Origin of the sequence: Olleya sp. UBA1516, from assembly GCF_002323495.1 — a bacterium.
GTDB lineage: Bacteria > Bacteroidota > Bacteroidia > Flavobacteriales > Flavobacteriaceae > Olleya.
On the sequence record NZ_DCQO01000016.1, the window covers coordinates 57,672 to 173,014 of the forward strand.

Below are 115,343 nucleotides of genomic sequence, written 5' to 3' on the forward strand. Positions count from 1 at the left end.
AATTAGATACTGTTTTAAAAAGCGAATAGATGCCTGTTTTTCCTGCAAAAACACCAAAATTAATACAACGCCTTTTTCCAAAATACATTTGGAAAAAGGCGTCTTTGTCTAAAACTATTTATTTAACTTTTGATGATGGTCCTACACCTAAAATCACACAATGGACTTTAGACCTTCTAAAAAAACACAATGCGAAAGCAACATTTTTTTGCATTGGAGATAATATAAAAAAGTATCCAGATATTTTTAAATCTGTTTTAAATGATGGTCACACAATAGGCAATCATACCTTTAACCATCTTAAAGGATGGCATACAGATACTAATAGTTATGTAGAAAATGCTGAAAAAGCACAACAGTTAATTGATGCAGACAACAAGCATCTGTTTAGACCCCCTTTTGGGAAAATCAAACGTAAACAAGCCAATCAATTAATTAAAAGAGGTTATAAAATAGTAATGTGGAGTGTTATATCTTACGACTGGGAAGTCAAAGTTACACCAGAACAATGCTTACAAAATGTTATAAAAAATAGTGCTTCGGGAAGTATTATCGTATTTCATGATAGCATAAAAGCTTCAAAAAACATGCAATACGCACTACCTAAAGTTTTAGAGTATTTTAGCAATAAAGGCTATCAGTTTAAAGCGCTTTAAACAAATTGCTGTACAATACTTATTAAAGTATTAGCATCTTGTTCGCCACTTTGACGCCATTTCATTTCTCCATTTTTATAGATAATTAAAGTTGGCAATCCTTTGACACGTAAAGCTTCGGATAGTTCTTGATTTTTGTCAACATCTATCTTTATTACTTTTGCCTTATCACCTAGTGCTGCAGCTACATCGCGTAAAACTGCGTGCATGGCTTTTGATGGTTCATTCCATTCTGTAAAAAAGTCTAACAGTACAGGAATTTCGACATCTATTAATTCTCCAAATTTTGACATTTGATTTTCAGTTTAGTTCAAACTAGTCACTAAAATATAACATTTAGTTGTAATTAAGCAATTTGCGTCCCTTTTTTAAGCTCTATGACTGTTATTTCTGGCCAAATTCCTACACGTCCAGGATAAGCTAAATAACCAAAACCTCTGTTAACGTTAATATATTGACCTTTTTCTTTATAGATTCCTGCCCAATGTTTATAACGCCATTTAACAGGACTCCATTTAATCCAACCCGGAATTTCTATTCCAAACTGCATGCCATGTGTATGCCCACTTAACGTTAAGTGATAGTGATTACTATGGTCTATTACCTGTTCTGCCCAATGTGAAGGATCATGCGATAGCAATACCTTAAAATCATCTGAGGCAATATTATTTGATGCTTTATCCAAATCTCCAGCTTTTTTAAAACCACCTATTCCCCAATTTTCTACACCTACTAATGCTAATTTTTGTCCATCTTTTTCAATGTAACGACTTTCATTTAATAATAAATCAAAACCAATCTCTTTCTGGATAGCTATTAATTCATTTAAATTATCATGTTTATCTTGCTCTGTTGCCCAATCTACATAATCACCATAATCATGATTTCCTAATACAGAAAACACACCATCTTTTGCTGTCAGTTTAGAAAAGGTGTCTTTCCAATCATACATTTCGGATGCTTTATTATTAACCAAATCTCCTGTAAACAATATAACGTCTCCTTGTTGCTTGTTTACTAAATCAACAGCATAATTAATTTTTTCTTTATTATCAAAACTTCCAGAATGGATATCACTAATATGTGTCATTTTATAGCCATCAAACGCGTCTGGTAAATCTTCAAAATGTAATGTGTATTTTAAAACTTTATAATTGTATCGTCCTTGATACATACCATAAAGCAACGAAGCAAATGGTATTGCTGCCAGACCTAATCCAATTTGGCTTATAAATTTACGTCTAGAGGGTAGATAAAAGGATTCTTTAGTAATAAAATATTTATCATATAGGCTTATAAATGATCTAATAATGTCCTCTCCTATTAATATAGGAACAAGCACTAAATTAAAAGCCATAAAGGATAGCAAAAAACCAATAGCATAACCTCTACCTCCTGATATCACTCTACCTTCGGATGGTGACGCAAATTGATACACCATATTTAAGGCAACAACAAGTGCTATTGCAAAAAACAAATAATGTACCCAACTTGATTTAAACACTGTTCTAATAGCCTGAAAACCATAAACAGTTAGTAATATATATAAAAGTGAAATAATAATTAGACGTGTCATAACTTAGTTTAGACTACAAATTTAACTAATATGACACTCAATTATCTTAGCAATTTGTTAAACGTTTTGATTTTTAATTCTTTATGCTATGTCCTTTTAATTATAAAAAGGTGATTTATTATTTTATATTTTCTGTTTTAATTAAAATTAATGAAGCCTTTAAATCGAAGTCTGTTTATATATTACGCACAAGTACTGGTCATAGAATTTTTTGAACCTTCATTTTTAATTATATTAGATGCTTATAAAAGCTATTCTTTCAAATGAAACTAAAACTAACCGCGTTTTTGATCCTATGTTTAATCATTTCTAGTTGTAATGACAAAACCGAAAATAAAAAACCAACAACCCAAAAAAAACCGTTAATAGCCTATGTTAATCCTTTTATTGGGACTGGAGGTCATGGTCACACGTATCCAGGAGCAACCATGCCTTTTGGAATGATGCAACTTAGTCCAGACACACGACTAGAAGGTTGGGATGGTTGTTCTGGATACCACTATAGTGATAGTTATATCTATGGTTTTTCGCACACACATTTAAGCGGAACTGGTGTTTCGGATTATGGTGATATTTTAATAATGCCAACCAACCAGCAAAATTTTAACAATGGTGCAGATGGTAAACCTGGTTATCGTGCTCATTTTTCTCATGATAATGAAGTCGCTCAACCTGGTTACTACAAAGTACATTTAGATAGTACCAATATTAATGTAGAATTAACGGTTTCTAAACGTAGTGGCATACACAAATACAGTTTTCCTTCGGCAGAAAATCAATTTGCAATTGTAGATTTATTGCATCGTGATAAGGTTATAGATGCTAAAATTACAAAGGTTTCGGATACCCAAATTGAAGGCTATCGTTTTTCGGAAGCTTGGGCAAAAGATCAACGTCTGTATTTTGTTATTAAAACATCACATACTTTTTCAGATGTACTTCAATCTCCACCTCAACAAGGTCAAAAAGGTGCTCAAAAAATAGCGTTAAAATTCAATAACCCAAACAACCAAGCTGTTTATTTAAAAATAGGTATTAGTGCTGTAGATATTGAAGGTGCCAGAAAAAACCTTAATAAAGAAATAGGAGAACTAACTTTTGAAGAAGTAAAAAATACAGCTCAAGATATTTGGGAAAAACAATTAGAAAAAATTGTAATCCAAGATAAGGATGTTGATAACAAAACTAACTTTTACACCTCAATGTATCACGTTGCTTTAGCGCCTAATTTGTATCAAGATGTCGATGGTCGTTATCGTGGTATGGACCTAAAAATTCACACCACTAAAGATTTTGATTATTACACAGTTTTCTCACTTTGGGACACCTATCGTGCAGCACACCCTTTATACACCATCATAGATCAAGACAAAACCAACGATTTTATAAACACCTTTATTGCTAAATATAACGAAGGTGGCATTATGCCAATTTGGGACTTAAGTGCCAATTACACAGGTTGTATGATTGGCTACCATGCAGTACCAGTTATAGCAGACGCCTACTTAAAAGGCATAAAAAATTATGATGTCGACAAAGCTTTTGAGGCCATGAAACATAGTGCAACAAGAGATAAATTAGGCCTAAAAAGCTATAAGCAATTCGGTTTTATTCCTGTGGAAGAAGAAAGCGAATCGGTTTCTAAAACCTTGGAATATGCTTATGACGATTGGACTATTGCTCAAATGGCAAAAAGTTTAGGCAAGCTAGACGATTATAAAACGTATTCGGAAAGAGCACAATATTATAAAAATAGTTTTGATCCCGAAACGCAATTTATGAGAGGTCGTTACCGAAATACCTGGTTTGCACCATTTGATCCTTATGAAGTCAATTTTAATTACACTGAGGCTAACGCTTGGCAATACAGTTTTTACGTACCACAAGACATCTCTGGTTTTACGACACTTTTAGGCGGAAAAGACAAACTAGACGCTAATTTAGACAAACTATTTGTTGCAAAAGACCAAACCTCTGGACGACATCAAGTGGATATTACAGGTTTAATTGGGCAATATGCACATGGTAACGAGCCTAGTCACCACATGGCATATCTTTATAATTTTGTAAATAGACCACACAAAACACAAGAAAAAGTCTATCAAATTTTAACAGAATTATACAAAAATAATCCTGACGGAATCTCTGGTAACGAAGATTGTGGTCAAATGAGTGCTTGGTACATTTTTAGTAGCCTAGGTTTTTACCCTGTAACACCTGGTAGTAATGACTATATTATCGGGACACCTCTTTTTGAAAAAGCAACCATTAATTTAGAAAACGGTAAACAATTCACCATTTCAGCAGATAATTTAAGTTCTAAAAATATTTATATCGCTTCCGCAGAATTAAATGGCAGTCCGCTAAATCAATCTTTTATCAATCATTCAGATATTATCAGTGGTGGTAAACTTCATTTTAAAATGACAGACCAACCCTCTACTTGGGCTACAAAAGACAACCAAGTACCTAAAACCGAAATTATAGACCATCCTATCACTCCTGCTCCATTTATCGCAAAAGGTGATATTGCCTTTAAAGGCAAAACTGAAGTAGTTTTAGATAATGCAGACAAACAAGTTGCAACTTTTTACAGTCTAGACAATCAAAGTTTTAAACCTTACCAACAACCCTTTACTATCTCTAAAGCTACATTGTTACAAGTCTATTCAGAAAAAAACGGAATTAAAAGTGCCACTATCCAAACCCGATTCTATAAAATAGATCCAAATATTTCAATTAAGCTAGAAACCGAATATGCAAATCAATATAATGGTGGCGGAAACAACGCGTTAATAGATGGTATATACGGAACACAAGATTTTAGAACCGGAACTTGGCAAGGCTATCAAGACAAAGACTTAATAGCAACTGTTGATTTAGGTAGCGTAAAGCAAGTAAATCTTGTCTCATTAAATTTTTTACAAGAACAACGATCATGGATTTTTTATCCAACCCAAGTGAGCTGTTTTGGCTCGACAGACGGAATTAATTTTAACCCAATTGATGCCACTAAATCTTTTAATAGCACACAACCTTCTGAAGACACAGAAATCAAAAAGGTATTTTTTAAACAAGTACCAAAACCATATCGTTACATAAAAATCATAGCAAAAAAACTAGGCAAACTTCCAGAATGGCATTTAGGCTACAAGCATGATGGTAGAAGTTGGCTTTTTGTGGACGAAATCACTATCAAATAACATTTATAACTATATTTAGGACAAATTAAAAACCAACCAATGGAAAACCAAAATAACAAATCTGCTTTAACAACCTTAGTGACTGTCTTCTTTTTTTGGGGATTTATAGCTGCTTCAAACAGTGTGTTTATCCCTTTTTGTAAAACCTATTTTGATATCGATCAGTTTCAATCACAATTAGTAGATTTTGCTTTTTATGGTGCTTATTACATTGGTGCCTTACTATTGTTTATAATATCTAGCACAATTAAAAAAGACATCTTAAATGCTTGGGGTTATAAAAACGGAATTATTTATGGATTACTCCTTTCTGCAATTGGCGCTTTTGTTATGTATCCTGCAACAGCTGGAGCAGAACAAGGACAAACTAGTATTTTTTATTTTGTACTAATAGCACTTTTTATTGTTGGACTTGGTTTTTCATTACAACAAACCACTGCTAACCCTTTTGCTATTGCATTAGGCGATCCTAAAACTGGCTCACACAGATTAAATCTTGCTGGCGGAATCAACTCGTTAGGAACCACTATTGGACCTATCGTAGTCGCATTTATTATTTTTGGATCTACACCTTTGTCTGGTGACGAGTTGGCTGCTATGATTAAAAATAACGAGATTACACTTAACACTGTACAAATGCTATATTTAGGAGTTGGTGTCTTATTTTTATTAGCAGCAGCATTATTTTATTTCTCAAAAAAATTACCAGCTTTAAAATCTGAAACTGCTTTTGAGCCAGCTAATAAAGCCAAAAACTTATTAATTGTGTTAACCTTAATAATCATTGGTTGTTTTGGTTACATTTTTAGTACTTATACAGGTAATGAAGTCGCTTCAGAAGCTTTAGAAAATAAACGTCTAGTCTTTTTAATTATCGCACTAGCTGCTGTTGTTGGCTGTTTAGTATTTGCTTATTCTAGTTCTTCTAAAAAACCTGAAGGTTGGGGAGCAATGAAATATCCGCAATTAGTTTTAGGGATGCTTGCTATTTTTACTTACGTTGGTGTAGAGGTTACTGTTGGTAGTAATTTAGGTGAACTACTAAAAAAAGCTGTAGACGGAACAAACCTAAACGAATTAGGCTTACCAATCCTAAACGATGCACAAATCGCACCTTATATTTCACTGTATTGGGGAGGATTAATGGTTGGTCGTTGGGTTGGAGCTATTACTGTATTTAACCCAAGTAAAGGCTTAAAAAAATGGCTATTAATTATTGTGCCTTACGTTGCTTTTGGAGTAATATTATTGGTCAATTTTGGAAAATACTCGCCTAATCAAATCTTATTTTTCGCCATATGCGTTGCAGTACAAATTGGAGGTTTCTTTTATGCTAAAGACAATCCGGTTACAACATTAAAAACATTTAGTTTATTAGGTGTTTTAGCTATGGTAATCGGACTATTAACTTCTGGTAACGTCGCATTATTTGCTTTTTTATCTGGTGGATTGTTCTGCTCAATTATGTGGCCTTGTATATTTACTTTAAGTATTGCAGGTTTAGGCAAATACACGTCTCAAGGATCTGCATTTTTAATAATGATGATTCTTGGTGGAGCAATTATTCCGCCTTTACAAGGTAAATTAGCAGATGTTTTTGGTATACAAACGTCCTACATTATGGCTGTACTATGCTTTAGTTATTTATTATTTTATACTTTCAGGACTAAATCTATTTTGGATAAACAAGGTGTAACGTATTAATTACATAATATGGATAGAAGAAAGTTTTTAAAAAATGCATCATTAACAAGTATTGGTCTTGCAGCAGGAAGTTCTGCTCTTGCTTGCGCTAAAATTGATAAAAATTCATCTGATGTAACGCAACAAAAAGAAGACACTACTAGCATTATAGATAACACTAATTTTCCTGTATCCATTTGCACTTGGGGTTTTGTAGATGCCAATGCAAAAGCAGGTCAAACGCTGGAACAAGGTGTAAAAGCTTTAGATGCTGCTATTGCTGGTGTCGCTATTGAGGAAGAAAACCTAACCAATACAACCGTTGGTAAAGGTGGTGCTCCAGACAGAGATGGCCAAGTAACGCTAGACGCTTGTGTTATGGACAGTTCTGGAGATTGTGGTGCTGTTGTTTGTGTCCAAAACATTACTAACGTTGCGCTTCTTGCTAAAAAAGTAATGACAGAAACACCTCACGTAATCTTAGCTGCAAATGGTGCCGAAGATTTTGCCTATACACAGGGTTTTAAAAAAGAAAACCTACTTACAGAAGCCTCAAAAAAAGCATGGGAAGACTGGAAAAAAACTTCAGAATATAAGCCTATAATCAACATAGAAAATCATGATACCATTGGTATGTTATGCATAGATAAAGATGGTGACATTGCAGGAGCTTGTACAACCTCTGGATTATCTTATAAAATGAAAGGACGCGTTGGCGACTCGCCAATCATTGGGTCTGGATTATATGTTGACAATCAAGTTGGTGGTGCAGCTGCTACTGGTTTAGGTGAAGAAATTTTAAAAACCGTAGGAAGCTTCTTAATCGTAGAGCTAATGCGCAACGGAATGCATCCACAACAAGCATGTGAAGAAGCCATTAACCGTATAGTCAATAAAAACAAAAACCACAAAGATTTTCAGGCAGCCTACATTGCTATTAACAAAGCAGGTCAAACGGGATCTTACTGTATACATCCTGGATTTGCGTACATGAAATATCAGCATGGTAAAAACGAAAGAATCTTATCTAAAGCATTCTTAAAAGCTTAATCAATAATTTGTTATTTTAAGTACAGAAGTTATCAAATTTTAAAGCAAACCTGCGTTAAGTTTTGTAGTTTTGGTATTCTATCAAAATTACTATTATGTCAGACAATAAACGCGTCTTTTTAGTCGATGCTTACGCTTTAATTTTTAGAGGTTATTATGCCTTTATAAAAAACCCAAGAATAAACTCTAAAGGAGAAGACACCTCTGCTATTATGGGTTTCATGAACTCGTTATTAGATGTAATTAAACGTGAGCGTCCTGACCATTTAGCTGTATGTTTTGATAAAGGCGGAAGTGCTGACAGAGTCGAAATGTTTGAGGCCTATAAAGCCAATCGTGACGAAACACCTGAAGGCATTAAAACTGCTGTACCTTATATCATGGAGATTTTAAAAGCCATGCATATTCCAATTATGGTTAAAGCTGGTTATGAAGCGGATGATGTTATAGGGACTTTAGCTAAACAAGCCGAAAAAGAAGGCTACCAAACCTTTATGGTAACACCTGATAAAGATTTTGCGCAATTAGTTAGCGAAAACATTTTTATGTACAGACCTGTGTTTGGTGGTGGTTATGAAACTTGGGGAATCCCAGAAGTACAGAAAAAATTTGAAGTAACAGACCCTTTACAAGTCATTGACTTTTTAGGAATGATGGGAGATGCCAGTGATAATATTCCTGGTTTACCTGGTGTTGGAGAAAAAACCGCTAAAAAGTTTTTAGCACAATATGGTAGCATGGAAAACCTTTTTGCTAACACACACGAGCTTAAAGGTAAAATGAAAGAAAAGATTGAAGCCAACCAAGAGTTAGGTTTACTTTCTAAAAAACTAGCAACCATCATGCTAGACGTTCCTGTGACATTTAACGCTAAAGATTTTGAGTTAGACGCTCCAGATATTCCTAAAGTGACTGCCATTTTTCAGGAATTAGAATTTACACGTCTTATAGATAATTTTACAAAAACTTTTACTTCTGGTGCAGAAGCCACATCGCTTGCTAACGACAACCCTTCGGAAAAAGCAGCACCAAAAGTGACGCCTAAAGAGGCTGAAAGTGCTGGAGCTGGTCAATTTAATTTATTTGGAGGCGACCCAAATTCCGCAACAGCGACATCTGACACAGATAGCTTAGCGCGAAAAACTGCCGAAACTACTGCACATTTTTACCAAAGTGTAGCCTCAGGAATGGCGACTACATTATTTATCAAAAACTTAATGAATCAGACTTCGGTGTGTTTTGATACCGAAACCACAGGTTTAAACCCACTAACTGCAGAGTTGGTTGGGATATCATTTTCATGGGAAATTGGTAAAGGCTTTTACCTACCCTTTCCAGAGGACAAAACCGAAGCACAAGACCTAATCGAAACGCTTAGACCATTTTTTGAAAGTGAGACCATTCAGAAAATTGGACAGAATCTAAAATACGATATTAAAGTCCTTGCCAAATATAATATCCAAGTCAAAGGATCGCTATTTGACACCATGTTAGCGCATTATTTAATTAATCCAGACATGCGTCACAATATGGATGTTTTGGCAGAGACGTATTTAAACTATACACCAATTGCTATCACAGAATTGATTGGTAAAAAAGGAAAAAACCAATTATCCATGCGTGATGTTCCGTTGGAAAAACAAACGGAATATGCGGTTGAGGATGCTGATATTACGCTTCAATTAAAAGAACATTTTGAAAAGGAATTAGACGAAGCTAACACTCAAAAATTATTTGATGATATTGAGGTGCCTTTACTACGTGTATTGGCTGCTATGGAATTGGAAGGTATTAATTTGGATGTTGACTTTTTAAATAGCCTATCAGACGATTTAAATAACGATATCAACACTTTAGAAAGTAAAATATATGAGGTTGCTGGAGAGGAATTTAATATTGCCTCACCAAAACAATTAGGTATTATTTTGTTTGAAAAACTAAAATTGGTTGACAAACCTAAAAAGACAAAAACAGGTCAATATGCAACAGGAGAAGACATACTGTCTTACCTAGCTAAGGATCATGAAATTATCCGTAATATTTTAGATTATCGTGGTTTAGCAAAACTTAAAAGCACCTATGTGGATGCGTTACCACTTCAGGTAGAGCCTGCAACAGGTCGTGTGCATACAGATTATATGCAAACTGTTGCTGCCACAGGACGTTTAAGTAGCAATAATCCAAACCTACAGAATATTCCGATACGTACAGAACGTGGACGTCAAGTCCGTAAAGCGTTTGTACCACGCAATGAAGACTACACACTATTAGCTGCGGATTATAGCCAAATAGAATTACGTATTATTGCTGCGTTAAGTGAGGAAGAAACCATGATTGAAGCTTTTAAAAACGGAGAAGATATTCACGCTTCCACAGCATCAAAAGTCTTTAATGTGCCTTTAAACGAAGTCACTCGCGAGCAACGTAGTAATGCTAAAACCGTAAACTTTGGAATTATCTATGGTGTGTCTGCTTTTGGATTAAGTAACCAAACCGACTTATCGCGTGGTGAAGCTAAAGAGTTAATTGACACCTACTACGAAACGTATCCTAAACTTAAAAAATACATGAGCGCACAAGTAGATTTTGCGCGTGATCATGGTTATGTAAAAACTATTTTAGATCGTAGACGTTACCTAAAAGATATAAATAGTCGCAATGCTGTAGTACGTGGCGCAGCAGAGCGTAATGCGGTTAATGCACCAATCCAAGGTAGTGCTGCAGATATTATTAAAATTGCCATGATTAACATTTATAACAAATTAGAGGCTGGTAATTATAAAACCAAAATGCTACTACAAGTACATGATGAATTGGTTTTTGATGTCTATAAACCTGAACTTGAGGAAATGAAAACCTTAATTAAAACCGAAATGGAAGGTGCTTTTAAAATGGAAGTGCCTTTAGATGTAGAAGTGGATACTGGTTTGAATTGGTTGGAGGCGCATTAATAATCTTTTTCTTACTTAAAAATAGATTTTTTTTCATCGATTAAGTTGATATCTTTGTAAGACATACTTTTTTTTTAATATATGCACAATAAAAAAACTTACATCGATTTATTTGCTGGTTGCGGTGGGCTTTCACTTGGATTATTTAATTCTGGTTTATGGAAAGGACATTTTGCTATTGAAAAAAGTCCTGACGCTTTTAAAACGTTTAATCATAACTTGATTGAAAACAACAATCATTTTGATTGGCCTGAATGGTTACCGAAAAAAGAACATGATATAAATGAAATTATCAAAAACTATCCTACTGAACTTAAAAATTTAAGAGGAGAAATAGATATGGTTGCAGGAGGACCACCTTGTCAAGGGTTTTCTACAGCTGGAAAAAGAAATGAAGATGATTTAAGAAACAAATTAATCAAATCTTATATACGCTTTATTAGACAAGTACAACCTAAAGTGATTTTCTTTGAAAACGTAAAGGGTTTTACGCAAAAATTTGATAAAAATAAAATTAAGGGAATCGTTTATTCTGAATATGTAAAAAGAGCCTTACGCTATACTCCAAAAGACAAAAGTTATTTTGGATATGAAGTAGAAGGAAGACTAATTGATTTTTCAGAATATGGAGTACCACAAAAAAGAACGCGATTTATCCTAGTAGGTATTAGAAAAGATATTGCAGAAGAAACAAGTCCTATAGAATTTTTCGATTCAATAAAGAAAGAGAGAAAACAATTTTTAGTAAAAAAAGGTATTGGACTAACTAATACTCTTGAAGATGCAATTTCAGATTTACTTAGAAAAAATGAAACTACTTCTCCAGACACAGCTTCTTTTAAAACTAGTCTTTACAATAAGCCCACTTCTAGTTATCAAAAACTTTTAAAAGGAAACATTAATACTAAAATACCTGATAGTCACAGATTTGCTAAACATAGTGAAAGTACTGTTCAAAAATTAGAATACATTCTAAAATACGCAGATAAAAACAAAACTTTATCTGACGAAATAAAAGAAAAATTTAATCTCAAAAAGAGAACTATAATTCCTTTGTCAGGAAAAACACCTACTCCAACCATAACCACTTTACCAGACGATTACGTACATTATTCTCAACCTAGAATTTTTACAGTTCGAGAATATGCTAGAATACAATCTTTTAACGATTGGTATGAATTTAAAGGAAAATATACAACTGGAGGAAAAAGAAGAACACAAGAAGTGCCAAGATATTCACAAATTGGAAATGCTATTCCGCCCTTATTTGGTGAACAAGCAGGAATAACATTAAACAACCTTATCTAATATGCAAAAACCTCTTCAATTTAAAATTAGTTCTGCATTAAAAAATATAATTGGTAGAGACTTAATAACTGATGATTTTATTGCTGTTTTTGAATTAGTCAAAAATTCATATGATGCACACGCAACTAGAGTTGACGTAATCTTTAAGGACATCTATACAGATAAAGCAAAAATAATAATTAAAGATAATGGAAAAGGAATGGGCTATCAAGACCTACTTGATAAATGGCTTTTTGTAGCCCGTTCATCTAAAATAGAAGGAGACGAAGAAGATAGTTACAAAGATTTTAGAGATAAAATCAAAGTAAAAAGAGCGTATGCAGGAGCAAAAGGAATTGGTAGATTCTCTTGTGATAGACTTGGTAGTGGGTTATATCTTGAAACTATCAAAGATGAGAGAGATGCAAAAATAGAAGCTCTGGTTACGGACTGGAACAAGTTTACTGAGAATAGTAATAATGAATTTGTAAATGTGAGTGTATTACACGAAACATTAGAAAAAAGCTCATATGCAATTAATAAGGGAACAGTTTTAGAAATCTCAAATCTCAATAATAATTGGGATAGAGAAAAATTTGAAGACTTAAAAGACTCATTAGCGCGTCTTATTAATCCTTCTGCCATTAAAGATGATGACTCTTTTAAAATATTTCTTTCAGTTGAAGACGAAGCTAAAAATGATGAAAAACAAAAAGAGAAAAATAAGAAGAGATTTGAAAAAGGGACTTTAGAAAAATCAGAAATTAATTACTTTAAAATTATTAATGGTGAAATCAAAAATCCGATTTTTGAAACACTTCAACTCAAAACAAGCTATATTGAATCTGATATCAATAGTGATTCTATAATTACAACACTTTATGAGGGTGGAGAACTAGTTTATAGAATACAAGAAGACAATCCTTATCCTGCTTTTAAAGGTATTCATTATTCTATTTTCTTTATGAATCAATCTGCAAAATCAACTTTTAGTAGAAGAATGGGTGTTCAACCTGTAGAATACGGTCATATTTTTGTATATAAGAATGGATTAAGAATATATCCTTATGGAGAAAGAGGAGACGACCCCTTTAAAATGGATGTTAGGAAAGGTCAAGGTTATGCGAGAAACTTAGGAACTAGAGAAGTCTTAGGTTATATCTCAATAAATGGAGAAAACGATAATCTTAAAGAAACTTCTAGTAGAGGTGATGGGTTTATAAAAACATCATCATACTTTCATCTAGAAAAACACTTTTATGAAACTTTAAAAAAACTAGAAAAATATACTATCGACATTACGGATTGGGGAAATTTCTTATCTGATGACGATTATATTAATATAAATGAATCTTTTGTAAAAAATGAAGGTAAATCAGGTGAGCGTATATTTAATGTTAACGAAAATCTTAGTAAATTAATATCTTCAATAACTCGCTCTAAATCTGTAAATAAATTTGAAGTTTCCAAAAACATTCTCGATATATTAGACTCTAAAAGCGAAAAATCTGCTCAAGGAACTCTAAAGAAATTATCTGAAAAAATTGATTCTGATAGTTTCGACAAGGATGAAGTAAAGAAGACAATAAAAAATGTTGAAAAAAAGCTTTCTGACTTAAAATCGAGAAAAGAAGAAGCTGAGGAAGAAGCTTTACAAAAGTATATAGAAAATGAAGAGCTAAAAACAGAGCTTGATAGAGAGATAGCTGAAAAACTTTTTGATAAAACACAAATTGGTCGTGAAAAAAAAGATTTATTAGCTCTTCAACATCAAATCATACATACTGCCAGCAATATCACATGGAGCCTAGACTCTTTGATAGATGCGATAAACGAAGAAAAAACTAAGGATGAATTAATTGACGATATAAAAGATATAAGTTTAGAAGTACAAAGAATCGTTAGTGCTTCTAGGTTTGTTACAAAAGCTGGATTTAACACTCAAGCTGAAAAACTAACAAAAGATATTGTTTCTTTCATTAATGATTATGTAAACAATATTTACATACCTGCCGATTCTTTTATACATAAAAAACGTCCAATAAATATTTCAGTAACTACGCCTAATTTCAAGAAAAAAATGAAATTTAGACCTTTTGAGATTACTGTTATTCTAGATAATTTATTTTCGAATTCCAGAAAAGCAAAAGCAACAGAAGTTACATTAGAATGGCAAAAGGATAAAACACACTTATTACTTTACTTTAGAGATAATGGCAATGGAATTCCAATTGAAATTAGTAAAAACATATTCAAATTCAGATATAGTAAAACAGACGGTTCTGGAATTGGACTGTATCACGTTAAAGACATCTTAAAAAAATACAAATCAAATATTGAGTTCTTAAATAGTTCTAATGGAGCTGAATTCCTAATCAAAATACCGCTATGAAATTAGACTATAAGATAATCTGGGTAGAAGATAAAATTGACACAAAACCTTTCCTTGCTCTAAAAGAGAGCGTAAAAAAACATTTAGAAGATGAATTCTTTAATGTGACTATTGAAACCGCCGAAGATTTTGATGAATTCAAAAAAAAATACGAAAATAATGAAACGTTTGATTTAATAATTACAGATTTAAACTTAAATGAGAGTCACGGTAGTGAAGTTATAGATTTTGTTAGAGATGAAAAACACATATTAACCGAAGTCTTTTTCTATTCTGCAAATAGTGAACTTACAAAAACTCAATTGATTAATAGTAGTAGAATTACTTTTCATCAAATGGATGAAGGAAATGCTTATAGAGAACTAGGAATATCAATAATTGAGTTGATTGATTTGACTATTTCTATGTTTCAACATATCGTAACAATGAGAGGAATGATAATGCAAGAGACAAGTTCACTAGACTTAAAAATGGAAAACATTGTAAAACATCAACTTAAAAACCCTGTGTTAGCAGAATCTATTGCACCTGTTTTGGATAACATTTTTAATAGCATTTTGACTAATGCAAAGGAAAAATTTGATAAAGCTTCTCGCAGAAAAACTAATGATATTCTTAAGGACAATATATTATTTAATTCCTCACAAAAAATAATTGCTCTGGGTGAGGTTCTTAAAATAATGAAAGAAGAAGATTTCTCCAAAGCATATACTGAAGAAATAATACTTATTAGAAATAAATTTGCACATTCTGAATTAATGAAAGGAGATGATGGTAAGGAATATTTCAAAGTAAAAAATGAAGAAGTATATTTCGATAAAGACCTTTGTAAAGGAATTAGAAAAAACATTAATAAACATGCTTTAAATATTTCAAATATAGAAGAAATTTTAAATAAGAATAATTAAACTCAAAAGCTCACTCAATCTCTCCAAAATACTCCATACACTTAATAGCAGGATTTGTTTTTCGGTTTTTAAAGCCATGTGCAGCGCTGCTTATAATTAAAATTAAAGCTGCAACTAATGCAGTGTAGGCTACAGTAGTATTTGCGTTGTTATTAGCTACGTAAATAGCAATTAAAGCCCAAGCACCAACTAGTGCAAATTCGCGCATGTTACGTGTCCAGGTAACTATTAAGTTTATTACTGTTGCTATCCCAATTAATAGTAAGGTCCAAACGGTTGGTGATACCCCAAAACCATCCCAATTATATTTTACTAAAACTGCTGAGACATTAGCAATACTAGCTACTGTAATCCAACCACTATAGATAACAAATGGCCACCACAAAAACACAATAACAGAGATTGGTGCATCAAACAGTTCCATTTTATTTTTAAGCACTATTTGTAATAACGCGATAAGTATTATAAAAATAAATACTGAAGATAATACCGTGTAACCATAAATCCAAGTGACAATCCAAGCACAATTAGCAATACATGAGATAGCAAACCACCAACCTGTTGTTAGTATAAAATCGTTGTTTCTAACGTTTACAAATAGACTACGTCCTTGATAAACAATAAATCCTGTTAATAGCAAATAGATGATTCCCCAAATGGAAAACGCATATCCTGCTGGTGTAAATAAAGTATTGTATTGTTTAGAGACTTCGCCAATAGTTGTGTTATTTAATAAACCAGTATTGGATAAATAGTTCATTACAATCACGCAGACAAAAGCAATCCCATTAATTATTTGTAGTTGTTTTTTCATAGTTATAATATACTACAATTAAAACATCTTGAAAAAATTCTACACCAAAAAAAAGTTAATAGATTACTAATTTTTAACGACGTTTGTTTTTGCTTTTAAACTTAGCCTTATTCTTACGTTGATTAAACGGAACAGCGTCATTAAAGGTGTTTTTAGCTTCACCTTTAGGTTTGTTTTTTCGCCATTTCTCTTCTTTGCTAGGTAACAGCACGTCTAATAAGTCTTGACGTCCTAATTTATTTAAGGTCTTTTTGATCCACGCTTTGTTTTCGTCTTTATACCAAAAGAAAAAACGGTGTTGTTCGTCTTTCTCTTTTCTAGTAATTGGTGTATTTACTTTTTTAAGCGTGTAAGGATGGTAACCACTATAATAAATTACAGTAGCCACAGTCATTGGTGTTGGTGTAAACCCTTGTACTTGCTCTAACTGGAATCCCATGTCTTTGGTTTCGGCAGCTAGATTAGCCATATCTTCAACCTCACAAGCTGGATGATTAGAAATAAAGTAAGGTATTAACTGTAATTTTAATCCTTTAGCAATATTAATCTTATCAAAACGCTCTTTAAACTTATGGAAGTATTTAAACGACGGTTTACGCATCAATTTTAATACAGGATCACTAGTATGCTCTGGAGCCACTTTAAGTCGTCCAGAGACGTGCTTAGTCATGACTTCTTCTGTATAGGCATCTAACTCTTTTGGATCTGCATTTTTATTAAATTCTGGGACTAACATATCGTGTCGGATTCCAGAACCTATAAACGATTTTTTAACTTTTGGATGACTATCAACCGCTTGGTACAATTCGGTTAACGGTTTATGAGACGTATCTAAATTACTACATATTACTGGCGAAATACAACTTGGTGCAACACATTTATCGCAAATAGACTGTACTTTACCCTTCATTTGATACATATTGGCACTTGGTCCTCCAATGTCACTTAAATACCCTTTAAAATCAGGCATATTTGCAACAGTATCAACTTCTTTTAAAATAGATTCCTTGCTACGTGAGGCAATAAATTTTCCTTGATGCGCAGATATGGTACAAAAGCTACAACCACCAAAACAACCTCTGTGAATGTTGATTGAGAACTTAATCATCTCGAACGCAGGAATTGGTCCACGTTTATCATACTTAGGATGTGGTAATCGTGTGTATGGTAAATCAAATGACGCATCAATTTCTGCTTCAGTCATTGTTGGATATGGTGGATTAATCATTAACACCTTATCTCCTACTTTTTGGAAAATTCGTCTTGCAGCTAATTTATTGGACTCTTGCTCGATGACCTTAAAATTAGAGGCATATTTTTTCTTATCCTTTAAACAGGTTTCATGCGAAGCAATTTCAATATCTTCCCAATTACTGTTCTTAGGTATTTTTTCGTCTTTATTCATTAATACAGCGGTTTGATTAACTGTATTAATACTACTAAATGGCACGCCTTTTTCTAACAAACGGATGATTTCACGTAAAGGTTGTTCTCCCATTCCGTATACCAACATATCTGCTTTAGAAGTTTCTAAAATTGTTGGCATTAATTGATCACTCCAATAATCGTAGTGTGTTACACGACGTAAAGACCCTTCGATACCACCAATTAAAACTGGAGTATCTGGCCATTTTTCTTTTAAAATTTTAGAATATACAGACGATGCATAATCAGGTCTAAATCCAATGTCACCATTTGGCGTATAGGCATCCTTATCACGTTTCTTTTTATTAGCATTATAATTGCTAATCATGGGATCCATACAACCACCTGTAACACCAAAAAATAATCTTGGTTTACCTAATTTTACAAAGTCCTGAAGATTATCGTTAACATTAGGTTGTGGTACAATAGCGACACGTAAGCCAAAACTTTCTAGCAAACGTCCAATAACTGCTGGACCAAACGTAGGATGATCCACGTAGGCGTCTCCACTAAAAAGTATGACGTCTAGCTCTTGCCAACCACGTATCTTAACCTCTTTGTTAGTGGTAGGTAACCAATCTGATAATTTTAATTCTTGCATAACGTTGCAAAAGTATATAAAAAAAGACTGTGATGTATTTATTTTAAAGGGAATAGTTAATCTAGAAGCCTAAACTTTAACATCTAACGCATCGCGTAATGCATTACCAATTAACATAAAAGCCATTACTAAAAGCATGATGCATAAACCTGGTAAAATAGCTAGATAGGGTTTGCCTAAAATAATATAGTTGTAATGATCCTTAATCATCGCTCCCCAACTTGCCATAGGTGGTTGTGCACCAATACCAAGAAAACTAAGTCCAGACTCTATTAATATTGCTGCAGCAAAATTGGCTGCACATATTACAATCACTGGAGCCATAATGTTAGGTAATATATGTTTTGTTATTATCCTAAAATCGTTAAATCCTAAAGCTCTAGCTGCTGTCACATATTGCATTTGTTTTGCACTAATAAGTTGACCTCTAACGACTCTAGCCACTTCAACCCACATGGTTAAACCTACTGCTATAAATACTTGCCAAAACCCTTTACCTAAGGCTAAGGTAATAGCTATAACCAACAATAACGTTGGTATGGACCAGGTTACATTTATAATCCACATGATTAAAGCATCCACTTTACCTCCATAATATCCAGCAACACTACCCATAAAAATCCCAATAACCAAAGATATAAATACTGCTACAAAGCCAATAAAAAAAGAAATACGTGCACCAACCAATAAACGACTTAATAAATCACGTCCATATTTATCGGTTCCTAAATAGAAGGTAACGTTTTTAATATGTTGAGACGCTGAATTTTGAGTGATAAAAGACGCATCGATTGTTTTTGTGTCGCCTTCAAAACCATCAGAAGCAAACTCGGTATACGTTAATTGGTTATTATGTATTGAATAACTAGAAATAGGAATTTCGGTATCTGTATTGTTTATTCCGAAGAACACTTTTTGAAAAAGTGATTGCTCGTTTTTAATTTGAGAAGGTATGGTCAACATCTTAACATTAAAACCTGGAGGTTTAGAATGAATAGACACATGCATTTGATTGGCATTTTGAGAATTGTCTGGTGCAAATAAATACGCAAATACAGACACTAAGCCAACTAATGCTACAAAACACAAACTAAAAACGCCCCAAAAGTTTTTTTTAAACTTTTGAAGCGCTAATTGTGATAAGGAGTATGTTTTTGTTGTCATTTTATAATTATCAATTCCTGAGTTTTGCAATGCTAAATATACAAATCAAAGGAATGACAAAACTACTAATTTTTTATCGTGGCTACTTTTTTAATTTCGTAAGTCATTTTTAGGTCATTTAGCACGTTAAGCGCCTCTTCAACATAAACATCTTTACTTAAATTTTCATGCCATCTGTTACGTTTATCACGTAAGGTTGTGTCTTGATCAAACATTTTTTGCTCGTATGGTAACGACTCAAATGTTAAATTAGTTTTATAATCTGAAATCGCATCAAACTGCTTTGCTTCTTCTTCATTTAACTTTAACTCTGCTCTATATTTTTCGTAATTAAGCGAGTAGCTGTTATCATCCATTTTTGTTTTAGCCCATTTGGCACTATTTTCAATTAACTTTAATTGCTCGTTATTAGCCATACGCTCTTTACTATTAGCAATGGTACGATCGTAGTCAAAATAGCTAGTCCAAACTTCAAAATCTACAGGTGTGATCTTATCCCAAGCTAATGGGTTTTCTTGATCACGCTCACCTATATCAATAAAACTGTAACGATCCGGAACAACAACATCACTTTTTACACCTTCTAACTGCGTTGATCCACCATTAATACGGTAAAATTTTTGACGCGTTAATTTTAAGGCTCCTAAATCTCCGTGAGAACTATTACGAACCATACGGTTTAAGTCTAATACATTTTGTACTGTTCCTTTACCATAAGTTTGCTTACTACCAATAATAATAGCACGTTTATAATCTTGCATTGCTGCAGCTAAAATCTCTGATGCAGATGCAGACAACTCGTTAACCATAATTACTAATGGTCCATCCCAAACAATGGATTTATCTGTATCACGTAACACCTCTTTTGGCTCGTCGGTTGATCTAACTTGTACAATTGGTCCATCTTTAATAAATAAACCAGCCATATCTACAACGGTTCTTAAAGATCCTCCACCATTATTACGTAAGTCTAAAACAAGACCTTCAATACCAGCTTCTTTTAAACGCTCAATTTCTAATTTAATATCTGTTGCAGCATTACGATTATTGTAATCTTCAAAATCTACATAAAATTTAGGCAGATTTATTATTCCGTAATTTTTATTGTCTTTTTTCACTATTGAAGACTTAGCATAAGTCTCTTCCAGCTCTACTAAATCTCTAGTTACCGCAATATCTTGGATAGTACCATCCACTTTTTTCATGGTTAAAATAACCTTAGTCCCTTTAGGTCCTTTAATTAATTTAATAGCATCATCGATACGCATTCCAACTACGCTTACTGCTTCTTTTTCTTTGTCCTGACGTACTTTCATTATAACATCACCAACTTCTATCTCTCCATCTCTCCAAGCTGGTCCACCAGAAATAAGCTCTACAATTTTGATGTAGTCCATTTTTTTCTGTAAACGTGCTCCAATACCTTCAAGTTTACCAGACATTTGTTGATCAAATCTATCTTTATCTGTTGGTGCTAAGTAAGAGGTGTGTGGATCAAACTCTTCAACAATGGTATTTACATACATACCAAACCAGTCCTCACGATCCATATCTTCGATATAGTCTGTAAAATAATTATCTAAAGCTTTAGACGTTTCAGCTCTAGCTTCTGCTTCAATTTCTGTAATAGATTTTTTAACTACAGGCTCTTTTTCAATAGCTTCAGTACCTTCCTCGTCTTCATTTACTTTAGCTGTATCATTTTGCTCATCCATTAAAGCATCGTAACTAGAAAGTGTATTAAATTTTAATTGTTGTCTCCAACGTTCTTTTAATCCTTTTTTGTTTTTAGCGTATGGTAAGTTTTTATAATCTGTATTATAATCTTCGTCTTGATTAAAATCAAAAGGCTTTGCTAAAATATCTTTATAATAAGATTTAGCTTCTTCTTGACGTTGCACTAAACGCTCATAAACCAAACTAAAAAACGAAATATCATAAGCTCTTAACTGATCATCAATTTCGGTTTCAAACTTTTTAAAATCGTCAATATCTGACTGCAAGAAATAACGTTTTAAAGGGTCAACCAACTCTAAATAGTCCGAATAAATTTCTGCAGAAAAAGCATCATTTAATTCTTTTGGCTCAAAATGTAATTGGTCTAAAGCTAAAGTTATGATTTGTATTAAAAGTTTGTCTTTATCTGGATCGTCATCAACTTTAGTGGTAAAACTACAAGAACCAAATGCTAATAATAGTACTAGCAATATTATATTATATTTCCTTTTCATGTGTTCTGTTTAAATTTTTTCGAGAAATTTCTACTAAAGTAAAGAAAAAACCATGCCAATAAAATCTAAACCACCTAATTTTTTGTTAAACTGAATAAATTGAGTAGATACGGGAGAAATTATGTATTTTAGCTAAGTAATTTAATAGACTACTATGAGTAAAAAACCACTAATTTTAGTGACTAATGATGATGGCATAACTGCACCAGGAATTTTAGCTTTAATTGAAGTTATGGAAACCCTAGGCGACGTCGTTGTTGTAGCTCCAGATAGTCCGCAAAGCGGAATGGGTCATGCTATTACTTTAAACAACGTACTACACTTAGATAAAGTCTCTAAAAAAGGAGACAAAACTTTAAAATACAGCTGTTCTGGGACACCTGCAGATTGTGTTAAAATTGCAATTAACGAGGTTTTAGACAGACGTCCAGATTTGTGCGTATCTGGTATTAATCATGGCTCTAACAGCTCCATCAATGTGATATATTCTGGAACTATGAGTGCTGCTATTGAAGCAGGAATTGAAAGTATACCTGCTATCGGATTTTCTTTGTTGGATTACAAATGGGATGCAGATTTTGAAGCTTCTAAAAAATACATTAAACAAATAGCTAAAAATGCTTTACAACATGGTATTGCTGATGGTATGATACTAAATGTAAACATTCCTGCTTTAAAAAAGAAGGATATAAAAGGTATTAAAGTTTGCAGACAAGCAAGGGCTAATTGGAAAGAAAAATTTGATAAAAGACAAACACCTCAAGGTAGAGATTACTATTGGTTAACTGGTGAATTTGTAAATTACGATAAAGGCACAGATACTGACGAATATGCTTTATCTGAAGGTTATGTTTCTGTTGTACCTGTACAATACGATTTAACTGCGCACCATTACATGCAAGAACTAAATACGTGGCAATTTGAATAACAAAAAACACATTATTTTTGGCTTTATTTTAGGTGTGATTTCTACAGGAATTGGTGTATTACTGTACATCGCATTCTTTTCTAGATATGGCATTGAAGAGACTTTTAAAAAAGCCATACAGTTTAAATTTGTTGACAAAATAGTTAGCTTAGGCGCTTTGCTTAACTTAGGTTTGTTTTTTCTATTTTTAAACAAAAAAAAGGATGATTTGGCAAAAGGTGTGCTAATAGCCACACTAATAATTGGATTAATTATTATAATAAATAGATTATAAATTGAAGTATTACATTATTTCTGGCGAAGCCTCTGGCGATTTACATGGCTCTAACCTAATGAAAGCGTTGCAAAAACAAGATGCAACAGCAGATTTTAGGTTTTGGGGAGGCGACTTAATGCAATCTGTTGGTGGTACATTGGTAAAACACTATAAAGCTCTAGCTTTTATGGGATTTTCTGAAGTGATCATGAATTTAAGGACTATTGCCAAAAACTTATCGTTTTGTAAAACAGATATTGCAAACTATAATCCTGACGTGATTATTTTTATTGACTATCCTGGATTTAATCTACGTATTGCAAAATGGGCTAAGATTAAAAATTTTAAAACACATTATTATATTTCTCCTCAAATTTGGGCTTGGAAAGAAGGTCGTATTAAAGCTATCAAACATGATGTAGACCAAATGTATGTGATCCTACCGTTTGAAAAAGACTTTTACGAAAACAAACATAATTATCCTGTGCATTTTGTTGGACATCCATTAATTGATGCTATTGCAGATAAAACACAAGTGGACGATAAAACGTTTAGAAAAACACATGGTTTAAGCGAAAAACCAATTATTGCCCTATTACCAGGAAGTAGAAAGCAAGAAATAACAAAAATGTTATCCGTAATGCTTAGTGTTGTAGATGACTATCCAGACTACCAATTTGTAATTGCAGGTGCACCAAGTCAGGATTACGACTTTTATAAAACCTTTATTAAACAAAGTAATGTCCATTTTATAAGCAATAAAACTTACGATTTACTAAGTCTTGCAACTGCTGCTTTAGTGACCTCTGGAACAGCAACATTAGAAACCGCTTTGTTTAAAGTGCCTCAGGTAGTTTGCTACAAAGGGAGTTGGGTGTCTTACCAAATTGGTAAACGAGTAGTAAACCTAGATTACATTAGCTTAGTAAACTTAATTTTGGATAAAGAGGTTGTAACCGAATTAATTCAGGGTGACTTTAACACTAAACGTCTAAAAAAAGAGTTAGATACTATACTAGATAGCTATGAACGTACTAAATATTTTATGAGTTATTATGACTTAGAAAAAAAATTAGGTGGAAAAGGTGCTAGTGAAAACACAGCTAAACTGATATACAATTACATACACGATTAATTATTAAATGAATAAAATTGTCCTACTTTTAATAACAGCAACATTAATGTCTTGCGGAAGCAGTAAAAGCAAGCGTGTTGTCACTACAAAATCTGAATCTGAAGTTATCAGCCAAACCAACAATAAACCTGCTAGACGTGGTCCTGCTAGAAAAACCAGCACAAAATCTACTAGAGACATATCAACTGATGATCAATCAGAAGATAATCAATCTGTGGAAGCCATAACTGTTAACAATCCATTAATTGCAAGCATTATTAATAATGCACAAAGTTATGAAGGTGTTAGATACAAATATGGTGGTACTACAAAAAAAGGTATGGATTGCTCTGGATTAATCTATACAGCATTTCAATCTGAAGATATTAGTTTACCAAGATCTTCAAGCGATATGGCTACTCATGGTGACTGGATAGATGTAAAAGAAGTTAGAGAAGGTGACTTACTGTTTTTTGCCACAAAACGAAACAGCAGAACCGTTAACCATGTTGGTTTAGTAACGTCTTCTAGATTAGGACGTGTGGAGTTTATTCATGCAAGTACAAGTAAAGGTGTAATGACTTCCCTTTTATCTGAACGCTATTGGTACTTTGCTTTTGTCCAAGCACGACGATTATTGTAAGAAATTGACTATATTGAAGTATGAAATTGCTTCATTTTTCAATTATAAAATTTACAATTTGCTTAATACTTGGTATAGTACTTTCTAAGATACTAAGTATTTCGGTACTTTATAGCTGGTTTATAACTATAAGTCTTACAGCGCTTTCCGTTATTTTATATTTTATTTTCAAAAAGAAAAGTAACCACATTTATCTTTTTGGCACTATTATCTACTTAACTTTTGTTGCATTTGGTCTTTTTATATCTAATAGTAACGAAGATTTAAATAAAACCAATCACTTTAGTAATTATATAAGTAAAGATACCTCCACTACTACTACAGCTTTTAGGATTAGAGAATTATTAAAACCTAATGCTTATAGTCAGCGTTATTATATTGACTTGCTTCAAATAAATAACAATAACGTTATAGGTAAAGCTTTGCTAAACGTTAAAAAAGACAGTCTACAATCTTTATTACCAATAGATGCTATTTACACGACTGCCATACCATTGGTAGACGTTAAAAAGCCTTTAAATCCCGATCAATTTAGCTATAAAAATTATTTAGAAAAACAGCAAGTACACTTTCAGCTGTATGCTGATCACACCAATATACTACAACTTCAAAATAAAACACATACCCTATTTGGATATGCAGCTAAATTAAGATATCACATAAATAGCAAATTAGATAAGTATCAATATACAAATGACCAGCTATCCATTATTAATGCCTTAATATTAGGGCAAAGACAAAATATAACAAAAGCAGTTTATGACAATTACACTAATGCAGGTGCCATACACATATTGGCAGTTTCTGGGTTACATGTTGGTATAATATTATTAATACTAAATTTGGTATTCAAACCTGTAGAACGTTTAAAAAACGGGAAGTTTTATAAAACCATAATACTCGTTATTTTATTATGGACCTATGCTTTAATTGCAGGTGGTTCTGCATCTATTATAAGAGCAACAACGATGTTTAGTATTGTTGCTATAGGTATTAACTTAAAACGTCCGACAAACATCTACAACACCTTAGCTGTTTCTGTTTTTATTTTACTATTAATTAAACCTAATTTTTTATTTGATGTTGGTTTTCAGTTAAGTTATGCTGCAGTAATAGCAATCGTTAGTTTTCAGCCTATATTAGAAAAACTTTGGACACCTAAATACAAAATTGTAACGCTGTTATGGCAAACTTTAACAGTAACTGTTTCTGCTCAATTTGGAATTATTCCTATAAGTCTATATTATTTCCATCAATTTCCTAGTTTGTTTTGGCTATCCAATCTAATTGTAATTCCATTTTTAAGTATCATATTAGGTTTGGGTTTACTAGTAATAACATTAGCACTATTTGGTTTACCTAAAACATTTTTATCAGACACTTTTGGAATGGTTATCAATTGGATGAATTCCTTTTTTGAATGGATTTCTAGTCAGGAAGATTTTTTAATAATTGATATTCCGTTTACCATCGCTCAAGTCATTGTATCCTATATTTTTATATTTTGCCTTTATGCACTTTACCATTATAAGAATTATAGGTGGTTACAACTAACCTTAATTTCGGTCTTGGTTTTACAATTATCCTATACCATTGTCCAATTTAATAATAAAAGCAATCAATTTATTGTATTTCATAAAAGTAGAAACACACTATTAGGTAAAAAACATAACAATCAATTAGCAACCTTTTCTACATTAAAAACAGCAGAAACAAATTCTATAATTAGAAGCTATGCAGTCAAAAACGCATTACAAACATCAGCTTCAAAACCTGTAACTAACCTATACAAACTGGACAACAAACATGTATTAGTTATTGATAGTTTGTCCATATTTAATGTCAAAGGAATAACAATAGATTATGTTGTATTAACACAATCTCCAAAATTAAACCTAGAGCGATTAATTGACAGCTTAAAACCAAAGGTTATAATAGCAGATGGAAATAATTATAGATCGTATGTAAATCGATGGGAAGCCACTTGTTTAAAACAAAAACTCCCGTTTTACCATACAGGTAAAACAGGAGCTTATATTATAAACTATTAAATACGGTTTAATTGTTTTTAAAGGTTGCTTTAAAGGCTTTGTAATAGGCATCAAAATCTGCTTGAGTTTTCATGTCTTTATGTTTATTAGATTGAAACATTTTTAAATACAACTCTAAAGCTTGTGGTGTTTGATATCCTGTAATTGGTGATATTAGCTGTGCATCTTCATCAAAAAACAGCAACGTTGGATAAGCTCTAATCCCTAAACCACGTGAAAGCTCGTGACTAGAATTTCTAGTTTTAGCTTTAGCTGGATTGTAACTCGGGTTTTTATATGTTTTTCCTTTAAAGGTGATTTCTTCATTTCCCTCAGCATTAAACTTCACAGCATAATAATACTTATTTACATACGCAATTAGGTCTTTATTAGTAAAAGTTCTAGCATCCAAAAGTTTACATGGACCACACCAAGCTGTGTAAGCATCCATCATTATTTTTCTAGGTTCTTTTTTTTGAAGCTCAACAGCTTCTTCAAGTGTTACCCAGTTAATTTTGTCTTGTGCAAAACTACTAACTGTTAATAACAATGTTAGGGCTAAAAATATGTTTTTCATTGTATTTATTTTATATCTTTTATAGTCGCAAATAGTGTTCCAAATTTACAAAAAAATAAAACGCCTCAAATATGAGGCGTTTATTTTAATAATATATTAAGTGTTAATTATTGTACACCATGCATCATACGCTTAATCTTACCATTTAATAAAAGCATAATTACACCTGCTCCTATTGGAATTAAAGTAAAGATTAAGAAGAATGTTGATAAACCGTAATCTTCCATAATTGGATCCATGTAACTTGCTGTCCAACCTCCAATTACACCAGCCAAGAAGTTTGCAATAAACCAAATACCAAACATCATACTTACTAGTTTTACAGGAGCTAATTTACTAACATAACTTAATCCTACTGGAGATACACAAAGCTCTCCTAAAGTATGCAATAAGAAAGCAATAATTAACCAAATCATACTAACTGAAGCTGATTTTGCGCCATCTGGGATTCCTGAAGCTCCATATGCTAATGCAGCAAAACCTACTCCTACAAGAATTAACCCTAAAGCAAATTTGATTGGTCCTGATGGGTTGTATTTGCTTTCCCATATTTTAGAAAATACTGGTGCAAATAATATAATGAATAATGAATTTAATACAGAGAACCATGATGCTGCAACTTCAGTAGCTTCAGATGTAAACTCTCTATATAACATCCAAATAACAATCACCCAAATAATTAAAAAACTAAATCCTAAGAAAAAATTTGATAAGGCATACTTTTTAAAAGTTTGCTTAAATAGCATTCCTAAAACCCATGTTAAAACAAATAAAGGTACTAATGTAATAATTGAATTAACAATATTAAAAACCGTTGCAGACTCTCCACTTAAAGCACGATCTGTATAATCTGCTGCAAAAATGGTCATAGATCCACCTGCTTGCTCAAATGCCCACCAAAAGAATACTGTAAACAAAGCAAAAATACCAATTACAGTCAAACGGTCTTTGGTAACTTTAGACGACTTAGCATCGTCAATAACATCTTCTACATCATCTCCAATCGCTTCCATTGAATGTTCTAATGTATCGTCAAGGTCTTCACTATTATTTGGAGATAATCCAATGTTACCAAATATTTTTTGTGCAAAGTAAAATTGTAACATTCCAAAAAACATAAATACACCAGCTAATCCAAATCCATAATGCCATCCTATTTTCTCACCTATGTAACCACATAAAAGAATACCTAAAAATGCTCCTGCATTAATTCCCATGTAAAAAATGGTGTAACCAGCATCTTTCTCTTTTCCTTGACCTTTATATAATTGACCAACAATTGAAGAAATATTTGGCTTAAATAAACCGTTCCCTAAAATAAGAAAGACTAATCCAATGTAAAAAAACATATCTGTTAATCCCTCTAAAGCCATAGCAGCATGTCCTAAAGTCATTATTAAAGCACCAATAACAACGGACTTTCTAAAACCTAAAAATTTATCAGCTAAATAACCACCAATTATTGGTGTTAAATAAACCAATCCAATATACCATCCATACATTAAGGTTGCATCTTCACGCTCCCAACCCCATCCTCCTTCAAGGATTGACTTTGTTAAAAACAGTACTAGTAAAGCACGCATCCCATAATAGGAGAATCGTTCCCACATTTCAGTAAAAAAGAGTACAAATAATCCAGACGGATGACCTAAAACGGTCTTTTGATTGGTTTCTGAACCTCCAAATTTAAATTCCATAAGTTATAATATTAGTTAGTTTAATTAAAGTTTATCGCCTAAAGTGCGATTGATAAAGTTTGTCATTTTTGTATATAAATGCAATCTTGTATTACCTCCATAAATACCATGATTTTTGTCTGGATATATCATCCATTCAAACTGCTTATTAGCTTGTACTAAAGCTTCAACCATGCGCATTGTATTTTGTACGTGTACGTTATCGTCTCCTGTTCCATGTATTAATAAAAAGTCTCCTTCTAATTTATCTACATGATTTATTGGTGAGTTGTTATCGTAACCACTTGCGTTTTCTTGTGGTGTTGTCATATAACGCTCTGTATAAATAGAGTCATAAAACCTCCAACTAGTTACAGGTGCTACAGCTATTGCCATTTTAAACACATCGTTTCCTTTAAATAACGCATTACTTGACATAAATCCACCATAGGACCATCCCCAAATTCCCATTCTGCTAGAATCAACATATGCTCGAGCTCCTAGTAATTTTGCTGCTTCAATTTGATCTTCTACTTCAAATTTACCTAATTCATTTTGAGTTACTTTTTTAAAATCTGCACCTTTTAAACCTGTTCCTCTTCCATCAACACAAGCTATAATATAACCTTGTTGCGCCAACATTTGATACCAATAGTCATTTGCGCTATGCCATTTATTAGCCACTTGTTGAGATCCTGGACCTGAATATTGAAACATAAACAATGGATATTGTTTATTAGCATCAAAATTGGCTGGCTTAATCATCCACATGTTTAAGTCGTTTCCGTTTACAGAAATAGTAGAAAACTCTTTTTCAGATATTGTATAAGCCTTTAAAGTTTCCTTTAAATCTTTATTATCTTTTATGGTTTTTAAAACTTTTCCTGTACTAGCATCATTTAAAGTATATAAATATGGCGTTGTCGCACTTGAAAAAGTATTGATAAAGTAAGTGAAGTTAGCACTAAAGTCTGCATTATTTGTGCCTTCGTTTTGTGTTAATCTTCTTTTTTGAGTTCCGTTTAATTTAATAGAATAAACGTCTCTGTTAATACTACCGTTTTCTACTGACTGATAAAAAATACGATCTGAAGCACTATCATAACCATAATACTCCGTCACTTCCCAATTACCTTTTGTAATCTGGTTAATTAATTTTCCTTTTTTGCTATAATGATACACATGATTATAACCATCTTTTTCGCTAGTCCAAATAAAAGTCTTATCCTTTAAAAACGTTAGATTGTCTGTAATATCTATATAAGCTTTATCCTTTTCTTCAACAACCAAATACGCTTCGTTTTGACTAGCATCAATCATCCATAAATCTAATTCGTTTTGATGACGATTCATATAAATAGCACTTAACATATTAGCGTCATGAGACCATTTAATTCTAGGGATATAAAAGTCGTTGTAAGTTTTATTTACTTTTACTTCTTCCAATTTATTTTTATCTAAATCATAAAGATGTAAGGACACTACAGCATTACGTTCTCCTGCTTTTGGATATTTAAAAACGGTTTGTGTTTGATATAAATCCTTACCGTAAACGTCCATAGAAAACTCAGGCACATCACTTTCGTCAAATCTTATAAATGCTATTTTGTTACTATCTGCATTCCAATCAAATGCTCTAACAAAACCAAATTCTTCCTCATAAACCCAATCCGTAATACCATTAATAATTTTATTTTTTTTGCCATCAAAAGTCAATTGTGTAACGTTATTAGTCTCTAAGTTTTTAACGTATAAATTATTTTGATAACCGTAGGCTACTTTTTTACCGTCTGGAGAAAAAGTTGGTTCTTGTATTTTATGGTTTGCGACACTATGGATAGACTTTTCTGACACATCATACACCACATATTTACCTAATGAAGAACGTCTAAAAATAGATTCTTCGTCAAAAGCTAAAAGTATTTTATTTTCATCCTCGCTAAAGGTATAATCAGAAAAATATTTTAAATCTAAATCCTTAGAGCTAACTAACGTTTTAACCTTTTCTAAAGTCTTATAGTCGTAAATATCGATTGTAGTTGTACCACTTGCGCGATCAAAGTTTAAAACCGAATATTGTTGACCATTATTCATAGAGTGTAAGGCGTCTAAACCTTCTGTTCTAAAGGCACCACTCCATATTTCATCAAGTGTAAATTCCTTATTTTGAGCAGTTAAAAATGTACTTGCCAAAAAGCAGAATAGGGAAAGGATTCTTAAAATCTTCATTTAAAATTAATTATTTAATAATAGGATGTCAAGTTTACTAAAAAATACCCAAAAAACCGCCAACATTAACAGATAAATCAGCAATATTACACGTACTACTATAATTTGAAAGTGTATATAGTATCTTTGCATTTCAAAAATAATAACATGAGCACACTCGTTTCTGGATTTTCTAAATTATCAAAAGCTGAAAAGATTAATTGGCTAATTAAAAATCACCTGTCAGCCTATAAAGATGCTGAGACCATCCTAAAGCAATATTGGAATAGCGATCAAAAGCTACAACAGTTGCATGACGAGTTTATAGAAAACACAATAACTAATTATTTTTTACCCTTTGGAATTGCACCAAATTTTGTTATTAATGACAAGATTTACACCATACCAATGACAATTGAAGAAAGCTCTGTAGTTGCTGCTGCTAGTAAATCTGCAAAATTCTGGCAAACCAGAGGTGGATTTAAAGCTACCGTTTTATCTACTACTAAAATTGGTCAAGTCCACTTTACATATTCCGGAAGTTATAGTGATTTAAAAAACTATTTTGACACTATAAAACAGCAACTTATAACTGACACCAAATCCATTACTAAAAATATGGAAAAACGTGGTGGTGGTATTTTAGATATTGAATTAAGAGATAAAACCAGCGATTTAGATAATTACTATCAGCTGCATGCTACTTTTGAAACCTTAGATGCAATGGGAGCGAATTTTATAAACTCTTGCTTAGAACAATTTGCTAAAACATTTAAAAATGAAGCTGATCATCACTTACAACAGCCTATAAATATTGTCATGAGTATTTTATCTAATTACGTACCTGAGTGCTTAGTTAGAGCTGAAGTAAGTTGTAAAATTGAAGCTTTAGCTGAAAAAGACATAGATCCAAATACATTTGCTGAAAAATTTGTACAAGCAGTTAATATTGCAGAAATCGAACCTTACAGAGCTGTTACCCACAACAAAGGTATCATGAATGGGATTGATGCTGTTGTGTTGGCTACAGGTAATGATTTTAGAGCTGTAGAAGCTGGTGTACATGCCTACGCTGCAAAAGATGGAAAATATAGCAGCTTAACGCATGCTAAAATTGAAGATGGCATCTTTACTTTTTGGATGGAAATACCCTTAGCTTTAGGTACTGTTGGCGGTTTAACAAGCTTACATCCTTTAGTCAAACTAGCATTACAAATTTTATACAAACCTACTGCAAAACAATTAATGCAAATTGTAGCTGTTGCAGGATTAGCGCAAAATTTTGCGGCTTTAAGAAGCTTAACCACAACTGGCATACAAGAAGGACACATGAAAATGCATTTAATGAATATATTAAATCAGTTTGAAGCAACACCTTCTGAAAAAGAGCAGATTGTAAATCACTTTAAAACTAACGTAGTTACACATAGTGCTGTTGTAAAAGCTATTGAAAAACTAAGACAATAATGCAAACCTTTTATAGTCACGGAAAATTATTACTTACTGCAGAGTATGTTGTACTTGATGGCGCTAAAGCGTTAGCTGTTCCCACTAAATTTGGTCAACAATTAACAGTGCAGTCTATTGATGAACCTCAAATTATATGGACAAGTTTGGACCACAACAACGCCATTTGGTTTGAAGATATATTTAGTTTAAATGAAATTAAAGACGGTTACCTTTCTCGTAATCCTATCTCTGATAGGCTAATTCAAATCCTAAAGGCTATAAAGCAGTTAAACCCTGAATTTTTAACTTGTAAAACAGGTTTTAAAATAACTACAATACTTGAGTTTCCTAAAAATTGGGGATTGGGCACATCGTCTACTTTAATAAATAATTTAGCGCAATGGGCTAACGTAGATCCATACCAATTATTAAACTTAACCTTTGGAGGTAGTGGTTATGATATTGCTTGTGCACAAAATAGCAAAGCTATAGTTTATCAATTAACAAACAACCTACCTGTAATAAATACATTAGACTTTAAACCTGACTTTTTTGAAAACTTATATTTTATTCATTTAAATAAAAAACAAAATAGTCGTGATGGTATTGCACATTATAAAGCTAACAAACACGACTTAGCAAATACAATAAAAGCTATTAATGCCATAACAGTTAATGTTATTAAAAGCGAAACACTAGAAGACTTAAAAAATTTAATAGAACAGCACGAAACCATTATAAGTACTATAACAAATCAAACTAAAGTTAAGGATACCCTTTTTAGCGATTTTGATGGTAGTATTAAAAGTTTGGGTGCTTGGGGAGGCGATTTTATTTTAGTCGCAAGTACAACTAATCCAACAGACTATTTTAAAGCTAAAGGTTTTAATACTATATTAAAATATAAAGACATGGTCTTATAAAAATAAGGCATAAAAAAGCCTCTTAATAATTTAAGAGGCTTTTTTAATATGTAAACTATAGTTGTTTATTGTACTGTTTTAGCTCTAAAATCTTCAATCTCTGCAGACTCTTTTAAAGCACTGTATAATCTAGTTTGTACTGCACTTAACTTTTGTGCACTTACTTGATTAGCAAATGGTAAATAGTTTTCTAATTCTACAGCTGGTGTCTTTTTAGTAACCTGTACCATAAACACACCTGTGTTTCCTTTTATTAATTTAGAAGCTACACCTTCTTTTAATCCAAAAGCAGTACCTACAACCATTGGCTCTTTTCCTGCTCCCGCAATTGTTGGGTTTTTCATGTTTATTGCTGAAGATGATTTAACCGTTTGGCTTTCTGCTGCAGCAAAATCTGCTAATGTTGAAGCGTTAACTCTGTCCATTATCATTTTAGCTTTTTTCTCTTTTCTAATTGCTGGCAATGCAGTAACTGAAGCATCTTCAACACTCATTAATCCTTTCTCCTGCTTACCAGTTAATTGTGCAATTACAATTCCTCCTGGTACGTTATCAAAACGCTTGTAGTCTCCAACTGCAGTTGCATCTTCAAAAGCCCAACGTACAATTTGACGTTGATTTCCTAATCCAGGAATACTTTCGTCTAACTCGTTAGCTGTCATTGGACGTACTTCGTAGTTTGCATTTTTAGCCACTTCTGCAAAGTTTCCTTTAGCAATTGCTAATTCAAAATTAGATGCATCAGCAAATATTTTGTCTTCTGTTTTAGAAGAAGGCTCTATTTTTCTAGCAATTGTTGCTAATTTAGCAGCAGTTTCAACATTTTTCTTATCGTCTACTCTAATAATATGGTAACCAAACTTTGTTAAAACAACGTCTATACTTCCAGTTTCATTAAAAAATAAGAAATTAGCAAAGTCAGGGTCAAAACTTGCAGGATTATAAGTTGTTAATCTTGTCCAACCAATACTTCCGTCTTTACCTTTAGTTCCGTCAGAGTTAATTTCATTTGCTACTTCTGCAAATTTAGTTTTATCATTTTTTACTAAAGGAAAGATACTATCGATCATTGCTTTAGCTTCTTCTTTAGTTCTAGTAACATCAGCTGCTGCTCTTGTTGTTCCAACAAAAGGAATTACAATATGGCTAGACTCGATTGAATCTGCTAATTTTTTATAATCTAAAACTTTAGTTACTTTATAATAGTTACCGTCTTTATATGGACCGTAAGTTTTTCCAGCTTCTAAATTAAAGATGGTGTCTGCAATTGTTGCTGGTAAGCTAGATTTGTATTGGTACTTGTCTACAAACTTTAAATCATCAGAGTTACTGTTTACAAAACCTTCTACATCTTTAGTATTAACAAAACCTAATTTGTTATCTGTAGCTTTAGTCGCTTCGTTATAAACCTCTTTATCTTTAAGTAAACCGTTAAGTTCATTTTTGATTTCGTTTTCATCTTCTAAAGAGGCAACTTCTTTAAAAAACACATATTGAAAATTTCTATTAGCTTCAGTTTGATAAGCTTTTTGATTTTTGTTTATGTAGTTTTTAATATCTGATTGCGATACGTTAACTTCTGTGTCTGGAATAGATGTGTAAGGAACTTGTACATAATTGATATCAACTTTTTCTCCTTCTAACTTATGCTCTAACTGTCCTTCTGCTAATGTTGCAGTAGTACCAGCTTTAACCATGTTAAAGTAGTTAGATTGTAAAGCATTTGTAGCTAAAGATTGCTCTGTTGATAACCAATTTTGGTAAGCTTCAGCTGAAGAGCTTTTTAAATTATCTATAAACAACTTTAATTTAGAATCATCAAAAACACCATCTTCGTTTAAAAATGTAGGATCTGTTCCGTAAGATGTTTTAATAAGGTCACGCATCTGCTCAGACTCCACAGTCATTCCTAATTTTTCAATTTGACCATTCATTACTGCTTCTCTCACTTTAGTCTCAAACACACTATTCATGACTTGACTAGTTGTTGCATTTGGTCCCATTTGTCTTTGTTGAAACTCTACAAGGTTAGAAAACTCTTCTCTTGAAATGTCTTGACCATTGATTGTTGCTACAACATCTGGAGATTTAGAAAATAATGCATCTTTATTATCAAATAAACTTGATAAAATAAAAGCGAATAACGCTAATGCAATAACTAAGATTAATACAACCGTTTTTTGTCTAATTTTATTTAAAATTGCCATTTTTTGTGATAAATTTTGTGAAATATAGTGGGCGAAAATACCATTTTCTATTCAATAATAAAAGCACTTTATTATAATAAATATATTAATTAAAAATACTGTTAGTAAAATAGTTAGTATTTATCTTAAAATATTAGTCTTCTTCTTTAATTTGAAGTTCTACTAAGTCAATTTTGGTGTTTGAAACTTCTAAGATTTTAAAGTTGAATTTTTCTGTCGAAACAACTTCATTTTGCTGCGGAATCTCCTCGGTATGATCTACAATTAGACCTCCTAAGGTTTCGTAGTTTTCTCCTACTGGTAAATTTAACTTGTACGTTTCGTTTAGATAATCTACTTCTATCCTTGCTGAAAAAACATAGGTTGTTGCATCCTTTTGTTCTTCAATTAAGTCAATAGTATCATGCTCATCTTCTATTTCTCCAAACAACTCTTCAACAATATCCTCCACTGTCATTATACCAGAAGTTCCACCATACTCGTCCACTACTACAGCTATACTTTTACGTTTTTTAATTAAAACGTTAAGTATATCTTTAACTAACATCGTTTCCGGAACTAACTCTATTGGCATAATCATAGAACCAATATTTTTTGGCTTTTTAAATAAGTCAAAAGAATGTACATAGCCTAAAACATCGTCTATAGTTTCTTTATATATCAATATTTTAGAACATCCTGTCTCAGTAAACAATGCGCTAAGGTCTTGGATTGTATCTTGAAGCTCTAAGGCTATAATCTCTGTACGAGGTACCATAACCTCTCTTGCTTTAACTTCTGAAAACTCTAAAGCATTTTGAAAAATTTGAATTTCGGAATCTATATCTTCATGTTCTTCGATGCTTTCCATCTGCTCACTAATATAGTGACCTAACTCAACTTTTGTAAATGCTAATTGTACTTGGTCGCCTTCTGTTTTAAAGAATTTTTTTAAAACCACATCACTGATCCAAATAACAAAGTCGGACACCCAACTAAACATCACATAAAAAATATAAGCTGGAAAGGCTAATACTTTTAATAGTGTATTAGAATATATCTGAAAAAATACTTTTGGTAAAAACTCGGCAGTAAATAAAATTAATAACGTGGATAATATGGTTTGAGACAATAAACTTAAATCTACTAACATGTAGGAGGCCAATGCATTGTCTGTTGGCAACATACTTTGAAACCAACCCATAAGCAAATCACCCATAAAAAAACCATAAATAACCAATGCTATATTGTTACCTATAAGCATTGTTGCAATAAATTTTGATGGTTTAGCTGTTATTTTAGATAAAATTTTAGCTAAAAAACCATCTTGCTTTTTTTCTATTTCAATATGGATTTTATTGGACGATACATATGCGATCTCCATTCCTGAAAAAAAAGCTGATAATAATAAGCACGTAACAATTATAAGTATTGAGCTAAGCATCTACTTACGATCTTGATTTTCGAACTTTTTATTAAATCTTTTTTTGAAAAAGAACATAAACACTGCTGTTACACCTAATAAAAGAGACATATATGCTCTAGTTTCTCCCCAACTTGCAATTGCATCGTAAAGAAAAAGTACTGCAAATACTAAATAAGCGTATTGAAAAAATTTAAAAGTTTTCATTTAAATATAAATTGATAAGTAAAGATACTAAAAAAGTATTCTTTTTATTAGAAAGGAAATATTATTCTTGAACAGCAAATTGACCTGTAACACCTAAAACTTCTGCTTTTTTGAAGTCTCTGTCAGAATCAAATCCCATTCCGCTAGTTACATATCCTTTGGCTCTGTATGTTGCTGGCAGATTAGTAAATAACCATTGTTTACTTTGATCGTAGTATAATTGCTCTGCAAACAAGGTGTCATTTGTTGAAGTAGCTGCAATAACATGACCTCTTAAATCAATAAGATTGGTGTTGTCATAAAGTATTGCGTAATCTGATATAATAGTAGTCTTAGCTCGGTTTTTATCATACAAATGCAAAACAACACCTTCTGGAAACTCTGAATAAGAAAAAGCCCTATTACTAAAATCATACATTTTAGGACTAACTAAATTTGCTGCTAGACGACCTGAGTCTGTATATTTAACATTAATACTATCCGATACACCTACTGGATCATTAGCAGACATACCCATTTTTTTTACATCGTCTAAATTGTTTTTACATGCAAAAAACAAAGTCATAGCTAATGCTATGACTGAGTTTTTTAATATATGTAATTTAATGTTTTGCATTATAGGTTTGGTACTGTTACACTTCTACCTATCCAACATCCAATTTTAATACTTTGACCAGCATTACCTTCAGCAAATATTTCTGATTTAGTAGGTGCTTTAGCGTTGTAGCTTTCTACATATTTAGATCCTGCTCCACCAGCTTTAGCAGCTTCGTTAGCAGCTAACCAGAACACAGCTCTTTTGTTAAAGTTTGTATCACCACAACTGTTTGCACTACTTGCATACATTGATGCTATCTGTAAGTGAGGGTTTTTGTTAGATGGGTTAAGATTTAAAGACTCTTGGTAATATTGTCTTGCCTTACCATAACTTCCACTCTTTTTAAAGTCTGAAGCAGCTTTGTAATATAATTTAGCCTTTTTAAATGGATCTGTTTCTAGGTCCATAGTTTGGTCTAAATACTTTTGCTCTCCTGTAATAACATATAAGTAGTAAGATGTACTAGCATCTGGTTGTACTGTGTTTTTTTGCTTTACAATAGTTACAAACATTGGATCTTCTTTACATCCTTTTTCGTATAACTTGTTCATTGCACGTTGTAACCAAACTGCATTTGTTTTGTTTGCTTCGTAATTTTTTTGGTATAACGGAATTAAGTTTTCACAGTTTGCTCTATCTCCTAATTCTTTATCAACACCAAGTTGTACATTATCAAAAGCATCAACCATTGCGCTATAATATGTTTTGTATTGACCTTCTTTTTTAGTTAAAGCCACACCAGAATCTTCCTTATTGATTAACTCATTAAGTTTTTTAGCGTTAAATGCAGTTTCTTCTTCAATTTTTTCGGCAACATCATCATACTTATCAAATAAGTCTTGTGCAGTTTTGTTTCCAGAATCATATAAGCTAACCATTAACTTAAAGTAAACATATAAACTCTTAGCACTTTTAAAGCTATCCTTGTCTGCTTTATACGCAGCATCAAAACAATTAAAAACATCTTGATCTGTTAAACCTAAAGCTTCTTTGTTATCATACTTTAGTTGACATTGCTCTGCTTGATACTCTCCAACAGGAGAAATACTTGCAAAGTTTGCCATTCTCTCGTCAAACATTAAAATTAAATCATTTACATAACCTAATTTTTCTGCTCCAGTAGATTTTTTTATGTAGTGACTTAATATTTTTTCTCCATACACGTAAATCGCTTTGTTATATTTTGGACAGTCTTTTCTTAACTCCATAAAATATGGGTAAGCAGCTTCGTAATTTTTAGCTTTTGAAGCTTCAGTCATTAAGGACAACTTAGTCATACATTCTTGCTCATCTTGAGCAAATCCGACTGACAGACCCAAAAACAGGGCTATTAATAAAGTGATTTTAGTTTTCATAATCTTTAATTTTATGCTGTTAGTTATATTTCTTTTTATTAAACCATCTATCATTTAGTGATAAACTTAATTGGAAGTTAACAAAGTTTTCTTTTACTAAGTTAGCAGTGGTTGTACCTCTTTGTCCAAACTCTACTCCTAAATTAGCATTAGAGAACCAAACTCCAACTGGTATTCCTACTCCAAAAGACATGCCAAACTCTTTTATCGACTCATCATTTATAATTAACCCTGTATTTTCAAAACGCATACCTGCACGATAAGTAACTCTTTTCCAACCGCTTGAAAACGAATTGTACTCAGGAATATAAAATCCTCCTAAAGATAATTTTGATGCATCTTCAAACGTTGCTCCAACATTATCATACAAAGGATTAAAAAATTCACTTGTATTTTGTGAAGTATATTCTAAACCAGCAAACCACTTTCTAGGCTGACCAATACCAGATCCAATAGTAAATTTAGAAGGCAAAGTTAATTCTGTTTCTTTTAAATTAGTTGCAGATAAGTCTACATCAATTTGATTTGTTAAACCAGAAGAGACATCAATTGTAGATATTGAGCGTTGGTTTTGAGACGTCAATTTAATCTCTGGTGTATAAGTCATAGATCCTTGATACTCTAATTTAGGCGAAATCATTTTTTGGTAATGCACTCCTAAATTAAAATTTAAACCACTTAAATCTGATCTATTACTCTCTTCTGAGTAATATTGTAGTGGCTCATCAGCGTCATTATACAATACATTAATTGTATTGTTTTGGATGTTACCAAAATCATAATCCATCTGTACACCTACACTAAGACTTTTGTTAACTTGATATCCTAAAGCTAAAAAAGCCTTATTTAGACCTCCTTCTCCTGCATATCTGTAATCAACCATATCATTGGCATTACGAGTTTCTAACTCATACCCAACAGAGGAATAAGGTAGTAGTCCAAAACCAAAACCAAATTTCCCTACAGGAAAAGCTAAAGCTAAATAATCAAAAGTAGTACTTGTAGCACTATCACTTCCATTATCAGATTTTAGATCAGTAGTTGTATGGCTTCCTCCAACTGTAAATTTTACTGGTCTTGTTTCATTATTAAAAGTTGCAAGATTGTTACCACCATAAGTTGATGGATTTGAAAAATTAATATGAATACTATCTTTGTAAACACCTAACCCTCCCATGCTACGATTTTCAACCGATCCTTTAAATTTTAAGCTTCCTATACCATAAAAAGAATATGGTGAAGCTGTTCCCTCCTGTCCGTAACTTTGAATTGCAAAAACTGCAATAAAAACTAATACAAGTTTTTTTATCATCCGTTTGTGTTGTATTGTAATATGAAATTCAAACCTTCTAAAAGAAAATTTGAGTTGGCAAATATGCTACTTTTTAATTGTTTAGACAAAAAATTAGTATCTCCTCCTGTTAAAATTATTGTTAAATCTGAATAATCAGCACTATAACGTTCTATTATTCCATCTATTTCACTTAAAACACCATAAACTATTCCGCTATTTATTGCGTTTATTGTCGAGTTTCCTATAAAATGTTCCGGAAACTGTGTTTCTAACAATGGTAATTTAGCGGTTTGATTATGTAATGCTTTATAACGCATTCTTATTCCCGGAGAAATTGAACCTCCCAAATAATCATTTGTATTAGTTATAAAATCATACGTAATACAAGTACCTGCATCAATTATTAAAACATTTTTATTAGCAAATTGTTGCACAGAGGCACAAACTAATGCTATTCTATCAATGCCTAATGTTTTTGGAGTCGCATACAGATTATTGAATGGTAAAGGCGTTTCATGACTTAATACCAATAAAATAAAATGTAGGTTCAAATAATTAACAACAGCTTGATCTATAACACCAACCGATGATATAATTGCTAAATGCAATTGGTTATAAGACTTTCTTAATTCTTTTATACCATCTAAAACTTCTGACTGCTCAACAATAACAACAGTTATCATGTTGTTTTTATCAAATACAGCTAGTTTAGTTCGGGTATTTCCTACATCTACTACTAAATTCATTCTACATTTAAAAATGGTAAATCTACAAAACCATTGTATTAAAAAGTATTAATAATATTATAATATTGAAATTGAGACAAATAAGCCTTCAAAAGAAACAAAAGTAAAAAAACATTGTAATTTTTTTGATTTTTTGTTTGGTAGTTCTAAAATTGAAACTATATTTGCACTCGCAATTTATTGCTACTGGTGCCTTAGCTCAGTTGGTAGAGCAAAGGACTGAAAATCCTTGTGTCCCTGGTTCGATTCCTGGAGGCACCACCACTAAAAACCCGATTCATCTGAATCGGGTTTTTTGGTTTTAAGAACTAACCAAAGATTAATAATTCACTATAAAAAAGTAGTATATTAGCTAATGCTACTTTTTTCAACTTAAAAAATTAAAAATAGTATGAGTAATAAAGATCAATTTATGAAAGAAGCTGTAAACGCAGCTTTAAAAGGAATGAACAACAACGAAGGTGGACCATTTGGTTGCGTAGTTGTTAAAGACGGAAAAATTGTAGGACGCGGAAACAACAAAGTAACTTCTACCAACGATCCAACTGCACATGCAGAAGTTACTGCTATTAGAGATGCTTGTAAAAATCTAGACTCGTTTCAATTAGACGGTTGTGAGATTTACACCTCTTGCGAGCCTTGCCCAATGTGTTTAGGCGCAATTTACTGGGCTAGACCAGACAAAGTATATTACGGAAGTAATCAAGTAGATGCTGCAAATATTGGTTTTGATGACGAATTTATTTACAAAGAAATCCCATTACCATACGCAGAAAGAAGCATCCCATTTGAGCAATTAGCTCGCGAAATAGCGTTAGAGCCTTTTCAAGAATGGACTAAAAAAATTGATAAAACTGAATACTAAATAAACAATGACGTCAGTTCGAGTGTTTCGACTTTTTGTCGAAATGTATCGAGAACATTTTCAAAAAAGAGCTTCTCGATACAAAATTCCGAAAAGGGAATTTCACTCGAAGTGACGACCTCATTACATTTTTAATTCATTTATAATTAAAAATCAATTAAAACAAACCACATGATAACCTTCATCCTAAATAACAAAACCATTAAAACCTCGGAACATTCCGGAACCACTTTATTGGATTTTGTGCGTTATCAACAACGTTTAACAGGAACAAAAATTGGTTGTCGTGAAGGGGATTGTGGTGCATGTACCCTTTTAGTAGGAACACACAATGGTAACACCATGGAATACCAAAGTATTACCTCGTGTATTTCGCCTTTAGGAAATGCACATGGCAAACATATTGTTACAATTGAAGGCACAAATCTTAAAGACAAATTAACCACAGCTCAAGAAGCCATGAAAGCAAATTACGCCACACAATGTGGATTTTGCACACCTGGTTTTGTGGTTGCCTTAACAGGATTTGCATTATCAAATTCCGATAAAAATTACACAAATGCAATTGACGCTATAAGCGGAAACATTTGCAGGTGCACAGGATATAAAGCAATTGAAAAAGCAGCACATCAAGTTGTAAAAAAACTAAACAACAACACAAACACCACGTTTGACTGGTTAATTGAAAATCAATTTATTCCTGAATATTATAAAAGCATTCCACAACGTTTAAAAGACATTGAAACTAAAGATTTAGAGCAACCAAAAGGAAAATATGTTTCTGGAGGAACCGATTTATACGTCCAACAAGCGGATAATTTAGCAGATAATGATGTACATCTAATTGCCGAAAAAGACTATTTAAAAGGAATAACAATTGAAAACGGTATTTGCACGATCGGAACCAATGCTACAGTTTCAGATTTATGGAATCATAAAAAACTAAACACCCTGTTACCTAATTTAAGAAAACACTTAAAATTAGTTTCTTCAGAACAAATTAGAAACATGGCGTCGCTTGGAGGCAATCTAGTTAATGCCTCTCCTATTGGAGACATGACTATCTTTTTCCTTTCGCTTAATAGTAATATTACAATATTAAATACAGAAGAAAAAGAACGCACAATTGCTCTTAAAAACTTTTACAAAGGGTATAAAACTTACGATTTAAAAGAGGAAGAACTTTTAAAAAGTATTCAATTTAAGTTACCATCAAAACAGTCGTATTTCAACTTTGAAAAGGTTTGTAAACGGACGCATTTGGATATTGCCAGTGTCAATTCTGCAATACATATTACGATTGAAAACAATGTTATATTGGAAGCACATGTATCTATTGGAGGTGTTGCTGCAATTCCAAAATACTTGCACGAAACCTCAGCCTTTTTAGTTAATAAGTCTTTGACTTTAGACACTATAATTGAAGCTAATCAAATACTTCAAAAAGAAGTCAGTCCAATTAGCGATGTGCGTGGCACAAGCGACTATAAGCGTTTGTTGGCTAGGCAATTATTCTTTGCTCATTTTACTACCTTGTTCTCGGAGCAATTCACCTTAAAAGATTTTATTCAACATGCATAAAAACACAGACAATAAAATCCTAGATACAAAACTAGACGCTGTTTCAGTTTCACTAAAAAAAAGCATCAAAAACTTAGACTCGTACACGCATGTTCGTGGAGAATCGTTGTATGTTGACGATGTTAATATTAGACAAGGTACATTTCATGCAGTCGTATTTGATTCGCCAAAAGCACACGGTAAAATAAAACGTATTGATTATTCAAAAGCTGAAGCTTTGGAAGGTGTCGCACGCATTTTTACTTATAAAGACATTCCTGGCGAAAATGAAATTGGTGGTATAATTCCTGACGAACCTTTATTTGCAGAACACGATGTCCATTTCTGGGGAATGCCAATTGCATTAATTGTTGCCGAATCAGAATTTATTGCAAGAAAAGCACGTAGTTTAATTGATATTGAAATAGAAGACTTACCGGTAATTACAACTGCTAAAGAAGCCAAAGCAAAAGGCAGTTTTATTAATGCGCCACGCTCTTTTAGTCTTGGTGATACTGAAAAAGCATTTGCAGACTGTGACTATGTTTTTGAAGGTGAAACATTTTCTAACGGACAAGAACACTTATATATTGAAGCACAAGGTGCTTACGCAGAACCACAAGAAAACGGAAACATAAAAGTAACTTCCTCCACCCAAGGACCAACAGCTGTGCAAAAAACAATTGCTAAAGTGTTAGGCATTGCGATGCATAAAATTGAAGTTGATGTAACACGACTTGGAGGCGGATTTGGCGGTAAAGAAGATCAAGCAACACCTTGGGCTGTAATGGCTGCTTTGGCTGCGCACCACTTAAATCAGTCCGTAAAACTGATATTAAATCGTCATGATGATTTACGCATGACAGGAAAACGCCATCCTTATGAAAGCACATATAAAATTGGACTTTCAAAAGACCTAAAAATACTAGCATATCAAACCGAGTTTTTACAAAATTCTGGTGCAGCAGCAGATTTATCTCCTGCAATTGCAGAGCGCACTTTGTTTCATGCCACTAACAGTTATTACATACCTAATGTAACAACAAAAGTGTTGAGTTGTAAAACCAACTTGCCTCCAAACACAGCCTTTAGAGGTTTTGGTGGACCACAAGGCATGTTTGTAATCGAGTCTGCTATTGCAAAAGCTGCTAGCCAAATTGGAGTTTCGGCTAGAACAATTCAAGAAATTAATTTATTAGATGAAAACGACACGTTTTCTTATGGACAAATTGCAAAAAAAGTAGAAGCCAAAAACACATGGCATTCTGCTAAAAACATATTTAATATTGAAGTCTTAGAACAAGAGGTTGAAAATTTCAATAAAAACAATACAAGTTTCAAAAAAGGAATAGCGTTTATGCCTATTACTTTTGGTATTTCGTTTACAAACACACCAATGAATCATGCACGTGCTTTGGTTCATATTTATTTAGACGGAAGCGTTGGTATTAGTACTGCTGCTGTAGAAATGGGACAAGGTGTTAACACCAAAATGATGCAAATTGCTGCAGATGTGTTTTCTATTCCTATTGAAAAAATTAAAATAGAAACAACTAATACAACGCGTGTTGCCAATACGTCGCCTTCTGCTGCCAGTTCTACCGCAGATTTAAACGGAAAAGCAACCTTAATGGCGTGTAACGCTTTAGTTGAAAGATTAAAAATTGTGGCTTCGGAAGACTTAGAAGTTTCAGAAATAGATATTACTTTACAAGAAGAATCTGTTTATGTCAATAACAAAAAATCCGATTTAACTTGGACCGAATTAGTAAGCAAAGCCATGTTAAAACGTGTTGCTTTAACTGAAAACGCACATTATGCGACTCCAGAAATTCACTTTGATAAAACTAAAGAAAAAGGACATCCGTTTGCGTATCACGTTTACGGAACCGCAATTACAACAACAACTATAGATTGTATGCGTGGTACTTATGATTTTGACAGTGTAAAAATTGTACATGACTACGGAAAAAGCATGAGCGAAGGTATTGATTTAGGTCAAGTAGAAGGCGCTTTAATACAAGGTATTGGCTGGATGACCATGGAAGAGATTGCTTATAATAAAGAAGGAAAATTATTGTCTAACGCACTATCCACCTATAAAATTCCAGATATTTTTTCTGTACCAAAAACAGTAGAGGTTATTCCTGTGGAAACGGAAGGAAACGACATGGCTATTTTAAAATCTAAAGCTGTGGGAGAGCCTCCTTTAATGTATGGGATTGGTGCTTATTTTGCACTTCAAAATGCCATAAAAGCTTTTAATCCAAACTACGACTTGCAATTTCATGCACCAATGACACCTGAAAAGGTATTAACTGGTTTATACCAAAAATAATTAAGCCTTATCGCACTACATTACAAAACACAAAACATCCTTAAAGGTGCACTAATTTATAGTGCAGGAGACACAATAGCAGCTTTAATTGTTGACGAATATTCTTGGCACAGACTACTAGGAATGGCATTTGTTGGCGCCACTTTTTATGCGTTTGAAATCCCAAACTATTTTGATTGGATTGTAAAAAAAACTAAAGACTTAAAAGGTGCACGTGCTGTATTATCCAAAACAGGTTTAGCCATAGCATATTTTAATCCACTTTGGGTTGCCAGACATTTATTGTTTATCAAATTATTTTCGGCACAATTTAGTTCCATTGGCTTTAATTTAATAGAAATTGCTTTTTGGTCCTTTTTGGTGAATATCCCAATTTCTTTTTTAGCAAACTACTTGATTCAGAATAGATTTAAATTAAAATGGCGTTTTCTTGGTAGCGCGATATACTCCGCAATAATGGCAATTTATTACGCTTTAGGCGAAACTATTTTTAGTTAAATCAAATTTTCTAAATCTGATGTAGTCAAAATAGAACATTCAGTAATGTCATAATACTCCAAAACAGCATCCAGCAAATAATCTCTGACAACCAAAATAAGATGGGTGTTACCAATTGATTTAAACTGAGAAATCAAAGCTTCGGTTGAAACATGTACGCCTTCATTTTTTAATTCTAACTTACCAATTTCATCAATAATTAAAAATTTAGGTTCTGTTTTTGAAGCTTCTAAAATCAAATAGTCATTAGCTTCATTAAAAGCCGATTGTAAAAACTTAAAGCTTCCTATTGCAACTATAGCTTCTGTTTCAGCTTCAGCTTCAAGCTTAAAAATTGTTTTATTTTTTAATTTCAGAAAATAACGTTTTCCGTTAACATCATCGGGACACAATAGCCCATCAACATCCTTTCTGTTTTTAGACCAGCTTAATAATGCTGTTGTTTTTCCGGATCGTATTGCTCCTGTGAGAATATAAATCATTCCGAAGGAATTTTAAAATGAATACAATTAGAAATGCTATTGGCTATAAAAAACTTAAACCGGTTGAATCCTTTTAAATGCTGCGTTTGTTTCCATGTAAATGAAATAATCTGTCTAAAATAAGGAAACAAATCCATCGCATTTGTAATCTCTTTTTGATACTTAGATTCTTTTTTACTTAAAAATTTCTGAACCAATTTTAATAAAAAAGGACCAATTACCAGATACCAAAGCATTAAAATAAGAAAGCTTCGGAATACGATATAAATAGCCTTTTGCCACCCAAAAAGATTGCCTCCAAATATTGAAAATCCCAAAACAATTACAGCAACCGTAATTAGCCAAACCCAAATTACCTTGGTTTTAAAAGGCACTTTTCGTTTAGTGCTTTCTGATTCTTTTGGCATTGTTTCTAAATAAAAATCAACTTCAGGTTTTCTTGATATTATCTTAATAATACTTTTAATAAATAAACCGGCTAATAGTCCACAAACACCATATACAACTAGATATAACGTCACTAAAAAAGAAGTGGTAGAGGTTTCCGAGACAAAGTCTAACTTTTTCTGAACCCATGACCCATAAATATTAATAGCTTCCCACAGACCAGTACCATAAACTACTGTTAGTACTATTAGTTTTTGCAATGCGGACTCTAAAAAAGTCACTATCCCTAAAACCAATATCACAAAACCTTTCCAAGAAAAATTAGAAAATAAAAACGCACCACAAAGGGCTTGAAAACTGACTGCAACATATGCTCCGAATGGAGAATACGGGCTTACCGCCATTTTAATAATCAAAACAATAGCCAATGCTTTTAAAATAGCTTGCCATTTATTTTTAGCATAAAAGGCTATTAAGCTAATTAACAAGATTGAAACACCGCCAACAATTAAACCTGTAAATGGCGAATTAAACACGTGCAAAAAGCCACCCAAACCGGACTCATTTAAAGCCCAAAGTGCAGTTAATTTATCTATGATTGATTTGTTTTTTTTCATTTAAAGATTCTTCGCCTTGCTAACAATGACACTTATTATTACTATTTAAGTATAGATTGATAATGCACTTGTAGCAATTGGGCAACAACGCTTATAGCAATTTCTTTTGGTGTATCGCCTCCAATGTCTAAACCAATGGGACAAACTACATTAGTCATGCCTTCAGGAATATTCATATCTTTAATAAGCATATTATTAAATCTTACTTTTTTGGTTTTACTACCAATCAAACCTAAAAATTTAGTTTGATTTTGCAACGCCAATGCTATAATATCAAAGTCGATTGCATGATTATGCGTTAACACTAAAACATAGCTATTACTCCCCCATTTTACAACATCCTTAAATGTTTTAAAATCGGTTTCGGTGGTTTGATGAGTTGTGATACTTGCGTCCAAATCTAAATTAGAAAACCAATCGTCTCGAGAATCTATAAGATTAACTTTAAAAGGTGTGTCCACTAAAAGTTTGCAAATTTCTACTCCGATATGTCCAGCTCCGAATAAAAATAACTCTGGCGATTGATTCATAGGTTCTATAATAAATTCGACTTTTCCACCACAGCATTGTTCAAACTCTGGTCCTAATGTGTAACTAGACTGTATAATCCTGTTGTCGTTAATAGCAATTAAGGCTTCGTCAATAGCTTTAAACTCCAACTTCCCACCTCCTATGGTTCCATAAATTTGTTTGTCTTTGGTCACTATCATTCTAGAACCAACCACACAGGGTGTTGACCCCAAACATTTAGATACCGTAATAAAAGCAATGGGCTGTTGTTTTGCCTTAAAATCAGATAATAGACTAATCCAGTTTTGCATAAAGGCTATTTAATTTCTAACTTATTAACTAATTTACCAACGGTCATACCTTGTATTAATATAGAAAAGACAACCACGACATAGGTAATTACCAAAATTAAATCACGCTCCATAACCTCTGTAAGTCCTAAGGCTAATGCAATAGAGATTCCGCCACGCAATCCACCCCAAGTCATAATCAGGTTAGTTTTTGGAACAAAGTCCAACTTGTTTTCAAAGAATTTTATTGGTATTAACAATGAAATATATCTACAAACTAACACTAAAGGAATTGCTAATAAACCAGCAGTCAAATACTCAAATTTAAAGGTTAACACTAACATTTCCATTCCTATTAAAACAAATAAAATCGTATTTAAAAGAATATCCAACAACTCCCAAAACTTATCTACATAAGCCTCTGTAGTATCCGACATAGCACTATCTCTAACGGTATCATTCCCAACTACCAAACCAGCAGTTACCATTGCTAAAGGCGCTGATATATGCAGTTTTTGTGCTAAAACAGTTCCTCCCATAACAGCAGCTAGGGTTATAATAACTTCAATATCATAATCGTCAATGGATTTCATTAATCTGTACGTAATCCAACCCAATATCAAACCTAATGCAATCCCACCAAGCACCTCAACACCAAACAACTCTACAACTTCTAAAGCACTAACATTTTCAATACCTAAATCGGCAATCTTAAAAATGGTTAAAAATATAACAACACCAACACCATCATTAAAAAGGGACTCTCCAACAATTTTAGTTTCTAATTTTTTAGGCACACCTGCCTTTTTCAGTATACCCAAAACAGCAATAGGATCTGTTGGCGAAATTAATGCACCAAACAATAAACAGTATATAAAATCTATATGTAAGCCTATAATTGGCAGAGCAAAAAACATCGCACCACCAACTAAAAATGTCGAAATCAAAACACCAAAGGTCGCAAATGCAAAAACAGGCCAACGTTGTACTTTAAGCTGCTCAAAATTAGTATGCAAAGCACCAGCAAAAAGCAAAAAACTTAGCATAACGTCTAATAGAACACTTTTAAAATCTATTTGTGTAATTATAAACTTCTCTGCGTTTAGTAAAGTATCATCAAAATAACTTAATGCAAAAACTCCTAAAGTAAACACAATGGTAATTAACATTAAGCCAATGGTATTAGGCATTTTTAAAAACCGCACATTTATATACCCAAAAATGGCTGATATAAGTACTAATATTGATGCAATCACAAAATAATCCATAGAAATATATTTATTGCTAAATTAAAATATTTAACATAAAAATCTGTTATTTGGCAAAATTTAGATTATTATACGTGTTATGAAAAACCTATGCATACTAGTTATTGTATTAACCTTTTTTTCCAGTCCAGCTCAAAACATGAAAACTTACACCTACGCCACAAAAGGATTAGACACACTTAAATTAGATGTTTACACGCCAGAAAACATTAAACCAACAGATAGCTTACCTGTTGTCATTTGGATGCATGGTGGTGGATTTTCTAGTGGTGGACGTAATGGTATTGACGAGTTGAATATCGTTAATGCTGCCAATAAAAACGGATATATTGGAGTATCGATAACATATAGATTATTAAGAAAAGGAACAGATACTGGCTTTAGTTGCAATTGTAGTAAAGAAGACAAGATGTTCACCTTTAATCAGGCAGTTATCGATTTTTTAGACGCTACTAATTTTATCTATCAAAACAGCAACATGCTACAAGTAGATACAACAAAAATTATTGCAGCAGGAAGTAGCTCTGGAGCAGAGACAGCACTACATGCATCATTTATGCGACGTTTTTTTATTTCAGATTTAAGCAAGTATGAAGACATTAAATTTGCAGGAGTAATTGGTTTTTCTGGTGCATTTTTGGATATAGACCACTTGACTATTGACAATGCAATACCAGTAGCACTTACACATGGAACGCAGGATAAAGCAGTACCCTTTGGCAGTGCTCCACACCACCACTGTATACCAACAAAACCTGGTTATATTATGTTACATGGTGCTAAAACTATTACCGAAAAATTAGATACTTTAGAAAGTTCATACTTTTTAAACCTTGTCAAAAATGGAACTCATGACGCAGCTAATGTACACCCTGAAGATCTTGACGATATCTTTTATTTTTTGAATAAAACAGTCCTTAAAAACGAAGTTATTCAAACTAAAAAATACACCTTACCAAAACCTACAACCTATTAATTTATCATAAATAACAGTACTTTTGTTAGTACTACTAAAACTTTACGACAAAACGGTTTTAGATTTATATCTTTAAAAAAAATCATAATGGCAAAAACATATTACGATCCAGCGGACCTAAGAAAATTCGGAAAAATAACAGAATGGAATGAAGAACTTGGAAACAAGTTTTTTGACTATTACGGAAAAGTATTTGAAGAAGGCGCTTTAACTGCTCGCGAAAAATCATTAATAGCATTAGCTGTTGCACATACAGAGCAATGCCCATATTGCATTGATGCTTATACCAAAGACACCTTACAACGTGGTATTACAAAGGAGCAAATGATGGAAGCCATACATGTTGGAGCTGCTATAAAAAGCGGTGCAACTTTAGTACATGGTGTGCAAATGATGAATAAAGTAAACAAATTAGACGGTTAAAATAAAACCAATTTGGTATTACTTACGTAAGAATTACAAATAAGACAACACGATTAATGGCAACAAAATCCCTTAAAAAATTAGGTAGCGATTTAGCAAAAAGCAATAAACAACTAGAGATTTTATCTGGTGGAATTTTTGCTGATGGCGAATTACCAACTTTTAAAGATAAAATTTCTGAAACTGGTCAATTTCCGCTTAAAGCGAAAAAACTAGAAATTCTGCAAATTAACGTCGGTTACATGTGTAATCAAGTGTGCGAGCATTGTCACGTAGATGCAGGTCCAGACCGAAAGGAAATTATGACCCAAGAGACCATGCAACAAATCTTGGATGTTATAAAAACAACTGGTGCGCATACTTTAGATTTAACAGGAGGTGCTCCAGAAATGAACCCAAATTTTAGATGGTTTGTAGAAGAAGCTTCAAAAATTGGAATTAAAGACTTTATCGTGCGTTCTAATTTAACCATTATTCGTGCTAACAAAAAGTATTACGATTTACCTCAGTTTTTCAAAAAGCATAATATTCATGTTATAAGCTCAATGCCACATTGGACTAGAGGAAAAACGGACAAACAACGTGGCGAAGGTGTTTTTGACATGTCTATAAAAGCATTGCAAGAATTAAATGCTGTTGGTTATGGTATGCCAGGAAGCGATTTAAAACTGGACTTAGTTTACAATCCTTCAGGAGCTTTTTTACCAGGTGATCAAATGGCTATGGAAAAAGACTTTAAGAAAGCGTTGATGGAAGATTTTAGCATTCAGTTTCATAACTTATTTGCGATTACCAATTTACCAATTGCTAGATTTTTAGATTATTTAATTGCTTCAGAAAACTATGAAGATTATATGTACTCATTAGTAGAGGCTTATAATCCTGCTGCTGTGGCAAACGTCATGTGCACAAATACATTGTCTGTAAGTTGGGATGGTTATTTATTTGATTGCGATTTTAATCAAATGCTAGAACTACCTGTAAACAGTAAATCTAAACACATTTCTGAGTACAAAACAGAATTATTAGAAGGACGAAACATTATAATTTCTCAACATTGTTATGGTTGTACTGCAGGCGCAGGAAGCAGCTGTCAAGGTGTTGTTGCTTAATATAAAACTAACTTTTTTCGCTGTCGCGGAAATCCATAAATGAAGACTAAAACTGCCATTTTAATTTTTTCTAATTCTGCTAAAGAGGATGCTAAACGCAAATCTTTTACTGATAGTCAGTTGTTTGAAACTCTTACAAACGATACGATTAGAAAAGTTAAAAAAACAGGATTACCCTTTTTTCATTTTACCGAAACACAGCAACAAGGTTTAAACTTTGGTGATCGATTTACAAATGCTATTCAATCGGTTTTTAATAGCGGTTTTACTAATGTTATTTCTATCGGAAACGATACACCACACTTAAAAACAAAACATATTAATGAAGCTTACCAAAAACTAAACAATAATCAGTTGGTTTTTGGACCATCAAAAGATGGTGGTTTTTATTTAATGGGCTTAACCAAAAGCCTTTTTAATGCTAAGCAATTTAAAAATTTACCTTGGCAATCTTCAGCTTTAAAAAGCACAACATTACACTATTTATCTTCAACTAAAATCACTTTTAGCACGCTTGAAACCTTAGACGATATCGATTCGTTTAAAGACTTAAAAGCTATATTAAATAGTTACAAAACGGTTTCAAAAGCACTAAAAACAATAATACTACAGCTATGTTTTTCCGCGAAAGCGATACTTAAACACACAGAATTACAATACCTATTATTACCACAACAATTACCTTTTAATAAAGGCTCTCCTAAATTAGTTTACACCTACCAATAGTGGCTTTTAGCCAATTTTACACTGAAACTAATTTAACTTAAATGAAACACATTTACTTATGTGCTTTGCTACTTGTTTGTACATTTAGCGTTGCACAAACCACAATTACTGGTACTATAACAAGTGCCCAAGATGGTCAAACTTTAGCATACGTTAATATTTTGGCAGACCAAAATAACGGAACAATATCCGATAATAGCGGTTACTACTCTATTACAATTTCTGACGAAACGGAACACTTAACATTCTCATTTATTGGGTACAAAACACAACAAATTGCAATTAATAATCAATCGGTTATTGATGTTATTTTAGAAGAGGACACCTCTAATTTAGACGAAGTAGTCATTACTGCTTTGGGTCTAGAACGAGATACAAAAGAACTTGGATATGTAGTACAATCCTTAAAAAGTGAAGGTTTAACCGAAGTTAAAACGGTTAACTTTATTGATAATTTGGCTGGTAAACTTGCAGGTGTAACAGTCTCTCAAGGTGCAACAGGTGTTGGATCGTCTTCAAAAATTACGATTCGTGGTGAAGCTTCATTTTCTAACAACAATCCTTTGTTTGTAGTAGATGGAGTGCCAATTAATAATAATACTGTTTTTAACTTTACAAACGAAGCTGCTGCTGGTTTTCAGGAAATAGATTTTGGAAATGGAGCTATGGAAGTTAATGCAGACGATATCGAAGAAGTTTCTGTATTAAAAGGTCCAAGTGCTGCTGCTTTATATGGTACGCGTGCATCCAACGGAGTGATTGTTATTAAAACCAAAGATGGTAAAAAAACTAAAGGTTTAGGGATTAGCATTAACACGTCGTTACTTGTTGACAATGCGTTTAGATTACCAGAATTTCAGAATAGTTACGGTCAAGGTAATTCTGGACAATTTGAATATGTTGATGGTCTTGGAGGCGGAATTAATGATAACATTACCTATTCTTGGGGACCACAATTGGATGCTGGTATTTACCTTCCGCAGTTTAATAGTCCAGTGACTTTAGCAAACGGAACTATTGTACGTGGTGGAGATACTGCTTTATATTCTGGTGACGCTATTACACCAACCTTATTTCAGTCTAATCCAGACAACTTAAAAGATTTTTATCAAACAGGAATTACTACAATAAACAATATTGCTATTTCTAATGGTTTTGATACTGGTGATTATAGATTATCATTTACAGATTTAAGAAGCGAATCTATTATTCCTGGTGTTAATTTAGACCGACAAACTGTTGCTGCAAAACTAAATTTTGAGCCCACAGAAAAAACGACTATTTCAACCTCACTATCTTACACCAATTCTACAAGTGACAACAGACCATCTAACGGTTATGGTAGCGAAAATGTAAATTACAGTTTGGTAGCTTGGGGACCACGAAGCCTTGATATTAATAGCTTAAAAAACTATTGGCAACCAGGCTTAGAAGGTGTACAACAATATAGTTTTAACTACACATTTTTTGATAATCCTTATTTTATTTTGTACGAAAATACAAATAGTTTTAATCGTGATCGTGTCTTCGGAAACGTTGCTATTACACATAAACTTACAGACCATTTAAATCTTCAGGTTAGAACAGGAATGGATTATTCGTCTGAAAAAAGAATACTAAAACGTGCGTATTCTAGTAATCGTTTTCAAAATGGTGCTTACGCAGAACATGATGTGTTTTACAGAGAAGTTAATACCGATTTTCTATTAAATTACAATAATACGTTTGGCGATTTTAAACTAGATCTATCTATTGGTGGAAACCGATTAAACCAAACAGCATCAACCAAGCAATCACAAACAGTTAGTTTAGCACAACCTGGAATTTTTAATTTAAATAATGCTGCATCACCTATTGAAGTGTTTCAATTTGACTCTAAAAAACGTATCAATTCCTTTTATGGTATTGCCAAATTAGGCTACAAAGATTATCTGTTTTTGGATATTACAGGTCGTAATGATTGGTCTAGTGCTTTAGCAACACCTTTTTCGGTGGATGGTACTTCTTTTTTCTATCCTTCGGCTTCAGCCAGTTTTATTTTATCTAATGTTTCAGAGCTTCCTGAAGCTGTATCTTTTGCAAAACTAAGAGCCAGTGTAGCACAAGTTGGTAACGATACTAATCCATATCAAACTTCCGGAGCTTTTGTATCGCAAACACCTTTTAATAGTCAACCAACTTTTAGCAATCAGGATTTTATTCCTAATGCTAATTTAAAACCAGAAAGCACTACAAATTACGAATTTGGTGCAGATTTACGTTTCTTGAAAGATCGTATTCGTTTTGACTTTACCTATTATAATGCTATAACTAAAGATCAAATAATTTCATTACCAATACCAATTTCATCCGGTTATGAACAACAAGTTGTAAATGGTGGAAAAGTAAAATCGACTGGTGTCGAAATTATTGCTGGCTTCACTCCTATTAAAACGTCTAATTTTAAATGGAATACAACCTTCAATTTTGCTAAAAACAAAGCAACTATTGAAGAGTTACCTCAAGAAGATGGACGTTTAACTTTGGCTTATAGCCGAATTTATGATAGTGCCAATCAAACGGTTTGGTTTCAAGTTGAAGAAGGTGGACAGATTGGAGATATTTATGGTACAGGCTATAGTACTAACCCAACTGGAGAATTTGTTTTAGATGACCAAGGTAATTACATCAGTAATAATTTTTTGCAGAAACTTGGAAATTATAATCCAGATTTCACATTAGGTTGGAACAATGACTTTAGCTATAAAAATTGGACTGCAAGCTTTTTATTTGACTGGAGACAAGGTGGCGAAATTGTATCAAGAACTAGCGCATTAGGTAATGTTGGAGGACAATTAGCCGAAACAGAATACAGACCTGACGAAGGTATTGTAGCAGAAGGAGTTAATGTTAATACAGGTTTACCAAATACTGTAGCTATATCTGCAGAAAGCTATTACAGACAATTTTATGACAGAAATCAAGAGCAAAATAACATCTATGACGCGTCTTACTTAAAATTGAGACAATTTTCTGTTGGCTATAATTTTAAATTAAAAGAAGGCTTTTTAGGCTTAAAAGAAGGTGGAGACATTGCAGTATCTCTAATTGGTAAAAACCTATTTGTTATTACTGAAAACCCACACTTTGACCCAGAACAATTAGCAGTACAAGGTAACGGTTTTGTTAGTGGTGTGGAAGACATGAGTTATGCCACATCTCGCAGTTTTGGACTAAAAGCAAGTTTAAATCTTTAATAGACACATCATGAAAAATACATTATACATATTAAGCTTTTTTACGCTTGTTTTAACCACAAGTTGCACTAAAGATTTTGAAGACATAAATACCAATCCTAATGCACCAAACACAGTACAACCTAGTTTGCTACTACGTCAGGTTATTTATGATTTTGGAGAACAAATGAGTTACGAAGGTTTTGTTGCTGGCGATTTATTATCGCAACACAGGACTGCTTTAGATTTCAATTTATTTGACAGACACGCCTTAAAATCGCCACAATTAGGTGGAAATCCTTGGCCAATATTTTACACCAATTTACGTGATAATGAGATTATATTAACGCAATCCAAAACCACCTCAACCTTTAAGGTTTATGAAGGTCCTGCTTTAATTTTAAAAGCATATATGGCAGCAGGATTAACAGATTTGTTTGGTGATGTGCCCTATTTTGAAGCCTTTAATGGTATTGAGGGAACCGTTACACCAAGTTACGACAGTCAAGAATCTATTTATTTAAATGAAAACGGTATTTTAGATAATCTTGATAAAGGGATTGAAGCTATTACAAATTACGATTTAGCGATTCCGTTGGAAGGAGATATTTTATTTAATGGTGATTTAGACGCTTGGGTAAAATTTGCTAATAGTTTAAAATTGAAATATTTACTTCGTATTTCCGATCAAGTGGATGCTTCAACTGAATTACAAAGCTTATATAATGAAGGTAATTATATTTCAGCTACAGCTGAAAATGCTATTTTCAACTTTACAAACACAGATCCAAATAGCTTTAGATTGGCTCAATTAAGAGTAGGAGATTTCAATAATTTTGTCCTATCGGAAACGATGGAAAATATTTTAATTGACCTAAATGACGATAGAATAAACACTTTTTTTAAACCTTTTGAAAACTCGTCTTCCAATCAATTTAATGGTTTAATAAATGGTATTGACGCCTCATCAACTTCAATTGCTTTGGCAGACTATTCTTTAGCTGGAAGTGCTTTTAGAGAAGACACTTCGGTTTTGGATGCTAATTTTATTACCTCTTGGGAAGTTCATTTTATTTTATCTGAAGCTGCCTTAAAAGGCTTAATTAGTGCCAATGCACAAGAATTATATGAAACAGGAGTCGCACAAGCTTTTGAGTATTGGCAAACCGATTTACCTGCAACTTACCTAACAACCAATGCTGCTTATAATGCACCTGGAACAACGCCTTTACAACAAATTATCACCCAGAAATGGATTGCTAACCTTATAAATGGTTATGAAGGTTGGGTAGAATACAGACGTACAGGTTTTCCTGAGTTTAATGCAATTTCTGCAAGTTTAAACAATGGATTAATACCTGTAAGAATGCCTTATCCTGCAGAAGAAGAAGCTTTAAATGCCGAAAACTATAATCAAGCAGCAAGTGCTACTAATGGTAATGATATTAACTTCCCAGTTTGGTGGGACCAAAACTAAAAAATGAGTACAGAAATTTGGCAATGGGTTTTAGTGATCGCTTCAAGTTTAATCTTGTTTGCTTTATCTCCTTATGCAAAAACCACTGCATCTTTTTTTAAAGCTAATCACAATAAAAAATCACCAAATGTTTTAGTCCTAACGGGAAGCCTTATTATCTCTTGGATTTTTGCCAAAAGCATTACTAATGCTGCAAATTTAGGATTAGATTTTGGTTTGGTTGGAGGTGTCGCTTATGCTGGATATTATCTAAGTTTTGCGGTTGCTGGATTACTAATTTATCAATTACGTACCAAAGGTGGTTTTACAAGTATCCATGACTTTTTAACTAGCAAATTTGGCAAAAAAGCGGTTGCTGTTTTCACGTTTTTAATTATCATTAGATTATTTAATGAGGTTTGGAGTAACACCATGGTTATTGGCTCTTACTTTGGTGAAACAGGAAGTGCTAGCTATTACACAGCCATCATCGTATTTACTGTATTAACCCTTAGCTACGCTATTAAAGGTGGATTAAGCAGTTCTATATTTACAGACGTGATACAAATGGTTTTATTTTCGGTATTATTAATCATTATTTTATATACAATTTTTTCAGTTGAAAATTTTAGCACAAAAGACATTGTAACTTCAGGAACTTGGAGTTTTGAACTAGGTTTAAACCTGTTTTTTGCAGCCATCATACAATCCTTTAGTTATCCTTTTCATGATCCAGTGCTAACAGACAGAGCTTTTATTAGTTCGCCAAAAGTGACTAGAAAAAGCTTTTTGTGGGCTAGCTTATTAGGTGCTATTTGCATTGTTCTTTTTAGTTTAATTGGTGTGTATGCACAAACACAAGGATTAAAAGGACAAGCAGCTGTAGAGGTTGGAAAAGCATTTGGAGTTGTGGTATTATTAGTCATTAATTTTATTATGATTACGTCGGCAGCTTCAACCTTGGATTCGACGTTTTCATCGTTTTCAAAATTATTGGCAGTCGATTTGGGATTAGGCAAAAGCCTAACATTTGGTAGATTAGCAATGGTAGCCATTGCTGTACTTGGTACAATTCCTATATTTTTTAATGCCGAAATCCTTTCTGCCACCATAATATCTGGAACTATGGTCATTGGTTTAACACCAATATTTGTATTCTGGAATTATAAAGTGCCAAAAATCAGTTTTTATTTAAGTATTGGTTGCGGTATTCTTTTTGGCTTTTTATTAGTATTCAAAGTTTTCCCAGAAGCTTTAATTTTTACAAAGGGTCGTTATGCAGATTTACTTTGGGTAAATGTTTGGGGAATTTTTAGTTGTAACCTTTTATATTTCGTTCCTAGATGGATAAAACAATAAATAATATAGGCACATTATCTGGTAAAGTCTTACTTTTTGGAGGTGTTTACAGTAATCTTCAAGCTTTAGAAGCGCTTAAAGCTATTGCTGAACAGCAAAATATTGCTCCAGAAAACTGTATTTGCACAGGAGACGTTGTTGGCTATTGCGCACAACCAGAAGAAACCGTTCAGCTTTTAAAAATCTGGAATGCTAAAAGTATTTTAGGTAATGTAGAAATCCAATTAACCGAAGGTGAAGCAGATTGTGGATGCGATTTTACTGAAGGCTCACGATGTGATGGATTTTCTAAACTTTGGTATCCTTATGCACAAAGTAAACTAAGCAAAAACTCGATAGCGTATTTAGCAACGTTTCCGGATCATATTGCCTTTAATTATGCTAATAAAAAAGTAACCGTTGTACATGGTGATTATTTTAATGTATCAGAATTTGTATTTAAATCTACAGACTGGAATATTAAGGCAAAAACAATAGACACAACCAAAAGCGATATTATTATTGCTGGACATTGCGGATTACCTTTTAGTCATGAGCAAGACAACAAATTATGGTTAAATCCAGGTGTTATTGGTATGCCTGCTAATGATGGATCACCACAAGGTTGGTATGCCATTTTAGAAGAAATTAATGGTGAAATGAAATTTACGCATCATACGCTCGACTATAACTATAAGCTAACTAATAGTTTAATGAAAAACGGTTTATTACCAGAAGAATACGCAAGAACAATAGTGACTGGTATCTGGGATAATACAGAAATTTTACCAGCTATTGAAAGTGGATTGCAAGGTTTCGGAATTAATTTATAACACTATGAAAACAGTATTATTTTTATTTATAAGTCTTTTTGCTGCACAAAGCATAGCGCAAGACACATTAGATGAGTTACTAAAAAAACACAATAAAAACAGTGTTCCTTACATTACTGTGCAAGAATTGGCAATGCCAAAAACTGACGCTATTATCTTAGACGCAAGAGAACCTAAAGAATATAAAGTCAGCCACATTAAAAATGCAACTTTAGTAGGTTACGATTTTTTTGACATTAAAACAGTTACCAATCAATACACTAATAAAGACAAAAAAATAGTTGTCTATTGTTCTTTAGGAATACGATCTGAAATCATTGCAAAGAAACTAAAAGACGAAGGTTACACTAACGTCCTGAATCTTTATGGAGGCATATTTGAATGGAAAAACAATGATTTTATTGTAGTAGATTCCGAAGAAAAAGAAACAGAACAAATACATACTTTTAATGAAGCTTGGAGCAAATGGCTAACTAAAGGGATAAAAGTATTTGAAACAACTTCTACAAAAAAATAAAAATTCATGCATAAAAATCTAGTAATAACCTTTACCAGAAACCCTGAGTTAGGAAAAGTAAAAACAAGATTAGCTAAGACTATTGGCAATATTTCTGCTTTAGCGATATATAAAAAATTATTAGAACACACTGAAAGCGTTTTACAACAAATAGACTGTGAAAAGGCAGTATATTATTCGGTTAAAATTAGAGAAAACGATCTTTGGAATAGTGACATATATCAAAAACACCAACAAGTTGGAGACCACTTAGGCATAAGAATGTCTAATGCTTTTAAAACGGGTTTTGATTCTGGCTACACTAAAATAGTTATCGTTGGTAGCGATTTATACGATCTAAAACCAGAACATATTAATCAAGCTTTTGACGTTTTAGATAATAATGATGCAGTAATTGGACCTGCTTTAGATGGTGGTTATTATCTTTTAGGAATGAAACAATTGCATCCTGCTATTTTTGAAAATAAATCTTGGGGAACCGAAACAGTTTTTGAAGACACCATGAAGGATTTAGTTAAGGAAAACGTATTTTTGTTAGAACCATTAAATGATGTTGATACATACGAAGATATGTCCAACAACCAAACCTTAAAAGCCTTAATTGAACATGATAAAGCAAATAAATAAAACCGTAGAATACCTAAAAGAAAAAGGATTTGACCAACCAGAAGTTGGTATTATTTTAGGTACTGGATTAGGAAAATTAACCGATGAACTTGAAGTTATTCAAGAGGTGAGCTATAATCACATTCCTAATTTCCCAACTGCTACTGTCGAGTTTCATAAAGGAAAATTAATTTACGGAACATTAGCTGGAAAAAAAGTAATTGTAATGCAAGGTCGTTTTCATGTTTATGAAGGTTACAGTTTACAAGATGTTACTTACCCAGTTAGAATTATGGAAAAATTGGGTATCAAAACATTATTGGTTTCTAATGCTTCTGGAGCTATTAATTTAGACTTTAAGAAAGGCGAATTAATGCTTATTGACGATCATATTAACCTACAAGGAAGTTCACCTCTAGCTTTTAAAGGTGTTGCCGAGCTTGGCGAGCGTTTTGCAGACATGAGTGCACCTTATGATTTAGACATAAATGCAAAAATTAAAGCTATAGCAAAAACTAACAATATAAAATTACACGAAGGTGTTTACGCTAGTGTTGTTGGACCACAATTAGAAACTAGAGCAGAATACCGCATGCTTAAAATTATTGGTGCAGATGCAGTAGGCATGAGTACTGTACCTGAAGTTATTGTCGCTAATCATTTAAATTTAAAGGTAGCTGCAGTGTCAGTTTTAACAGATGAATGCGACCCAAGTAATCTAAAACCTGTAGACATTGGTGAGATTATAGCTATGGCTAATAAAGCAGAACCTGATATGATTACATTATTTAAAGGGTTGATAGAAAAACTATAACACGATGTAACTTTAGTTACATCAAAAAAGTAACTAAAAGGCTAATTTAGCCAGCTATGGAAAAGTATTTAGAAATAATAAAAAACGCCTATTTTGGCTATTGGAATTACCTAAAACACCAAATTATATTCCCAAATAATTGGGACAACTATTTTTATGGGTTAATCCTAATATCATTAGTTGTTTGGGGTTTAGAAATTGTGTTTCCTTGGCGCAAAAAGCAATCTATTTTCCGTAAGGATTTTTGGTTGGACACGTTTTACATGTTTTTTAATTTCTTTTTACTAAATCTTATCATTTTAATAGCACTATCTAATACTGCTGCTGGTTTTTTTGATGATGTTTTAGGCGTTGTTGGATTATCGATTTCTAACTTTCAGTTATTTGATGTAGATAATTTACCATTATGGTTAGGACTGTTTATCTTCTTTATAATTTCAGATTTTACACAATGGATAACTCATAATTTATTACATCGTTTTGAGTTTTTATGGAACTTCCATAAAGTACATCACAGTGTTAAAGAAATGGGATTTGCTGCACATTTACGTTATCATTGGATGGAACCGGTTTTATACAAATCCATGTTATACATACCTATTGCAATAATTGGTGGTTTTGATGCTAAACACGTTGCTATTGTGCACTTTTTCGCAATTACTGTTGGACACTTAAATCATGCCAATTTAGGTTGGGATTATGGTGTTTTAAAATATGTATTTAACAATCCTAAAATGCACATTTGGCATCACGTAAAACAATTACCAGAGCACACAAAGTTTGGAGTCAACTTTGGCATAACCCTAAGTATTTGGGATTATATTTTTAAAACCAATTACATACCACATGATGGACGTGATATCGAGCTAGGTTTTGAAGGCGACGAAACGTTTCCTAAAGATTTTATAAGTCAAGAATTATATCCTTTAAAAAAATGAAACAACTTTTAGCCTTAGCATTATTAGTCTTGTTTTGCGCTTGCAAAAGCACAAAACAAACTGCATCAAATACCCAAATAGCAACTAATACCATTAAAAAAGAAGCTATAGCTAAAATTAAAATGGATACTATCAACAAAACAAATGATAGTAGTTACATAATTAAAAAAGCAAAATACACAATAACTGAAGATGTAAAAATTGCTGAATATCATACTGTTGATAAACGACAAAAATTTATATCAAACAAAAAAGATTCAATTCCTAAAAATAACGAATTCAATCAGATTCTTACGAAAACAGAGCATTCTAACATTCATTTTTTATGGGATGAATTATTACAAAAACATGTTTCTGATAACGGAAATGTGAACTATAAATCATTTAAAACTGAATATAAAAAATTACTAGAATACATACATATCCTGGATTTATTAAAGTCTAAACCTGAATTTGATTCTATTTTAAAAGAAGAAAAACTAGCCTATTGGATTAATGCATACAACGCGTTAACAATAGATTTAATTATAAAAAACTATCCTGTAAAAAGCATAAAAGATATTAAAAATCCTTGGGGTCAAAAACTTTGGAAACTAGGAGACAAATGGTATAGTTTAGAAGACATTGAGCACGAAATTTTACGAAAAATGGACGAACCACGCATACATTTTGCTATTGTTTGCGCCTCTTATTCTTGTCCTAAATTACAAAACACTGCATTTATAGCTTCAAATTTAGAAACGCAATTAACCGTAGCAACTAAACAGTTTTTAAGCGATACCAAACGTAACGAAATCAAAGAGAACAGTTTAAAATTATCAAAAATATTTAAATGGTTTGATAAGGATTTTGAACAAAACGGAAGTTTAATTGACTTTTTAAATAAATACACAGCTATAACTATTTCAGCGAAAGCTAAAATTAGCTACAAAGATTACAATTGGGACTTAAATGACTAAAACCAACCTAATAAAACTTACGTAAATACAGCATGATAAGTATTATTATTCCGGTTTTAAACGAAGCTAAACACATTACAGAAGTATTGTATCATTTAATTGACAATGCCTCTTTAAACACTATCCAAGAGATTATAGTTGTGGATGGTGGCAGTACTGATAATACCGTTTCAATTATCCAAGCATTAGGTTTAAATATTAAAGTTTTGCATTCTGAAAAAGGTCGTGCTAAGCAAATGAATCTTGGTGCCAAAGCTTCAAAAGGAGATATACTTTATTTTTTACACGCAGATTCTTTTCCACCTAACAGATATGACCAATTAATTTTAGAAGAAATTAAAAAAGGCAATAATGCTGGTTGTTTTAGATTACAATTTGATAGTAACCATTGGTGGCTACGTTTTACTAGTTGGTTAACTCAGTTTTCTTGGCGTGCAAGTCGTGGTGGTGATCAAAGTCAGTTTATAACCAAAGCGTTATTTAATGATATTGGTGGTTATGATGAAAATTACATTATCTACGAAGACAATATTTTAATAAATGAGCTTTATAAACGCAAAGAATTTGTTGTGATTAACCATAAGCTTAAAACCTCAGCTAGACTATATCAAAAACATGGCGTTTGGACACTACAATATCATTATTTAGTCATATATATAAAAAAATGGTTTGGTGCTTCTGCAAAAGATTTACATGATTATTATTTGAACAATATCTGTAAGCGTTAAAAACCTTTAATTTTATTTAGAAGAATTATAAGACATACTATTTCGTCCTGTTTCGTTTGGATATAGCTTAGGCAAATTATCACTTTGAAACACCGTTTTGTCATCAATATTTACAGCTGAAACTTTACCAGTAAATGCAGCTCCTGTATCAATATTCCATACATTAATGGCTTGCATTGGTTGATCGGAATTAAACCTAATCGTTGGTGTATGTCCTATATAAATTTCGTGATAATGTTTTAAACGTTTAGGATATAACACAGAGTCTTTTTTCACTCTTTTATCCATAGTGACTGCCATTTCCCAAAGGGTTCTGTCAAAATATAAAGTCTCAGAATGCACTTCATTCTCTACGCCATGCATTGAAGTAAATCCAGCATGCAAAAACAATTGATTATTAGTATTAAGATGGTACAATTTCATTTGCTTAAAAAACTGTAAATGTATGGCTTTGTCTTCGTCAGAAAACGGATTATAACTTGCTATTGTACCTTCGCCTCCATTAACAAACCAAGCTTGATTTACGGTTTTATCTTCTAACCATTGTTCACACCAAACATCATGATTTCCTTTTATAAAAACACAATTGTATTGCTTAGAAAACTCAATTAAAAACTGTATAACCTGTGCAGATTCGCTCCAACCATCTACATAATCTCCTAAAAAAATAAAACTATCATCTTCAATCAAACCAATACGCTCTAACAATTGCTTTAATCCTTTTAATCCTCCATGAATATCACCAATTACAAGGTTTCTGTTTGATTTCATATAATACTTTAATATTTAATTAAATTAAGACTATTATTAAAAATACTGTCCTATACCAAAGACTAATCCTTGACCATCCTTTTCTGAAATTCCGTAACCATAATCTATTCTAAAAATAGCATTAAATATGGATTTGTGGATAAAACGCAAGCCTACACCTGGAAACACTCGTAAGTTATCAGCATCACCAAAATCACCTAAATCTCCACCAGGATTTCGCCAGCTTCCTGCATCTACAAACGCATTACCTTGCAGTGCAAACCAACCTTTTTCATATAGAGTATGTCTATATTCCGTATTTAAAACGACTGCTCCTGTACCTCTATCAATGGTATTACCAACACCTCTAATATTTAAATTATTATCTACTGAAAATGGTGCAAAAGGCGTATCGTCATTACTTGACAATCCTAATCTAACACGTGATGCCCAATTCCCTCTTTGCCCTACTCTTTTGTAATAATTAAAATCATTCCATCCAATTAAAAATTCAGGTAAATCATCACTAGTAGACGTTACATATTGTACATTTAATTGACTTTTAAAACCCGAAACGTATTGATAATTGTAATCTAGATTATTGTATTCGTAGATTGCTTTATACAATAATTTATTAACACTTAATGCTTGAGGAACATCAGGACTTGTTGCACCTGACTGATATTCATATTCTTCTAAAAAAGAATTAATACCAAACTCAAAACGGTTATTAAAGTTAGGCTGATACAATCCTAAAACTTCAAAAGATTTGTTTCTGTACCTATAGTCTGAAGTTGTATTATCAGAAAAAACAGGTTCTAAGGTTTGTAAATCTTGATGATTAATTGCCAAACCAAACTGACGACTAAACAAATAAGGTGCTCTAAAATTTATACCATATGAACTAAATATGTCTTTTTGATAAAATCCACCAAAAATCATATTTTGCCCTAAAAGGTTAAACTCATACACTCCAAGTCTGTAAGCAAACTCGCCATCATTTGAGGTATATACATTAAAGGAAGGTATAATGGTAAAATTTTCTTCGATATTATAAAACACATTGTAATCTCCATTTTCTGAAGGAAATACTTGATAATACGCATGAGAAACAGATGGTAATCGTTTTAATAATTTAATATCTTCATCTAATTGGATACTATCTAAAACAGCACCAGGTTTAGCATTAGCTACTTTTTTAACGAAACTAGATTTTAGCTTTTTATTACCTTGTATTTTTAAATCAGTAATGTTTTGCGATTGTGCAATTGTAACTCCAAAAAAGGTTAAAACAAATAATAAATACTTCATCTAATTTACTTTATAGTGTTCTTTAATAAGGGTTTCCGCAGGTTTATTTTGTGGAGTAAATCTATTATTATCTACACCTCCAACTTTGTCATGATTTATAAACCATTTCCAAACAAAACCTCCAGCAAACCAGTCTTCTTTCCAGAAAGCTTCAAATAAAGCTTTGGTAGTATTAACCTGTGCTTCTAGATTTACTTTTTCTTCAATTCTATCTACTGTCCATGGTGCTTTAGCTGCATAATCTATGCTACGGTAACCAAACTCGGTAAACAAAATAGGTTTATTAAATTTTTCTGAAAAACTTCTAAGAGTTGTTTTATGCAAAACCCAACCTTTTAAACACTCTTCTACAGTAGGCGTTTTACTATCACTAACCGGAAAATAAGCATCAACACCTATATAATCTAACTGGTCCCAAAAGGGTGTTTTTTCAAACTCATTCCAATTAGCTGCGTAGGTTAATTTACCTTTATAAATAGCTCTGACCTTAGTAATTAAACTAATCCAATAGTCTGGTCGCTCTTCCACAAAATTCTCTAATTCTGTACCAATACAAAAAATTTCTGCTTTTGTATCTTGAGCCACTTGAGCAAAATCCAGAATATATTTAGTGTAAGTTTCTTCTAAGATTTTCCAATCCGCTTCGGTTTTCATTGTTATAAAACCAGTAAACTCGCCATGCCAAACCCAAAGTTGCGGTTTAAGCATGATTTTAATGTTGTCTTTTTTTAAGGCATTTACATACTGTTTGCCACCTATTTTAGTCTCACCAAACCATTGTCTTTCGGCTCCATAACTAACCTCAGGATGAGCTAAATCTTTAATAACACCAAAAGGCATAATGGCAGCATAATTAGCATTAACATTTAAAAGTGGATCTATATTTTGCTGAGTAATACTATCTCTGTGCGCCACAAAACTTACTCCGTTTATTTTTTTGTCTTGTGCTGTACAAGATTGAAGTAAAATTGCAATAAGTAAAAGCTGAATAAAGCGCATCATGTTTTTTTACTAAATATAAATAAATCCCGCTTTTCAGCAGGATATATTTACTTTTAAATTAATGTTACTTATTAAAATAATGCTCTTAAACCAATATTAAAAGATTGTCCTAAACCAGTATTACTACCTCTAACAAATTTAGAGTACAAGGTTTCAATATTTAACACATCACTAATTTGGTATTTTGCTCCTCCTCCAACTGCAGTAAAATCTTGTTCAAAATCATTACCTGTATCAATACGTTGTGAGTGTTGTACTAATCCTAAAACTGTAAATTTAGAACTCGGGAAATAACTTAAAAACAAACCTGGTGTTAAGCTTAAACTGTTATTAGCAAAGCTTTCTTCTTTTTTACCAAAGTGATATTCTGTATTAAGCTCAGTAAACAACTGCCATTTAGAGTTAAAATTATAATCATAAAAAAAACGATTTTGAAACGTAAACCCTTTTTGATCTAAAAATACTCCGTTTTCACTTTCGTTATCAACTAAAGGAATATGAAACGCGGTCTGGATAGTAAAATTACTAACACTTTTTATAGGATTAAATTTTACTGCAGGTGCAAAAGATGTAAAACCAGAACGTGCTGTATTTGATTCACCATCAAATTTAAACACATCTAAAGCATCACGATCTCCAATAACATTAGACCTAAACTCTAATAGTAAACCAACATTAAAACGGTTACTATCACTAATACCAGTAAACACATCTACAGTTGATGTAAAATAAGTTTCTCTAGCTTCAGTACCAGATGTAAACGTACTTTCTGTTTGTGTATAAAGGTTATTAAAAAACTTAATATCCCATTGTCCTTGACTTAATAATTTAGAAGGTGTGTAGGTTTGAATGTTACTTCCTGAAGTGTCATCATCTTGAGAAAAACCAGTTATTGAGGTTGTAATAGCTAATAGTAGTAAAGTTAGTTTTTTCATGCTTTTTTTGTTTTGCTTTCCGCGAAAGCGTTATATTTTTTTTATTGTTTGTTAAGTTTCCAGTTATAAGAAAAGTACTTTAACTTATAATTTTTAGGTATTGTATTAGTTCTGTATTTATTTATAAATTCAATTTCAGTCATACCGTTTTGTACAAAATCTTCATTGTACCATTTCATGATTTCAGAAGCTTCAACCGTTTTCTTTTTATCATTTACCTTCACAAAATAATCACCATTTAACGCTAATTTAGTTTGCTGCTCCAATTGTGCATCAAGTGTTTTTGGCAAATAAGCATTTGCAATTAAAGGCGGACAACCATTAGCACCACAAACAAGTACAAAATGTAATCTTGCATCTTTAAACTTGGCTCTCAACAATTCATTTTCAATGGTATTTAATGTTACCTTTTGTCCAGCTAAACTGTACGTTGTTTTATCAAAAAAACCAGCTTTATCCAATGGTGAAGCTATCGGATAATTATCAACAATCCCTTTAATAACAGACAAATTATAAGCATTAACCCAAAAAGCTTGATAGTTTTTAGCATCTGTTTCTTCTACAGTAATATGATCTGCAATAGTTAAAATTGTGTTTAAACTAGCTACGTTTTGTTTTACCGCTTTGTAATCTACTTTACCTTTAACCACGTAGGATTTTAAAAAGGCGTCTGTTTGTGTAAAAAAGTCGTTAAGGGTTTGCGCTTTCGCGGAAAATAATCCGCTGACAACAAGCACAATTATTAGGCTGTTTTTCATCATTATATTGGTTTTTAAATCTTTGTAACATTAAATAAGTCTTAACATTTAACAAAAACTTTCAAAAAAAAATAAAAAAAAATTGACGTCTCAATGTTTTTCAAAACCTTACAAACACTAGTAATTTAAACCCATTCTAAACTACAGAGTCAATTAAGTTTTTAACTTTAAAAACGACAGACTATCTAACAATCTCATTTTATGGAACACATCGTCATTATAGGAAACGGAATTTCTGGAGTTACTCTAGCAAGACACATCAGAAAATTATCGGATAAAAAAATTACTATCGTTTCTGCCGAAACAGATTACTTTTTTTCACGTACAGCCTTAATGTATGTGTACATGGGTCACATGAAGTTTGAACATACCCAACCTTACGAAAATTGGTTTTGGGAGAAAAACCGTATAGACTTAAAAAAAGGCTATGTCAATACTATAGATACTGACAACAAAACACTTCATTTTGCCGAAGGCGATACAATGACTTATGACAAATTGGTGATTGCTACAGGAAGTAAACCTAATAAATTTGGTTGGCCAGGACAAGACTTAAAAGGTGTTCAAGGCTTATACAGTAAACAAGATTTAGATAACATGCAACAAACTGCTCCAGATAACAAAACTTGTAAACATGCTGTAATTGTTGGTGGAGGATTAATTGGTATTGAAATGGCAGAAATGCTAAATTCCAGAGACATACCAGTCACTTTTTTAGTTAGAGAGACTAGTTTTTGGAATGGTGTTTTACCTGAAGGCGAAAGTCAGATGATTAACAGACACATAAAAAACCACCACATTGATTTAAGATTAAATACCAATTTAAAAGAAATTAAATCGGACGATAACGGAAACGTAAAATCCCTAATTATTGAAGAGACTGGAGAAGAAATAGCCTGTAACCTAGTTGGATTGACTGCAGGAGTATCTCCAAACATTTCGTTTTTAAAAGACTCTAAAATTGAAACCAAAAGAGGTGTACTAGTCAATCGTTATTTAGAAACTAACATCAAAAATGTGTATGCAATTGGAGATTGTGCTGAGCAACAAGAAGCAATTGGTAACAGACGTCCTATTGAAGCAGTTTGGTACACAGGACGAATGATGGGAGAAACTTTAGCACAAACCATTTGTGGAAACAAACTACAATACAAACCAGGACATTGGTTTAATAGTGCAAAATTTTTAGATATCGAATACCAAACTTACGGTTGGGTTTTTGGAGAGCGAGGACGTCCTGAGCACGAAAAACATTTCCATTGGAAACATCAAGACGACACCAAATGCATAACAGTAGCTTACAACAAAGACACTAAAGCATTTTTAGGCATTAATACTTTTGGTATCCGAATGCGACACGAAACTTTTGATACTTGGTTAACAGAAGAACGTGATATAGATTACGTAATAAACAACTTAAAAGAGGCCAATTTTGATCCAGAATTTTACAAACATTTTGAACAGGATATCCTAAAAGCATACAACAAACAATTACAAACAGTATAACAGCATTCCAATATGAGTAACAAACTAAATCACAGTATGTCATTAGCATCACCAGATGCGTTTCATATATCAACAAAACAAAAATTTGCTTTAGGTATTGGTCTTGTTGGACTATTAATTTTAGCATTAGCATTATTTAACGTCAGTCTACCAAATACAGCATTATTTTTAACGCTAGCATTAGGACTGATTACAGTTGGTGTTATTATATATTCTAGGGAAGCTTATTTAACTAAATTAGAAGGTATAAAAAATGACGGAGTATGGTATAAATCCATTTCATCCAGAGGGTTTTGGGGTTGGGCTTTAGGTATCATACTAACCAGTTTTTATATTGTATTATACTTTTTTCCTGAATACTTGGGCTTAGGTAAAGATGGTGCTGCAAACACTGGTTTAATTGGATTATTCGACCCTTTAAGCAATTTATTAAGTGGTAGAAATGCTAGTCAATGGTTTGTTTATGGGACATTATATACCATTGCCATTTTAGCATTTGGTTACAAATACATTTTAAAATATAGACATAATCGCTATCAGCAAATCCGAACCGTTTCTGTTATGTTTTTTCAGTTAGGTTTTGCTTTTTTAATCCCAGAATTCATGTATGTCATGAATAATGATTTACCATATTATGACCTTAAAAGCATTTGGCCATTAAATTATTACATTTTTGATGAGTGGTCCGTAAAAGGCTTTTTATCTAATGGTAATTTAGGACTAGCTTTAATCATTTTTGGGATAGCTTCAACCTTTATCATTACTCCTATTTTAACATACAAATACGGAAAACGCTGGTATTGCTCATGGGTTTGTGGTTGTGGTGGTCTAGCCGAAACTGCAGGAGATAGTTTTAGACATTTATCTTCAAAAAAACTATCCGCTTGGAAGCTAGAGCGATGGTTAATACATACCGTTTTAGTATTTTCTGTAGTGATGACAACAGCTATGGTGTATAGCTATTTAGGCAAAGACAGCAATAATTTTTGGTTAACACGTGATGTTTTTATCATTTCTGTAATAACATTTTTAACCATCATATTTGCAGGTGTCATGTATTTTAGAGGCAAAGAGCTTGGTAAAGATGCTAAAGCTGGTGCAATTGGTTATGCTGCTGTAATTGCTCTATTATTAATTATGCACTTTACATCTACAACCGATCACTTATTTTTTGTCAAAGGTAGTGCGTTAAGATCTACCTATGGAATCTACATAGGGTCAATATTTTCAGGAGTTATCGGAACAGGTTTTTACCCAATTTTAGGTAGCAGATCTTGGTGTAGATTTGGATGTCCTATGGCAGCTATATTAGGATTTCAACAACGTTTATTTTCAAAATTCAGAATCACAACCAATGGTGGACAATGCATCTCATGTGGTAATTGCTCAAACAGTTGCGAAATGGGAATTGATGTACGTGCCTATGCTCAAAAAGGAGAAAACATAGTACGTTCAAGTTGTGTTGGATGTGGTGTTTGTAGCGCTGTTTGCCCAAGAGGTGTGTTAAAATTAGAAAACGATACTATGGATGGACGTATCAATCCAACAGAAGTATTATTAGGTAATGATGTTGACTTAATGAACTTTGTAAACAAAAAATAAAATGAAAACCTTTGTCCTATATTGCTTTATTGTTTTGGGTTATAACGCTTACGCGGAAAAAACTTACGTAAGGACGTATTACGATAACGGTAACCTATTGTCTAAAGGTTGGACTAGCGATAATAACAAAATAGATTTTTGGATTTATTACTACCCAAACGGAAGCATTAAGCAAAAAGGAAACTATAGTAACAACCTTAAAACAAGTTATTGGATAGAGTATCATGACAATAAAACTATCAAAGCTAAAGGCAATTATAATAAAGACTTAAAAGAAAAGTATTGGACTTACTATCACAATAACAACACCTTACACAAAGCTGGCAATTATCTTCATGGTAAAACCAGTGGTTACTGGAAAACATATTATAAAAACACCTATTTAAAAAGTCAAGGTCTTTATATAAATGGAGTTAAAAATGGCTACTGGAAAACCTATTATGACAATTCAAAAACTAAAAGCGAAGGACATTATTTAAACAATTTAAAAAATAAATTCTGGAAATTCTATCATAGCAACTCAGTAATTTCTAAATTTGGAAGCTTTAACCAAAACCTAAAAGTTGGCTACTGGCAATATTTCCGCGAAAGCGGTAAAAAAGAAAAGGAAGGCCATTATCTAACTGATAAAAAGGTAAAATGGTGGCTATTTTATGATCACAACGAAAAAATTAATCATAAATGTCAACTTAAAGACAATCAAAAAAATGGATATTGTCTTATGTATAAAAACGAAGCGTTAATATCTGCAGTAAAATTTAAAGCAGGACAAAAAATAAAAGAATGGACCGATTTAAAGTCCTTTAAAAAAGAAAATAAATTAAGCGACCTTAAATGACCAAAATAAAAGTCATCATTCCTGCCTACAATGAGCAAGATTCTATTGCACATGTTATTAAAGACATACCATCTATTGTAGACGAGGTGATTGTAGTTAGCAACAACTCGACAGACTTAACAGAAACCAACGCTAAAAATGCAGGAGCAACTGTTTTACAAGAAAACAATAAAGGCTACGGTTATGCTTGCTTAAAAGGTATGGATTATATCGCTAAACAAGATAGCAAACCTGATATTGTGGTGTTTTTAGATGGAGATTATAGTGACTATCCGGAAGAATTAACCAAAATTGTAGCGCCAATTATAGATCAAAATATGGACTTTGTTATTGGTGCACGTGTCAAAAAATTAAGAGAAGAAGGCAGTATGATGCCACAACAAGTGTTTGGTAATTGGTTAGCAACAACCTTAATGTCACTTTTTTTTGGTGCTAAATTTTCTGACTTAGGACCATTCAGAGCTATTAAATATGATAAGCTTCTGGCTTTAAACATGGTAGACAAAACCTATGGCTGGACGGTAGAAATGCAACTAAAAGTATTAAAGCAAAAACTAAGCTATATAGAAGTCCCTGTAAACTACAGAAATAGAATTGGTGTCTCAAAAGTTTCAGGAACAATAAAAGGTAGTATATTTGCAGGCGTTAAAATACTAACGTGGATTTTCAAATACAGTTTTAAAAAGTGATTCTCGAAACCATTACCATTATTATTTATAGCATTGCGCTAGTACTTATTTTCATGTATGCTTTGGCACAATTAAACCTACTGTTTAATTACTTAGCAGCAAAAAAGAAAGAAGAAAACGGACCAAAATTTAACTTTAATAATTCGGAAGAAATTCCGTTTGTAACTATTCAACTTCCTGTTTTTAACGAGTTGTATGTTATGGATCGTCTATTGGACAACATAGCCTTAATGGATTATCCAAAAGACAAATTAGAAATCCAAGTTTTAGACGACTCTACGGATGAGACCGTTGCTACAACCAAAGCTCACGTTGACCAACTTAAAGCAAAAGGGTTAGATATTACACATATTACCAGAACCAACAGACAAGGTTTTAAAGCAGGTGCTTTAAAAGAAGGTTTAGAAATAGCAAAAGGAGAGTATGTTGCTATTTTTGATGCCGATTTTTTACCAGAACCAAATTGGCTTAAAAAAACAATTCCGTTTTTTAAAGACCCAGAAATTGGTGTGGTACAGACACGTTGGGGACACATTAACAGAGATTATTCTACATTAACAAAAATACAAGCATTTGCTTTAGACGCACACTTCACTTTGGAGCAAGTTGGACGTAGTAGCAAAGGTCATTTTATTAACTTTAATGGTACAGCTGGTGTATGGCGTAAAACCTGCATACTTGATGCTGGAAACTGGGAAGGCGATACCTTAACAGAAGATTTAGATTTAAGTTACAGAGCGCAACTTAAAAACTGGAAATTTAAGTATTTAGAAGACGTTGAAACTCCAGCAGAGCTTCCTGTGGTAATTAGCGCAGCAAGATCACAACAGTTTAGATGGAATAAAGGTGGTGCCGAAAACTTCCAAAAAATGTTTGGACGTGTGGTAAAAAGTAAAAACATTACAGCAAAAACTAAACTTCACGGATTATTACACTTACTAAACAGTACTATGTTTTTAAACGTATTAATTGTTGGTATATTAAGTATCCCAATGTTGTACATTAAAAACGAATACGCACACCTGAGACCATACTTTTACGTCATGAGCTTTTTTGTAGTTAGTACAATCATATTTTTTGTGTGTTATTGGGTTATGTACAAGCAAAGTCATGGTAACACATTTAAAGACTTTTTAAAATACATTGCACTATTTTTTACGTTTTTCTCAATAGCTATGGGCTTTTCACTACACAATTCTATTGCAGTATTAGAAGGTCACGTTGGTAAACGTAGTGAGTTTGTACGCACACCAAAATTTAATATCAGTACACTTAAAGATAGTTGGAAAGGCAATAAATATTTACGTAAAAATATATCCATTAATGTGATTTTTGAAGGTGCATTAATGCTATACTTTGCATTTGGTATGTACAGTGCTTTTGTGGTTGGAGATAAAGGTGGAGACTTCGGTTTATTTCCATTTCACTTAATGTTAACCGTAGGATTTGGATTTGTGTTTTTTAAATCCCTAACCTCTAAAGCATAGTATTTTGGGCGTTACCACAAGGGTCGCGTCTTCCATTATATCTTTTCTGCGACGCAGTTTTATATTATTTTAAAATTGTTTTATAACACAAACTCTTTGTAAACAACTAAGATTTGTTGTAAACTATCGCAAAAAAGGATGCCATTTCAACCGCTAACGCAGGACGCATCATGCTTAATACATTGTTTTTAAAAACTAACAAACTAACACTACTACTAATACTAGCTAGCTTTTGTTTGTATGGTGTATTTGCTTATGATCTAGCTAGAACAGACCACACCAATCTAATATCCATATATATTGTATTATTTGGATTATTTCTTAAAATACTAAATAATAACAAAAACAACTTTAAGCTTTTAGTTGCAATAGCAATCATTAGCAGATTAATCTTTTTAATAGCAATCCCAAATTTATCACAAGATTTTTACCGTTTTATTTGGGATGGACGCATGATATTACAAGGTTTTAATCCTTACTTACATACACCTGCAAGTTTTATAACATCAGGAAACTATCCTATTGATCAAGCACAACAATTAGTAACAGGTATGCAAGCGCTTAACGCTAGCCACTACTCCAACTATCCTCCAATAAATCAATTACTATTTACGCTAGCTAATTTATTCTCTACTTCAAGCATTCTGGGATCAGTAATAGGATTAAGACTTATAATAATAGCAGCAGATATCGGAACACTTTATTTTGGAGCTAAACTTTTAAAAAGATTAAATCTATCTACAAATAAAATATTTTGGTACATCTTAAACCCTTTTATAATAATAGAGTTAACAGGAAATTTACACTTTGAAGGTGTCATGATATTCTTTTTAATTCTCAGTTTATACTTATTACATAAAAACAAATGGCAATGGGCTGCTGTCGTCTTTGCGCTGTCTATTTCAACAAAACTAGTCCCTCTTCTATTTTTACCGTTATTTGTAAAATGGTTTAGAGTTAAAGACAAGCATTCCAAAATTAATTTCAAAAAACTAATTTGCTTCTATTTAATAATTGGCGTCTCTACATTAGTATTATTTACACCCTTTTTTTCAATGGAATTTGTAAACAACTACTCCAAAACTGTAGGTTTATGGTTTGGAGATTTCGAGTTTAATGCAAGTATATATTACATCGCTCGAGAGGTTGGTTATTTAATTACTGGATACAATCAAATAGCAATAATTGGTAAAATATTACCTATAATAATTTTCATCTCCATTTGGTACTTAGCATTATCTAGACAAAACCAAAACTTTATAACCTTGGTAAAAAGTATGCTTATTGCTTTTACGGTATACTTATTACTAAGTACAACCGTACACCCTTGGTACATCGCATCTATTTTATTGCTTTCCATATTTACAAACTACAAATATCCATTATTTTGGAGTTTTATAATCATAATAAGTTATTTAGCATATGCCAATGCAGATAACTCAGAAAATTTATGGATTATAGGTTTTGAATATCTTGTGGTTTTCACAGCACTATTGTGGGACGTATTAAAACAAAAAAAGCTTCTCTAAAAAGAGAAGCTTTTTTACTTTGTACAGGCGGAGAGACTCGAACTCTCACACCTCGCGGCACTAGATCCTAAGTCTAGCGTGTCTACCAATTCCACCACGCCTGCAACTTATACCGATAATTTCGGATTGCAAATATAAACAATAGTTTGAATATTCATAATAACTTCAAACAAATAATTTTCATTTTTGTATTTTTACATAAATTCAATATTATTTTAATGAAAAACATAAAGTCTTACGTCCAAGAAAACAAGCAACGTTTTCTTGACGAATTAATAGAATTACTAAAGATTCCGTCAATAAGTGCCGACTCTGCTTATAAAAAAGATACTATAAACACAGCCGATGTTGTAGCAAAAAGCTTAAAAGACGCTGGTTGCGATGTTGTAGAAATCTGCGAAACAGAAGGATATCCAATTATTTACGCACACAAAATAATTGATAAAGACTTACCAACGGTTTTAGTTTATGGTCATTATGACGTACAACCGCCAGATCCATTAAATTTATGGACTTCACCACCATTTGAGCCTGTTATTAAAACAACAGATTTACATCCAGAAGGCGCTATTTTTGCGCGTGGTGCTTGTGACGACAAAGGTCAAATGTACATGCATGTTAAGGCAATGGAATTTATGACAAAAAACAACACTTTACCATGTAACGTCAAGTTTATGATAGAAGGGGAAGAGGAAGTTGGAAGTGTTAATCTTGGTAAGTTTGTAAAGCAAAACCAAGACAAATTGTCTAACGATGTGATTTTAATTAGTGATACTGGTATGATCGCACAAGACACGCCATCCATTACAACAGGATTACGTGGTTTAAGTTATGTTGAGGTAGAAGTTACAGGACCAAATCGCGATTTACACTCAGGATTATATGGTGGTGCAGTAGCAAATCCAATAAACGTTTTGACTAAAATGATTGCATCATTACACGATGACAATAACCATATCACCATTCCTGGTTTTTATGATAATGTAGAAGAGTTATCTTTAGACGAACGTGCGCAAATGGCGAAAGCCCCATTCTCATTAGACAAATACAAAGCAGCTTTAGATATAGATGCTGTTTACGGAGAAGAAGGGTACACAACCAACGAGCGTAACAGTATTAGACCAACCTTAGACGTTAACGGTATTTGGGGTGGTTATACTGGCGAAGGCGCAAAAACAGTAATTGCTAGCCAAGCATTTGCAAAAATATCGATGCGTTTAGTACCAAACCAAGATTGGGAAAACATCACAGACTTATTCAAAAAACATTTTGAAAGCATAGCACCAAAAGGGGTTAAAGTAAAAGTAACACCACATCATGGTGGCCAAGGTTACGTAACACCAATAGACAGTGTCGGTTACCAAGCAGCAAGCAAAGCTTACCAAGAAACCTTTGGAAAAACACCAATACCACAACGTAGTGGAGGAAGTATTCCAATCGTAGCGTTATTTGAGCAAGAGTTAAAAAGCAAAACCATTTTAATGGGCTTTGGTTTAGATAGCGATGCTATCCACAGTCCAAACGAACATTTTGGAGTATGGAACTACTTAAAAGGAATCGAAACTATTCCGTATTTCTATAAGTACTTTACAGAAATGCATAAATAAAATTAGGGTGTCACCACCTTTTGCTTTTAGGAGGCAAAAGGTGGTCGCGTCATCCGTTATATCTTTATTTTGCCATATATGGCAGCAAAATAAAGGATGCCACTACTACCTCTTACACAACCAATCAAAGTGAAAGACCAACATTTAAAGCACGTATTAGCACTAACCTTTGCCACACTACTAATTAGTACATCAGGTAGTTTAGGTCGCTATATTAGCATGCCTGCTCCCGTTACAATTTGGTGGCGTAGTTTTCTAGCATTATTTTTATTACTAGGATATTGCAAATACAAAAACATCACCCTAAAAATAAATTCTAAAAGAGACTTGGGTGCTTTTATGTTAAGCGCCTTATTTATGGCCTCGCATTGGATTACTTATTTTATTGCACTACAGTTGTCAAGTGTAGCTATTGGGATGTTAGCCTTATTTACATTTCCAATAATGACAGCATTTTTAGAACCCCTATTTTCTAAAACAAAGTTTGATTATATACATCTTTTATTAGGCGCAATGGTCCTTTTAGGGATTTACATCCTCTCTCCAGAATTAGACTTTCAAAATGACTCCGTAAAAGGAATTCTGTTTGGACTATTTTCTGCATTCTGTTATGCTATGCGTATATTAATACTTAAGCAATACGTAACCTCCTATCATGGTAGCAGTCTTATGTTTTTTCAACTATTAATAATAAGTATCGTTTTACTTCCTGCCTTATTTTTATATGACACATCAAATATAAGCACACAGTTTCCGTATGTTATTATTCTAGCGTTAGTAACTACAGCAATTGGACACACATTATTTATTCAAAGTTTAAACCATTTTAAAGTCAGCACAGCAAGTATTATTGGTAGTACACAACCAATATTTGGGATTATAATTGCGTTTTTCTTTTTAAACGAAATTCCAACTTGGAACACTTTTTTTGGCGGAATGCTAGTCCTATCTACAGTTGTTATTGAGAGTTTACGCTCTAGAAAGTAGTGACTGATTTATTCTTGTCATAAAAAAACAGTTTAATAAAAAATCTTTATTTAGGCGTGTCTTTTTTTTGATAACATAGTTCTTACTATTTGGGATGAGATCCTGAAACTAGTTCAGGATGACGTAGTTTGGGTGATAACACGTGTGAGATTATTCAGTCGTACCTCCTTCTAATTGTAACAACAACACTTCTCCTTTTCTATTTCTGTAGCTATAACATTCTTTATTATAATAACAATAATCACGTCGCATCTCTGTCATTCAGAGCATAGCGAAGAATCTCTAAAAATCAAGGTTAATAATAATGTCAAGTATTACTGCTCTCCTCTTTAGTTAAAGACAAGAATAAATTTTATTTCCCCTGAAAAGGAAATAAAAGAAAGAGAAGTTTGAAAAAAAAACATCTCTACATTTGTAGAAGTTAATCTAAACTTGTAGACATGCAATTATCAAAAACGGAAGAAGAATTAATGAATCATCTATGGAAACTAGAAAAGGCTTTCATGAAAGATTTACTAGAAGCCTATCCAGAACCAAAACCAGCAAACACAACCGTTGCAACGTTATTAAAACGCATGACAGACAAAGGTTTTATTGATTATACAAAGTTTGGAAACTCTAGACAATACCATCCTTTAGTAAACAAAAAAGACTATTTTTCTAAGCATGTTAATGGCTTGATAAAAAACTTTTTTAACAATAGCAGCTCACAATTTGCGTCGTTTTTCACAAAAGAAACTGATTTAAGTAAATCAGAATTAGAGGCTTTACGATCTATTATTGACAACGAAATTAAAAACAAGTAATCATGGAACTAATCCTATTAAAATCCAGCGTTTGCCTTTTAGCTTTGCTATTGTTTTACAAAGTAGCGTTAGAACCTTTAAGCGTTCACAAATTTAAAAGAGTGTATTTATTAGTTGCTGTTGTAATCGCAGCATTAATACCTTTTATAACGTTTGTAAAATATGTCGAGCCTTCTGTAGACGCTTCAACTTTTATATTTGATAACTCATCAACAATACCAATAGATACAAACGTCAAAATAATAGAAGACACTCACTACTTATCCATCATTTTATGGAGTATTTACGCTTTAGGAGCAGCTCTATTCTTTATTAGATTTTGCGTTAATCTGTTTCAAATAGTTTCAAAAATTAAAAAACACACTAAAGTTAAAAGCAGTCATTTTGTTAATGTATTAATGGAGCAAATCGAAATTCCGCATACGTTTTTCAATTTCATATTTTTAAATAAAACCAAGTTTGAAAACAATCAAATCCCACCGGAAGTCTTATTACATGAGCAAACGCACGCCAAACAAAAACACAGTTTAGACATCATAATTATAGAGTTACTTCAAGTCGTATTTTGGTTTAATCCATTATTGTATTGGCTTAAAAAAGAAGTCAAACTTAATCATGAGTTTTTAGCCGATCAAGACGTTTTAAATCAAGGTGCCGACACTAAAACTTATCAAACAATTTTATTACAATTCTCGTCTAATCAACAAGAATTAGCACTAGTAAACGCTATCAATTATTCATCAATCAAAAAACGTTTCACACTTATGAACACACAAACACCCACAAAAACAAAATGGTTACGTAGCGTATTGCTATTACCATTATTAGCGCTATTACTTTATAGTTTTAGTAGCACGAAAGAGATTGAAAAAGAATTAACTCCTGCTATGCTTTTTCAAGATGAAATAGAACTAAATACTGGCTCAAACAACTTAATAAAACAAATTGAAGATGATTTAGAGAAAATCGGACAATTAAAAATAAATTACCTTAATCAAGACACAAGATTATTAGTAAACGGAATAGCATGTGATGGTTGTACACTTAACTTATCAAAAAAAGGAATAGAAGAGTTAATTTTAAGCACAACTAACCAAGAGGATATAACTAACTTTAAGTTAAAAATCCCTGGAATAAAAACATTATTTAACGAAGGTAACATGCCAAATAATGAAGCTAGACAATATGTTTTAAAAACCAAAAAAGGTGATATTATTCAATTATTTGATATTAAAACTAAATCCAACAAATTCAAACCTGTTATTATTAAGGTCGTAGACAAAAATGATGAAAACTATTCAGAATCACCTAAAGTAAAAAAAGGAGATGCATCTAGTATTCCACCACCACCTCCACCACCACCTGTAAATCCAAATGCAACACCAGAGCAGAAAGAAAAACAAGAACGCGTTATAAAAAAATACTATAAAGAAAATAAAATCATAAAAGGTAAAGTTTATAAAAATCCTCCTCCTCCTCCAGCTCCTTTAAATTCAGATACTGAAACAGGATTTATAAACATTAATGATGATGCTCATTTTTTTGTAACAACAAAAAACAGAACTAAGTATTATAACAAATCAGGAATTGAAGTCGACAAAAAAGGGAATAAATTATCTAATACTCCAACCGATGGTAGCAAAGTAATTCCTGGTCAAAAAATAACTAAAGTTTATAAAGACGGTAAACTTTTTATTAAATTTAAAAAAACCTGGAAGGATGACGACATAACACTTCCTCCTCCACCACCTCCAATGAATACTACAGATCACATTATTAGAATGGCAAAAAAAGACGCTTCATTTTATTATAATGGAGAAGCAATTACCTCTGATAAGGCTTTGGATTTAGCTAAAAATAATTCAGAGTTAAACATATCATCACATACAAATAACGGTGTGTCCACTGTACATCTGTCCGAAAAACCAATAAAAACGGTTAATGGCAAAGTTGTAAACGAGTAATATTCGTTATAAAAAAAAAAAAGCTTCATATAATTTGAAGCTTTTTTTTGCTCAAAACTGTAACAAAACCAAACATTTAGCGTTCTAATAGACAATCAGTCCTAAACTTATCTTAGGGTCATCAATCAAAATCAATCACATCATGTTAAAACAATTTTTCATTATCTGTTCTGGAGCAGATACAGACCTCCTTAAAACATCCTCAATTGGCGAACAAAACAAATATGCAGGAATAGGCGCAACCGTATTTTTTACTGCAGTAATGGCATTTATAGCTTCTAGCTATGCGCTTTATACCGTTTTTGACAACGTATATATGTCCATTGGATTTGGATTAATCTGGGGACTTTTAATTTTTAATTTAGACCGCTTTATTGTGTCAACTATTAAAAAAAGAGGCAATTTTCTAAACCAATTATTACAAGCTACACCTAGATTAATTTTAGCATTAATTATAGCTATAGTCATCTCAAAACCTTTAGAGCTTAAGATTTTTGAAAAAGAAATCAATCAAGTATTACTGACAGAAAAAAATGCAATGACCCTTCAAAATCAAGAGGATATTGCGTTACAATTTTCACCAAAAGAAAATGAATTAAAACAAAACATAGCCAATCTTCTAAATGAAATAACAACAAAAGAAGCTGAAGTTAACACCCTTTACAACACCTATATTACAGAAGCAGAAGGTACCTCTGGTACTAATAAATTAGGCAAAGGACCTGTCTATCAAGAAAAACGTGATAAACACGATACTGCTTTCGCAGAATTACAGCAGATAAAAACAGATAATAAAACAAAAATTGTAACTATTGAAAGTGAAATAAGTCAACTAAACTTGGATTATAAGCTACAAGTAGACAACACACAACCCATTATTGATGGCTTTGACGGTTTAATGGCCAGAATAAATGCCTTAAACACCTTACCATGGTTACCGTCGTTTTTTATATTCTTATTATTTTTAGCTATTGAAACCTCTCCAATAATAGCAAAACTATTATCGCCTAAGGGCGAATATGATTTTAAACTAGAAGACCAAGAAACAGCTATTAAAACGGTTGTTGAGCAACGTGTACAAGAAAGAAAATTATCTGCGAAAGCCAACTTTAAAATAAATGATAAAATTTATACTGATTTATCTGAAGACGATGAACTGTATTATTACAAACGTAAAAAAGCTAGTGAACTAATGCAACTTCAAGCAGATGCGTTTTATAAACAACAACAAAAAGCGTTATAACAAAAAAGGCTTCAATTAATAATTGAAGCCTTTTTTATATGTTGTCATTAAGATTATAATTTCTTAACGTACTCTGTAATAATAACGGTAAGTGTTGGTCCTACTTTACCTTCAATATAGGTCGCATTTTCACGATCTAATCTAATATTTCTGACCGCTGTACCTTGTTTAGCCACTTGACTAGAACCTTTAATTTTAAGATCTTTAACTAAAACAACACTATCTCCAGTTTCTAAAATAACACCATTACAATCTCTATGGATAATTTTATCAGCTTCGTCTTTATGCTCATCCGTTAATCTAGCTATTGCTAAATTATCATCATCCAAGTACATCATGTCTAGCAAATCTTTTGGCCAACCTTCGCCTCTTAATCGTTGTAACATTCTCCAAGCCATAATCTGAACAGCCACGTGCTCTGACCACATACTATCGTTTAAACACCTCCAATGGTTTACATCCATTTCTGTGTTTTTTTCGATTTGATCATAACAGTTAGCACATACCATTAAACAAGTATCAACAGTTTCGTTTAATGATGGCGGAATATTATATTGTCTTGTATCTACATTAGAAGTACACAACTCGCAATTAGAGTTACTTCTTTCTTTTAACATTTGTAAAACGCTCATATTTAATATTATTTGATGCGCACAAATATAGTAATTGCTTTGTGTTTAGCTATTAAAACTACAACTAAGATGCGTGTTGTATATTATTTACTGAGCTATCATCAATATACACCTCTAATAGTTTAGCGTTAGTAGAATTAAAAACCACTGCATTTGTTTTAGCTGGAATTAGTATGGTTTCACCCATTTTTAAAGTTTCATGTTCAGTACCTATAGTAACTTCTACTGTACCTTCCACACACATAAATATTACAAAAGAGTCCAAGTTGTCATATGATTTTGCTTGAAGATTAGTAATATCCAAAATATTAGTTGTAAAGTATTCGCAATTAACCAAATTAGTCCTAGTATTAGGTTGTATGCTATAACTAGCTTTACCGTTAGTATCAAATTGTTTTGTTGCTTGCTCAGCTAACTTAGTATGCAACTCTCTTTTTTGACCATTATCATCTACTCTATCCCAATCATATACGCGATATGTAACATCTGAAGTTTGTTGTATCTCTGCAGCTAAAACACCTGCTCCAATAGCATGTATTTTTCCTGCTGGTATAAAAAAACTATCGCCTTTTTTAACTTGTTCTCTGTTAAAAACAGCATCTACATTATTTGCATTTATATGGTTTAATACCTCTGGGTTTATTGTTTTATCCTTTAATCCTAATACAATATCTGCATTTTCATCACTATCCATTATGTACCACATTTCTGTTTTACCAAAACTATTGTGATGCTTTTTAGCCATTTTATTATCAGGATGCACTTGTACAGATAAATCTGTTTTGGCATCTAAAAATTTAATTAGTAAGGGAAAATCAAATCCAAAATTTGCAAAGTTATTTGCGCCTAACAAATCTGCTTGATGTGAAGCAATTAATTGTTTTAAACTAGAGCCTTTGTATACACCATTACTAACTTCAGAAATATTTCCATTTACATCAGAAATCTCCCAACTTTCACCAACATTATCTTTAGCAGTGTTTTTACCTAATAAAGTTCCTAGTTTGTTTCCTCCCCAAATTTTTTCTTTTAATATTGGATTGAATTTTATTGGATATACTTTCATAGTTCTGAATTTAAAATTTACTTAAATATTGTAGTTCGATAAACTGGTTTTTGACTTTTATTTTTTTTAAATAATCAATAATTGAAAACAAGCTTTGAAACAGAGACACTTTAATTTTACGTTTTTTAAGCTCTTCGATATTAAACTTAGATAGTAGTTCTTGATTTTCGTTTATGGCATCTATCAAACCATTTAAACCATGATACTTGATGTTTAGCATATTTGCAGACACATATCCTAATTGATTTAGATTAAATTGGTTGGACATATATCTTGCTCCTGCTCTGACTGCCGAAATATCTGATTTAAACTTTTTAATATTTACTACAGACACTTCTGGACAAGCCTCCTTAATTTCGTCTAACATAACAGATGTATTATCCTTACTATCATTATCAACAAAACATAATTTTAAATTTGATGTATTTCTTATTTTTTGAATAAAAAAAGAGGGGTTAATTTGTTTTTCGTTATTGTGAAAGATTATGATAATACCTGTTTTCATGATTTGGGGAAATTTAAAGATTAGGCTACATTAACTTTAGTTGCGACTGCTGCTTTTGAATTTTGTTTTTTATTTCTGTAAACCCAAGCAATTTGTCCTAATTGTCCAACAATTTTTACTGAGTCCTTCATGGATAGTTTAGAACCATCTGCATGTATCCATCTTTTTAATGGTTGCTCACATAGCATTGCTTTTGCTTCTTTTAATCCAAAATGGATACTCATTCTTTTAAAAATTTCTACATCAAAAATCCATTGTGTTACAAACTTTTTACCAAAAGCGATATCAATTACATCTTTATGAAAGATTTTAGCACCACATTGTGTGTCTTTAAAATCCATTTTTAAAATCTTTCTGATAATAAAGTTTATTGTTAAGCTAATTATTTTTCTTGCAGACTCTTTAGTAATATTTGCTCCCATTCTTGAAATACGAGAACCACTTACAATTTTAAAATCTGTTGTTTCAATAGTTTTAACTAAATCATCAAAATCCGCTAAGTCTGTAGATAAATCTGCATCTAAAAATCCGATGTAGTCTAAATCTTCTTTTTTAGCCATATGCAACATTCCTAAACGTACAGCTTCAGCTTTTCCTCCGTTTTTCTCACAGTCATAAACTGTAATAAAATCTTCTCTTCCTTTTTGTAATTCTTTTAAAACTTCTAATGTTTTATCCTTACTTCCATCATTTACAAAACATAAGTGATATCCTGAGTTTTTATCTATATAAGTAATAAACTCTTCACTTAGCAAACGCTCTTCTTCATTGTAACATGGGATCACTACACCTACGCAACGCTCTTGGATCATCACATCACTTTTAGTTACTATATTAGAAACTTCTGGCGCACCAATTAATCGTTTTACACGAGCACTAATTTCGTTTAAGCTTAATGGTTTTTTCATGTAGTCGTTAATACCTAATTCAAAACCTTCAGTAATAGTTTCATCTTTAGTTTCACCAGACAAAACCATTATTGGTGTTTGAGAGTTTTTAGTCAGTCTAATATGTTTTACAACTTCCAATCCAGATAATCCTGGCATATTGATGTCTACAATTACTAAATCTGGATTAAAAGATTCATATAATTCTAAACCTTTAACTGCATCTGTTTCGATTTTTACTTCGTAACCTAGCTCTACTAATCTTTTTTGTAAAGGCAGTAATACTAATTGTTGGTCATCTATTGCTAAAACTTTCATAATAAGTGTGTTTGTTTGTTGTTGATGGTACAAATATACATGAGATAAGAGCCTTAAATTTGTAATTTAGTTTAACCTATAGCTAAGTGTCGACGAATGGTAGATTGCTGTAGATAATTAAAAATGGAAGCCCTATTTTATTTATTTATCTTTACCATATATAATAGCGTAAGCTTTAAATGAAGGAAACCTCAAACAAATATTTAATCACAGCTATACTTTTAGCTTTAGCATTTCATGGTAGTGCCATATTTTTTACTTTGGAAACTACTTATGATGCGTTAATACACTTGTTTTTTGCAGATCATTATGCTAATAGCTGGTTTGAACCTTGGAATTACGAATGGTATACAGGTTTTACCGTACAAAGTTATCCGCCTTTAGTACATCAATCCATTGGACTACTCTCCATGATTGGTGGTTTAAAATTTGGAATGTTTAGCGTTGCGTTAATTGCTATTGTGCTGTTTGTTACTGGTACTTATCGTTTTTCATTAATGATGACCGCTAATAAAACGGTAGCTGGTTATGCTTGTGTACTGGCAGTATTTAGTTCATCGTTTGTAGAGACGCTTCATATTTTTGGACAATTACCTAGTATTGTTGGTGTATCTGTATTAATGCATGCCTTACCCGAAATTTACTTATGGTTAAAAACAGGTAAAAAATGGTACTTAGCAACCTCATTATCTTTAATAGCAGTAACGGTAACTTCACATCATGTAACACCAATTTTTGGAATGATCTTTTTTATCTTCCCTTTAATAGGAATGGTAATTATGGATGTTTCGCGAGAGCAAGTCAACACCATGAAAGACGTGACTTTCAAAATATTTTTGAATAGCTTTTTTAAACTTTTTAAACGCATTGTAAGTTTTGGAATGCTGTCACTAGTCCTAATCGTTGGATGTATTTTTCCATATTGGCTAAACTCCAAAGCCAATCCAATTACTCAGGTTCCAATTCCGCATGGTTCTCGTGATAATTTCTTAGAAATCACATCCTCTGGATTAGTATTCTTTTTAATTCCGTGGGGAATTTTACTAATATTATTACCCTATATTTTTTACAGATATTACAGCAAACGCTACTTGTTTTTTGGACTATCAATAACTATTTGTACCATTTTAGGAACTGGAGGAACTACTCCTGTACCACTAAAAATGTTAGGCGAAACTGCTTTTAATATTTTAACCTTAGATAGATTTACACTTTGGGCTTCCATATTATCCATTCCGTTAATGGGTGAATTTGTATATCGTTTTGTTGAAGGTGATTTAAAAGAACTTATTCAGTCTAAATTTGGTGCTGTTTACCATCGTATTATTGGCGGAATACTTGCTGGACTCATGGTATTTATGGTAGTTTTTACTATGAGTTTAAATTATTTTAGACCATCGCAGCCTCAAAAAATTAAGATGTTGCCTATTGTTAATTTTTTAAATCAAGATGATCACGATAAATGGCGTTTTTTAACGCTAGGTTTTGGAGATCAAATGGCTTGGCTAAGCGCGCAAACTAATGCCATGACAGTAGATGGCAATTACCATTCTGCACGACGATTACCAGAATTAACTACACGACCAATCGAGCGTTTAGAAAACTCAAAATTTAAAGGAGTTGCCGGAATTGGATCTTTACAGCAATTTTTAACAACGCCAGAAAAATACAATCTTAAGTACATATTTTCTAACGATAAGTTTTACGATCCCATACTCTACTTTTGTGGTTGGCAACGTTTACGACAATTAGAAAACGGGATTATGGTATGGGAACGATTAAACATTCCGCCTGTGTCTTCAATTTTACCAAAAGAAGATGTTGCCAAATGGGTTAAAATAATGTGGGGAATTATTCCGTTTTTAACCGTTTTAGTGGCATTTGTTTTAAATATTCAAATGCTTTGGGTTAACGCTTTAAAAACTCGGATAAAACCAGTTACCGAATTTTTAAAATTCCCTACGACCTATAATAAGTTTAATAGAAACGTTTTACGTATCACACACCTTTGGTCATTAATTCTAGCCATAGCTGTGTTTTATGGTATTTATTTGTTCTACCTAAAAAACGACTCGCAACGCAGTCCAGAAAATGCCATTATCGCCTATTATGATGCGTTAGATTTTAAAGAATTTGAAAAAGCACATAGCTTAATAGATCCGGAAAACCAGTTGCCAATAGCACAATACATGTTAGAGATTTCAGTAACCGATGGGTTGCTAAGTAGCTACGCAAAAATGGATGCTATCACGACTGAAATAACTAAACATAATGACAGTACAGTATCGGCAAAAGTAACTAGCCAATGGATTACACCTTTAGAAAAAATTGAAAAAGTGGATTACAAATCGCTATCAAAACGTCAAGGCAAATGGTATTTACAACCAGACGATTTAAATAACGACTTACCTCCAGACCAACTCTATTCTGATAACACAACCAAGTATTTTAATCAAGGTCGTAGACGTATTACAACAGAAGCAACTCATCATGAAGACGTGTTAAAACAGCCAGTTTTGGAGGTCGTTTCTGCAAAGTTAGTGCAGTACGATGGCAGTTATGCTATTATTGGAGAAGTCCAAAATGTAGACAATGTACCAGCAGATGTTATTTTAAAAGGTACCTTGTATAACGATAACAACAAACAACTAGCAACCTATAATGCAAAGTACCACGTTAAGCATAAATTAATGCCTAAAGAGTCTAGTAGTTTTAGGATTAATTTTGAAGGTATTGCTTGGTCTAGAACACAAGATTCTATTCCAGATACGTTTAATCCAGATGAATTTACTCCAGTTGAGTTTGAAGAGCAACCAACAAAATTTAACTTACAAGCAGCAGGAAATGTTTCGGGATCTGACTTGTACAAAAACGTTGTACTAAGTGCCATAAGTATTAAAGACAGTATTATAAACGGAAACTTATTTAATAGTGGTATCCAAGAGATTACAATACCTCAGCTTTTAGTAACTTACTATGATGAAAACAAAAACATGGTTTGGGTCGATCATTTATTTGTAAAAGAAGGTGTAAGGCAACAACGCAAACAAGATTTTGAATATCAGATTTTAAAGGACGGTAAAGTTAAAATCATAAATAGTGATATGAAAAATATCTTTGTAAATGGTTTACCAAACGATGCTATAGCTGGAAAAATAGTACCTAACAGAATTGAAAACCATAGCGATGCCCAATTACAAAAAATTGATCATCCCGATTTTAGTTATATAAAAATAGAAATTAACACCTACATAGGAAGTCCAAATTAATGCCATTTAAACGCACATACATATTTGTTATAGGTCTGATTTTATTATCATCGTTTGCTATTGTGCAACATAATGACGCTACTAATCCTAGTAAATTAGTCACAACGCAAACAGATTATAATGTTGGCAAGCCTATTGTTTTAAAGTTTACTGCTTCAGACGATCAAAAACCATTATTGTATTGTTCTAATAGTTATGGATCTACTTTAGTTTCGGCTATAGCCAAAGATGGTACACTTCAATATATAATTCCGGAAAACATAACCAAAAAAATTGGTGTGGTCAATTGGATATTATTAGATAAAAATAAATCTGCGTCTGGTCAATTTAATATAAACCCAAAAGCAGAAGTTGCAACCATGGAAACTTATATTGGTCCTCCAAGCATTGAGGCTGGAGCAACAGATTACACAATGTTGGTTGTTATCCCAACAGATTCTTTAGATAATCCAGTGCCAACAAACACTAAAGTTGATGCTAAATTTCAATTTTTAGCTTCAGAAGAAAAAGAGGTAATTTTTACAAAAAACTTGATTTCTTATAAAAACATTTATTCTAAAAAAGAAAGTGGACGCATGTTAGTGTCATCGGAAAGTTTAGGAGTTAACTCCAAAGAGTTTACCATTAATGTTTGGGCAGCCATCCCAACAGATTTTAAAATTATGGCACAACGACCACATAATTACGCAGACGGAAATCAAGTTACCACATTTAACACCACAGTAATTAAAGACAAGCAAGATAATGTGGTTAGTGATGGTACTTTTGTTACCTTTTTTATTACCAACACTAGTGGAAATATTTTAAAAACCACTGGTACCACCATTAAAGGTGTTGCTCACGCTAAAATTATTCATCCTGATTTTAAAGACAATTGGAGCATTAAAGCCTATGTTGATGGTATGGCAGAAAGTGATACTATTACACTAAGTTACCAAAGTGTTATTGAAGATTTTGACGTTGCTTTTGCTGATAAAAATCGTAAAGTTCTAGTTGGTCCTTTACAAAGTTTTATGGAGCAAATGATTCCGGATGGCTTGCATGTCAAACTTTTAATTTACAAAGACAACATGCTTATTGACACCATTATAAAAACATCTTTTAATGGCTACGTTACTTTTAATTTAAAGCCTGCTGTTTATCAAAACGACACGTATAGTTTTAGTGTTGAGACCGCTGGAATAAACAAAACATTTAATAACAAAAAACTATGGTAGGTCTTAACAAAAACATACTTCGTACCATATTAATAATCTCATATATTATGATTGTAGCCTTGATTATATCTGGTATAAGTGCGCTTTTTAGCTACTTAAATACGGGAGCAGACAGAAGTACAATGCTACATACCGAAATACAAAAAGTAGAACAATATGCCCCAAAATTAATTTGGGAACCTTTAAACAATGAAGGCAGACCCATGGATAACGAAAACCTAAATGCACTTCAAAACAACTATTTGGACGCTTGGTACGTTAAACAAATAGCATATCAAACCAATAAAACTGCTGGTATAAAAGATTATTACACAGACAGTGCTAGAGAAAACTTATATGCCTTTATTAAATTAAACAAAGCTGAAAACACAACCATTGAAGCCACAACATTAAACCACAAACCAACTTTAGAGTTTTTTAGCGAAGATGGACAGTTAGCTGTTGTTACAGATAGAAATGTTGTAGAATATAAACGTGTTTTTAAAGCTGAACAACTAGTCCTAGAAACAACAGAAACCTCAACCTATAAAATGGTGTTTTTGCTAGAAGATGGATTTTGGCGTATTAGACATCTTGTTAAAGAAAACACTAAACCGTACTTACCAGAAATAGCAAAAATTGAAACTGATAGTTTAATTATTAAAGGGATTAATTATTACCCAAAAGCAACCCCTTGGAATATGTTTGGTGACGCTTTCGCGAAAGACACTATTGCTAACGACTTTAAAATCATTAAAAATGCTGGCTTAAATTCGGTTAGGATTTTTGTGCAATATGACGACTTTGGAAAGGCTGATGTCAATCCTAAAAAATTAGAAAAACTAAAACACACTTTGGATGCTGCAGAAGAGCAAAACCTAAAAGTAGTAGTTACGTTATTTGATTTTTATGGTGATTATTCTGTAATGAATTGGACCTTAAACCAACGTCACGCAGAAACTATAGTGTCCACTTTTAAAGACCACAACGCTATTATTGCTTGGGATATTAAAAACGAACCTAATCTGGATTTTGAATCTAGAGGAAAAGATATGGTTATCGCTTGGTTGGACAATATGATTGACTTAGTAAAATCTATAGATAAGGTACATCCTGTAACTATTGGTTGGTCAAACACCCAAAGTGCACCCATTTTAAAAGATAAGGTAGATATTGTTTCGTTTCATTATTATGAAGGCTTAAGCGAATTGGATGCTGCAATAAAAACAATGCAAAACCAAATACCAAACAAACCATTAGTTTTACAAGAGTTTGGAATGTCATCTTACAATGGTTTTTGGAAACCTTTAGGAAGCAATGAAGAGGATCAAGCTAATTACCATAAAAAAATACAAGAGATTATTGCTGCTAATAATTTACAATTTATGTCTTGGACGTTGTATGATTTTGTAGACGTACCAAAAGCTGTTGTAGGTAGCAGACCTTGGCGTAGAAATACCCAAAAACATTTTGGGTTTATTGATAAAAATGGTGTAAAAAAGGCATCGTTTAAATATATTACTAACTAGTAGTAGATAGCTGTTTAAATAGTTTTATAAAAGCAAAAACCTCAAATTAAGTAGGTTAATTTGAGATTGTATAAAACTATATTTGCTAAATCAATATGAGATATTTATTTGTTTGGGACAAAAAAGGTATCGTAATTTACTAGTACTATTCTGCTGAAGCTGGCTCTAAAACCACTGCTTTTTCACTCATTTTTCTTAGAGTTTTTTTTGGTGATTTAGTTGCAATGATAGCATCAAAGTTATTAAGGTACATATCTGCAATTTTTTCCATTGGATAAGCTGTTGCAGCTTCGTAGTTTGCTTTACCTAAAGCTATTCTATGCGCTTCATTTGTTACTATTGCCTCAATTGCATTTGCTAAACTTTCTACAGAAGTAGGCTCAAAAAATTCACCTTTATAACCTTCATCCTGTACTAATAATGCAAGGTCACCTAAATCTGGCATAACAACAGCTTTACCATAACTTCCTGCTTGGTGTAAAACACCAGAGCTTCCTGTTGTTGACGTGTATGGAAATACAACTACTGCACTTTCTTTAAACAAGGTTGGCACTTCAAATTCTTCTACATAACCTGTAAAACGTACTTGTGGCACATGCTTATAATCTTCTTGTACTTTTGCTAAATAACCTGGCACATTTGGGTTGTCTGTTCCTGCAATTACAACCTCAAGATTTAATCCAGTTGAAGCTCTTACTTTTTCAACCGCTTCAATCATACCCTCTACTTTTTTGTAAGTTCCAAATTTTCCAAAAGTCATAACTTGTAAAGGTCCTTGTGGCAAATCGTATTCTGGCTTTTCTTCAGAGATTTCAAAAGTTCCGTGCGGAATTAATGTCACATTTTTCACCTTATACTTTTTCTCTAAAATATCAACATATTTTTGCATTGTTACAGCAACTGTATCTGCTTGTAAGATTAGCTTTGTTAAGCTTGTTCCTATAAAACCATAAACTTTTTGCATAATTTTACTACTTGTAAATCCTGCAGATCCTAAATCTACTTCTTCTAATATATTATGCAATAACACGATATTAGGAATCTTTTTAAGTTTACAAACTAGTGGTAACATTAATCCTAAAGCTGCAGCTATTTTTTTGTCTCCAAACTTCATGAATTGTAAGTTAAATAAAACTGCATCTGGCTTAGTCTTACTAATAGCTTTAGTCACATTTATAATGTTTGTGTAGCTATTAAATGCCCAACACTCTTTAACTGTTATTTTACAACCATCTTCTGTAAAAGCAATGTCTTTTGCGCCTTCTGTTTTATCCGTTAATAAAACAATCTCAGTTACATTTTCTTTTTGTCTAAAGTGCTTTACTAAATGGTAAGCGTACTCATTTAATGTTACTTTACTTGGTGGATATGCTGTTACGATTGCTAGTTTCATTTTTATATGTTTTAATATGTTGTTTCTTAATTACACTACAAATTTGCGTTATTTAAGACACTAATTAAGACCTCTTTAGACAGATTGCAAGTTACTGTAGACGAATGGTAAAAAGGTGTCGTTTTACCATTTAACGTGTTGACTTTCAAAAGAAAAAAATCAACAAAACACATACTGTTATTAGACTACTATATTCTAACATTAGGATAAGCATTTTAATATCCACTTGCAAAATACTTACAACAGAAAAAGCCATGGTTTAAAACCATAGCTTCTTCATTTATAATAGACTAATAAAATAAATTACTTTTTATTTTTTCATTTTAGACTCAAATACAAAGAAGATCACTTGGATGACCAATAATGATACCATTGCTATTATTTGCATGTGTACGACTTGCTCTAAACTGTCATGAAAAAAGATAACTAATCCCATTTGCAACATTCCGAAGACTCCAGATATTACCACAGGAATATATCTATCTAATGATAAATAATAGTATGCAAAGATGTTTGATATGGCAAACAAACCAGTTGCTAAAGCATACTTCCATAACAAAGGCGCCATTGTTAGATAACTATCTCCAAATAATATAGTAATTGCAGTTTCTGGAAACAATGCACAACCAATAACTATTGCAGTTGCAATTGCTGCGATGTAACCAACGTATTTAAATAAAATTGGTGCTGTTGCTTTTCCTTCTTTTTTAAGCTGTACAACTGTTGGTAATAATAGCATAACAAACATCCATGCTACAAAATATACAATACGACCTATTAAAGCTAGTGATGCATACAATCCTGCGTCGTAAGCGTCAAAGTAATGCTTAACTAATAAGATGTCACTGTTGTTAATTATAATCTGTGTCAACTCGTAAAACGCTGTAATAATAAAAAAGCTTTTTACTTGTTTAGATTGACTTGCTTCTATCGCAATAGTTTTTTTGAAGTTTAAATTTTTAAACTTGAAAGGCACTAATCCAAATCCAAAAGAAATTAAAATTCCGACTGCAATAACAACCGATGATTGTATGTCAAATAAAAAAATTAAAGCTAACGTAATAACCAATCGGCTTAGCATTTCGGCTTGATAGGTAATGGATAAAGACTTGAATTCTTTTTTACCCTGAAACACACCTCTGTTTACACTCATTAAAAAATAAAGTGGTACTCCTATTCCAAAAATGGTAAACATACTAGAAGATGATGTATTAAAAACCGCTTGTAACTGATTTGCAAACACGATAATTAAAGCACCTAAACCTATTCCTACAATTGTCGCGTTTTTGTAAATTTTTGAGATAAAATTTTTAAACGTATCGTTTTCAAAAACTACCGAGAATTTTGCAGTCACTAATTGAAACGTCATGGCTACAAAAGACAGCACTAACAAAAAGGTAATTAACACAGCTGCATCTGCAAATTGTGCTGGACCTAACACACGACCTAAAATAAGATTGTACAAATAGTTTCCTCCATTTACTGCTAATACGCTAAGCATAAATAATTGCTCTGGAGATATTTTTTTTGTTTTTAATATAGATAAAGCTTGCATCTTATTATGGTGTGTTGGTTAATACTAATTAGGCTACTTGTGGATATACAAATGCTTCGTAAATTTCTTCACTTCTGTTACCTTCAACAAAAAACATTTGCTGGTTTGCTACACCTTTAACATACATTGCTTTTAAAGTTTGTAATGCACAAGCATCTATATCTGTAACCTTATTAATGTTTAGTGTTACACTTTTAAATGCGTTTAGTATAAATCCAAAATGTGTTGTAAAATTATTAATGGTTGCAGTGTTTAAGCTTCCTTCTAAAATAATTGTGTTGTCCTGTTGTGTAATTGTTAATGCCATAATTGTTATATTTAAATTGTTATTGTCTGATTTCTGATACAAAGATGCGACGCAAACCTCTGAAGGACTGTTGAATTTCGATGAGTGGACGATTGGTGTAGATGAATGAATGGATATGAATGCCTAACTTGCAATTGATTTAAAACTGAAACATGAAACTCAAATTTTTTACCCTACTTACCTTTTTAATAACTACTGTATTTAGTTATGCTCAAGACATGCAAGAAGGCTTTACATACTTAGAAACAGGGAAGTACGCTAAAGCGGAAACGTTTTTCCAAAACATACTAAAGGAGCATCCTAACAATAAAACTGCTAGACTATGTTATGGTCGTGCAATTGGTTTAAACGGAAAACCAGAACAAGCCAATACCCTTTTTACAAATCTTTTGGCAGATTACCCAACAGATTTTGAGGTGAAACTAAATTATGGTGAATCCCTATTGTGGAATAAAAACTTTCCAAAAGCAAAAACCTATTTTAAAACGTTAATAGATGAAGACCCTAAAAGTTTTCCCGCTTTACTAAGTTATGCCAACACATTATCTAATTTAAAAGAATATGAAGACGCGTTACTATATGTAAACAAAGCTTTAGACGTTTTACCTGGCAACCCAAATGCTTTAACCTCTAAAAAATACATGTACTTAGGTTATGCTTATCAAAAACAACAAGCGCAACAATATGATGAAGCAGAAGCTTTATTAAAACAAAACCTGACACTTTTTGATAACGACAAAGACACTTTATTAAACTTAGCAAACTTATATTTAATAGCAAATAGATTAGACGATGCTAAAGCAACCTATGATATTTTAGCTAAAAATCCTGAAAATAAAATCATAGCATTAAATGGTTTAGCATTAGTATCCCACTTAAACAGTAAAGAAAAAGACGCGCTACAATTAAGCCAACAAGCCTATAATAGTTTAGAGGCATCAACAGATGCAACAGTAACACAACAAACTACAGAGCGTTATGCGCAAGCCTTAATTTGGAATAAAAAATATAAAACTGCAGATACGCTTATCGCGAAATTAATTGAGTCTAAACCTAACGAAAATTGGGTTTTAGCCTTACGCGCAACACTTAATATTTATAAAAGTGATTTTAAAAAGAGCGTCAAAGATTACGACCAAATTTTGGTAAATGATAGCACATCTTTTGATGGTAACCTAGGAAACGCAAATGCTTTAAAAGCCTTAGGAAAGTATGAAGCTGCTTACACCTCTGCAGAAAACACCTTGAAGTTTTACGACAATCAAAAAGACGCAACTAACTTTATAAACAACCTTAATACAACCTTTACACCTTTTTACGAAGGAAAAACATCATACACCTTTGACAATGGAGATAATGAAGCGTTTGCAGTAAACAACAATCTAGAGTTTCCGTTTTCTACAAAGTTTAAAATATTAGGAAGCTACAATTACAGAAGCACCACTAATGCAGTAACAAATAACGAAGCAACCTCTCACGATTTTAGCGCAGGAATATCCTACCAATTATTACCAAACTTAACCTTTAAAGGAACTGCTGGTTTAACGTCTGCAAAAGCAACCACTAATGACTACACACAATTATTAACAGACTTGTCATTTAATATTAAACCTTTTAAGCTGCAAGATTTAACCGTAGGTTATAAACGTGAATTACAAAGTTTTAATGCCGAGTTATTAGATCGCGAGATTGTACAAAACAACTTTTACGCAAACTACAGTTTAAATACTAATTTTAATCTAGGTTGGTTTACGCAGTACTTTTATACTAGTCAAAGTGATAGCAATGCCAGAAACTTATTATTCACATCTTTATATTATAATATTTTACCCAAACCATCACTTAAAGCAGGTTTAAATTACCAATACATTACGTTTAAAAACCAAGTTCCATCCGTATATTTTTCGCCAGAAACCTTTAATGCTGTAGAGGTTTTTGCAAACCTGATTAAGGATGAAAACATAGCTAAACCTAAAGAATGGTACTACGAGCTTACAGCTGCAACAGGTTTACAATATATTGAAGACGACGAACAGCAAAGCACTTACAGGATACAAGCTAAATTAGGTTATAAATTCTCAGAGCGTTGTATGGCTAACCTTTTTGGTACACGAAGTAACATTGCATCTGCAACTGCTGCTGGTTTTACTTTTAACGAAATTGGATTACGTTTTAAATGGTTATTGTTTGATAAGCCAGTTTTTAGGGATTAGATAATTACTTTTTAAAACCCAACGTTTTATAAACCCATTCCATAACAAAGCAAAATAAGATAATACCTAAAGCCACCATAACACCAGTAACGTTAGTTTGAAATTGTTGGATAATAAGTGTACAAAAAGCCAATAAGCATAAAACGCTTGCTATTAAATGAATGGACTTATTAGATACTAATTCTTGATGTTTTTTAAAACCAATGTAATTAACCAAGCAAAAAATTAATAAAAAACCTGCGCTACCAGCTGTGGATATACTTTCTAGATTAAATAAATTTACCAAGATTATTGATAAGATTGCTGTCACTAAATACCCAATAGGTTTACCCCAAAACATATGACAAAAATAACGTGGTAATTCTTGATCTTCAGCAATATCATAATTTACCCTTCCGCTTCCTAATATGGTAGCATTAATTGCTGAAAAAGTAGAAATCAATGCAGTAATAGTAATTATAGTAAATCCTATTTGCCCCAAAGTAGGTGCTGCTGCTTCTGCTAAAACATAATCTTTGGCACTTGCTATTTTGTCAAAAGGTAAAGATCCTACAGTAACAATTGCAATTAAAATATATAAGACAACTACAAAACCCACTGCTCCAAAATAGGCTTTTTCAGTATTTTTTTCTCGGTTTTTTAAATCTGAAATAGAGTTTGCAATTAGCTCAAAACCTTCATAAGCAACAAAAATTACCATTCCGCCAGATAGCAGTAAAAAAGGACTCTCCCAATTACTAGGTTGTAATTGATGTACATTTTCTGAATGTAAAAAAAAACCATAAAACCCAACACCTATAAATATAACTAATATTAATAGCTTGACAATCACTGCAACAGACTCAATACGACCAACTAAACTTACACTTAGATAATTAATAGCTAAGGCCAGTACAATTATTGACGTTTGACAAATACGGACATCTAGATATTTATCACCTGTAACACTAAATAACTCGGAAGCATAAGATCCAAATGCGGAAGCATACAACGCTAACATCACGATATAACTTATCCAAAGCAAATTATTTATTCCGCCAGCAAAAATCCCGCTACCATATTGTTGGTGGACAAATCTAACAGTCCCTCCATTTTCTGGAAATTTTTTAGATAATTTAGCATAGGAATATGCTGTTAATAACGCAATAATACCTGCAAACAAAAAAGCAACAGGTGTACCTCCTTTAGCTAATGACACTGCCAACCCAAGAACTGCAAATATTCCGCCTCCAACCATACCTCCAATTCCTATAGAAATAGCGTCTTTTAAAGTTATTTGTTTACTCATTTACATTTTAATTAAGTATTAAAGATAATAAATAACAAAAAGATGTTACAAATACTAAGTAGCTAAAGTTTTAAATTCTATTAAAAAAAGCTATGAGATTAATCATTGAACGATTTTATTAATTTATATTGCTTTTAAACAAGAACATTCAACGTTGTTTTAACCAAACTTAATTAATTAATAATCAGACATAATAAAAAGAATAAAAACTAAAAATACTGCTATGTCATATGGTGAAATTTCAATTTAAAATTTTAAAACATTCCTGTAATTTGTTATTTTAACTGATAAATATTCCTTTTAACAGATGCTTATTATTATATTTACTTTAAAAAATACTTAAACACTAAAAACCAACAAATTACGCTCAATAAGCCCTAACTTATTAGTACTGAACAATTACTTACATGAAAGAACTTTACAATCAGTTATTTCAAAAACACACGACTAAAGACAATATTAGTTACACCTACATGGACTCTTTACAAAGAGACATAGCTATTGGATCTTGGGAAGTTAATCTCCAAAACAATAAAGTCACATGGAGTGCCATGACTAGAACTATTCACGAAGTAGAGCCTGATTACACACCAAGTTTAGAAGAAGGCATCAACTTTTTTTTAGAAGGTTATGATAGAGAATTAATTAATATTCTATTTGATCGTGCTGTTAAAATCCAAGAACCTTATGATAACGAGGTACAACTAAAAACCGCAAAAAACAATATTAAATGGGTACGTATTGTAGCATATCCTGTTATAAAAAATAATAAAACTGAAAAAGTTATAGGTGTCATTCAGGATATTACCGAAAAAAACAAAACGCTTTTAGAACTTAAACTAAAAGAAGAACTAATTAGAACCACGTTTGACAATGCACCTAATGCTATGGCATTAATTAGTTTAGAAGGTCAAATACTAACTTTAAACAATAGCTTTAGTGATTATTTAGGCTACAGCAAGGAAGAGCTTTCCGGCTTCCCTATTAATACGTTATCACATCCAGAAGATGTCGATTTAGTACCACAAAACTCAAAAGACTTAGTCGCAGGTAAAAGCAATAAGTTTCAGTGTGAAATACGATACATTAAAAAAGATAAATCCATAATAAACTGTTTATTGTCTGTTTCCATTTTAAGAGATGAAAATTATAAACCTATACATTTTATATTTCACCTTATTGATATAACAAAAAGAACAATTGCTAATAAAAAAGTGGAGTTACTTTTAAAAACTACAAAACAGCAAAATGAAAGGTTACTTAATTTTGCACATATATTATCTCATAACTTAAGATCACATTCTGGAAACATAGAAATGTTATTAGATTTAATGTATACAGAGGTTCCTGAAGCCACAAATAACGAATATGTCCCATTAATATTAGAAGCGGTAAATAAACTAAGCGAAACCATTGACAACCTAAACGAAGTATCTACCATTAGCGCAGATAATAACGATGATTTGCAACCTTCCAATCTTTTAGATTACACAAAAAAAGCTTTAGCAAACTTTAGCGCAGAAATTAAAGAAACCAAAGCCATAATTAATATAGATATAGAAGAGGATATTTATGTATTAGCAATACCTGCTTATTTGGATAGTATTTTATTTAATTTTATATCCAATGCCCTAAAATACAGACATCAAGATAGGACGCCTAAAATAAATTTAAGCGCAGAGCAAACAAAACACTATATTAAAATTGACATTGAAGATAATGGACTTGGCATTGATTTAAATTTACATAAAGATAAAGTTTTTGGCTTATATAAAACCTTTCATAATCACAAAGACGCTAAAGGTTTAGGTTTATATATTACTAAAAACCAAATTGAAGCCATGCAAGGAAAAGTAAAAGTTAAAAGCATTATAAACAAAGGAAGCGTTTTTTCTATATATTTAAAGTATGAAACAAATTGAATCAGCTTGTCTAATTGACGACGACCACATCTTTATTTTTGCTGCTAAAAAAATTTTATTAGCTACAGATATATGTCAAAATTTTACAGTTTATAACAATGGAGCTGATGCTATTTCTGGCTTAACCGAAATTATTAAATCCGGAAAAAACGTTCCTGAATTAATATTACTAGATATTAATATGCCAATAATGGATGGATGGCAATTTTTAGATGAATTTATTAAAATTAAATATCCCAAAAAAGTTACACTATACATCGTTAGTTCTTCCATCGATCCTGTAGATATTAAAAAAGCTAAAGAGTACGAAGCTATTACAGATTTTATAATCAAACCCATTACACGAAAAAACTTGATTAATATGGTGTCTACTGTATCTGCAAACGAGCAAGATTAAAGTTAAACATCCATTTATAATCAAAGAAAAACTAACAGCAACCTTCTTAAATAAAAAAAGGGCAAAAGATTTCTCTTTTACCCTTAGTGAGTAACCAACTGTATAAAGCTATTATTAGTTATTAGGTTACCACGTATCAATCAACAAACTAAATGAAATTGTTACTTTATTAGCAACTTTAAGGGATTGTAATGTGTTGTAACACTCGATAATTTACAGATATATAATCCAGAACTTAAATTTTGTCTGCTTAATGCTATCTGGTTTTTACCAACTTGTGCTTTTATTGTTTTATTATAAACTACTTTACCTAACTGATTGTAAATAACTAACTGTACTGTTTCTGATTGGGTAGTAGTAAAATGTAAGTTTGACGTATTCACCATTGGATTTGGGTAGGCTGTAATACTATTTTCTAAACTTGTTGTCTCAAAATCATTAACAGATAATGTTGTCCCTCTAGAAAAACGCACATCTTGTAAATTCATTTCTTTAGTCACAGTACTTCCATCTTCACTAACCATAGTAAAAACAATAGTGACAATGTCATTTGCATCTAAACCTAATGATAAGGTAGATGTGAAATCATCAAACGAAAGTGCGTAGTTTTGAAAATTATCTGTTAAAGCAATAGTGGTCTTGTATTGTTCTTCCCAATTGGTAATACTTTGCTTCACTAATGTAATCTCTAAGTTTCCTGTTCCTTTAGCTTTTAATTTAAGACTATTAAAATCTGTTAAATCAACAGCTTTGAAACGTGGTGTTATCGCTCTGTAAGCTGCAAAATAAGTGCTTGTGGTTGCGTTAAGCGTCACATTACGTTCTATTGGAAAATCTAAACTATTAAATGTAGTCGTGTTTTCTGTAACATTATAATTATTGACGTTAGTAGACACCTGAGAGTCATCAAAACCCCAAGGACCATCAGACATAAATAAATCATCTGGAGTATTAATTCCGTCTCCAATTCTAAACCCAATATCAAATAAATGTCCAGTTGGTACTGTTATCTCTGTAATGTAATTTTCGTTTAAATCAAGACTACTAGAAGTGTAGTTAAAATCACTAGTTTCAGTGGTTCTAAAACCAGAATCAAAAGCAACAGTGTTAGTCGCATTTGTATTGATTATTTGAAGATCTAAAGCACCATTATTATATTTTCCTTTTCTAACAAATACAGTTGGAGGTGTTGATAGTTGATATTCCGAAATTGGCTTTACCGTATCTAATAAGCTTAGTACCTCTTGAGCTAAATTGTATAAATCATCAATTGAGTCTGACCAAATTTGGAAATTATAAAACGTTACATCTGATTGATATAAATCTAAATTCCAATGTGACTCTATTGCAAAATTAGCATCAGCATTATCTAATTTAGCCGACAAACTTAATACATACTCAAAACTACCATCAGCGTTTTTAATAATTGATTTAATAAACGGTTGATCGTTGATAGCTATGGTTGACACCGAAATTAACTCGGCTCCCAATAATCTATCACAGATATATTTTGTGTGCTCATACACACCATTTTCTGTTTTTAAAGCTAAAATCGAAGCAATTGAAGCACCTCCTTGCATGTAGTCTACTGAGTAAACCTCTGTAGCATTAGTAATATTTAGTAAGTCTAAAGGTGTTGAGTCTATTGCATAATCTTCATTAATAGTTGTTAATGGTATAAAATCTTGTAATTGAAAACTAGTACTTGCTGATCTATAATTAGAATACAAATTACTTGTATCTCTTGTTACACGTTTTGCGGATTTCTGGTCAAATTTATAACTTGATTTTGCTCTATTAAAATTACGTTTATTAATTGCTTCAGACAATCTTCCGTTACTTTCTAAACCACCATCATTAGCTGTAGTTGGAGGTGCAATGACATCACAACTTCCAAATCCAGAACAAGATGGATCTTCACAATCAATTAAACCATCACCATCATCATCAATACCATTATCACAAATTTCTTGTGCTACTGGAGCAGTAGGACAACGTGCACCATCATTACTTGCACTTGAAGGACCAAAAGCAAATAAGTTAGAATCCATTATAGTTGAAGGCGTTACATCCTGTACATTTTGAATAACATATACTGTACCTGTCTCATTAGCAGATACGTAAAAACGACCATCTGCATCAAAATAAACAGCACCATATGTATAACTTAATCCTGACAAAATAGGAACTGCGCCTAAAGCCTGAACAACACTTGTTGATGGGTCTATACGATATAAGATATTTGTATGTTTTTCTACTGCATATAAATTACCGTCCACTGCATTAAAAGCCCAATCGTGTATACTAATATTTTGAGATAAGCTTTCTGTAGATAAGTATTGTGTATATGTAGCTGAGCTTGGATCTAAATCTACTTTAAAATAACTAGTTCCACCTGCTTTAAAATAATAAATTCCATTTGGACTAATATCTCCAACATACTTATTTCCTGAGGTCAACTCTGGAATAGTAAACGTTGTTGTTTGAAAATCACTACCAATTCTTACTATTGTTTTAGAAGGCGAGCTTAAATAACCCCAAATAAATCCATCTGTTGGGTTGTAAGCTGCTGCATTAATATTACCTGGAGTAATATCCTTAGCTGCTATAAAAGCATTACCAGAAGCTAAGTCAACAGCATAAACATCATTATACTGAAATAAATACGCACTATAATCACAATTAAAAGGTGTGTCTTGTGCTAGACTAGAAACGCTTATTAATAGTATTGCTAGTGCTAATATTTGATTTTTAATAGAGTGTAATTTTTTAGTCATGATGTAGTTGTTTCTTATTTACAAGACAAATTTACTTGTAATTCTTGCTGGAAAACTCTTTTTTCGATTGATGCTTTGTAAGTGTAGACGAATGGTAATTAACTGTAGATAAACTAATTTTACGTTTATAGTTTTACAAAAATATTAGTAAAATAGTTTTTACCTTCTGCATCTTGTTTTGTGGATATACCAATGTTTGTTGCTTCTGGGTTTTCTATATTTTCTCTATGACTTTCGCTATTTAACCACGCATTAACTAAAGCTTGCGCATTACTAAATCCAAAAGCAACATTCTCTGAAACTGTCTTTGCATTAACCGTTTGTTTTAGGTTTTGAGAACGTAAATAAAAATAGTCATGACTTGGTGTACCTTGAGTAACCATATATTGATTATGATCAATAGCTTCTTTTGAAGCTTCATTTAAAATAGCCAAATTTGATAATCCTTGAGAAATTCTGTAATTATTAATCAACTCTATAATCTCATAATCCAATTGCGTGTAAGATACATCTGCGATTGTAGCACTATAGCTTTCAGGTGTATTCACCTCTTCCTCTACAGAACAAGACATTAAAAAAATATTGAATAATACGATTAGGGTTACAGTTAGTTTTTTCATCTTTATTTAGTTGTTTGATGACAAAACTAATTTTAAAGCTTGCTGGATTTATAGTTTTTCGATTAGTGCATTTTAAACTATCGACGAATGGTAATAATCAACGGATTAGCTAATTTTTTAACCTTACGTCTATGATTTGTTTAAAAACAACACCAATGAAACACTACCTAACCTGTTAATAAGATATAAGTTAGGTACCACGCAAACAATTTAAAGCGATACTGTTATAGTAAATTTAAACGTTTCATTAATTCTGGTCTATTAGATCGACTTACAGGAATTACGTCTTTTTTGATTAATACACTATTGTCCTCGATATCAATAATTTTTTTAATATTAATAATGTAAGATCTGTGGACTTTTAAAAATAAATCATCTGGTAATTTATCTTCAATTTTTTTTAAAGTAGAATGTACTGTATAATTTTTATCCTCTGTTTTAACTTGAATATAGTCACCTTTAGCTTCAACTAAATAGATACTTGGAATATCAATTTTAATTAAGCGTCTATCAATATTAACATACAAATCGTTACCAGAAGAGGTTTCTACATTTTCAGATTTTGAAACTGGTTTAGCTGTCGTTTCCTTTATTGATTCTGCTTTATCAATTGCCTTTTTAAAACGCTCTAAAGTTATAGGTTTAACTAAATAGTCAACGATACAGTCGTATTCAAAAGCTTGAATAGCAAAATTTGGATCTGATGTTGTAAGTACTATTTTAGGTGGATTTTTAAGGGTTTCGATAAAATCAAAACCAGTAAAATCAGGCATATGTATATCTAGAAAAATTAAATCTACTTCGTTTTGATTTAAATATTTTATGGCTTGCATTGCATTTGGGAACTCTTCCAAAACATTTAGACTTGGTACATTTGAGCACAATTGAGAGATAATCATCCTTGCTGTAGCTTCGTCATCAATGATAATACAATTCATATTTTTTTATATTTAAATTTCTTCTAGATAGTTTGTTATGCTTTGCAATATCGCTTCAAACTGATCTTTAAGATCTGTAGTACCGTCTAACAAATTGTTTTCGTATGCTACTGCGACTTCATAACCCTTTTCCAGGCCTAAAATACTAATTTTATGCTTAAGTTTATGCACATTATCTGCTGCTAATTTAAAATTATTAGCTTCAAAATTATCAAAATAGACTTGTTTCTCTTCTGGATACTCTTTTTTAATAATATCAATTAGCTTTTGTTTGAAGGCTTCATCACCTCCTGATAAACTGTTAATGTAGGATTGGTTAGGTTGTTCCATTTGGGGATTTTTTTAAAGTGAAATAAAATGTTGTACCAACATTGACTTGAGATTCTAGCCAGATTTTACCACCATATAATTCGACAATTTTTTTAACTATAGACAATCCAATTCCTGTGGAGTCTGGATTATTTTCTAATTTTATAAAGGTTTTAAATATCTTATCAAAGTAGGATTTGTTAATACCCTTACCGTTATCTTTTATGTAAAATTGCCAATAGTTGGCTTTATCTTCTGCTCCAATTTCAATAACACCTTGGTCTTTATCATTGTATTTAATAGCATTACTAATAAGGTTTTGAAACAATTGTTGTAACCTATATTTATCACCTTTTATTACAGGTAAATTGGCTTTAGTAACGCTAATATTGCTTGGCACATGAATAATTTTTAGAATGTTTTCTATTAGCAGATTAGCATCCACATCGTAGGTTTCTATTTGATTTTTACCAATCGTAGAGTATTCTAAAATACCACTAATAAGCGTATCCATTTTTTCCACGTTATCTCTTATTAGATCTAATGTGTTTTTTCCGTTACTATCAAAAACCTCAGCATAGTCTTCCGTTAACCAAGACGTTAAAGCGTCTATACTACGAAGTGGCGATTTTAAATCATGAGACACCATGTGTGCATAGTCACTAAGCTCCTGATTTTGGTGCGCCAGCTCATTTAATAATGCTTGTTTTTGTTTATTCATTTCGATAATCTCCTTGGTTTGATTATCGATAAAGTCAACTAATTTTGAACCTGTAAGTTCTATATTTTCAGTTTTTTGGTCTTCTTCTAGATTATAAAACTTAAGCGTATCTATAACACTTTTTAGTTTTTGAATAACGACTTTTTGTTCTTCAGCTTCGTTTTGTAATTTACGATTTGCTGCATACAACTCGTCAGAACTAATAGACATTGCTCTTTGAATCATATGTGATTGCTCGTCAAAATTATTGTAAGAGCTACTTATAGCATTAAAAAACTCTGAAAGCGCGTCGTTGTTTTTTAAATCTTCACTTAAATATTTACGTATTTGTCTTTTTAATAATGAATTCATTATTCGCTAATTAGCGTTATAGTCATGGTTTGATTATGTAATTGACACGCAACTTCTCCATGAAATGGTGCTATTTCTCCGTAGGAATAAAATCCACTAATGACTGTGTCAGTACCTATGACCTCAATAACTTCTTCAATTTCTTCTTCTACACGTTGGTCTAAAACAATTTTTCTACCAATACAACTTACTAATATGGCTAATTCTGGTTTATCTTTTCTGTGCGATAAAGCTTGGGTTGCTGCACGCTCTGATGCATTAGCTATGTGATCCACATTAGTCATCATTAACTGTACTTTGGAGTTTTCTTTGATATCTCCTGCTAAAATCACAGCATTTCCTGCTTCGTTTATATTTAAAATTGAACGTACTATGGATTGATCTTCGTCTTCCGACGTTACATTTAAAGGGTATAATAAAGCTGCTCCTGGAAGGTCTCTAGCTTTGTCACCTAAATACGTTTTGTATAAATCTAAAGCTGGTTGACCATCCAACTCATACAACACATTACCACTAGATTTAGTAACAATACGCTCTGGGCCAAAAGGTGTCCATCCACCATGAATTGAAAACGAAATCTCAAGTGTGTCACCATAAAACCCTATAGCAACTAGCTCTCCTTCTTTTGGATTTTCATTATAAGATGCTAATGTTTTTTCAAAACGTGCATCATCACCACATAGTCCACCTGTTATTAATAGGTTGTCATTTGTAGCAGCACTCATCCCTTTTGTTAATTGGCTTCCGTTAATAAAACTACCTTCTGAGACTACAAAAGCATATTTTAATCCTTCTTCAGGAAATTGTTTTATCAATTCGTTTCCTGTTTTAAAACTATCTAAATCTTTATTTAGAACGTTACTAGTTTTTATTAAAAACTTACTTTTTTCAAATTGTATAGCTGTAACTGTGATACTGTTTTGATTAACTGTATTAGACGAAATTTCTGCACAAGAAGATGCAAAAACGATATGTCCATCAGGAAAAATTTGTCTAAGGTCTTGGTATACTGTTTTTTCTTCCAACATAAATCTATTTCCAAAAACCAATACTAAAGGCTCAATTAGTTTCTGTTTTTCAACTACATATTCCCAATTTTTATTTTTATGTTTTACTAATTGTGCTATTTTCATTACTATTTTTTTAAAGTGAAATAAAAAGTGGTTCCTACTGTTGGTTGACTGTCTAACCAGATTTCTCCGTCATGTAAATTAACTATCTTTTTTACAATAGATAATCCAATTCCTGTAGAGTCTTTACTTTTATTAAGTGCATGGAATATTTTAAATATTTTATCATGAAACTTTTTATCAATTCCCATACCATTATCTTGAATTGAAAACTTGTAGTGACTTTTTAAATCCTCCACATCTATGATAATATGTCCTTCAGTTTTATCAATAAACTTTACTGCGTTACTAATTAGATTTTGAAATAACTGCTGTAATTTGGTTTTATCACCATTAATATTTGGTAATATTTTAAGGCTTTTAATGTGTATATGGTCAGGAATGTATAACATACTAATTAACTCACTAACCATACTATTTAAATCTACTTCAGATTTTGCTGTATTATCAGCTCCTACGCTAGAGTAATTTAAAACATCTGTAATTAGTTGCTCCATTTTTTCTAGAGTAGATTCTATCAATGCAAAATTTTGAAGACTTACATCGTCTAACTTTCCTTGATTGTCTTCTTTTAACCAACTAACTAGTGCGTTTATGCTTCGTAAAGGCGATTTTAAATCGTGTGAAACAATGTGTGCATATTCTTGCAACTCGTCATTACTTTTTTCTAATTTGGCTAAAAGTTTTTCTTTTTGAAGCTCTAAATTTTTAATTTCGGTGATGTCTAAATGGATCCCAATTGACCCTACAATGTCACCTTCTATATTATAATTTGGTGCACCACTAATTAACCAATATCTTATATCTCCAGATTTATTTTTAACCTTAAGCTCATAGGAATTAGACAATCCTTTTTGGCGCTTTTTATTTTCTTGTTTTATAATGTCAGAACCATCTTCAATTGGAAAAATTTGTGCTGCATTTTTTCCTTTTAATTCCTTTTCTGTATAACCTGATAATTGCTCAAAACTTTGATTTACCATCAATATCTGGTCTTGATTATCAACCTCAATCAGACCTAAATTCATGTTAGCAATTATGTTGTAATATTTTTGTTTTTGTGCTTCTAAACTTTTTCTGTAGGTACGATTTAAGGTCACATCTTTAAATGTCCATAAATATCCTTTGGACTTTTCGCCAATTATAATTGGTGTATAATTACGTTCTAAAATTTTACCATCAAGCATTTCTAGCTCATCACCAAGCACCACTTGTTTAGCCTCATCAATTGCTCTCATCCTTTTTAAAAACCCTTCTGGATCTTTAAACAATATTTTATTTTGCTCTGAAGCTGCTTTACAATCTATACCTATTAAATCTTTGGGAGCTGTATTTATTCCAAAAAGCTCACAAAATTTATTATTAGTTAATACTATGTTTCTGTTTTCATCTTCCAAAACAATACCACTATCCAAATTAACAACTAGCGATGCTAATCTGTTTTCAGATTCTATTAATTTTTCTTCAGAAATTTTTTGATTGGTGATATCTCTAACAATACCTTGTGCTGCAACTGGTTTTGTATCTTTATCAAAAATAATACTAGCATTAATGTGCACCCATTTTACCTCTTTAGATTTGGTGTATACTCTGGCTTCATAACCTTTAAAAAAACCTTTAGTGTATAACTCATAAAAAGAAGTCATAGCGTATTGGTAGTCTGCCTTATATATAAGATTGGTAACATTTACTTTATCTCTAGAGACATCGTAACCAAATAATTTTGTTGCAGCTTCGTTAAATTTTATGACATCGCCTTGAAGATTCATTACCACATAGGCATCAGCTATATTCTCGAAAACACCTTGTAGCTGTGACGATTTTTCGTCCAATAACTGCTCTAATCTTTGAGATGTAAAGTAGAGTTCTCTTGATTTTTCTTCAAGAATTTTTTCAGCAGCTTTTCTTGCTGCCTTTTCTCTAGTTAAAGCACGCTTTAATATTTCTGACTGATCTTGACTCATTAATTTTTATTAATAACAAATCTAACTTCTGTTCCGTCTTCTTTAATTTTTTGTAAATCTATAGTTGCTGTTGCATTAAAATGCGCGAATGTTTTATTCATTAACCCTAAACCAAAGTGATGCATTGCTCTGCTTGAAGTATATATCATTACTAAAGAGTTTTCAGTTTTTTCCACTACTTCAAACGTTGGTAATTCTGCGTCAGGATAAATTTTTCTAACTTCTACATGAATATGATTTTCAATAGATGAAATCATCTCGATTGGATCTTTATAAGTTGCTAATAATCCTGGATAACTATTTTCTATTACACTAAAAAAGTGCTCTGCATAAACCAGTAATAAATTATCTATTGAAATACCAGTATTTTCGCTTAAATGTGTTAAAAGCTGAAGCATTTCTGAAAAACTATACGTCCCAACAGCTGTGTAAACTCCATCGGATTCTAGCGTAGAGCTGGTTATTATATTATCAACCATTTCTAGACCAAACTTGTCTTCTACTAACTCTAAAAATTCTGTAAAAACTATACCCTTCATTACTTATACTACTATTAATTCATTTATACTCCAATAGGCTAATAATCTTTCAATTTTGATTACGTAATCCTCATATTTTAAAGGCTTAATCACATATCCTGCTACACCAGTTTTGTAACATTCTAACAAGTCTTTTTGGTTATTAGACGTTGTCAAAATTATTGTAGGAATATATTTTAAAACATCATCCTTCTTTAAAATTTTTAAAAACTCTATACCATTAATTTTAGGCATGTTTAAATCTAATAAAATTATGTCAGGTAAGTTGTCTTTTTTCTCTAATATTTGCAATGCAACTTCACCATTATTAGCTTCAATAATAGTATGGTCTAATTTTAGAGTAGAAATTGTTCTGTTCAATTTCATTATTTCAATCATGTCATCTTCAATTAGAAGAATTTTCAGTTTTTTAATCATCTTGAGGGTATTTGTATTAATCCATCGAAATTTACCCCTTAATCAAGGTTTAAAATTTATATTTCGGTTAGACATTGATAACTGTCGACGGATAGCGTTTAAGTGTCGACGAATGGAAAATCTACTTTTGTTTTTTATAAAAACGAATAGATTGTATTGTATTTAGCTTAGCAGACTTCTTAATTTTAGATAGCTCTTGAAGAAAACTAAGAGAATAACTATCTACGTCTTTATTATCTAGATGCATTTCAAAATTTGAAATAAATTCTAATTGCTTTAAATTTAAATACAAACTTTTACTATACTGATTGTCATACATATTATCTAATGTATTGTCTTTAACATTAGTTATGACTTTTATTTTGGCTTTAAAAAAATTGAGAACACTCATACTGTGAGAATATATGTTTAATGGTGTCAAAGGTAACATGGTATATAGTGTTAAATTTTTTATTTCTTTAAAAGAGAATTATATATAGATAAGTTGCAGTTAAGTGTCGATAAATGTTTTTAAGACTCTAATTCTAACCGCATTTTTTTAGTCATTCCTTTGATTACCATATCATAGGAGTGGTCTATTAATTGCTTTATAAATTCTGGTTTTAAGTCGGCTTTATGGAAGTAGACTGTATTCCAATGTTTTTTATTGGAGTGCCAACCAGGCACTATGCTTTCATGAGCTTCACGAAGGTTTATTGCATATTCTGGGTCGCACTTTAAGTTTATAGATGCTAGTCCACGCTCCCATTTTTCTAGTGGTACTAACGCAAACATTTTACCTAATACTTTAAACACTAAGGTGCTTTTATCAAACGGAAAAGAATTGGTAACCTTTGGCTTACTTAAGCAATAGGTACGTAATTGCTCTATATCCATATAAAGTCAAATTAATTTTATTTTTGATGTTTTGTATTAGACTTGCTAGATTGCCTCCTTAGTTTTTTTAAATAATGGGCTTCTTCCTTGGTTGCGATTGGCGGAATGTCTAGGCTTAATAAAGTGTCATTAATGTATTGTAAAAATCTGTTCATAACTAATAGCTTTGGTTCTAGAAATCAAGGTATTAAAACATAAATAGGTTACCACAAATATACATCCTTAAAACATCAAATCTGACTAAATACTGATTTAATCGACCAAATGCGCTTTATTTTAATAACTTATCTTGTTTAGCACTAATTTTTAAAGCAGAATAGTCCAAAGTCCAACCAATAGTCTCTACAATATTTTCAACAAGAAGTAAAGATTCTAAAGCTTCTTTTTTTGCCACATTATACAATCCGCTTTCTGGAACTTTATCTCTAATATGTTGCTTAGCTTCCTCGCTTAAATTGGTCAAATCTGTGGCTTCAAATCTATTAAAGTAGCCATCTTTTTTATCGTAATAATTAATATTAGTCTCGATAGATAAAATTTCTGGCTGCGGAAAATGACTGATAGTTACGGTCTTTTTTTTATGGTTTGATGTTAATTCAATTTTATTAAAATCGTAGCCAACATAGGCTTTAGCATTAATTACTACTAAGGCTTTTTTCTTGCTTGACACTAATTTTAAAAACCGTTCTTTAACGTCTTCATAGTGATAGATTTCGGCAAAGTCCCCTTCTACAGTTATAAATTTACAGACCTTTTTTATTTTATCCAATAGTATAACAGACTGTGCTGTTACCTTTTTTTTGTTTTGTAAATGATTATAAAGCGTATAGACACCTAAGCCTAGGATTCCTCCTATAATTAAAGTAAAAAATGTTTCCATTTAATTTTCGATTTTATATAATATAGGTTTACTTGGTGTTGCATCATTCTCGATTGGAGCGATTTGAAGATTTAAAATATACTTCCCATCTTCAATTTTGTTTGACACGTATATAAACTCTGTAATTGTGGCGTCTTTTCTAATCTTACCATTAAAATCCCAAAAGGCTTTATGTGCTAATAGTTTGCCATCATCCTTCTCTTTATCAATACTTGGTAAATCAATCAATAAGTGTTTTACTCCTATTTTTTTTATAAATAAAGCAGCTTCCTCTGTTAAATAAGGCCAGTTTGTATTGGAGTATTGTCTAGATTTTTTCTCTTTAGTATTAGGCATTGTCCTTATAACTAAAGCCTTAGGTTTACGCTGTTTTAATAAATATTGTAGTTGCGCTTTTGATATTACCTGATCCTCTCCTATTAATTCTGGTGCTACAGAAATAACTTCAGCTAAATAAAAAAAATGTTTTAAGCATTTATTTACACTATAAAACTGCTCTGTTATATGACCAACACACTCAGTATGTGTACCATGTGCATGTGGATTAAATTGAATGTTATTAAAATTTATCGATGCACCTTCTTTAACGCTTGCAGTCCAGTCGTTAACCACAACAGGTTCTATTTTAGGAGCATCAACATACCAAGCATTAGCATTGGATATTGAAGCGCGAAGTGGCATAGATATGTCTAAAGGTTGCGCTAAGTTTACGGTATATTTTTTATTGTTTATGGTTATTGTAGAAATCAAAATTAGATAATTTTAAATAAGTCCGAAGCAATTCCGTCGCTTAGAAACTTACCGGTTTTTGTTGTTTTTAAGTTGTTATCCTCAATATACAACATTTGTTTGTTTATATACTGATTAGCCTGCTGCAACAAGTATTCCAAAAAAGATTCTCCAAACTGTTTTTCAATTTTATCTAACGAAACTCCCCAAATAGTACGTAATCCAGTCATGACGTACTCATTATACTTATCATTTACAGTTAAGGTTTCTACCTCCAATGGTAATTGATTAAGATTAATTTTGGAGATATAAATCGCGTTGTTTTTTACATTCCAAGCACGCTGATCTCCATTAAAACTATGAGCAGAAGGTCCAATCCCCAAATATGGTTTACCTAACCAATAGGCACTATTGTTTTTACTATAAAAGCCTTTTTTACCAAAATTGGATAACTCGTAATGATCAAAACCTGCTTGCTCTAATTGCTCTATTAAAATATGAAACTGCTCGTGTGCCAAATCGTCATCCACGTTATCTATAATCCCTTTTGCAATAAAACTAGCTAGTGCTGTTTTAGGCTCAACGGTTAAG

General features: G+C 32.2%; 99 protein-coding genes and 2 tRNA genes (2 of these 101 cut by a window edge). 52 read left to right on the forward strand and 49 right to left on the reverse strand.

The features are described 5' to 3' along the window. Together B2989_RS09325 and B2989_RS09330 are read left to right on the forward strand one after the other, a co-directional pair. Window positions 1–29 carry the 3' portion of a DUF2723 domain-containing protein gene (locus tag B2989_RS09325; RefSeq protein WP_292947706.1) on the forward strand. The gene continues 3,280 nt to the left of window position 1, outside the view, so the window shows 29 of its 3,309 coding nt (coding positions 3,281–3,309); its start codon lies off the left edge, out of view; the stop codon is at window positions 27–29. Continuing rightward, window positions 30–656, forward strand: a complete 627-nt coding sequence (locus B2989_RS09330) for a polysaccharide deacetylase family protein (RefSeq protein ID WP_292947709.1) — start codon at window positions 30–32, stop codon at window positions 654–656. Here B2989_RS09330 and B2989_RS09335 read toward each other — a convergent pair. Continuing rightward, the gene (locus B2989_RS09335) at window positions 653–949 is read right to left on the reverse strand and encodes a thioredoxin family protein (RefSeq protein ID WP_145003689.1); all 297 of its coding nucleotides are present in this window, start codon (window positions 947–949) and stop codon (window positions 653–655) included. The two genes, B2989_RS09330 and B2989_RS09335, sit on opposite strands and share 4 nt — an antisense overlap. Window positions 950–1,002: 53 nt before the next feature. Further along, window positions 1,003–2,232: a metallophosphoesterase gene (locus tag B2989_RS09340; protein WP_292947713.1), complete on the reverse strand. Its 1,230-nt coding sequence runs from the start codon at window positions 2,230–2,232 to the stop codon at window positions 1,003–1,005. Window positions 2,233–2,495: 263 nt separating this feature from the next. Here B2989_RS09340 and B2989_RS09345 point away from each other — a divergent pair, with 263 nt between their 5' ends. From B2989_RS09345 to B2989_RS09375, 7 genes are all read left to right on the forward strand, one after another. After that, a complete protein-coding gene (locus B2989_RS09345) occupies window positions 2,496–5,435 on the forward strand; it encodes a GH92 family glycosyl hydrolase (RefSeq protein WP_292947716.1) in 2,940 nt (979 codons plus the stop codon). 39 nt (window positions 5,436–5,474) lie between these two features. After that, the gene (locus B2989_RS09350) at window positions 5,475–7,139 is read left to right on the forward strand and encodes an MFS transporter (protein ID WP_292947719.1); all 1,665 of its coding nucleotides are present in this window, start codon (window positions 5,475–5,477) and stop codon (window positions 7,137–7,139) included. A gap of 9 nt (window positions 7,140–7,148) precedes the next feature. After that, window positions 7,149–8,168 carry a N(4)-(beta-N-acetylglucosaminyl)-L-asparaginase gene (locus B2989_RS09355; protein ID WP_292947722.1) on the forward strand — a complete coding sequence of 340 codons (1,020 nt, stop codon included), beginning with the start codon at window positions 7,149–7,151 and terminating at the stop codon, window positions 8,166–8,168. A 95-nt stretch (window positions 8,169–8,263) separates the two neighbouring features. After that, window positions 8,264–11,119, forward strand: a complete 2,856-nt coding sequence (gene polA / locus B2989_RS09360) for a DNA polymerase I (protein ID WP_292947725.1) — start codon at window positions 8,264–8,266, stop codon at window positions 11,117–11,119. Window positions 11,120–11,200: 81 nt separating this feature from the next. Further along, a complete protein-coding gene (locus tag B2989_RS09365; protein WP_292947728.1) occupies window positions 11,201–12,427 on the forward strand; it encodes a DNA cytosine methyltransferase in 1,227 nt (408 codons plus the stop codon). 1 nt (window position 12,428) lies between these two features. After that, window positions 12,429–14,798: an ATP-binding protein gene (locus B2989_RS09370; RefSeq protein ID WP_292947731.1), complete on the forward strand. Its 2,370-nt coding sequence runs from the start codon at window positions 12,429–12,431 to the stop codon at window positions 14,796–14,798. Beyond that, the gene (locus B2989_RS09375; RefSeq protein ID WP_292947734.1) at window positions 14,795–15,706 is read left to right on the forward strand and encodes a hypothetical protein; all 912 of its coding nucleotides are present in this window, start codon (window positions 14,795–14,797) and stop codon (window positions 15,704–15,706) included. Before B2989_RS09370 ends, B2989_RS09375 begins: the two co-directional genes overlap by 4 nt. Window positions 15,707–15,716: 10 nt before the next feature. On the opposite strand, the gene B2989_RS09380 is transcribed toward B2989_RS09375, so the two are convergent. From B2989_RS09380 to B2989_RS09395, 4 genes are all read right to left on the reverse strand, one after another. Further along, window positions 15,717–16,520 (reverse strand): tryptophan-rich sensory protein, encoded by an 804-nt coding sequence (locus tag B2989_RS09380; RefSeq protein WP_292947737.1) that lies wholly within the window; start codon window positions 16,518–16,520, stop codon window positions 15,717–15,719. A gap of 73 nt (window positions 16,521–16,593) precedes the next feature. Further along, window positions 16,594–18,546 (reverse strand): YgiQ family radical SAM protein, encoded by a 1,953-nt coding sequence (locus tag B2989_RS09385; protein ID WP_292947740.1) that lies wholly within the window; start codon window positions 18,544–18,546, stop codon window positions 16,594–16,596. Window positions 18,547–18,615: 69 nt separating this feature from the next. Continuing rightward, window positions 18,616–19,710, reverse strand: a complete 1,095-nt coding sequence (locus B2989_RS09390) for an ABC transporter permease (RefSeq protein WP_292947743.1) — start codon at window positions 19,708–19,710, stop codon at window positions 18,616–18,618. Between the two features lie 65 nt (window positions 19,711–19,775). Further along, window positions 19,776–21,941: a carboxy terminal-processing peptidase gene (locus B2989_RS09395; RefSeq protein WP_292947746.1), complete on the reverse strand. Its 2,166-nt coding sequence runs from the start codon at window positions 21,939–21,941 to the stop codon at window positions 19,776–19,778. 154 nt (window positions 21,942–22,095) lie between these two features. Between B2989_RS09395 and surE the strand changes: the two genes are divergently transcribed. Genes surE through B2989_RS09420 form a run of 5 tightly spaced genes read left to right on the forward strand, consistent with a single transcriptional unit; the run spans window position 22,096 to window position 26,933 of the window. Beyond that, a complete protein-coding gene (gene surE, locus B2989_RS09400) occupies window positions 22,096–22,869 on the forward strand; it encodes a 5'/3'-nucleotidase SurE (protein ID WP_292947749.1) in 774 nt (257 codons plus the stop codon). Next, window positions 22,862–23,143, forward strand: coding sequence for a hypothetical protein (locus B2989_RS09405; protein WP_292947752.1), 282 nt, complete (start codon window positions 22,862–22,864; stop codon window positions 23,141–23,143). Before surE ends, B2989_RS09405 begins: the two co-directional genes overlap by 8 nt. 1 nt (window position 23,144) lies before the next feature. Further along, window positions 23,145–24,260 (forward strand): lipid-A-disaccharide synthase, encoded by a 1,116-nt coding sequence (gene lpxB / locus B2989_RS09410; protein ID WP_292947755.1) that lies wholly within the window; start codon window positions 23,145–23,147, stop codon window positions 24,258–24,260. A 7-nt stretch (window positions 24,261–24,267) separates the two neighbouring features. Continuing rightward, window positions 24,268–24,882: a C40 family peptidase gene (locus tag B2989_RS09415; protein WP_292947758.1), complete on the forward strand. Its 615-nt coding sequence runs from the start codon at window positions 24,268–24,270 to the stop codon at window positions 24,880–24,882. Between the two features lie 20 nt (window positions 24,883–24,902). Beyond that, window positions 24,903–26,933, forward strand: coding sequence for a ComEC/Rec2 family competence protein (locus tag B2989_RS09420; RefSeq protein ID WP_292947762.1), 2,031 nt, complete (start codon window positions 24,903–24,905; stop codon window positions 26,931–26,933). 7 nt (window positions 26,934–26,940) lie between these two features. Here the strand turns inward: B2989_RS09420 and B2989_RS09425 are convergent, their stop codons facing one another. The 3 genes from B2989_RS09425 to B2989_RS09435 all read right to left on the reverse strand — a co-directional run bounded on the left by B2989_RS09425 (window position 26,941) and on the right by B2989_RS09435 (window position 31,394). Continuing rightward, on the reverse strand, window positions 26,941–27,489 hold the full coding sequence (locus B2989_RS09425) for a thioredoxin family protein (protein WP_292947765.1): 549 nt from the start codon (window positions 27,487–27,489) through the stop codon (window positions 26,941–26,943). Between the two features lie 107 nt (window positions 27,490–27,596). Continuing rightward, window positions 27,597–29,186 carry a peptide MFS transporter gene (locus B2989_RS09430; RefSeq protein ID WP_145003742.1) on the reverse strand — a complete coding sequence of 530 codons (1,590 nt, stop codon included), beginning with the start codon at window positions 29,184–29,186 and terminating at the stop codon, window positions 27,597–27,599. 24 nt (window positions 29,187–29,210) lie between these two features. Further along, complete coding sequence (locus B2989_RS09435; RefSeq protein WP_292947773.1) at window positions 29,211–31,394, reverse strand: S9 family peptidase; 2,184 nt, start codon at window positions 31,392–31,394, stop codon at window positions 29,211–29,213. Window positions 31,395–31,541: 147 nt separating this feature from the next. Here B2989_RS09435 and B2989_RS09440 point away from each other — a divergent pair, with 147 nt between their 5' ends. Both B2989_RS09440 and B2989_RS09445 read left to right on the forward strand, forming a co-directional pair. Next, a complete protein-coding gene (locus B2989_RS09440; protein WP_292947776.1) occupies window positions 31,542–32,840 on the forward strand; it encodes a hydroxymethylglutaryl-CoA reductase, degradative in 1,299 nt (432 codons plus the stop codon). Continuing rightward, window positions 32,840–33,745, forward strand: coding sequence for a GYDIA family GHMP kinase (locus B2989_RS09445; protein WP_292947779.1), 906 nt, complete (start codon window positions 32,840–32,842; stop codon window positions 33,743–33,745). The genes B2989_RS09440 and B2989_RS09445 overlap by 1 nt, the downstream gene beginning before the upstream one ends. A gap of 65 nt (window positions 33,746–33,810) precedes the next feature. Here the strand turns inward: B2989_RS09445 and B2989_RS09450 are convergent, their stop codons facing one another. The 7 genes from B2989_RS09450 to B2989_RS09480 form a co-directional block, all read right to left on the reverse strand. Beyond that, a complete protein-coding gene (locus B2989_RS09450) occupies window positions 33,811–35,952 on the reverse strand; it encodes a peptidylprolyl isomerase (RefSeq protein WP_292947782.1) in 2,142 nt (713 codons plus the stop codon). A gap of 133 nt (window positions 35,953–36,085) precedes the next feature. Beyond that, a complete protein-coding gene (locus B2989_RS09455; protein ID WP_292947785.1) occupies window positions 36,086–37,375 on the reverse strand; it encodes a hemolysin family protein in 1,290 nt (429 codons plus the stop codon). After that, a complete protein-coding gene (locus B2989_RS09460; RefSeq protein ID WP_028283348.1) occupies window positions 37,376–37,561 on the reverse strand; it encodes a hypothetical protein in 186 nt (61 codons plus the stop codon). A gap of 61 nt (window positions 37,562–37,622) precedes the next feature. Continuing rightward, window positions 37,623–38,177, reverse strand: a complete 555-nt coding sequence (gene lptC / locus B2989_RS09465) for an LPS export ABC transporter periplasmic protein LptC (protein ID WP_292947792.1) — start codon at window positions 38,175–38,177, stop codon at window positions 37,623–37,625. Continuing rightward, window positions 38,177–39,514: a hypothetical protein gene (locus B2989_RS09470; RefSeq protein WP_292947795.1), complete on the reverse strand. Its 1,338-nt coding sequence runs from the start codon at window positions 39,512–39,514 to the stop codon at window positions 38,177–38,179. Before B2989_RS09470 ends, lptC begins: the two co-directional genes overlap by 1 nt. A 19-nt stretch (window positions 39,515–39,533) precedes the next feature. After that, entirely contained in the window at window positions 39,534–40,826 is a 1,293-nt protein-coding gene (locus tag B2989_RS09475; protein WP_292947798.1) for a hypothetical protein, read from the reverse strand. Next, entirely contained in the window at window positions 40,823–41,554 is a 732-nt protein-coding gene (locus B2989_RS09480; protein WP_292947801.1) for a type III pantothenate kinase, read from the reverse strand. The genes B2989_RS09475 and B2989_RS09480 overlap by 4 nt, the downstream gene beginning before the upstream one ends. Window positions 41,555–41,742: 188 nt before the next feature. On the opposite strand from B2989_RS09480, the gene B2989_RS09485 reads away from it, so the two are divergent. From B2989_RS09485 to B2989_RS09505, 5 genes are all read left to right on the forward strand, one after another. Beyond that, window positions 41,743–41,818: transfer RNA gene (locus B2989_RS09485), tRNA-Phe, on the forward strand. A gap of 127 nt (window positions 41,819–41,945) precedes the next feature. After that, window positions 41,946–42,419 (forward strand): nucleoside deaminase, encoded by a 474-nt coding sequence (locus tag B2989_RS09490; protein WP_145003773.1) that lies wholly within the window; start codon window positions 41,946–41,948, stop codon window positions 42,417–42,419. 171 nt (window positions 42,420–42,590) lie between these two features. Beyond that, complete coding sequence (locus tag B2989_RS09495) at window positions 42,591–44,000, forward strand: FAD binding domain-containing protein (RefSeq protein ID WP_292947806.1); 1,410 nt, start codon at window positions 42,591–42,593, stop codon at window positions 43,998–44,000. Then, window positions 43,993–46,317 (forward strand): xanthine dehydrogenase molybdopterin binding subunit, encoded by a 2,325-nt coding sequence (locus tag B2989_RS09500; RefSeq protein ID WP_292947809.1) that lies wholly within the window; start codon window positions 43,993–43,995, stop codon window positions 46,315–46,317. The genes B2989_RS09495 and B2989_RS09500 overlap by 8 nt, the downstream gene beginning before the upstream one ends. Window positions 46,318–46,440: 123 nt before the next feature. After that, on the forward strand, window positions 46,441–46,815 hold the full coding sequence (locus tag B2989_RS09505; protein ID WP_292947812.1) for a hypothetical protein: 375 nt from the start codon (window positions 46,441–46,443) through the stop codon (window positions 46,813–46,815). Here B2989_RS09505 and B2989_RS09510 read toward each other — a convergent pair. Genes B2989_RS09510 through B2989_RS09525 form a run of 4 tightly spaced genes read right to left on the reverse strand, consistent with a single transcriptional unit; the run spans window position 46,812 to window position 50,369 of the window. After that, window positions 46,812–47,297 (reverse strand): nucleoside-triphosphatase, encoded by a 486-nt coding sequence (locus tag B2989_RS09510; protein WP_292947815.1) that lies wholly within the window; start codon window positions 47,295–47,297, stop codon window positions 46,812–46,814. The two genes, B2989_RS09505 and B2989_RS09510, sit on opposite strands and share 4 nt — an antisense overlap. Continuing rightward, a complete protein-coding gene (locus B2989_RS09515; protein ID WP_292947818.1) occupies window positions 47,294–48,301 on the reverse strand; it encodes a hypothetical protein in 1,008 nt (335 codons plus the stop codon). The genes B2989_RS09510 and B2989_RS09515 overlap by 4 nt, the downstream gene beginning before the upstream one ends. Window positions 48,302–48,342: 41 nt before the next feature. Beyond that, complete coding sequence (xdhC, locus tag B2989_RS09520; RefSeq protein WP_292947821.1) at window positions 48,343–49,122, reverse strand: xanthine dehydrogenase accessory protein XdhC; 780 nt, start codon at window positions 49,120–49,122, stop codon at window positions 48,343–48,345. A 5-nt stretch (window positions 49,123–49,127) separates the two neighbouring features. Continuing rightward, window positions 49,128–50,369 (reverse strand): cation:proton antiporter, encoded by a 1,242-nt coding sequence (locus B2989_RS09525; RefSeq protein ID WP_292947824.1) that lies wholly within the window; start codon window positions 50,367–50,369, stop codon window positions 49,128–49,130. Between the two features lie 139 nt (window positions 50,370–50,508). Here B2989_RS09525 and B2989_RS09530 point away from each other — a divergent pair, with 139 nt between their 5' ends. From B2989_RS09530 to B2989_RS09595, 14 genes are all read left to right on the forward strand, one after another. After that, window positions 50,509–51,345: an alpha/beta hydrolase gene (locus B2989_RS09530; protein ID WP_292947827.1), complete on the forward strand. Its 837-nt coding sequence runs from the start codon at window positions 50,509–50,511 to the stop codon at window positions 51,343–51,345. 87 nt (window positions 51,346–51,432) lie between these two features. Further along, the gene (locus tag B2989_RS09535) at window positions 51,433–51,768 is read left to right on the forward strand and encodes an arsenosugar biosynthesis-associated peroxidase-like protein (RefSeq protein ID WP_090838001.1); all 336 of its coding nucleotides are present in this window, start codon (window positions 51,433–51,435) and stop codon (window positions 51,766–51,768) included. Window positions 51,769–51,824: 56 nt separating this feature from the next. Beyond that, on the forward strand, window positions 51,825–52,880 hold the full coding sequence (arsS, locus tag B2989_RS09540) for an arsenosugar biosynthesis radical SAM (seleno)protein ArsS (protein WP_292947843.1): 1,056 nt from the start codon (window positions 51,825–51,827) through the stop codon (window positions 52,878–52,880). Window positions 52,881–52,919: 39 nt separating this feature from the next. After that, a complete protein-coding gene (locus B2989_RS09545) occupies window positions 52,920–53,606 on the forward strand; it encodes a TIGR04282 family arsenosugar biosynthesis glycosyltransferase (RefSeq protein WP_292947846.1) in 687 nt (228 codons plus the stop codon). A 41-nt stretch (window positions 53,607–53,647) separates the two neighbouring features. Continuing rightward, window positions 53,648–56,842, forward strand: a complete 3,195-nt coding sequence (locus B2989_RS09550; protein WP_292947849.1) for a SusC/RagA family TonB-linked outer membrane protein — start codon at window positions 53,648–53,650, stop codon at window positions 56,840–56,842. A 10-nt stretch (window positions 56,843–56,852) separates the two neighbouring features. Then, a complete protein-coding gene (locus B2989_RS09555) occupies window positions 56,853–58,298 on the forward strand; it encodes a SusD/RagB family nutrient-binding outer membrane lipoprotein (protein ID WP_292947852.1) in 1,446 nt (481 codons plus the stop codon). Window positions 58,299–58,301: 3 nt separating this feature from the next. Then, window positions 58,302–59,636 (forward strand): sodium:solute symporter family transporter, encoded by a 1,335-nt coding sequence (locus tag B2989_RS09560; protein ID WP_292947855.1) that lies wholly within the window; start codon window positions 58,302–58,304, stop codon window positions 59,634–59,636. Further along, on the forward strand, window positions 59,621–60,448 hold the full coding sequence (locus B2989_RS09565) for a metallophosphoesterase family protein (protein WP_292947858.1): 828 nt from the start codon (window positions 59,621–59,623) through the stop codon (window positions 60,446–60,448). The genes B2989_RS09560 and B2989_RS09565 overlap by 16 nt, the downstream gene beginning before the upstream one ends. 4 nt (window positions 60,449–60,452) lie before the next feature. Next, window positions 60,453–60,965 (forward strand): rhodanese-like domain-containing protein, encoded by a 513-nt coding sequence (locus B2989_RS09570; protein WP_292947861.1) that lies wholly within the window; start codon window positions 60,453–60,455, stop codon window positions 60,963–60,965. 6 nt (window positions 60,966–60,971) lie between these two features. Then, a complete protein-coding gene (locus B2989_RS09575) occupies window positions 60,972–61,592 on the forward strand; it encodes a TIGR04282 family arsenosugar biosynthesis glycosyltransferase (protein ID WP_292947864.1) in 621 nt (206 codons plus the stop codon). After that, complete coding sequence (locus B2989_RS09580) at window positions 61,573–62,385, forward strand: purine-nucleoside phosphorylase (RefSeq protein WP_292947867.1); 813 nt, start codon at window positions 61,573–61,575, stop codon at window positions 62,383–62,385. The genes B2989_RS09575 and B2989_RS09580 overlap by 20 nt, the downstream gene beginning before the upstream one ends. Window positions 62,386–62,441: 56 nt before the next feature. After that, window positions 62,442–63,323, forward strand: a complete 882-nt coding sequence (locus B2989_RS09585) for a sterol desaturase family protein (RefSeq protein ID WP_292947870.1) — start codon at window positions 62,442–62,444, stop codon at window positions 63,321–63,323. Beyond that, window positions 63,320–64,282 (forward strand): DUF547 domain-containing protein, encoded by a 963-nt coding sequence (locus tag B2989_RS09590; protein ID WP_292947873.1) that lies wholly within the window; start codon window positions 63,320–63,322, stop codon window positions 64,280–64,282. Before B2989_RS09585 ends, B2989_RS09590 begins: the two co-directional genes overlap by 4 nt. A 32-nt stretch (window positions 64,283–64,314) precedes the next feature. Beyond that, the gene (locus tag B2989_RS09595) at window positions 64,315–65,010 is read left to right on the forward strand and encodes a TIGR04283 family arsenosugar biosynthesis glycosyltransferase (protein ID WP_292947876.1); all 696 of its coding nucleotides are present in this window, start codon (window positions 64,315–64,317) and stop codon (window positions 65,008–65,010) included. 12 nt (window positions 65,011–65,022) lie between these two features. Here the strand turns inward: B2989_RS09595 and B2989_RS09600 are convergent, their stop codons facing one another. From B2989_RS09600 to B2989_RS09620, 5 genes are all read right to left on the reverse strand, one after another. Beyond that, window positions 65,023–65,781: a metallophosphoesterase family protein gene (locus B2989_RS09600; protein ID WP_292947879.1), complete on the reverse strand. Its 759-nt coding sequence runs from the start codon at window positions 65,779–65,781 to the stop codon at window positions 65,023–65,025. 36 nt (window positions 65,782–65,817) lie between these two features. Further along, window positions 65,818–67,071 (reverse strand): POTRA domain-containing protein, encoded by a 1,254-nt coding sequence (locus tag B2989_RS09605; protein ID WP_292947882.1) that lies wholly within the window; start codon window positions 67,069–67,071, stop codon window positions 65,818–65,820. Beyond that, window positions 67,072–68,070 (reverse strand): glycoside hydrolase family 113, encoded by a 999-nt coding sequence (locus B2989_RS09610; protein ID WP_292948099.1) that lies wholly within the window; start codon window positions 68,068–68,070, stop codon window positions 67,072–67,074. Window positions 68,071–68,144: 74 nt separating this feature from the next. Continuing rightward, window positions 68,145–69,008, reverse strand: coding sequence for a hypothetical protein (locus tag B2989_RS09615; protein ID WP_292947885.1), 864 nt, complete (start codon window positions 69,006–69,008; stop codon window positions 68,145–68,147). A 41-nt stretch (window positions 69,009–69,049) separates the two neighbouring features. Further along, window positions 69,050–69,769: a DUF547 domain-containing protein gene (locus tag B2989_RS09620; RefSeq protein ID WP_292947888.1), complete on the reverse strand. Its 720-nt coding sequence runs from the start codon at window positions 69,767–69,769 to the stop codon at window positions 69,050–69,052. Between the two features lie 198 nt (window positions 69,770–69,967). Between B2989_RS09620 and B2989_RS09625 the strand changes: the two genes are divergently transcribed. The 6 genes from B2989_RS09625 (at window position 69,968) to mptB (ending at window position 77,417) form a co-directional block, all read left to right on the forward strand. Next, window positions 69,968–71,272: an NAD(P)/FAD-dependent oxidoreductase gene (locus B2989_RS09625; RefSeq protein ID WP_292947891.1), complete on the forward strand. Its 1,305-nt coding sequence runs from the start codon at window positions 69,968–69,970 to the stop codon at window positions 71,270–71,272. A gap of 12 nt (window positions 71,273–71,284) precedes the next feature. Next, window positions 71,285–72,874 (forward strand): 4Fe-4S binding protein, encoded by a 1,590-nt coding sequence (locus B2989_RS09630; protein ID WP_292947894.1) that lies wholly within the window; start codon window positions 71,285–71,287, stop codon window positions 72,872–72,874. A 1-nt stretch (window position 72,875) separates the two neighbouring features. Next, window positions 72,876–73,712, forward strand: coding sequence for a hypothetical protein (locus B2989_RS09635; protein WP_292947897.1), 837 nt, complete (start codon window positions 72,876–72,878; stop codon window positions 73,710–73,712). Then, a complete protein-coding gene (locus tag B2989_RS09640; protein ID WP_292947900.1) occupies window positions 73,709–74,401 on the forward strand; it encodes a glycosyltransferase family 2 protein in 693 nt (230 codons plus the stop codon). Before B2989_RS09635 ends, B2989_RS09640 begins: the two co-directional genes overlap by 4 nt. After that, window positions 74,398–75,888: a cellulose synthase family protein gene (locus tag B2989_RS09645; protein ID WP_292947903.1), complete on the forward strand. Its 1,491-nt coding sequence runs from the start codon at window positions 74,398–74,400 to the stop codon at window positions 75,886–75,888. The genes B2989_RS09640 and B2989_RS09645 overlap by 4 nt, the downstream gene beginning before the upstream one ends. Before the next feature lie 170 nt (window positions 75,889–76,058). Continuing rightward, window positions 76,059–77,417 carry a polyprenol phosphomannose-dependent alpha 1,6 mannosyltransferase MptB gene (mptB, locus tag B2989_RS09650; protein ID WP_292947906.1) on the forward strand — a complete coding sequence of 453 codons (1,359 nt, stop codon included), beginning with the start codon at window positions 76,059–76,061 and terminating at the stop codon, window positions 77,415–77,417. 22 nt (window positions 77,418–77,439) lie between these two features. Here the strand turns inward: mptB and B2989_RS09655 are convergent. After that, a tRNA-Leu gene (locus tag B2989_RS09655) sits at window positions 77,440–77,521 on the reverse strand. Between the two features lie 114 nt (window positions 77,522–77,635). Here B2989_RS09655 and B2989_RS09660 point away from each other — a divergent pair. From B2989_RS09660 to B2989_RS09680, 5 genes are all read left to right on the forward strand, one after another. Next, entirely contained in the window at window positions 77,636–79,024 is a 1,389-nt protein-coding gene (locus tag B2989_RS09660) for a dipeptidase (RefSeq protein ID WP_292947909.1), read from the forward strand. 96 nt (window positions 79,025–79,120) lie between these two features. Continuing rightward, the gene (locus B2989_RS09665; protein WP_292947912.1) at window positions 79,121–80,011 is read left to right on the forward strand and encodes a DMT family transporter; all 891 of its coding nucleotides are present in this window, start codon (window positions 79,121–79,123) and stop codon (window positions 80,009–80,011) included. A 440-nt stretch (window positions 80,012–80,451) separates the two neighbouring features. Then, the gene (locus tag B2989_RS09670; RefSeq protein ID WP_292947916.1) at window positions 80,452–80,817 is read left to right on the forward strand and encodes a BlaI/MecI/CopY family transcriptional regulator; all 366 of its coding nucleotides are present in this window, start codon (window positions 80,452–80,454) and stop codon (window positions 80,815–80,817) included. A 2-nt stretch (window positions 80,818–80,819) separates the two neighbouring features. After that, entirely contained in the window at window positions 80,820–82,781 is a 1,962-nt protein-coding gene (locus B2989_RS09675) for a M56 family metallopeptidase (RefSeq protein WP_292947919.1), read from the forward strand. Window positions 82,782–82,923: 142 nt separating this feature from the next. Continuing rightward, window positions 82,924–84,024: a DUF4407 domain-containing protein gene (locus B2989_RS09680; RefSeq protein ID WP_292947922.1), complete on the forward strand. Its 1,101-nt coding sequence runs from the start codon at window positions 82,924–82,926 to the stop codon at window positions 84,022–84,024. Between the two features lie 53 nt (window positions 84,025–84,077). Here B2989_RS09680 and B2989_RS09685 read toward each other — a convergent pair whose 3' ends face one another. From B2989_RS09685 to B2989_RS09700, 4 genes are all read right to left on the reverse strand, one after another. Next, window positions 84,078–84,656, reverse strand: a complete 579-nt coding sequence (locus B2989_RS09685) for a PhnA domain-containing protein (RefSeq protein ID WP_145003879.1) — start codon at window positions 84,654–84,656, stop codon at window positions 84,078–84,080. 64 nt (window positions 84,657–84,720) lie between these two features. Further along, window positions 84,721–85,722 (reverse strand): type I phosphomannose isomerase catalytic subunit, encoded by a 1,002-nt coding sequence (locus tag B2989_RS09690; RefSeq protein WP_292947929.1) that lies wholly within the window; start codon window positions 85,720–85,722, stop codon window positions 84,721–84,723. Between the two features lie 10 nt (window positions 85,723–85,732). Continuing rightward, entirely contained in the window at window positions 85,733–86,227 is a 495-nt protein-coding gene (locus B2989_RS09695) for a glycosyltransferase (RefSeq protein ID WP_145003885.1), read from the reverse strand. A gap of 20 nt (window positions 86,228–86,247) precedes the next feature. After that, on the reverse strand, window positions 86,248–87,432 hold the full coding sequence (locus B2989_RS09700) for a response regulator (RefSeq protein WP_145003888.1): 1,185 nt from the start codon (window positions 87,430–87,432) through the stop codon (window positions 86,248–86,250). Window positions 87,433–87,611: 179 nt separating this feature from the next. On the opposite strand from B2989_RS09700, the gene B2989_RS09705 reads away from it, so the two are divergent. From B2989_RS09705 to B2989_RS09715, 3 genes are read left to right on the forward strand one after another with little or no spacing between them, the layout of a single operon-like run. Next, window positions 87,612–90,701, forward strand: a complete 3,090-nt coding sequence (locus tag B2989_RS09705) for a hypothetical protein (RefSeq protein WP_292947935.1) — start codon at window positions 87,612–87,614, stop codon at window positions 90,699–90,701. Further along, on the forward strand, window positions 90,701–91,918 hold the full coding sequence (locus B2989_RS09710) for a hypothetical protein (protein ID WP_292947937.1): 1,218 nt from the start codon (window positions 90,701–90,703) through the stop codon (window positions 91,916–91,918). The genes B2989_RS09705 and B2989_RS09710 overlap by 1 nt, the downstream gene beginning before the upstream one ends. Beyond that, window positions 91,912–93,426, forward strand: a complete 1,515-nt coding sequence (locus B2989_RS09715; protein ID WP_292947939.1) for a glycoside hydrolase family 2 TIM barrel-domain containing protein — start codon at window positions 91,912–91,914, stop codon at window positions 93,424–93,426. The genes B2989_RS09710 and B2989_RS09715 overlap by 7 nt, the downstream gene beginning before the upstream one ends. 145 nt (window positions 93,427–93,571) lie before the next feature. Here B2989_RS09715 and B2989_RS09720 read toward each other — a convergent pair whose 3' ends face one another. The 3 genes from B2989_RS09720 to B2989_RS09730 all read right to left on the reverse strand — a co-directional run bounded on the left by B2989_RS09720 (window position 93,572) and on the right by B2989_RS09730 (window position 96,681). Continuing rightward, on the reverse strand, window positions 93,572–94,819 hold the full coding sequence (locus tag B2989_RS09720) for a glycosyltransferase (protein ID WP_292947941.1): 1,248 nt from the start codon (window positions 94,817–94,819) through the stop codon (window positions 93,572–93,574). Between the two features lie 310 nt (window positions 94,820–95,129). After that, on the reverse strand, window positions 95,130–96,374 hold the full coding sequence (locus tag B2989_RS09725; protein WP_292947943.1) for an oligosaccharide flippase family protein: 1,245 nt from the start codon (window positions 96,372–96,374) through the stop codon (window positions 95,130–95,132). 28 nt (window positions 96,375–96,402) lie between these two features. Continuing rightward, window positions 96,403–96,681: a hypothetical protein gene (locus tag B2989_RS09730; RefSeq protein WP_292947945.1), complete on the reverse strand. Its 279-nt coding sequence runs from the start codon at window positions 96,679–96,681 to the stop codon at window positions 96,403–96,405. 152 nt (window positions 96,682–96,833) lie between these two features. Here B2989_RS09730 and B2989_RS09735 point away from each other — a divergent pair, with 152 nt between their 5' ends. After that, window positions 96,834–98,894, forward strand: coding sequence for a tetratricopeptide repeat protein (locus B2989_RS09735; RefSeq protein WP_292947947.1), 2,061 nt, complete (start codon window positions 96,834–96,836; stop codon window positions 98,892–98,894). 4 nt (window positions 98,895–98,898) lie between these two features. Here B2989_RS09735 and B2989_RS09740 read toward each other — a convergent pair whose 3' ends face one another. Further along, window positions 98,899–100,182: an APC family permease gene (locus B2989_RS09740; RefSeq protein WP_292947949.1), complete on the reverse strand. Its 1,284-nt coding sequence runs from the start codon at window positions 100,180–100,182 to the stop codon at window positions 98,899–98,901. A 407-nt stretch (window positions 100,183–100,589) separates the two neighbouring features. Between B2989_RS09740 and B2989_RS09745 the strand changes: the two genes are divergently transcribed. Beyond that, window positions 100,590–102,104, forward strand: a complete 1,515-nt coding sequence (locus B2989_RS09745) for a sensor histidine kinase (protein ID WP_292947951.1) — start codon at window positions 100,590–100,592, stop codon at window positions 102,102–102,104. Further along, window positions 102,091–102,501, forward strand: a complete 411-nt coding sequence (locus B2989_RS09750) for a response regulator (protein ID WP_292947953.1) — start codon at window positions 102,091–102,093, stop codon at window positions 102,499–102,501. The genes B2989_RS09745 and B2989_RS09750 overlap by 14 nt, the downstream gene beginning before the upstream one ends. A gap of 161 nt (window positions 102,502–102,662) precedes the next feature. Here B2989_RS09750 and B2989_RS09755 read toward each other — a convergent pair whose 3' ends face one another. The 15 genes from B2989_RS09755 to hemW all read right to left on the reverse strand — a co-directional run. Beyond that, a complete protein-coding gene (locus tag B2989_RS09755) occupies window positions 102,663–105,278 on the reverse strand; it encodes a DUF6923 family protein (RefSeq protein WP_292947955.1) in 2,616 nt (871 codons plus the stop codon). A 125-nt stretch (window positions 105,279–105,403) separates the two neighbouring features. Next, window positions 105,404–105,898, reverse strand: coding sequence for a CAP domain-containing protein (locus B2989_RS09760; RefSeq protein WP_292947957.1), 495 nt, complete (start codon window positions 105,896–105,898; stop codon window positions 105,404–105,406). Between the two features lie 224 nt (window positions 105,899–106,122). Continuing rightward, entirely contained in the window at window positions 106,123–106,836 is a 714-nt protein-coding gene (locus B2989_RS09765; protein WP_292947959.1) for a LytR/AlgR family response regulator transcription factor, read from the reverse strand. A gap of 12 nt (window positions 106,837–106,848) precedes the next feature. Further along, window positions 106,849–107,166, reverse strand: a complete 318-nt coding sequence (locus B2989_RS09770) for an Hpt domain-containing protein (RefSeq protein ID WP_145003931.1) — start codon at window positions 107,164–107,166, stop codon at window positions 106,849–106,851. Beyond that, window positions 107,153–108,217, reverse strand: coding sequence for a sensor histidine kinase (locus B2989_RS09775; protein WP_292947962.1), 1,065 nt, complete (start codon window positions 108,215–108,217; stop codon window positions 107,153–107,155). The genes B2989_RS09770 and B2989_RS09775 overlap by 14 nt, the downstream gene beginning before the upstream one ends. Continuing rightward, window positions 108,217–109,350 carry an FIST signal transduction protein gene (locus tag B2989_RS09780; protein ID WP_292947964.1) on the reverse strand — a complete coding sequence of 378 codons (1,134 nt, stop codon included), beginning with the start codon at window positions 109,348–109,350 and terminating at the stop codon, window positions 108,217–108,219. The genes B2989_RS09775 and B2989_RS09780 overlap by 1 nt, the downstream gene beginning before the upstream one ends. Window positions 109,351–109,352: 2 nt before the next feature. Then, entirely contained in the window at window positions 109,353–111,311 is a 1,959-nt protein-coding gene (locus B2989_RS09785) for a PAS domain-containing sensor histidine kinase (RefSeq protein ID WP_292947966.1), read from the reverse strand. Continuing rightward, window positions 111,311–111,850: a heme NO-binding domain-containing protein gene (locus B2989_RS09790; RefSeq protein ID WP_145003944.1), complete on the reverse strand. Its 540-nt coding sequence runs from the start codon at window positions 111,848–111,850 to the stop codon at window positions 111,311–111,313. Before B2989_RS09790 ends, B2989_RS09785 begins: the two co-directional genes overlap by 1 nt. 3 nt (window positions 111,851–111,853) lie before the next feature. Further along, the gene (locus B2989_RS09795) at window positions 111,854–112,267 is read right to left on the reverse strand and encodes a response regulator (RefSeq protein WP_145003948.1); all 414 of its coding nucleotides are present in this window, start codon (window positions 112,265–112,267) and stop codon (window positions 111,854–111,856) included. 121 nt (window positions 112,268–112,388) lie between these two features. Then, a complete protein-coding gene (locus B2989_RS09800) occupies window positions 112,389–112,658 on the reverse strand; it encodes a hypothetical protein (RefSeq protein WP_292947970.1) in 270 nt (89 codons plus the stop codon). A gap of 119 nt (window positions 112,659–112,777) precedes the next feature. Beyond that, entirely contained in the window at window positions 112,778–113,143 is a 366-nt protein-coding gene (locus B2989_RS09805) for an MmcQ/YjbR family DNA-binding protein (RefSeq protein ID WP_292947972.1), read from the reverse strand. 17 nt (window positions 113,144–113,160) lie between these two features. Then, window positions 113,161–113,298, reverse strand: coding sequence for a hypothetical protein (locus B2989_RS09810; protein ID WP_292947974.1), 138 nt, complete (start codon window positions 113,296–113,298; stop codon window positions 113,161–113,163). Window positions 113,299–113,414: 116 nt separating this feature from the next. Beyond that, window positions 113,415–114,023, reverse strand: coding sequence for a DUF4230 domain-containing protein (locus B2989_RS09815; protein WP_145003957.1), 609 nt, complete (start codon window positions 114,021–114,023; stop codon window positions 113,415–113,417). Further along, on the reverse strand, window positions 114,024–114,773 hold the full coding sequence (locus tag B2989_RS09820) for a cyclase family protein (RefSeq protein ID WP_292947976.1): 750 nt from the start codon (window positions 114,771–114,773) through the stop codon (window positions 114,024–114,026). Window positions 114,774–114,775: 2 nt separating this feature from the next. Next, window positions 114,776–115,343 carry the 3' portion of a radical SAM family heme chaperone HemW gene (gene hemW / locus B2989_RS09825; RefSeq protein ID WP_292947978.1) on the reverse strand. 560 nt of this gene lie beyond the right edge of the window, so the window shows 568 of its 1,128 coding nt (coding positions 561–1,128); its start codon lies beyond the right edge, outside the window; the stop codon is at window positions 114,776–114,778.

Coding starts and splice junctions, on each gene's coding strand:
- B2989_RS09545 (WP_292947846.1), top strand. CDS start 52,920: ATGAAGACTAAAACTGCCATTTTAATTTTTTCTAATTCTGCTAAAGAG.
- B2989_RS09350 (WP_292947719.1), top strand. CDS start 5,475: ATGGAAAACCAAAATAACAAATCTGCTTTAACAACCTTAGTGACTGTC.
- B2989_RS09335 (WP_145003689.1), bottom strand. CDS start 949: ATGTCAAAATTTGGAGAATTAATAGATGTCGAAATTCCTGTACTGTTA.
- B2989_RS09630 (WP_292947894.1), top strand. CDS start 71,285: ATGAGTAACAAACTAAATCACAGTATGTCATTAGCATCACCAGATGCG.
- B2989_RS09500 (WP_292947809.1), top strand. CDS start 43,993: ATGCATAAAAACACAGACAATAAAATCCTAGATACAAAACTAGACGCT.
- B2989_RS09675 (WP_292947919.1), top strand. CDS start 80,820: ATGGAACTAATCCTATTAAAATCCAGCGTTTGCCTTTTAGCTTTGCTA.
- B2989_RS09425 (WP_292947765.1), bottom strand. CDS start 27,489: ATGAAAAACATATTTTTAGCCCTAACATTGTTATTAACAGTTAGTAGT.
- B2989_RS09490 (WP_145003773.1), top strand. CDS start 41,946: ATGAGTAATAAAGATCAATTTATGAAAGAAGCTGTAAACGCAGCTTTA.
- B2989_RS09510 (WP_292947815.1), bottom strand. CDS start 47,297: ATGATTTATATTCTCACAGGAGCAATACGATCCGGAAAAACAACAGCA.
- B2989_RS09535 (WP_090838001.1), top strand. CDS start 51,433: ATGGCAAAAACATATTACGATCCAGCGGACCTAAGAAAATTCGGAAAA.
- B2989_RS09665 (WP_292947912.1), top strand. CDS start 79,121: ATGCCACTACTACCTCTTACACAACCAATCAAAGTGAAAGACCAACAT.
- B2989_RS09755 (WP_292947955.1), bottom strand. CDS start 105,278: ATGACTAAAAAATTACACTCTATTAAAAATCAAATATTAGCACTAGCA.
- B2989_RS09815 (WP_145003957.1), bottom strand. CDS start 114,023: ATGGAAACATTTTTTACTTTAATTATAGGAGGAATCCTAGGCTTAGGT.
- B2989_RS09430 (WP_145003742.1), bottom strand. CDS start 29,186: ATGGAATTTAAATTTGGAGGTTCAGAAACCAATCAAAAGACCGTTTTA.
- B2989_RS09775 (WP_292947962.1), bottom strand. CDS start 108,217: ATGAATTCATTATTAAAAAGACAAATACGTAAATATTTAAGTGAAGAT.
- B2989_RS09600 (WP_292947879.1), bottom strand. CDS start 65,781: ATGAAATCAAACAGAAACCTTGTAATTGGTGATATTCATGGAGGATTA.
- B2989_RS09375 (WP_292947734.1), top strand. CDS start 14,795: ATGAAATTAGACTATAAGATAATCTGGGTAGAAGATAAAATTGACACA.
- B2989_RS09690 (WP_292947929.1), bottom strand. CDS start 85,722: ATGAAAGTATATCCAATAAAATTCAATCCAATATTAAAAGAAAAAATT.
- B2989_RS09715 (WP_292947939.1), top strand. CDS start 91,912: ATGGTAGGTCTTAACAAAAACATACTTCGTACCATATTAATAATCTCA.
- B2989_RS09750 (WP_292947953.1), top strand. CDS start 102,091: ATGAAACAAATTGAATCAGCTTGTCTAATTGACGACGACCACATCTTT.
- B2989_RS09370 (WP_292947731.1), top strand. CDS start 12,429: ATGCAAAAACCTCTTCAATTTAAAATTAGTTCTGCATTAAAAAATATA.
- B2989_RS09700 (WP_145003888.1), bottom strand. CDS start 87,432: ATGAAAGTTTTAGCAATAGATGACCAACAATTAGTATTACTGCCTTTA.
- B2989_RS09570 (WP_292947861.1), top strand. CDS start 60,453: ATGAAAACAGTATTATTTTTATTTATAAGTCTTTTTGCTGCACAAAGC.
- B2989_RS09695 (WP_145003885.1), bottom strand. CDS start 86,227: ATGAAAACAGGTATTATCATAATCTTTCACAATAACGAAAAACAAATT.
- B2989_RS09340 (WP_292947713.1), bottom strand. CDS start 2,232: ATGACACGTCTAATTATTATTTCACTTTTATATATATTACTAACTGTT.
- B2989_RS09660 (WP_292947909.1), top strand. CDS start 77,636: ATGAAAAACATAAAGTCTTACGTCCAAGAAAACAAGCAACGTTTTCTT.
- B2989_RS09670 (WP_292947916.1), top strand. CDS start 80,452: ATGCAATTATCAAAAACGGAAGAAGAATTAATGAATCATCTATGGAAA.
- B2989_RS09710 (WP_292947937.1), top strand. CDS start 90,701: ATGCCATTTAAACGCACATACATATTTGTTATAGGTCTGATTTTATTA.
- B2989_RS09640 (WP_292947900.1), top strand. CDS start 73,709: ATGACCAAAATAAAAGTCATCATTCCTGCCTACAATGAGCAAGATTCT.
- B2989_RS09635 (WP_292947897.1), top strand. CDS start 72,876: ATGAAAACCTTTGTCCTATATTGCTTTATTGTTTTGGGTTATAACGCT.
- B2989_RS09580 (WP_292947867.1), top strand. CDS start 61,573: ATGATAAAGCAAATAAATAAAACCGTAGAATACCTAAAAGAAAAAGGA.
- B2989_RS09725 (WP_292947943.1), bottom strand. CDS start 96,374: ATGCAAGCTTTATCTATATTAAAAACAAAAAAAATATCTCCAGAGCAA.
- B2989_RS09735 (WP_292947947.1), top strand. CDS start 96,834: ATGAAACTCAAATTTTTTACCCTACTTACCTTTTTAATAACTACTGTA.
- B2989_RS09460 (WP_028283348.1), bottom strand. CDS start 37,561: ATGAAAACTTTTAAATTTTTTCAATACGCTTATTTAGTATTTGCAGTA.
- B2989_RS09680 (WP_292947922.1), top strand. CDS start 82,924: ATGTTAAAACAATTTTTCATTATCTGTTCTGGAGCAGATACAGACCTC.
- B2989_RS09560 (WP_292947855.1), top strand. CDS start 58,302: ATGAGTACAGAAATTTGGCAATGGGTTTTAGTGATCGCTTCAAGTTTA.
- B2989_RS09345 (WP_292947716.1), top strand. CDS start 2,496: ATGAAACTAAAACTAACCGCGTTTTTGATCCTATGTTTAATCATTTCT.
- B2989_RS09625 (WP_292947891.1), top strand. CDS start 69,968: ATGGAACACATCGTCATTATAGGAAACGGAATTTCTGGAGTTACTCTA.
- B2989_RS09575 (WP_292947864.1), top strand. CDS start 60,972: ATGCATAAAAATCTAGTAATAACCTTTACCAGAAACCCTGAGTTAGGA.
- B2989_RS09565 (WP_292947858.1), top strand. CDS start 59,621: ATGGATAAAACAATAAATAATATAGGCACATTATCTGGTAAAGTCTTA.
- B2989_RS09705 (WP_292947935.1), top strand. CDS start 87,612: ATGAAGGAAACCTCAAACAAATATTTAATCACAGCTATACTTTTAGCT.
- B2989_RS09550 (WP_292947849.1), top strand. CDS start 53,648: ATGAAACACATTTACTTATGTGCTTTGCTACTTGTTTGTACATTTAGC.
- B2989_RS09495 (WP_292947806.1), top strand. CDS start 42,591: ATGATAACCTTCATCCTAAATAACAAAACCATTAAAACCTCGGAACAT.
- B2989_RS09365 (WP_292947728.1), top strand. CDS start 11,201: ATGCACAATAAAAAAACTTACATCGATTTATTTGCTGGTTGCGGTGGG.
- lptC (WP_292947792.1), bottom strand. CDS start 38,177: ATGCAAAACATTAAATTACATATATTAAAAAACTCAGTCATAGCATTA.
- arsS (WP_292947843.1), top strand. CDS start 51,825: ATGGCAACAAAATCCCTTAAAAAATTAGGTAGCGATTTAGCAAAAAGC.
- B2989_RS09740 (WP_292947949.1), bottom strand. CDS start 100,182: ATGAGTAAACAAATAACTTTAAAAGACGCTATTTCTATAGGAATTGGA.
- B2989_RS09555 (WP_292947852.1), top strand. CDS start 56,853: ATGAAAAATACATTATACATATTAAGCTTTTTTACGCTTGTTTTAACC.
- B2989_RS09505 (WP_292947812.1), top strand. CDS start 46,441: ATGGCATTTGTTGGCGCCACTTTTTATGCGTTTGAAATCCCAAACTAT.
- B2989_RS09390 (WP_292947743.1), bottom strand. CDS start 19,710: ATGACAACAAAAACATACTCCTTATCACAATTAGCGCTTCAAAAGTTT.
- B2989_RS09480 (WP_292947801.1), bottom strand. CDS start 41,554: ATGAATTTAGTAGTAGATGTAGGAAATACCCGAACTAAACTAGCTGTA.
- B2989_RS09730 (WP_292947945.1), bottom strand. CDS start 96,681: ATGGCATTAACAATTACACAACAGGACAACACAATTATTTTAGAAGGA.
- B2989_RS09590 (WP_292947873.1), top strand. CDS start 63,320: ATGAAACAACTTTTAGCCTTAGCATTATTAGTCTTGTTTTGCGCTTGC.
- B2989_RS09435 (WP_292947773.1), bottom strand. CDS start 31,394: ATGAAGATTTTAAGAATCCTTTCCCTATTCTGCTTTTTGGCAAGTACA.
- B2989_RS09420 (WP_292947762.1), top strand. CDS start 24,903: ATGAAATTGCTTCATTTTTCAATTATAAAATTTACAATTTGCTTAATA.
- B2989_RS09605 (WP_292947882.1), bottom strand. CDS start 67,071: ATGAAGTATTTATTATTTGTTTTAACCTTTTTTGGAGTTACAATTGCA.
- B2989_RS09765 (WP_292947959.1), bottom strand. CDS start 106,836: ATGAATTGTATTATCATTGATGACGAAGCTACAGCAAGGATGATTATC.
- B2989_RS09805 (WP_292947972.1), bottom strand. CDS start 113,143: ATGGATATAGAGCAATTACGTACCTATTGCTTAAGTAAGCCAAAGGTT.
- B2989_RS09620 (WP_292947888.1), bottom strand. CDS start 69,769: ATGATGAAAAACAGCCTAATAATTGTGCTTGTTGTCAGCGGATTATTT.
- surE (WP_292947749.1), top strand. CDS start 22,096: ATGAGTAAAAAACCACTAATTTTAGTGACTAATGATGATGGCATAACT.
- B2989_RS09415 (WP_292947758.1), top strand. CDS start 24,268: ATGAATAAAATTGTCCTACTTTTAATAACAGCAACATTAATGTCTTGC.
- B2989_RS09720 (WP_292947941.1), bottom strand. CDS start 94,819: ATGAAACTAGCAATCGTAACAGCATATCCACCAAGTAAAGTAACATTA.
- B2989_RS09525 (WP_292947824.1), bottom strand. CDS start 50,369: ATGGATTATTTTGTGATTGCATCAATATTAGTACTTATATCAGCCATT.
- B2989_RS09615 (WP_292947885.1), bottom strand. CDS start 69,008: ATGAAAAAACTAACTTTACTACTATTAGCTATTACAACCTCAATAACT.
- B2989_RS09770 (WP_145003931.1), bottom strand. CDS start 107,166: ATGGAACAACCTAACCAATCCTACATTAACAGTTTATCAGGAGGTGAT.
- B2989_RS09790 (WP_145003944.1), bottom strand. CDS start 111,850: ATGAAGGGTATAGTTTTTACAGAATTTTTAGAGTTAGTAGAAGACAAG.
- B2989_RS09440 (WP_292947776.1), top strand. CDS start 31,542: ATGAGCACACTCGTTTCTGGATTTTCTAAATTATCAAAAGCTGAAAAG.
- xdhC (WP_292947821.1), bottom strand. CDS start 49,122: ATGCAAAACTGGATTAGTCTATTATCTGATTTTAAGGCAAAACAACAG.
- B2989_RS09585 (WP_292947870.1), top strand. CDS start 62,442: ATGGAAAAGTATTTAGAAATAATAAAAAACGCCTATTTTGGCTATTGG.
- B2989_RS09380 (WP_292947737.1), bottom strand. CDS start 16,520: ATGAAAAAACAACTACAAATAATTAATGGGATTGCTTTTGTCTGCGTG.
- B2989_RS09355 (WP_292947722.1), top strand. CDS start 7,149: ATGGATAGAAGAAAGTTTTTAAAAAATGCATCATTAACAAGTATTGGT.
- B2989_RS09800 (WP_292947970.1), bottom strand. CDS start 112,658: ATGAGTGTTCTCAATTTTTTTAAAGCCAAAATAAAAGTCATAACTAAT.
- B2989_RS09610 (WP_292948099.1), bottom strand. CDS start 68,070: ATGCGCTTTATTCAGCTTTTACTTATTGCAATTTTACTTCAATCTTGT.
- B2989_RS09515 (WP_292947818.1), bottom strand. CDS start 48,301: ATGAAAAAAAACAAATCAATCATAGATAAATTAACTGCACTTTGGGCT.
- B2989_RS09780 (WP_292947964.1), bottom strand. CDS start 109,350: ATGAAAATAGCACAATTAGTAAAACATAAAAATAAAAATTGGGAATAT.
- B2989_RS09385 (WP_292947740.1), bottom strand. CDS start 18,546: ATGCAAGAATTAAAATTATCAGATTGGTTACCTACCACTAACAAAGAG.
- B2989_RS09470 (WP_292947795.1), bottom strand. CDS start 39,514: ATGAAAACTAAAATCACTTTATTAATAGCCCTGTTTTTGGGTCTGTCA.
- B2989_RS09795 (WP_145003948.1), bottom strand. CDS start 112,267: ATGATTAAAAAACTGAAAATTCTTCTAATTGAAGATGACATGATTGAA.
- B2989_RS09810 (WP_292947974.1), bottom strand. CDS start 113,298: ATGAACAGATTTTTACAATACATTAATGACACTTTATTAAGCCTAGAC.
- B2989_RS09475 (WP_292947798.1), bottom strand. CDS start 40,826: ATGATAAAAAAACTTGTATTAGTTTTTATTGCAGTTTTTGCAATTCAA.
- B2989_RS09595 (WP_292947876.1), top strand. CDS start 64,315: ATGATAAGTATTATTATTCCGGTTTTAAACGAAGCTAAACACATTACA.
- B2989_RS09745 (WP_292947951.1), top strand. CDS start 100,590: ATGAAAGAACTTTACAATCAGTTATTTCAAAAACACACGACTAAAGAC.
- B2989_RS09455 (WP_292947785.1), bottom strand. CDS start 37,375: ATGCTTAGCTCAATACTTATAATTGTTACGTGCTTATTATTATCAGCT.
- B2989_RS09685 (WP_145003879.1), bottom strand. CDS start 84,656: ATGAGCGTTTTACAAATGTTAAAAGAAAGAAGTAACTCTAATTGCGAG.
- B2989_RS09760 (WP_292947957.1), bottom strand. CDS start 105,898: ATGAAAAAACTAACTGTAACCCTAATCGTATTATTCAATATTTTTTTA.
- B2989_RS09450 (WP_292947782.1), bottom strand. CDS start 35,952: ATGGCAATTTTAAATAAAATTAGACAAAAAACGGTTGTATTAATCTTA.
- polA (WP_292947725.1), top strand. CDS start 8,264: ATGTCAGACAATAAACGCGTCTTTTTAGTCGATGCTTACGCTTTAATT.
- B2989_RS09445 (WP_292947779.1), top strand. CDS start 32,840: ATGCAAACCTTTTATAGTCACGGAAAATTATTACTTACTGCAGAGTAT.
- B2989_RS09785 (WP_292947966.1), bottom strand. CDS start 111,311: ATGAGTCAAGATCAGTCAGAAATATTAAAGCGTGCTTTAACTAGAGAA.
- B2989_RS09530 (WP_292947827.1), top strand. CDS start 50,509: ATGAAAACTTACACCTACGCCACAAAAGGATTAGACACACTTAAATTA.
- mptB (WP_292947906.1), top strand. CDS start 76,059: ATGCTTAATACATTGTTTTTAAAAACTAACAAACTAACACTACTACTA.
- B2989_RS09395 (WP_292947746.1), bottom strand. CDS start 21,941: ATGAAAAGGAAATATAATATAATATTGCTAGTACTATTATTAGCATTT.
- B2989_RS09330 (WP_292947709.1), top strand. CDS start 30: ATGCCTGTTTTTCCTGCAAAAACACCAAAATTAATACAACGCCTTTTT.